This window comes from Colwellia sp. BRX10-1 (assembly GCF_014077545.1).
Taxonomy (GTDB): domain Bacteria; phylum Pseudomonadota; class Gammaproteobacteria; order Enterobacterales; family Alteromonadaceae; genus Colwellia_A.
In genome coordinates this window covers 1-115,343 of the sequence record NZ_JACGWC010000013.1, presented here as the reverse complement: position 1 = coordinate 115,343, position 115,343 = coordinate 1, and the positions used below count along the sequence as shown (strand labels likewise).

The 115,343-nt window shown below is 37.8% G+C and carries 103 protein-coding genes and 1 tRNA gene (1 of these 104 running past the window's edge); 47 read left to right on the top strand and 57 right to left on the bottom strand.

Annotation, left to right across the window (positions count from 1 at the left end; genetic code table 11):
• The 3 genes in view from H4J75_RS12265 to H4J75_RS12255 are tightly spaced (at most 2 nt apart) and all read left to right on the top strand, a layout consistent with a single transcriptional unit that may run on beyond the window.
• Positions 1 to 114, top strand: the 3' end of a protein-coding gene (locus H4J75_RS12265) for a fumarate reductase cytochrome b subunit (RefSeq protein ID WP_182222278.1). The gene continues 633 nt to the left of window position 1, outside the view; only the last 114 of its 747 coding nucleotides appear in the window; its start codon lies beyond the left edge, outside the window; the stop codon is at positions 112 to 114.
• A gap of 2 nt (positions 115 to 116) precedes the next feature.
• On the top strand, positions 117 to 2,144 hold the full coding sequence (locus H4J75_RS12260; RefSeq protein WP_182222277.1) for a fumarate reductase flavoprotein subunit: 2,028 nt from the start codon (positions 117 to 119) through the stop codon (positions 2,142 to 2,144).
• The gene (locus H4J75_RS12255; RefSeq protein ID WP_404842714.1) at positions 2,141 to 2,917 is read left to right on the top strand and encodes a fumarate reductase iron-sulfur subunit; all 777 of its coding nucleotides are present in this window, start codon (positions 2,141 to 2,143) and stop codon (positions 2,915 to 2,917) included. The genes H4J75_RS12260 and H4J75_RS12255 overlap by 4 nt, the downstream gene beginning before the upstream one ends.
• Before the next feature lie 30 nt (positions 2,918 to 2,947).
• Here the strand turns inward: H4J75_RS12255 and H4J75_RS12250 are convergent, their stop codons facing one another.
• Both H4J75_RS12250 and H4J75_RS12245 read right to left on the bottom strand, forming a co-directional pair.
• Positions 2,948 to 3,517, bottom strand: a complete 570-nt coding sequence (locus H4J75_RS12250) for a NapC/NirT family cytochrome c (RefSeq protein ID WP_083277861.1) — start codon at positions 3,515 to 3,517, stop codon at positions 2,948 to 2,950.
• A gap of 12 nt (positions 3,518 to 3,529) precedes the next feature.
• Positions 3,530 to 4,135, bottom strand: a complete 606-nt coding sequence (locus tag H4J75_RS12245) for a c-type cytochrome (RefSeq protein WP_182222276.1) — start codon at positions 4,133 to 4,135, stop codon at positions 3,530 to 3,532.
• A gap of 278 nt (positions 4,136 to 4,413) precedes the next feature.
• Here H4J75_RS12245 and H4J75_RS12240 point away from each other — a divergent pair, with 278 nt between their 5' ends.
• The 3 genes from H4J75_RS12240 (at position 4,414) to H4J75_RS12230 (ending at position 10,022) form a co-directional block, all read left to right on the top strand.
• Positions 4,414 to 6,681, top strand: coding sequence for an OmcA/MtrC family decaheme c-type cytochrome (locus H4J75_RS12240; RefSeq protein WP_182231405.1), 2,268 nt, complete (start codon positions 4,414 to 4,416; stop codon positions 6,679 to 6,681).
• Positions 6,682 to 6,798: 117 nt separating this feature from the next.
• Entirely contained in the window at positions 6,799 to 7,830 is a 1,032-nt protein-coding gene (locus tag H4J75_RS12235) for a DmsE family decaheme c-type cytochrome (RefSeq protein WP_182222274.1), read from the top strand.
• Positions 7,831 to 7,859: 29 nt separating this feature from the next.
• Positions 7,860 to 10,022, top strand: a complete 2,163-nt coding sequence (locus H4J75_RS12230; protein WP_182222273.1) for an MtrB/PioB family decaheme-associated outer membrane protein — start codon at positions 7,860 to 7,862, stop codon at positions 10,020 to 10,022.
• 453 nt (positions 10,023 to 10,475) lie between these two features.
• Here the strand turns inward: H4J75_RS12230 and H4J75_RS12225 are convergent.
• From H4J75_RS12225 to rlmE, 7 genes are all read right to left on the bottom strand, one after another.
• Positions 10,476 to 10,560 (bottom strand) — tRNA-Leu (locus tag H4J75_RS12225).
• 140 nt (positions 10,561 to 10,700) lie between these two features.
• Positions 10,701 to 11,096: a preprotein translocase subunit SecG gene (secG, locus tag H4J75_RS12220; RefSeq protein ID WP_182222288.1), complete on the bottom strand. Its 396-nt coding sequence runs from the start codon at positions 11,094 to 11,096 to the stop codon at positions 10,701 to 10,703.
• A gap of 4 nt (positions 11,097 to 11,100) precedes the next feature.
• The gene (tpiA, locus tag H4J75_RS12215) at positions 11,101 to 11,871 is read right to left on the bottom strand and encodes a triose-phosphate isomerase (RefSeq protein ID WP_182222272.1); all 771 of its coding nucleotides are present in this window, start codon (positions 11,869 to 11,871) and stop codon (positions 11,101 to 11,103) included.
• 114 nt (positions 11,872 to 11,985) lie between these two features.
• Positions 11,986 to 13,323 (bottom strand): phosphoglucosamine mutase, encoded by a 1,338-nt coding sequence (gene glmM / locus H4J75_RS12210; protein ID WP_182215846.1) that lies wholly within the window; start codon positions 13,321 to 13,323, stop codon positions 11,986 to 11,988.
• Between the two features lie 46 nt (positions 13,324 to 13,369).
• Positions 13,370 to 14,152 (bottom strand): dihydropteroate synthase, encoded by a 783-nt coding sequence (folP, locus tag H4J75_RS12205; RefSeq protein ID WP_182222287.1) that lies wholly within the window; start codon positions 14,150 to 14,152, stop codon positions 13,370 to 13,372.
• A gap of 181 nt (positions 14,153 to 14,333) precedes the next feature.
• The gene (ftsH, locus tag H4J75_RS12200) at positions 14,334 to 16,295 is read right to left on the bottom strand and encodes an ATP-dependent zinc metalloprotease FtsH (RefSeq protein ID WP_070373824.1); all 1,962 of its coding nucleotides are present in this window, start codon (positions 16,293 to 16,295) and stop codon (positions 14,334 to 14,336) included.
• Between the two features lie 131 nt (positions 16,296 to 16,426).
• Positions 16,427 to 17,053 carry a 23S rRNA (uridine(2552)-2'-O)-methyltransferase RlmE gene (rlmE, locus tag H4J75_RS12195; protein ID WP_182222271.1) on the bottom strand — a complete coding sequence of 209 codons (627 nt, stop codon included), beginning with the start codon at positions 17,051 to 17,053 and terminating at the stop codon, positions 16,427 to 16,429.
• Positions 17,054 to 17,170: 117 nt separating this feature from the next.
• Between rlmE and yhbY the strand changes: the two genes are divergently transcribed.
• On the top strand, positions 17,171 to 17,467 hold the full coding sequence (gene yhbY, locus H4J75_RS12190; protein WP_070373826.1) for a ribosome assembly RNA-binding protein YhbY: 297 nt from the start codon (positions 17,171 to 17,173) through the stop codon (positions 17,465 to 17,467).
• A gap of 179 nt (positions 17,468 to 17,646) precedes the next feature.
• Positions 17,647 to 18,000, top strand: a complete 354-nt coding sequence (locus tag H4J75_RS12185) for a rhodanese-like domain-containing protein (protein WP_182222270.1) — start codon at positions 17,647 to 17,649, stop codon at positions 17,998 to 18,000.
• A gap of 222 nt (positions 18,001 to 18,222) precedes the next feature.
• Here H4J75_RS12185 and H4J75_RS12180 read toward each other — a convergent pair whose 3' ends face one another.
• The 12 genes from H4J75_RS12180 to H4J75_RS12125 form a co-directional block, all read right to left on the bottom strand.
• Positions 18,223 to 18,528, bottom strand: a complete 306-nt coding sequence (locus H4J75_RS12180) for a helix-hairpin-helix domain-containing protein (protein ID WP_182222269.1) — start codon at positions 18,526 to 18,528, stop codon at positions 18,223 to 18,225.
• A gap of 142 nt (positions 18,529 to 18,670) precedes the next feature.
• Positions 18,671 to 19,366, bottom strand: a complete 696-nt coding sequence (pyrF, locus tag H4J75_RS12175; RefSeq protein ID WP_182222268.1) for an orotidine-5'-phosphate decarboxylase — start codon at positions 19,364 to 19,366, stop codon at positions 18,671 to 18,673.
• Positions 19,367 to 19,529: 163 nt separating this feature from the next.
• Positions 19,530 to 20,699, bottom strand: a complete 1,170-nt coding sequence (gene lapB / locus H4J75_RS12170) for a lipopolysaccharide assembly protein LapB (RefSeq protein ID WP_182222267.1) — start codon at positions 20,697 to 20,699, stop codon at positions 19,530 to 19,532.
• A 5-nt stretch (positions 20,700 to 20,704) separates the two neighbouring features.
• A complete protein-coding gene (locus H4J75_RS12165; protein ID WP_070373830.1) occupies positions 20,705 to 20,947 on the bottom strand; it encodes a lipopolysaccharide assembly protein LapA domain-containing protein in 243 nt (80 codons plus the stop codon).
• A gap of 80 nt (positions 20,948 to 21,027) precedes the next feature.
• The gene (gene ihfB, locus H4J75_RS12160; RefSeq protein ID WP_070373831.1) at positions 21,028 to 21,315 is read right to left on the bottom strand and encodes an integration host factor subunit beta; all 288 of its coding nucleotides are present in this window, start codon (positions 21,313 to 21,315) and stop codon (positions 21,028 to 21,030) included.
• Positions 21,316 to 21,424: 109 nt separating this feature from the next.
• The gene (gene rpsA / locus H4J75_RS12155; RefSeq protein WP_070376968.1) at positions 21,425 to 23,086 is read right to left on the bottom strand and encodes a 30S ribosomal protein S1; all 1,662 of its coding nucleotides are present in this window, start codon (positions 23,084 to 23,086) and stop codon (positions 21,425 to 21,427) included.
• Positions 23,087 to 23,208: 122 nt separating this feature from the next.
• Positions 23,209 to 23,889 carry a (d)CMP kinase gene (cmk, locus tag H4J75_RS12150; protein ID WP_182215835.1) on the bottom strand — a complete coding sequence of 227 codons (681 nt, stop codon included), beginning with the start codon at positions 23,887 to 23,889 and terminating at the stop codon, positions 23,209 to 23,211.
• Between the two features lie 46 nt (positions 23,890 to 23,935).
• On the bottom strand, positions 23,936 to 25,279 hold the full coding sequence (gene aroA / locus H4J75_RS12145; RefSeq protein WP_182215833.1) for a 3-phosphoshikimate 1-carboxyvinyltransferase: 1,344 nt from the start codon (positions 25,277 to 25,279) through the stop codon (positions 23,936 to 23,938).
• A 132-nt stretch (positions 25,280 to 25,411) separates the two neighbouring features.
• Entirely contained in the window at positions 25,412 to 26,500 is a 1,089-nt protein-coding gene (gene serC, locus H4J75_RS12140) for a 3-phosphoserine/phosphohydroxythreonine transaminase (protein WP_182222266.1), read from the bottom strand.
• Between the two features lie 224 nt (positions 26,501 to 26,724).
• On the bottom strand, positions 26,725 to 29,448 hold the full coding sequence (gene gyrA / locus H4J75_RS12135; RefSeq protein WP_182222265.1) for a DNA topoisomerase (ATP-hydrolyzing) subunit A: 2,724 nt from the start codon (positions 29,446 to 29,448) through the stop codon (positions 26,725 to 26,727).
• Positions 29,449 to 29,652: 204 nt separating this feature from the next.
• Positions 29,653 to 30,204 carry a DUF962 domain-containing protein gene (locus H4J75_RS12130; RefSeq protein WP_182222264.1) on the bottom strand — a complete coding sequence of 184 codons (552 nt, stop codon included), beginning with the start codon at positions 30,202 to 30,204 and terminating at the stop codon, positions 29,653 to 29,655.
• A gap of 203 nt (positions 30,205 to 30,407) precedes the next feature.
• On the bottom strand, positions 30,408 to 32,747 hold the full coding sequence (locus H4J75_RS12125) for a S8 family serine peptidase (protein WP_182222263.1): 2,340 nt from the start codon (positions 32,745 to 32,747) through the stop codon (positions 30,408 to 30,410).
• Positions 32,748 to 33,208: 461 nt separating this feature from the next.
• On the opposite strand from H4J75_RS12125, the gene ubiG reads away from it, so the two are divergent.
• Together ubiG and H4J75_RS12115 are read left to right on the top strand one after the other, a co-directional pair.
• Positions 33,209 to 33,931 carry a bifunctional 2-polyprenyl-6-hydroxyphenol methylase/3-demethylubiquinol 3-O-methyltransferase UbiG gene (gene ubiG / locus H4J75_RS12120; protein ID WP_182222262.1) on the top strand — a complete coding sequence of 241 codons (723 nt, stop codon included), beginning with the start codon at positions 33,209 to 33,211 and terminating at the stop codon, positions 33,929 to 33,931.
• A gap of 15 nt (positions 33,932 to 33,946) precedes the next feature.
• Positions 33,947 to 34,606, top strand: a complete 660-nt coding sequence (locus tag H4J75_RS12115; RefSeq protein WP_220465306.1) for an HAD family hydrolase — start codon at positions 33,947 to 33,949, stop codon at positions 34,604 to 34,606.
• A gap of 147 nt (positions 34,607 to 34,753) precedes the next feature.
• Here the strand turns inward: H4J75_RS12115 and H4J75_RS12110 are convergent, their stop codons facing one another.
• The 3 genes from H4J75_RS12110 to H4J75_RS12100 form a co-directional block, all read right to left on the bottom strand.
• Complete coding sequence (locus H4J75_RS12110) at positions 34,754 to 35,797, bottom strand: NADP-dependent oxidoreductase (protein ID WP_182222261.1); 1,044 nt, start codon at positions 35,795 to 35,797, stop codon at positions 34,754 to 34,756.
• Between the two features lie 139 nt (positions 35,798 to 35,936).
• Positions 35,937 to 37,094, bottom strand: a complete 1,158-nt coding sequence (locus H4J75_RS12105) for an iron-containing alcohol dehydrogenase (RefSeq protein WP_182215821.1) — start codon at positions 37,092 to 37,094, stop codon at positions 35,937 to 35,939.
• A 76-nt stretch (positions 37,095 to 37,170) separates the two neighbouring features.
• The gene (locus tag H4J75_RS12100; protein WP_070373842.1) at positions 37,171 to 37,857 is read right to left on the bottom strand and encodes a type 1 glutamine amidotransferase domain-containing protein; all 687 of its coding nucleotides are present in this window, start codon (positions 37,855 to 37,857) and stop codon (positions 37,171 to 37,173) included.
• A 179-nt stretch (positions 37,858 to 38,036) separates the two neighbouring features.
• Between H4J75_RS12100 and H4J75_RS12095 the strand changes: the two genes are divergently transcribed.
• The 4 genes from H4J75_RS12095 to yfaE all read left to right on the top strand — a co-directional run bounded on the left by H4J75_RS12095 (position 38,037) and on the right by yfaE (position 43,458).
• Positions 38,037 to 38,948: a LysR family transcriptional regulator gene (locus tag H4J75_RS12095; protein WP_070373843.1), complete on the top strand. Its 912-nt coding sequence runs from the start codon at positions 38,037 to 38,039 to the stop codon at positions 38,946 to 38,948.
• 577 nt (positions 38,949 to 39,525) lie between these two features.
• Positions 39,526 to 41,799 carry a class 1a ribonucleoside-diphosphate reductase subunit alpha gene (gene nrdA / locus H4J75_RS12090; RefSeq protein ID WP_182215820.1) on the top strand — a complete coding sequence of 758 codons (2,274 nt, stop codon included), beginning with the start codon at positions 39,526 to 39,528 and terminating at the stop codon, positions 41,797 to 41,799.
• Between the two features lie 134 nt (positions 41,800 to 41,933).
• The gene (gene nrdB, locus H4J75_RS12085) at positions 41,934 to 43,064 is read left to right on the top strand and encodes a class Ia ribonucleoside-diphosphate reductase subunit beta (RefSeq protein ID WP_182215818.1); all 1,131 of its coding nucleotides are present in this window, start codon (positions 41,934 to 41,936) and stop codon (positions 43,062 to 43,064) included.
• Between the two features lie 82 nt (positions 43,065 to 43,146).
• The gene (yfaE, locus tag H4J75_RS12080) at positions 43,147 to 43,458 is read left to right on the top strand and encodes a class I ribonucleotide reductase maintenance protein YfaE (RefSeq protein ID WP_259364623.1); all 312 of its coding nucleotides are present in this window, start codon (positions 43,147 to 43,149) and stop codon (positions 43,456 to 43,458) included.
• A gap of 115 nt (positions 43,459 to 43,573) precedes the next feature.
• On the opposite strand, the gene H4J75_RS12075 is transcribed toward yfaE, so the two are convergent.
• The 17 genes from H4J75_RS12075 to H4J75_RS11995 all read right to left on the bottom strand — a co-directional run bounded on the left by H4J75_RS12075 (position 43,574) and on the right by H4J75_RS11995 (position 66,875).
• Positions 43,574 to 44,887 (bottom strand): diguanylate cyclase, encoded by a 1,314-nt coding sequence (locus H4J75_RS12075; protein ID WP_182222260.1) that lies wholly within the window; start codon positions 44,885 to 44,887, stop codon positions 43,574 to 43,576.
• Positions 44,888 to 44,908: 21 nt separating this feature from the next.
• Entirely contained in the window at positions 44,909 to 49,099 is a 4,191-nt protein-coding gene (locus H4J75_RS12070) for a response regulator (protein ID WP_182222259.1), read from the bottom strand.
• 235 nt (positions 49,100 to 49,334) lie between these two features.
• Positions 49,335 to 51,908, bottom strand: coding sequence for an ATP-binding protein (locus tag H4J75_RS12065; protein WP_182222258.1), 2,574 nt, complete (start codon positions 51,906 to 51,908; stop codon positions 49,335 to 49,337).
• Positions 51,905 to 53,065, bottom strand: coding sequence for a response regulator (locus tag H4J75_RS12060; RefSeq protein ID WP_182215810.1), 1,161 nt, complete (start codon positions 53,063 to 53,065; stop codon positions 51,905 to 51,907). Before H4J75_RS12060 ends, H4J75_RS12065 begins: the two co-directional genes overlap by 4 nt.
• 46 nt (positions 53,066 to 53,111) lie before the next feature.
• Positions 53,112 to 54,035 carry a diguanylate cyclase gene (locus tag H4J75_RS20420; protein ID WP_182222257.1) on the bottom strand — a complete coding sequence of 308 codons (924 nt, stop codon included), beginning with the start codon at positions 54,033 to 54,035 and terminating at the stop codon, positions 53,112 to 53,114.
• Positions 54,036 to 54,078: 43 nt separating this feature from the next.
• Positions 54,079 to 55,806 carry a SpoIIE family protein phosphatase gene (locus H4J75_RS20415; protein WP_310733516.1) on the bottom strand — a complete coding sequence of 576 codons (1,728 nt, stop codon included), beginning with the start codon at positions 55,804 to 55,806 and terminating at the stop codon, positions 54,079 to 54,081.
• Between the two features lie 9 nt (positions 55,807 to 55,815).
• A complete protein-coding gene (locus H4J75_RS12045; RefSeq protein WP_182215806.1) occupies positions 55,816 to 56,124 on the bottom strand; it encodes an STAS domain-containing protein in 309 nt (102 codons plus the stop codon).
• A gap of 22 nt (positions 56,125 to 56,146) precedes the next feature.
• Entirely contained in the window at positions 56,147 to 57,346 is a 1,200-nt protein-coding gene (locus H4J75_RS20410; protein ID WP_182215804.1) for a methyl-accepting chemotaxis protein, read from the bottom strand.
• Positions 57,336 to 58,421 (bottom strand): chemotaxis response regulator protein-glutamate methylesterase, encoded by a 1,086-nt coding sequence (locus H4J75_RS12035; protein WP_182215802.1) that lies wholly within the window; start codon positions 58,419 to 58,421, stop codon positions 57,336 to 57,338. The genes H4J75_RS20410 and H4J75_RS12035 overlap by 11 nt, the downstream gene beginning before the upstream one ends.
• A 270-nt stretch (positions 58,422 to 58,691) precedes the next feature.
• A complete protein-coding gene (gene cheD, locus H4J75_RS12030; RefSeq protein ID WP_182215800.1) occupies positions 58,692 to 59,357 on the bottom strand; it encodes a chemoreceptor glutamine deamidase CheD in 666 nt (221 codons plus the stop codon).
• A gap of 28 nt (positions 59,358 to 59,385) precedes the next feature.
• A complete protein-coding gene (locus H4J75_RS12025) occupies positions 59,386 to 60,231 on the bottom strand; it encodes a protein-glutamate O-methyltransferase CheR (RefSeq protein WP_182215798.1) in 846 nt (281 codons plus the stop codon).
• Between the two features lie 12 nt (positions 60,232 to 60,243).
• Positions 60,244 to 62,937 (bottom strand): methyl-accepting chemotaxis protein, encoded by a 2,694-nt coding sequence (locus tag H4J75_RS20405; protein ID WP_310733737.1) that lies wholly within the window; start codon positions 62,935 to 62,937, stop codon positions 60,244 to 60,246.
• A gap of 67 nt (positions 62,938 to 63,004) precedes the next feature.
• On the bottom strand, positions 63,005 to 63,493 hold the full coding sequence (locus H4J75_RS12015) for a chemotaxis protein CheW (protein WP_182215796.1): 489 nt from the start codon (positions 63,491 to 63,493) through the stop codon (positions 63,005 to 63,007).
• A gap of 15 nt (positions 63,494 to 63,508) precedes the next feature.
• Positions 63,509 to 64,033, bottom strand: coding sequence for a chemotaxis protein CheW (locus tag H4J75_RS12010; RefSeq protein ID WP_182215795.1), 525 nt, complete (start codon positions 64,031 to 64,033; stop codon positions 63,509 to 63,511).
• The gene (locus H4J75_RS12005; protein ID WP_182215793.1) at positions 64,033 to 66,153 is read right to left on the bottom strand and encodes a chemotaxis protein CheA; all 2,121 of its coding nucleotides are present in this window, start codon (positions 66,151 to 66,153) and stop codon (positions 64,033 to 64,035) included. Before H4J75_RS12005 ends, H4J75_RS12010 begins: the two co-directional genes overlap by 1 nt.
• Positions 66,154 to 66,158: 5 nt before the next feature.
• On the bottom strand, positions 66,159 to 66,521 hold the full coding sequence (locus tag H4J75_RS12000) for a response regulator (protein ID WP_070373857.1): 363 nt from the start codon (positions 66,519 to 66,521) through the stop codon (positions 66,159 to 66,161).
• Between the two features lie 78 nt (positions 66,522 to 66,599).
• Positions 66,600 to 66,875 (bottom strand): lipid asymmetry maintenance protein MlaB, encoded by a 276-nt coding sequence (locus tag H4J75_RS11995; RefSeq protein WP_182215791.1) that lies wholly within the window; start codon positions 66,873 to 66,875, stop codon positions 66,600 to 66,602.
• A 220-nt stretch (positions 66,876 to 67,095) separates the two neighbouring features.
• Between H4J75_RS11995 and H4J75_RS11990 the strand changes: the two genes are divergently transcribed.
• The 5 genes from H4J75_RS11990 to H4J75_RS11970 all read left to right on the top strand — a co-directional run bounded on the left by H4J75_RS11990 (position 67,096) and on the right by H4J75_RS11970 (position 70,838).
• Positions 67,096 to 67,923, top strand: coding sequence for a tetratricopeptide repeat protein (locus tag H4J75_RS11990; RefSeq protein ID WP_182215789.1), 828 nt, complete (start codon positions 67,096 to 67,098; stop codon positions 67,921 to 67,923).
• Positions 67,924 to 68,054: 131 nt separating this feature from the next.
• Positions 68,055 to 69,287: a Xaa-Pro peptidase family protein gene (locus H4J75_RS11985; RefSeq protein ID WP_182215871.1), complete on the top strand. Its 1,233-nt coding sequence runs from the start codon at positions 68,055 to 68,057 to the stop codon at positions 69,285 to 69,287.
• 166 nt (positions 69,288 to 69,453) lie between these two features.
• Positions 69,454 to 70,020 carry a septation protein A gene (locus H4J75_RS11980; RefSeq protein WP_182215788.1) on the top strand — a complete coding sequence of 189 codons (567 nt, stop codon included), beginning with the start codon at positions 69,454 to 69,456 and terminating at the stop codon, positions 70,018 to 70,020.
• A gap of 42 nt (positions 70,021 to 70,062) precedes the next feature.
• Entirely contained in the window at positions 70,063 to 70,365 is a 303-nt protein-coding gene (locus H4J75_RS11975; RefSeq protein ID WP_182215786.1) for a YciI family protein, read from the top strand.
• A 71-nt stretch (positions 70,366 to 70,436) separates the two neighbouring features.
• Complete coding sequence (locus H4J75_RS11970; protein ID WP_182215784.1) at positions 70,437 to 70,838, top strand: lysozyme inhibitor LprI family protein; 402 nt, start codon at positions 70,437 to 70,439, stop codon at positions 70,836 to 70,838.
• A gap of 206 nt (positions 70,839 to 71,044) precedes the next feature.
• Here the strand turns inward: H4J75_RS11970 and H4J75_RS11965 are convergent, their stop codons facing one another.
• The 6 genes from H4J75_RS11965 to H4J75_RS11940 are packed head-to-tail and all read right to left on the bottom strand — an operon-like array spanning position 71,045 to position 75,767.
• On the bottom strand, positions 71,045 to 71,788 hold the full coding sequence (locus H4J75_RS11965) for a DUF1461 domain-containing protein (RefSeq protein ID WP_182215782.1): 744 nt from the start codon (positions 71,786 to 71,788) through the stop codon (positions 71,045 to 71,047).
• Positions 71,788 to 72,492: a hypothetical protein gene (locus H4J75_RS11960; protein WP_182215780.1), complete on the bottom strand. Its 705-nt coding sequence runs from the start codon at positions 72,490 to 72,492 to the stop codon at positions 71,788 to 71,790. The genes H4J75_RS11965 and H4J75_RS11960 overlap by 1 nt, the downstream gene beginning before the upstream one ends.
• A complete protein-coding gene (locus H4J75_RS11955; RefSeq protein ID WP_182215778.1) occupies positions 72,489 to 73,286 on the bottom strand; it encodes a hypothetical protein in 798 nt (265 codons plus the stop codon). The genes H4J75_RS11960 and H4J75_RS11955 overlap by 4 nt, the downstream gene beginning before the upstream one ends.
• Positions 73,286 to 73,660 carry a cupredoxin domain-containing protein gene (locus tag H4J75_RS11950; protein ID WP_182215869.1) on the bottom strand — a complete coding sequence of 125 codons (375 nt, stop codon included), beginning with the start codon at positions 73,658 to 73,660 and terminating at the stop codon, positions 73,286 to 73,288. The genes H4J75_RS11955 and H4J75_RS11950 overlap by 1 nt, the downstream gene beginning before the upstream one ends.
• Positions 73,661 to 73,692: 32 nt before the next feature.
• The gene (locus H4J75_RS11945) at positions 73,693 to 75,108 is read right to left on the bottom strand and encodes an ATP-binding protein (protein WP_182222256.1); all 1,416 of its coding nucleotides are present in this window, start codon (positions 75,106 to 75,108) and stop codon (positions 73,693 to 73,695) included.
• On the bottom strand, positions 75,108 to 75,767 hold the full coding sequence (locus tag H4J75_RS11940) for a response regulator (protein WP_182215775.1): 660 nt from the start codon (positions 75,765 to 75,767) through the stop codon (positions 75,108 to 75,110). Before H4J75_RS11940 ends, H4J75_RS11945 begins: the two co-directional genes overlap by 1 nt.
• 527 nt (positions 75,768 to 76,294) lie before the next feature.
• On the opposite strand from H4J75_RS11940, the gene H4J75_RS11935 reads away from it, so the two are divergent.
• Together H4J75_RS11935 and H4J75_RS11930 are read left to right on the top strand one after the other, a co-directional pair.
• On the top strand, positions 76,295 to 76,786 hold the full coding sequence (locus tag H4J75_RS11935) for a hypothetical protein (protein ID WP_182222255.1): 492 nt from the start codon (positions 76,295 to 76,297) through the stop codon (positions 76,784 to 76,786).
• Between the two features lie 95 nt (positions 76,787 to 76,881).
• Positions 76,882 to 77,391, top strand: coding sequence for a YchJ family protein (locus tag H4J75_RS11930; RefSeq protein ID WP_182222254.1), 510 nt, complete (start codon positions 76,882 to 76,884; stop codon positions 77,389 to 77,391).
• Between the two features lie 252 nt (positions 77,392 to 77,643).
• Here the strand turns inward: H4J75_RS11930 and H4J75_RS11925 are convergent, their stop codons facing one another.
• The gene (locus H4J75_RS11925) at positions 77,644 to 78,189 is read right to left on the bottom strand and encodes a VC2046/SO_2500 family protein (RefSeq protein ID WP_182222253.1); all 546 of its coding nucleotides are present in this window, start codon (positions 78,187 to 78,189) and stop codon (positions 77,644 to 77,646) included.
• Positions 78,190 to 78,393: 204 nt separating this feature from the next.
• On the opposite strand from H4J75_RS11925, the gene xthA reads away from it, so the two are divergent.
• Together xthA and rlmA are read left to right on the top strand one after the other, a co-directional pair.
• On the top strand, positions 78,394 to 79,200 hold the full coding sequence (gene xthA / locus H4J75_RS11920) for an exodeoxyribonuclease III (protein ID WP_182215767.1): 807 nt from the start codon (positions 78,394 to 78,396) through the stop codon (positions 79,198 to 79,200).
• Positions 79,201 to 79,216: 16 nt separating this feature from the next.
• A complete protein-coding gene (rlmA, locus tag H4J75_RS11915) occupies positions 79,217 to 80,032 on the top strand; it encodes a 23S rRNA (guanine(745)-N(1))-methyltransferase (RefSeq protein ID WP_182222252.1) in 816 nt (271 codons plus the stop codon).
• A 23-nt stretch (positions 80,033 to 80,055) separates the two neighbouring features.
• Here rlmA and yfbV read toward each other — a convergent pair whose 3' ends face one another.
• Positions 80,056 to 80,487, bottom strand: a complete 432-nt coding sequence (gene yfbV, locus H4J75_RS11910; RefSeq protein ID WP_182222251.1) for a terminus macrodomain insulation protein YfbV — start codon at positions 80,485 to 80,487, stop codon at positions 80,056 to 80,058.
• Between the two features lie 191 nt (positions 80,488 to 80,678).
• On the opposite strand from yfbV, the gene H4J75_RS11905 reads away from it, so the two are divergent.
• From H4J75_RS11905 to H4J75_RS11875, 7 genes are all read left to right on the top strand, one after another.
• Complete coding sequence (locus H4J75_RS11905; protein ID WP_182222250.1) at positions 80,679 to 81,893, top strand: acetate kinase; 1,215 nt, start codon at positions 80,679 to 80,681, stop codon at positions 81,891 to 81,893.
• 4 nt (positions 81,894 to 81,897) lie between these two features.
• Complete coding sequence (gene pta / locus H4J75_RS11900) at positions 81,898 to 84,021, top strand: phosphate acetyltransferase (RefSeq protein ID WP_182222249.1); 2,124 nt, start codon at positions 81,898 to 81,900, stop codon at positions 84,019 to 84,021.
• A gap of 546 nt (positions 84,022 to 84,567) precedes the next feature.
• Complete coding sequence (locus tag H4J75_RS11895) at positions 84,568 to 84,948, top strand: ACT domain-containing protein (protein ID WP_182222248.1); 381 nt, start codon at positions 84,568 to 84,570, stop codon at positions 84,946 to 84,948.
• 14 nt (positions 84,949 to 84,962) lie between these two features.
• Positions 84,963 to 85,310, top strand: coding sequence for an arsenate reductase (locus H4J75_RS11890; protein ID WP_182215759.1), 348 nt, complete (start codon positions 84,963 to 84,965; stop codon positions 85,308 to 85,310).
• Entirely contained in the window at positions 85,307 to 86,470 is a 1,164-nt protein-coding gene (gene dapE, locus H4J75_RS11885; RefSeq protein WP_182222247.1) for a succinyl-diaminopimelate desuccinylase, read from the top strand. Before H4J75_RS11890 ends, dapE begins: the two co-directional genes overlap by 4 nt.
• Before the next feature lie 5 nt (positions 86,471 to 86,475).
• Complete coding sequence (locus H4J75_RS11880) at positions 86,476 to 87,168, top strand: M15 family metallopeptidase (RefSeq protein WP_182222246.1); 693 nt, start codon at positions 86,476 to 86,478, stop codon at positions 87,166 to 87,168.
• The gene (locus H4J75_RS11875) at positions 87,161 to 87,391 is read left to right on the top strand and encodes a hypothetical protein (protein ID WP_182215754.1); all 231 of its coding nucleotides are present in this window, start codon (positions 87,161 to 87,163) and stop codon (positions 87,389 to 87,391) included. The genes H4J75_RS11880 and H4J75_RS11875 overlap by 8 nt, the downstream gene beginning before the upstream one ends.
• A gap of 174 nt (positions 87,392 to 87,565) precedes the next feature.
• On the opposite strand, the gene bamC is transcribed toward H4J75_RS11875, so the two are convergent.
• On the bottom strand, positions 87,566 to 88,651 hold the full coding sequence (gene bamC / locus H4J75_RS11870) for an outer membrane protein assembly factor BamC (protein ID WP_182215752.1): 1,086 nt from the start codon (positions 88,649 to 88,651) through the stop codon (positions 87,566 to 87,568).
• 356 nt (positions 88,652 to 89,007) lie between these two features.
• On the opposite strand from bamC, the gene H4J75_RS11865 reads away from it, so the two are divergent.
• Genes H4J75_RS11865 through H4J75_RS11850 form a run of 4 tightly spaced genes read left to right on the top strand, consistent with a single transcriptional unit; the run spans position 89,008 to position 91,263 of the window.
• On the top strand, positions 89,008 to 89,535 hold the full coding sequence (locus H4J75_RS11865) for a glycine cleavage system protein R (RefSeq protein ID WP_182222245.1): 528 nt from the start codon (positions 89,008 to 89,010) through the stop codon (positions 89,533 to 89,535).
• Between the two features lie 22 nt (positions 89,536 to 89,557).
• A complete protein-coding gene (gene bcp / locus H4J75_RS11860; protein WP_182222244.1) occupies positions 89,558 to 90,031 on the top strand; it encodes a thioredoxin-dependent thiol peroxidase in 474 nt (157 codons plus the stop codon).
• Between the two features lie 60 nt (positions 90,032 to 90,091).
• A complete protein-coding gene (locus H4J75_RS11855) occupies positions 90,092 to 90,601 on the top strand; it encodes a YgjP-like metallopeptidase domain-containing protein (protein WP_070373884.1) in 510 nt (169 codons plus the stop codon).
• 59 nt (positions 90,602 to 90,660) lie between these two features.
• Positions 90,661 to 91,263 (top strand): AAA family ATPase, encoded by a 603-nt coding sequence (locus H4J75_RS11850; protein ID WP_182216113.1) that lies wholly within the window; start codon positions 90,661 to 90,663, stop codon positions 91,261 to 91,263.
• Between the two features lie 21 nt (positions 91,264 to 91,284).
• Here the strand turns inward: H4J75_RS11850 and H4J75_RS11845 are convergent, their stop codons facing one another.
• Complete coding sequence (locus tag H4J75_RS11845; RefSeq protein WP_182216115.1) at positions 91,285 to 92,358, bottom strand: AI-2E family transporter; 1,074 nt, start codon at positions 92,356 to 92,358, stop codon at positions 91,285 to 91,287.
• Between the two features lie 9 nt (positions 92,359 to 92,367).
• The gene (locus H4J75_RS11840; protein WP_182216117.1) at positions 92,368 to 92,613 is read right to left on the bottom strand and encodes a sulfurtransferase TusA family protein; all 246 of its coding nucleotides are present in this window, start codon (positions 92,611 to 92,613) and stop codon (positions 92,368 to 92,370) included.
• 153 nt (positions 92,614 to 92,766) lie between these two features.
• On the opposite strand from H4J75_RS11840, the gene H4J75_RS11835 reads away from it, so the two are divergent.
• From H4J75_RS11835 to H4J75_RS11815, 5 genes are all read left to right on the top strand, one after another.
• Positions 92,767 to 93,402 carry a hypothetical protein gene (locus H4J75_RS11835; protein ID WP_182216119.1) on the top strand — a complete coding sequence of 212 codons (636 nt, stop codon included), beginning with the start codon at positions 92,767 to 92,769 and terminating at the stop codon, positions 93,400 to 93,402.
• A gap of 5 nt (positions 93,403 to 93,407) precedes the next feature.
• Positions 93,408 to 94,877, top strand: a complete 1,470-nt coding sequence (locus H4J75_RS11830; RefSeq protein WP_259366388.1) for a M48 family metalloprotease — start codon at positions 93,408 to 93,410, stop codon at positions 94,875 to 94,877.
• 98 nt (positions 94,878 to 94,975) lie between these two features.
• A complete protein-coding gene (gene arsC / locus H4J75_RS11825; protein ID WP_070373889.1) occupies positions 94,976 to 95,314 on the top strand; it encodes an arsenate reductase (glutaredoxin) in 339 nt (112 codons plus the stop codon).
• Positions 95,315 to 95,378: 64 nt separating this feature from the next.
• Complete coding sequence (locus H4J75_RS11820) at positions 95,379 to 95,777, top strand: DUF2069 domain-containing protein (RefSeq protein ID WP_182222243.1); 399 nt, start codon at positions 95,379 to 95,381, stop codon at positions 95,775 to 95,777.
• A 52-nt stretch (positions 95,778 to 95,829) separates the two neighbouring features.
• Positions 95,830 to 97,680: a hypothetical protein gene (locus H4J75_RS11815; RefSeq protein ID WP_182222242.1), complete on the top strand. Its 1,851-nt coding sequence runs from the start codon at positions 95,830 to 95,832 to the stop codon at positions 97,678 to 97,680.
• Here the strand turns inward: H4J75_RS11815 and hda are convergent.
• Complete coding sequence (gene hda / locus H4J75_RS11810) at positions 97,672 to 98,388, bottom strand: DnaA regulatory inactivator Hda (RefSeq protein ID WP_182169642.1); 717 nt, start codon at positions 98,386 to 98,388, stop codon at positions 97,672 to 97,674. The genes H4J75_RS11815 and hda overlap by 9 nt on opposite strands.
• A complete protein-coding gene (locus tag H4J75_RS11805; protein ID WP_182222241.1) occupies positions 98,388 to 99,560 on the bottom strand; it encodes a DUF2066 domain-containing protein in 1,173 nt (390 codons plus the stop codon). Before H4J75_RS11805 ends, hda begins: the two co-directional genes overlap by 1 nt.
• A gap of 159 nt (positions 99,561 to 99,719) precedes the next feature.
• Here H4J75_RS11805 and purM point away from each other — a divergent pair, with 159 nt between their 5' ends.
• From purM to H4J75_RS11790, 3 genes are read left to right on the top strand one after another with little or no spacing between them, the layout of a single operon-like run.
• A complete protein-coding gene (gene purM, locus H4J75_RS11800; RefSeq protein WP_070373894.1) occupies positions 99,720 to 100,766 on the top strand; it encodes a phosphoribosylformylglycinamidine cyclo-ligase in 1,047 nt (348 codons plus the stop codon).
• 4 nt (positions 100,767 to 100,770) lie between these two features.
• On the top strand, positions 100,771 to 101,442 hold the full coding sequence (gene purN / locus H4J75_RS11795; protein WP_259364965.1) for a phosphoribosylglycinamide formyltransferase: 672 nt from the start codon (positions 100,771 to 100,773) through the stop codon (positions 101,440 to 101,442).
• Between the two features lie 27 nt (positions 101,443 to 101,469).
• On the top strand, positions 101,470 to 102,210 hold the full coding sequence (locus tag H4J75_RS11790; protein WP_182216127.1) for a DUF3108 domain-containing protein: 741 nt from the start codon (positions 101,470 to 101,472) through the stop codon (positions 102,208 to 102,210).
• On the opposite strand, the gene H4J75_RS11785 is transcribed toward H4J75_RS11790, so the two are convergent.
• Entirely contained in the window at positions 102,207 to 103,007 is an 801-nt protein-coding gene (locus H4J75_RS11785; RefSeq protein ID WP_182216129.1) for a class II glutamine amidotransferase, read from the bottom strand. The two genes, H4J75_RS11790 and H4J75_RS11785, sit on opposite strands and share 4 nt — an antisense overlap.
• 157 nt (positions 103,008 to 103,164) lie before the next feature.
• On the opposite strand from H4J75_RS11785, the gene fadE reads away from it, so the two are divergent.
• From fadE to H4J75_RS11770, 3 genes are all read left to right on the top strand, one after another.
• The gene (gene fadE / locus H4J75_RS11780) at positions 103,165 to 105,594 is read left to right on the top strand and encodes an acyl-CoA dehydrogenase FadE (protein ID WP_182222240.1); all 2,430 of its coding nucleotides are present in this window, start codon (positions 103,165 to 103,167) and stop codon (positions 105,592 to 105,594) included.
• Positions 105,595 to 105,820: 226 nt separating this feature from the next.
• Positions 105,821 to 106,534: a TetR/AcrR family transcriptional regulator gene (locus H4J75_RS11775; RefSeq protein WP_070373898.1), complete on the top strand. Its 714-nt coding sequence runs from the start codon at positions 105,821 to 105,823 to the stop codon at positions 106,532 to 106,534.
• Positions 106,535 to 106,646: 112 nt separating this feature from the next.
• Complete coding sequence (locus H4J75_RS11770; RefSeq protein ID WP_182216133.1) at positions 106,647 to 108,014, top strand: aldehyde dehydrogenase family protein; 1,368 nt, start codon at positions 106,647 to 106,649, stop codon at positions 108,012 to 108,014.
• An 849-nt stretch (positions 108,015 to 108,863) separates the two neighbouring features.
• Here H4J75_RS11770 and H4J75_RS11765 read toward each other — a convergent pair.
• Positions 108,864 to 111,647: an AAA family ATPase gene (locus tag H4J75_RS11765; RefSeq protein WP_182222239.1), complete on the bottom strand. Its 2,784-nt coding sequence runs from the start codon at positions 111,645 to 111,647 to the stop codon at positions 108,864 to 108,866.
• 245 nt (positions 111,648 to 111,892) lie between these two features.
• On the opposite strand from H4J75_RS11765, the gene H4J75_RS11760 reads away from it, so the two are divergent.
• Positions 111,893 to 112,978 carry a hypothetical protein gene (locus H4J75_RS11760; RefSeq protein ID WP_182222238.1) on the top strand — a complete coding sequence of 362 codons (1,086 nt, stop codon included), beginning with the start codon at positions 111,893 to 111,895 and terminating at the stop codon, positions 112,976 to 112,978.
• Positions 112,978 to 114,381, top strand: coding sequence for a hypothetical protein (locus tag H4J75_RS11755; protein WP_182216139.1), 1,404 nt, complete (start codon positions 112,978 to 112,980; stop codon positions 114,379 to 114,381). The genes H4J75_RS11760 and H4J75_RS11755 overlap by 1 nt, the downstream gene beginning before the upstream one ends.
• Positions 114,382 to 114,593: 212 nt before the next feature.
• On the opposite strand, the gene H4J75_RS11750 is transcribed toward H4J75_RS11755, so the two are convergent.
• Positions 114,594 to 114,845 carry a hypothetical protein gene (locus tag H4J75_RS11750; RefSeq protein WP_182222237.1) on the bottom strand — a complete coding sequence of 84 codons (252 nt, stop codon included), beginning with the start codon at positions 114,843 to 114,845 and terminating at the stop codon, positions 114,594 to 114,596.
• Positions 114,846 to 115,343: the final 498 nt, after the last annotated feature.

Genomic DNA, 115,343 nt, shown 5'->3' with positions numbered 1-115,343 from the left:
ACGACACTTCAAGCCTACATTAAAATTGGTTACGAACACGCCGGTAAGGTTGGTGAAAGGTATGTTCCTGCTAATAAAGTGTTACTTCAACCTTCTAAAAAATTGCCAGAATAATCATGAAAATAATACACACTGACGCTTTAGTTCTAGGTGGCGGATTAGCCGGATTAAGAACCGCAATAGGTATGAAGAAACGAGGTCATGAAGTTATTTCACTTAGTTTAGTACCTCCTAAAAGATCTCATTCATCTGCCGCACAAGGCGGTATGCAAGCAAGTTTAGCAAATAGTGTAAAAGGGATAGGTGACAACGAGGACTTACATTTTGTTGATACCATTAAAGGCAGTGATTGGGGGGCAGATCAACAAGTGGTTCGAATGTTTGTCGATACTGCCCCAAAAGCAGTTAGAGAACTTGCTGCATGGGGTGTACCGTGGAATAGAATAGAAAAAGGTGACCAACAAAGTGTTATAGACGGCAAAAAAGTGATTTTAACCGAACCTGAAAACGCACACGGGCTAATTACGGCAAGAAACTTTGGTGGCACACAAAAGTGGCGAACTTGTTATGTTGCAGACGGTACGGGTCACTCAATGTTATATACCATGAGTAATCAGGCCATAGCTAACGACATTCCTGTTCACGAAAGAATGGAAGCCTTGTCATTAATTCATGATGGAAAACAATGTTTTGGTGCTATTGCTCGAAATCTTATTTCAGGCGAGTTAGTTGTTTATATTGCCAAGGTGACCTGCATTGCGACTGGTGGGTTTGGTCGAATCTACCGTTCCTCCACAAACGCGGTCATTAATGAAGGTATAGGTGCGGCACTCGCATTAGAAACAGGGATTGCTTCACTTGGAAATATGGAAGCAGTACAATTTCATCCAACGGCCATATTCCCTGCAGGAATTCTCGTCACGGAAGGTTGTAGGGGTGACGGCGGTTTATTGTTAGATGTTAATTTACATCGTTTTATGGCTGATTATGAACCTGAAAAGAAAGAACTCGCCTCACGTGATGTTGTTTCTCGTTGGATGGAAACTCATATAGCAAAAGGTTACGGCGTAAAATCCAGATTTGGCGAACACTTATGGCTTGATATAAGGTTACTTGGTGAACACCATATCAATACAAAATTACGAGAAGTAAAAGAAATTTGCCAGTACTTTCTCGGTATAGATCCCGTGAAAGACCTTATTCCGGTTAGGCCAGCACAACATTATTCAATGGGAGGAGTTAGAACAAACCACAAAGGACAATCTCCTAGCCTTTTAGGTTTATATTCGTGCGGTGAAGCTGCTTGTTGGGATATGCATGGATTTAATCGCTTAGGTGGTAACTCAGTCGCTGAAACGGTAGTCGCTGGTATGATTGTAGGCGAGTATATGGCTGACTTTTTAGATAGCAATGCTTGCGATATTAATATATCAACAGCACTGATAACAGATTTTTATGAAAAAGAAAAAAATAAACTTGCCGCTTTTTATCAAGAAAGTAACACAGAGAATCCATTTGAAATCATGAGTGAAATGCAAAATATCATGACAAAAAATGTCGCGATATTTAGAAATAAAACTAAGCTTGTCGAAGCCATAGAACAGCTAAAAGCATTACGTATAAGAGCTAAGAACATTCGTGTTCATTCAAATGCTAAAGGCACAAACCCAGAACTAGTTGCCGCATATCGCGTACAAAAAATGTTAAAACTATCTTTATGTACTACCTATGGCGCACTGCAAAGAGAAGAAAGTCGAGGAGCCCATAGTAGGGAAGATTTTCCTCTACGAGATGATAAAAGATGGTTAAACCGTACGTTAGCAACATGGCCTTGTGAGCAAGATGAACTTCCAACATTGCAGTATGAGCCAATCAACATAAAAGCAATGGAAATGCCACCGAGTTGGCGCGGATATGGTGCAAAAGACAGGATTGATCATCCTGATACGGCTATTAGACTTGAAGAAGTAGAAAAAATCAAAAAAGAAAATAATATCTGTAAAGATAGTATATCTAAAGGGATTGCAGCCAAAGACATTGAAGCTCAAGACAAAGAGATTTTACAAACCAAATTGATGCCCTATAAACACTTACTTCCTGAAAAACTCAGGGGAAAAAACGCTCGATTATCGGATGAACAATGATGGCTACAAATAACGCAGATTCAAATAATATTCCTGTGATTCAAATCGATACACCACGAATATTAACATTCAATATTTTTAGGCATAATCCTGTCGATGAAAATAGCGAGGTACGCACCCAAAAATATACCGTTGAAGAAGCGCCTTCAATGACATTATTTATCGCACTCAACGAAATAAGAGAAATACAAGATCCTACATTACAATTCGATTTTGTTTGTAGGGCAGGAATTTGTGGAAGTTGCGCGATGTTAATAAACGGACAGCCTAGTTTAGCCTGTAGAACGTTAACGAAAGATCTTCCCGATGTAATTAACTTAGCTCCATTACCGGGTTTTAAATTAATTGGCGATTTAAGTGTCGACACTGGTCAATGGATGCGCGGCATGTCAGAAAGACTTGAAACATGGATTCATTTACAAGAAACATCAGTAGATCTCGGTAAGATAGAAGAAAAAATGGAGCCGAAACTGGCAGAAGACATCTATAAATTAGACCGTTGCATAGAATGTGGTTGCTGCATTGCAGCATGCGGTACTGCACAAATGCGAGAAGACTTTATTGGTGGCGTTGGCTTAAATCAGATCGCCAGATATAGACTTGATCCTAGGGATGCACGTACTGACGCTGATTATTATGAAGTAATAGGAACGGAAAGCGGCGTTTTTGGTTGTATGACATTACTCGGTTGTGAAGATACTTGCCCCAAAAATTTACCTTTAGCGGGGCAGATAGCATACATGAGAAGAAAAATGGCATTCGTCAAAAGCTAGAGTAATGGAGTCCTATATAATTAAACCCAATCAATCTTTAGGCATTTTGTGTGCAAGACCTTTATGACAATCAATACAAGTTTTGTCTTTCTTTTTCATATCTTCAATATCATGCTTTTTACGTGCTCTTTTACTTTGTTTTTCAAGATCCCATCGGTTTTGATCATGACATGAACGGCATTCACGTGAATCCGTCTCTTTCATTTCATCCCAAACACGCTGAGCTAAAAACCCACGTTTTTTCTCAAACTTTTCAGCTGTATTAATAGAACCTAACATCATGTGCCATACTTCACGCATTGCAACGGTTTTACGGATCATTTTGGGGACAAACTCTTTTGGTAAATGGCAATCTACACACGTTGCAACTACCCCAGATTGAGAGTTGAAATGGTGAGTTTCTTTGTATTCTTTAAACGGTTCACTCATACCATGACAAGAGACGCAAAACTCTTCTGTGCTGGTTGCAGTTAAAGACGCATTAAATCCGGCCAAGAACATAACACCAATGATAAAAAAAACTAATCCGCCTAAAGGAATACCAAAATAATACCAAGCCTTAGGAGCGTTCCACAACTTTTCTTTCCAAGATGGTTTCATAATTAATACCTACTACTGCTGACTTGCATAATAATGTAACAGTGCGTTAATTTGTTCCTCTGATAATTGATTGATTTTTTTCAGCATTCCCTCTTCTGTTTTACGCTTACCTGCTCGGTAATCTTTAAAGGATTGCGCTAAAAATGGCTTCCATTGCCCAGCTAAAATACCTGAGTCGTCATCAGCTGAAGTACCTCCATCCTCATGACATTTTGTACATCTGTCTTCATGAAGCTTTTCACCTGTTTTTGCTAAGGCAATATCAAAGTTTTGTTTTGCGGGAATAAACGTTTGTTCAGAATAATAGGTTGCTAGTACCTCAATATCTTCTTCTGAAAGTTCTCTAGCAATTAACAACATATCAGTTTCTGGGCGTTGGGTATCACCATGTCTGAATTTACTTTTACGTGCAATTCGGCCTTCATCAAGATAGACATCAAACATCGCGGAAATTGTTGCTTCAGAATAACCACCAATACTTGGAATATCTGAATCGCTACTGATTCCTTTTGCGCCATGACAGTCATTGCACATAATAATAGTATCTTCTATCGAGGCTGCTATTGTAATAGCAGAAGCAAAGATAAGAAGAAATATATAAAGTTTGATCTTGATCATGTTTTTTACTCCAAAAGGTATTAATTAGTTAAAAATCAAGCTACTTATTCAATATATACTAGTATCTATAAATAACTTTACCATTTTATCCCAAACATAAAGTGAAATTAGATGTTTATCAAGAGTTAACATTTGAGTAATGAGATTCCCTTGACATAGATCATATTTAAATATCGTTAACACTCCGATAATAATAAAAAAGAAATTACAACCCTTATTGGAAAATAGCTATTTGAAAATTTAAACACTATGACTCTCAATTACTAATGGAGCTTATGATGGAAAACAATAATAAATGTAACCTGAAACAACTTTTAACCAGTTTTGCACTTGTTAGTGTACTTGCACTTTCTGGTTGTGGTGGTGATACGGGACCTACGGGAGCAACAGGTTCTGAAGGACCTGTTGGTGATACTGGAGCTGATGGTACGGCAGCACCACCGACAACATCAAGACAAACAGCGGTGATGGACTCTGCAATTACTAATGCAACTATTGCTACAGATGGTGCATTAACCGTTGAATTTACAATCGAAGATGATGTAGGGGTTGGTTATAGTGCGCTTAAAAGCAGCCAAGTACGCTTTACCTTAGTACAATTAACGCCTATTGATGCTGTTACAGGTGAGCCTTCAAAATGGCAAAGCTATATTAATACAATCGAAAGCGCGCCAACAGATCCTAGTAACGGCCCAGGAACAGAAGATGCAGAGCAAGCAACTTCTGAAAAAGCCAATGATGACGGTGGCATTTTTACCAATAATAATGACGGCACTTATAGTTATACTTTAGCAACCAATGTAATGAATGTAACCTCTCCTGTTGCCGTAACTTACAATGCCGATTATACCCATAGAATTGCTTTTCAAATAAGTGGCAGTGGTTTTCCTACAATGAATCGCTCGTTCGATTGGCAACCTTCTACAGGGGCAACAACGAATATTGCTAATCGTAAAATGGTAGTTGAAGGTACCTGTAATGCTTGTCATGGCGAGTTAGCGCTTCATGGTGGTGGTCGTGTAGATACGGCTTATTGTGTTACTTGTCATAATCCAGGTAGTGTTGACGCAAACAGTGGTGAGAGTGTTGACTTTAAAGTGATGGTACACAAAATTCACCGTGGTGCTAACCTTCCCTCTGTTGTCAATGGTGGTGAATATGCTATATGGGGTTACCGTGATAGTAAGCATGATTACTCTGGTACGCATCTTCCACAAGATATTCGTAATTGTACGAATTGCCATGATGATACCAGCGCTGAAACACCTGACGCCATAAACTTTAAATCTCAGCCGTCTATTGAAGCATGTGGTTCATGTCATGACGATGTTAATTTTGCAACGGGCGTAGGTCATCTTGCAGGAGCTCAAGCAGACAATAGTTTATGTCAAACTTGTCATGGTACTTCTGGTTTCTCATCTGTAGAGAAGAATCATACTGATGTAATGTCAAATGTTGATATCGCACGTACAGCGATTGTAACACAAGCGAAAGCGACTCGAATTGACCTTGCAACCGGTAATATTGAAGTCGATGTCATGATTACTTTAGAAGGTGAACCTGTTACGGCGCTACGCGATATTAGTGATGTAGATACGGCACAAGGTGCTAAATTTGGTAAGTATGGTCATGGTACTGACAATGGCGCTATTGCGATTAACTGGGACAACGGCACGGGTTATCAACTCAATCACCAAGAAGTAGTTTTTAATGACTGTATAGCTGACGGAGCCGGTTTGTTTACTTGTACAGCTGCGGGGCTTTTAGCAGGTATTACCGCAACAGACGTTGTGACGGTAACACCAGTAGATGTTTTAGTGTGTATGAATGAAAAAGACGGTGCGATTGTTCGTTGTGACTCTCCTGAAACAAATACTATGAAGGTTGCTCAAATAGAGTCAACACCTTCAATTGTATTCTTCAAAGGTGATGGAACTATCACCACTGAAGGTTACGATAAAATTGGCGCAGATATAACTGCTTGTCAAAGCTGTCATGCCGACAATAAATTCCACCACGGCTCTACTGACTTAACACAATGTAAAACCTGTCATAATGCTACACGAACTGGTTATAGAGGTTTAGGTGACTTAAAACGTCATGTCCATCGCTTACATTCTGGTTTAGATAAAAATGCACTTGATGACTCTAACCCAGAACAAATAGATCACTTCCCTGGAAATATCGACAATTGTGGGCAATGTCATACAAATGATCAATTCAACTTGCCAATACAACAAAATACTCGTGCTTCTATTGCTAGTGGTGCAAGTGATAATGTTTATATAAGTCCAACTGCGGTTGTCTGTGGAAGTTGCCATCTTAATGTTAAATTAGGTTTAATTGATCCAAGCTTACCAGGGTTAATAGATCCAGCTAAAGGTAGCATTGATACTAAGGGACAAGCCCTTATAGATCATATGATACAAAATGGCGGGATATTTGGTGCAGCAGCATTTGATGAGGCTAATAAAGTTGAGTCATGTGCAGTGTGTCACGCTATTGGTGCAGAATTTGGTGTCGACAAAGTACATGAAATAAAATAACTTATCACTATAGTCGCAAGGCTATTTAAGTTATAACCAATAAACCCAAGGGCGAATTGCTCTTGGTTTATTAAAAATAAATAACAAAATAATAACAATAAATAAGAGTGAAATTCAATGCGAGATATTCTTAAAACCTTTTTTTCGGTCTTACTCTTTATCCCTCTCATGTCATCAACGACTTTTGCCGAAAACAAACCCAATTCTCCCGAAAAAAATAAAGCAGAAAAAACGGTAACATCAGCCCAGCCTTTAACCGCTGATCAACTTGACATTTTACTCGTTAAAAAGTTTAAACAAGGCAAATATTCTAAAAAAGGTGCTGACAGTTGCCTTAAATGTCATGACGGAGACTCTGACAGTAATGCCATGGGTATTTTTAATAATGTTCACGGCCGTCAAGATGTTAAAAATTCGCCATTTTCACAGTTACAATGTGAAAGCTGCCATGGTCCTGCAGGCAAACACACAGCAAGAGTAAAAAAAGGCAAACTTAGAGAGCCTGTTATTACATTCGGTATCCACTCTCTTGTTGATGCCGATAAACAGAACAGTGTTTGCATGAGTTGTCATGAAGATAGACAACGTATTTCATGGCAAGGTAGTTCACATCAAAGTGAACAAGTCCCCTGTGCGTCTTGTCATCAAGTTCATGAAGGGCAAGATCCTATTTTGTTTAAGCAACAACAAAATAAATTATGTGGTAGTTGTCACAAAGAGCAATTGCATGCCATCAACAAACGTTCTAGTCATCCGTTAAAATGGGGACAAATGGCTTGCTCCGATTGTCATAACCCACACGGTTCTTTTTCTGAGCATGAATTACAACGGCCTTCAATTAATCAAACCTGTTATCAGTGTCATAGTGAAAAACGTGGACCATTGCTTTGGGAACATGCCCCTGTTGCCGAAGATTGTAGTGTCTGCCATGACTCCCACGGATCTATTAATGCAAATATGCTTAAACAACGTACGCCACAAATATGCCAAGATTGTCATACACCAACAGATCACCCTTCAACGGCGATTGCGGGTAGTCAGTTTGTTGAAAATACCCAAAGTACGTTTGCTCTTGGACAAAATTGTATGAATTGTCACAGCTTAATTCACGGCAGTAATCACCCTGCTGGTCATACTTTTCAACGCTAGTGCTAAAATTAATGTTAAGGAGAATACCAATGAACACCACCACCTATAAACCACTCCTTAATAGCATCACGCTTGCTATTTTTGTTTGTTTTTCTGCAACTAGTTTGGCAGATGGATTTCGTTTACAAGATGCTAATACCCAAAAAGTCGAAAAAGAAAAATGGCTCTGTAAATATTGCCCCGACAATACGAAATCCGTAGCAAAAATCAGCGTTAATTTGTCGAATAATTCTGAAGATAATGGGCATTTTTCTACAATAACGGAAGAACAAAAAGATGGCACTTATGCTCACCTTGACGCTGAACTATCGCAAAGGTCACAAGATACACATTATCAAGTTCAAGCCAAAGGTTTAGGCAAAGATAATAGTTATGCTCATTTATCGGCTACTAAATTAAATAGCTATAAAATTTCGTTAAATTACCAGACACTTAATCAGTTTGGTCATGCTCAGGGATTAACCCCTTTTACTAATGCTGGTAATGCCTCATTGCTTCTGCCCAGTGACTGGCAGCGAGTAGCAACAACCGCTGAAATGTCTAATCAGCAATTTTCAGAATTTGACCAAAAAATAGAAAGACAAAACTGGCAGTTGGCAGCAGAAACTAACTTCACGAATAACTGGCAAGGTTACATTGATTATCAATACCAAGATAAACAAGGTTTACGCACCACCAGTGGCAACATTCTCACCAAAACCGTTATATTACCTGAAGGAATTAACCAGCAGCATAGTCAACTGGATGCAGGCAGTTATTATCAATATGACGATGTTACTTTATTAGTTAATTATTATCACAGCGACTTTAGCAATAAACGATCCGTAGTGAATTGGAATAGCCCTTATGCGGTTGTATTTGGTGGTGCCAATAATGGACAGTTATCTAGCTCACCAGATAATGAATTTGATCAGATCAGTATTTTTGGCAATTATCGCGATAATAATTTCACCCTTCAAGCTCGATTGATTTATGGACAACTATCACAAACAGATGATTTTTTATCCTATAGTTCAAATAATCTACTGGAAGCAGATAGCTTACCTACCACTCATTTAGATGGTCAAATAAATACTTTTTCAACACATTTAAAAGCGTTATACAGAACCGATAACAAGTGGCGTTTAACGGCTAACTATCATTTTCAAGATCGTGATAACAAAACGCAACGTAATTCGTATCAACACATATTAACAGACAGTGCTATTTTACCGGGTTTGATTACTAATAATCCCTATAGTTTTAAAAAAGAAAAACTCACATTGGAAGCGCAATATCGTTTTGCCATTCAATCGCATTTATCAATGGGCTGGCAATTAAAACAACAAGAGCGTGATTTTCAAGATAGAAAAAATACCGAAAATGAAAAATTCTGGTTCAAAGTTTCAACCCATTTTGCTCCTTTTAATAAAGTATATGTTGAGCTATCCAAGCAATTTCGTGATGGCAGTAGTTATAATCGTATAGATAAAACATCACCTATTGACAGTACACTGCCAATACAAATGAAAGTGCAAAAATATTACCAAGCGGATCGTCAAAGAGAACAAGCCAAAGGACACTTGTCTTTAAATCCTTTTAGCAGTAGCTTAAACAGTATTTTAATGAACACCGAAGTTGCTATTGAAGTCTATTTCTCTCGTGACCAATATCAACATACTGATATTGGATTGATAGAAAGTAAACGTAATGGTGTTGATCTTTCTGTTAGCACACAATTATCAAAACATGTTTCATTAGCTGTTTATGCTCATAACCAATGGCAAGAAAATATCAGCCAAGGTAGTTACTTGCACAATGGTGTCGACTGGTTAAGTAACCAAGATGATAAGTCTGACAGTGTAGGAATAAATCTAGCAGCAGAAAAGTTGGCTGATGGTAAATTAACGTTAGCGGCAGATTACACCTATTCATATGCAAGTGGCATTACACAAGTTAATTCATTGTCACTAAATTCCAGTGACAATCACAAAGAACTGGTGATCAATTCTCATCATCTCAATATATATGCAGACTATGATTATTCTGAACAAGTTGATTTGCACTTAGGTTTGTTATATCAAAAATTTAGCGAAAACGATTGGCGTTCTGAATATGATATAGATCGCATAATTAACGTGCTTGGCAATGGTTTATCTAACTATCACTACGATGCTTACAGACTAACCGCGGGAGTGACTTATCAGTTTTAACTTTAACCACATAACCACATTATTTATTTTTAAAAGATAATTGACCAGGGCAAGAGCATTTAGCTTACTTCTGCAAGTAACTCAGCATTACGCTTTCCGCACAAGTTAGCATTCTTAATAGTATAAACAGCTAAATAAGTACTTACCCATCAGAACACTCTAAACAACGATCTTTAGATACTTCTCGAACATTTAGAATCACAATGCATTATTAAGATTAAGTGTATTGATTTGATGGTTTGGTTGGCATTTGAAAGTCGATCAATTGAGTGGCATATCAGATTAAAAATATAAATTTTATCAAACATCAATACGAGCATAAGATCAATGTCAGGAAAATAACCACTTAGTTTTCCAACCTGCCAGGAATAATTAGCAACCAATTAGTAACTAAACGAAAAAAGGCCAATTCATCACGAATTGGCCTTTAGGTATCTGTATATATAAATTTAGTGGTGCGGTTGGGGGGACTTGAACCCCCACGACCTAAGTCACCAGCCCCTCAAGCTGGCGCGTCTACCAATTCCGCCACAACCGCGCAATACTAAATTTATACTATCTTTTTTACTAAGTTAACTTGCTCATTTTGAGGTAAATAAGCCTACTTAACTTTTAGACTAGTAGTCCCATCAAGTGTGGCGCGTCTACAAATTCCGCCACATCTGCATTTTTAAAACTTTACTTTGGAATGTCGTTATCACTCGCTTTTTTAGTCGCTGCAGGAATATCGCTATTCTCTGATGACTGAACTGGCTCTACACTTTCGCTAGGGATTGATGAATCGCCTGGTATAGTTTGCTCTACAGGAGTGTTTAAGTTGTTCCACTCATCGGTAGATTTAATTCTATTTGCCGTTAAGTTACCTAACACTAAGCTGATAACAAAGAACGCGATAGCTAACCATGTAGTCGCTTTAGTTAAAAAGTTACCTGAGCCACTTGAACCAAATATTGTTGCTGAAGAGCCGGCACCAAAAGATGCGCCCATATCTGCGCCTTTACCTTGTTGGATTAAAACTAAACCAATTAAACAAATTGAAACAATTAAATAAGCAATAATTAACGATTGATACAACATTTTAAGATCCTTTGGCTGACGAGCAAATTATTTTGAATTCGTCGACTTTTAAACTAGCACCACCAATAAGACCACCGTCAATATCAGTTTGTGCAAATAATTCTTCACAGTTAGCAGCATTTACGCTACCACCGTATAATAATGGCACTTTATTCGCGATAGTATCATCAGCATTAGCTAAAAATTGACGAATAAATAAGTGTGTTGCTTGTGCCATTTCTGGAGATGCTGTTTTGCCAGTACCAATAGCCCAAACAGGCTCGTAAGCAATAACAACATCTGTAAATTTTTCTATACCTATTTCGTCAATCACTGGCTGTAATTGTGAAGCGAGTACTGTCTCAGTTTGTTCAGCAGTTCGTTCATCTTCACTTTCACCAATACACAATATAGGTGTTAAACCAGCATTCAATGTTGCTTTAACTTTATGAGCAACTTGTGTGCTTGTTTCTTTGTAAATGCATCTTCGTTCAGAGTGCCCTACAATAACATAATTTACAGAAACTTCCTTGAGCATATCAGTGGATATTTCACCAGTATATGCTCCACTTTGATGCTCGCTTACATTTTGCGCACCTAAATGGATGTTTGCTTGTAAATTGTCACTTTTAGCACTTATTGTAAATGCTGATAGAAAAGGAGCAGGAGGACAAACAACAACGTCGACATTTTCAGCTAGCTTTACACTATTTAATCCTGAAATCATTTCTTTTATCAGCGACAAACTTCCATTCATTTTCCAGTTTGCGGCTACTATTGCTTGTCTTTTCATTTATCTTTCCTAATTAAAGCGGCGAGATATTAACTAACCTACGAACAAGATACAAGTGTTTAACTTAATATCTTGTTCATTTGCTTATTATTCAACCGTCTGACGTCTATTTTGTTAACAAGCGGCTTTAACAGCATCAGCAATTACATTTGCTAGCTCAGTAACTTCTATTAATTCTGGTCCTTCAACCATAACGCGTATTAAAGGCTCAGTACCTGATTTACGTAATAACACGCGACCACGCCCTGATAGTTGCTCATTGACCGTATGTACAGCAGCAACGACATTCTGCGCCGTTAACGGGTCATTGTCACCGGTAAACCTAACATTAACTAACACTTGTGGTAATTTAGTCATTCCTTGGCGGAGTTCGTGTAAGGTTTTATCACCACTGCAAACAGCGGTTAATACATTTAACGCGGCGATAATGCCATCACCCGTAGAGGTATTTTTTAAATTGATCACATGGCCAGAGTTTTCAGCGCCCAACTGCCAACCTTTTTTGTTGAGCATTTCGGTAACATATCGATCGCCTACTTTGCTGCGAGCAAAAGGTATGCCCATATCCGCAAGCGCAATTTCAAGGCCCATATTACTCATTAGTGTACCAACAACACCACCACTAATAACGCCACTTTGTAAATCGTTTGAAGCGATAACGTAGACACATTCATCACCATCAAGCACATAGCCAGTATGATCAACCATCATCAAGCGATCGCCATCACCATCGAGTGCAATACCTAAATCAGCCTGATGTTCAACAACAGCCTTACTGATAGCGTCCATTGATGTTGCACCACATTGGTCGTTAATATTGGTACCATTAGGCGACGTACCAATTTCAATCACTTGTGCACCTAATTCACGAAACACGTTAGGTGCAATGTGGTAAGTTGCACCGTGTGCGCAATCAACAACAATTTTAAAATCTTTTAAGGAATATTGGCTAGGGAAATTACTTTTACAAAACTCAATATAGCGCCCAGCAGCGTCTTCAATTCTTGTTGCTTTACCTAATTTAGCCGATTCAACACAGCCCATTTCTTTATCTAATTGAGCTTCAATAGCCAGTTCGACATCATCGGGTAACTTCTCACCATTTTGTGAGAAAAACTTAATGCCGTTGTCATAAAATGGGTTATGTGATGCACTAATAACGATACCCGCTTCAGCGCGAAAAGTTTTAGTAAGGTAAGCAATTCCTGGTGTCGGCATTGGCCCCAATAAGCCAATATCGATACCCGCAGCAGAAAAACCAGCTTCTAGGGCTGACTCAAGCATGTAGCCTGAAATTCGGGTATCTTTACCGATAAGTACTTTTTTCGTGCCCTGGGCAGCTAGTACGCGGCCAGCGGCATAACCTAATTTCATCACAAACTCAGCGGTGATTGGGTATTGTCCTACTAGGCCTCTTATGCCATCGGTTCCAAAATATCTTCTTTCTGACATTTTATTTGTCCTTTATATTTACTTTTTTAGTATAATTAATGATGAGTTATTTATTTATGGTGCTAGCTTGTAAAACTTTTAAAGCATCGACTGTTTCTTTTACATCGTGAACACGAATAATTCTTGCCCCTTGCTGAGCGGCTATAATGGCTGTTGCTAAGCTACCCGCTAAGCGTTCATTAATATCTCGATTAAGAAGATTACCGATCATCGATTTTCTCGACAGTCCTGCCAATATAGGCAAATCTAGGCATTGAAATTTAGCCATATTCGCCAATAAACTATAATTTTGTTCTAACGATTTACCAAAGCCAAAGCCAGGGTCTAAAATAAGACGCGAAGTATTAATACCCGCTTGTGCACAGGCTAAAGTTCTTTCCTGAAAGAAAGTGGTAATGTCGTCTATTAAATTAACGTAGTGAGGATTATGCTGCATGGTTCGAGGTAAACCTTGCATATGCATTAAACAAATACCAACACGTTGATCTTGTGCTAATACCGGTAAGCAACCTTCATTTTGCAGGGCTCGAACATCATTGATGATACCTGCCCCATAAGTGATGCCCTCAGACATTACCGCGGCTTTACTGGTATCAATAGAGACAATGATATTAAAACGCGCATTAATGGCTTTTAATACGGGAATAACACGCGCTAACTCATCTTTAACAGAAACGTCTTTAGCACCTGGTCGCGTTGATTCGCCCCCGATATCAATAATGGTGGCGCCATCGGCTATCATCTGTTCAGCTTGTCTTAACGCAGAGTCAATACGAGAGAATTGTCCGCCGTCAGAAAATGAGTCTGGGGTTACATTTAAAATCCCCATCACCTGCGGGGTTTCAATATTAAGAAAATGTGTACCGCAAGGTAGATTTTTCAACAAAACTTATGCTCTTTGTGATTATTCTGTATAGAAATTTATTTTATAAAAAACAACTTACTGTCAGCAGAGTAAATTAGCTTTTATAAAATAAAGCCTCGTTAATCGAGGCTATATTTAAAGGCTGTTAATCAGCAGAGGCGTCACTAGGTTTATCTAGATCTGGCGCTACTTCTTTTTTCTCAGCTTTATCTTCTTTAGTATCAGAAGAGGCATTGTCATCAGCTTTAGGTGGCTTCTTTGAATCAGAGTGATTATCCCACTCAGCCATTGGCGGACGAACTTCTCTGCGTTCCATTAAGTCATCGATTTGTCTAGCATCGATAGTTTCGTAATGCATTAACGCATCTTTCATTGTCTCTAAAATATCACGGTTCTCGTTCAATATCTTTTCTGCACGTTGATAATTACGGTCAACAAATGCTTTGATTTCAATATCAATCGCTTGTGCAGTTTCGTCAGACATGTTCAACGATTTAGATGATGAACGACCTAAAAACACTTCACCTTCTTCTTCAGCAAATAACATTGGACCCAATTTTTGTGAGAAGCCCCACTGAGTAACCATTTTACGAGCAAGTTGAGTCGCACGTTCAATATCGTTAGATGCACCGGTAGAAACTTTCTCAAAACCGTAAATCATTTCTTCAGCGATACGACCACCGTAAAGTGACGAAATATTACTTTCTAAATGCTGTTTACTATGACTAAACCTGTCTTGTTCTGGTAAATACATAGTGACACCTAAAGCGCGGCCACGAGGAATAATACTTACCTTGTAAACGGGGTCATGATCTGGCACTAAACGACCAACAATCGCGTGCCCTGCTTCATGATAAGCTGTCATGGCTTTTTCTTCTTCGCTCATAACCATCGAACGACGTTCAGCACCCATTAATATTTTGTCTTTCGCTTTTTCAAATTCATCCATCGATACAGTGCGGCGAGCCGAACGTGCAGCGAATAATGCGGCTTCATTAACTAAGTTAGCTAAATCTGCACCTGACATGCCCGGTGTACCACGTGCAATAACTGATGCTTTAACATCGTCACCCAAAGGTACTTTGCGCATATGCACTTTAAGAATTTGTTCGCGACCACGAATATCTGGTAGACCAACCGTAACTTGACGGTCAAAACGACCAGGACGAAGTAGTGCTGGATCTAAAACGTCTGGACGGTTAGTTGCGGCAATAACGATAACGCCTTCATTACCTTCAAAACCATCCATTTCAACCAACATTTGGTTAAGTGTTTGTTCACGTTCGTCGTGTCCACCACCCATACCTGCGCCACGTTGGCGACCTACCGCATCGATTTCATCGATGAAGATGATACAAGGGGCTGATTTTTTAGCTTGCTCAAACATGTCACGCACACGAGATGCACCAACACCAACAAACATTTCAACAAAGTCAGAACCTGATATAGTGAAAAATGGTACTTTAGCTTCACCAGCAATAGCTTTTGCCAGTAAGGTTTTACCTGTACCCGGTTGTCCTACAAGTAAGACACCTGAAGGAATACGGCCACCAAGTTTTTGGAATTTAGTTGGCTCTTTTAAGTAATCAACAAGCTCAGAAACTTCTTCTTTCGCTTCGTCGCAACCAGCAACATCAGCAAAAGTTGTTTTAATCTGATCTTCACTTAAAAGTTTCGCTTTAGACTTACCAAAAGACATCGCTCCTTTTCCACCACCGCCTTGCATCTGACGCATGAAGAATATCCATACACCTATCAACAAAATCATTGGGAACCAAGAGATAAAAATAGTGGTTAGAAAGCTAGTTTCTTCCGGCAATTCACCAGAAGCATTAACGCCTTGTTTAACTAAATCGTTAATTAAATCACGATCGAAACCACCGGGAATAACAGTAACAAAGGCTTCACCACTACGTTTTGTGCCTTTGATAACACCATTACGATCAACATTTGCGTCACGAATCTGTCCTTGACGGACATCTTTAATGAAACGCGTGTAATCAACTTGTTGTTCAGTAGTGGTGCTCGGAGTGAACCCTTGGAATACCGACATTAAAACAACCGCTATTACCAACCATAAAATAAGATTTTTTGCCATATCGCTCAACTTAATGACCTCTTGTACTTTGAATGAACTTTTACTTAACCGTCAACTAGCACAGATAAACGGCTAGTTCTGAAATCAACCTAAACTTTTAAGTTGATGAGTCGTAATTTACTATAATTTAACGCTCGGAGCTATTTAAATCCGGTAGCAACCAAATATACTTCGCGTGAACGTGCACGTGACGAATCTGGTTTACGGGTTTTTACTGTTTTAAATGCTCCTCTTAAGTCTTGCATAAATTGCTCAAATCCTGCTCCTTGAAAGACTTTAACAACAAATGCGCCATTTTTCTTTAATACCTGATTACACATGTCTAATGCTAATTCAACAAGATACATACTTCTTGCGGCATCGGCACCGTCATTACCGGTAAAATTAGCGGCCATGTCAGACATAACAACATCGATATCTTTGCCGCCAATACGGTTTAGTAATGCATTAAGTACCGGTTCTTCTCTGAAGTCGCCTTGTAAAAAGTCAACACCAGCAATAGGGTCCATTGCCAGGATATCACAAGCAATAATTTGCCCGCCATTTCCAACGGCTTTGACCGCATATTCTGACCAACCTCCTGGTGCAGCACCTAGGTCGACCACTTTCATGCCTTTTTTAATCAGCTTATCTTTAACGTTTATTTCTTCAATTTTAAAGTATGCTCTAGAACGCACACCGAGTTTCTGAGCTTTTTTTACATACTCATCATCAAAGTGTTCTTGCATCCAACGGGTACTACTATTACTTAATTTCTTTTTACTCATTAATTTAACTTAATTAATTTGTTAATAATGCAAAACGATTTAACGTTTTATTAGTATTACAGAGTAGATGGAGGTAAAATAGTATTAATTCAAGCTAACTTGTAACGAAAATTGTTAATGAGCCTAAATAAAAAACAAATACAGTATTTAAAAGGTCTTGCGCACCCATTGAAACCAGTGGTTTTATTGGGTAACAACGGCTTAACAGAGGCAGTAGTTGCCGAAATTGATTATTCATTAAATCATCATGAATTAATTAAAATTAAAATCCCAACCGATGATCGTGACAGTAAAGCATTAATTGTTGAAGCTATTTGCCGTGAAACAGCGTCAATTAAAGTTCAAGTAATTGGTAAAACATTAATTATTTATCGTCAGTCACCAGAAAAGAAAATAAGAATTCCAAAAATTTAATTTTTACATTCTTATCTAAAAGAGCTTCGGCTCTTTTTTTATGTCTAAAATTTATGACTACACGCAGACTGACATTTAAAGATTACATTATTGACAACTATATTAGGATATTCTAATGTAGCTGTAATAGAGAAACAATATTGACTCTTTTTAATCATTAAATATTAAGGCCTTTATAAATGTTGAAAACTATACCGACACTGATAGCTGAAATTAGAAAAAACATTCAAACTACATCGGCTCATGATGCTTACCTAAGTGCGAAAAAAGAGAAAAGTCTCTTTATTGACGTGCGTGAAGCGCAAGAAGTTGCCACTAGCCCAGTGATAAATTCAGTTAATATTCCACGTGGTATTTTAGAGATGAATATTGGTAGCTGCACGACTGATGAAGACCAGCGTATATATCTTCATTGTGCAACCGGCGGCCGGGCGAGTCTTGCTGCTGAACAATTAAACCGTTTAGGCTATAAAAATGTTTGGGCTATTATATGTCAGCATAATGATGTTTGTTCTGCACAAGAAAAAAGTTAGCATCGCGACAATTACCCTATATTTTACTCGTAAGTAAAAATTGAAAAGGCTAAACAGTTAAGATGTTTGGGCTTTTATATGCCAGCATAGTGATGTTTGTTCTGCACAAGAAAAAAAATTAACATCGCGCCAATAACCCTATACTTTACTTAAGAGTAAAATTGAAAAGGCTAAACAAGTGAGTTGTTTAGCCTTTTTTCTATCTTCTATTTTCAAGGAATACTAGATCGTTAATTTTGATTTATTTAACGCTAATATTTGCCCGCCAATACTTTTAACATTCAACAAGTCTTCGACCGAGATAAACTTACCGTTTTCATTTCGGTATTTGACAATGGCTGCCGCTTTTTTCATGCCTATGCCTTTTAATAAGGATAAGGTCTTAATATCAGCATGGTTTATATCAATACGCTCGTCAATTTTATTAACATTGGCATTGGGCTCATTACCACCGACACTTTCAGCAAAGCTTAATGACGAAAAAGTAAAGGTCAGGCAAACAAGTAAAATTTTTGAAAAATTAATCATGATTATATCCTTTTATTGTAAATTCCATTACGCCTCACAAATAATAAACTGTTAATTTATTATTAATAAGACGTTAATAGGTTTAGGATAAAATTTTACTTTTGTCAATTTATAGCCATTAATAAAATTATGCTGATTGACCTTAATTAAGCGATAAATTAATCGACTGCAAAACTTGCTGTGGGTTTTCAGCTTGAGTAATAGGTCTGCCAATAACTAAATAATCAACACCAACGGCCATTGCCTGCTCTGGCGTCATAATACGTTTTTGATCATCACTTGCGGTACCTGCAGGTCTAATACCTGGCGTGATAAGCTTAAAGTCTTTACCTAAAGCGCTTTTCAGGCTTTGAGCTTCCTGTGCTGAACAAACAACACCATCAAGGCCAGCTTCTTTTGTCAACTTTGCTAGCAGCATCACTTGCTCGGCTGGCGTTCGCGTAATACCTAAGCCCAGTAAATCTTCTTCACTCATACTGGTTAAAACAGTGACGGCAATAAGTAATGGGGCGTTATCACCGTATTTTTCTAATGCCTGTTTAGCTTTAACCATCATTTCACGTCCACCACTGGCATGAACATTAACCATCCACACACCCATCTCTGCAGCAGCGGTTACCGCTTTTGCTACGGTATTGGGAATATCATGGAACTTTAAATCTAAAAAGACATCGAAGCCGCGACCCGTCAATTCTTTAACAAACGCAGGTCCAAAATGAGTAAACATTTCTTTACCCACTTTTAAGCGACAATCCTTTGGTTGAATCTTATCAACGAATGCAAGCGCATCCGCTTTTTTATCAAAATCTAGGGCAACAACTACTTTTGCATCATTCATACTCAATCCTTAATTCTTAATTCTTAATTCTTAATTCTTAATTCTTTAATAATATTCTAATTTGACCTTCTATCATTCAAGAGCAAAGAAAAGCACGCAGCTGACGCTAGCCAGTGAGTACTTTAGATGCAGCTATTGAAATTTAGAACAAAGAAGTTGGATATTATTCGCCTTCTAGGCCTCTAACTGGTTTCAATTGTTCCCAGTCATGGCATGAAGGACACGCCCAATAATGTTTACTGCTATTAAAACCACAGGTTCGACAACTATAACGCGGTTTTAGATTCAAATAAGCGCCAATCAATTCTTTGATCATATCTAAATTTTCGGTGTTGTCATGCTCGGTAGAGTTAACCATTTGCATCTTAATAAAATGTTTGAAGCCTTTAATGGTTGGACGCTTTTTCAAAGCAAGTAAAATAAATTCTTTCGCTTTTTCGTTGCCATATTTAGCTTCAAGGTGACTTAAGTATTTTATCAGTGCGCTCGAACCACCGGTTTCATCATAAACTTTTCTAATGAATTTAAAATATTCATCGTCGGCATCTAACTGATGATAACAATTTTGCATTTCATCAATAACATCAGGAAAGAATTCTTTATCCTGAAGATAGATGTCTTGATAGCATCGGCAGGCTTCATTGAACTGTTGATGCTTTTCATAAATTTGAGCTAATAACCAATTAGCACGACAAGAATTAGCATCATAAATCAACGCCAACTCTAATAACTCTATGACTTCAATAAAGTTATCTTCTGCTAAGGCTGTTGTCGCTAATTCACAATAAAAATTAGCTAAGTTATGAAGAAGTTTTTTATCTTTAGTTTTAACAATGGCTTTTTTATGACTGATGCCTTTTGACCAATCTTTAGTAGACTGGTAAATACGCATTAAATAATCAAGGGATTTTAAGCCATAGTGTTTTGATTTAAGTAGCTTTTCAAACATGGTTTCAGCGCGGTCGTATAAGCCGGCACTAAAAAAATCTTTACCCAGTTCAAAAGCAGCTTGTTGCTTATCTTTAGCGGGTAAATGTTTCTGTCTAACTAAGTGCTCATGCACTTTTAATGCGCGGTCGAGCTCACCACGGCGACGAAATAAATTAGCCATGGCAAAATGTGCTTCAACAGTATCATCTTCAACTTTAAGGGCTTCTAGTAAGTAGTCGATCGCTTTATCTTGTTGATTTGATAGGAGGTAATTTAAGCCTGTTGAATATTTTATCGACAAGGCTTGTTTAGCTGAGTGATCATTTTGTTTAACACTATTACGACCCATGAACCAGCCATAGCCCATTGCAACAGGGAGTAATAAGAACAATAGTTCTAACATATAATTTACACTGATTCTTTAGAGGATGATTTTTTAGGTTTTATCATTCGAACAAACTTCCACAATAATGCAAAGAGTAAGCCCAGTACAAAGCCCAAAGTGGTAAATAAACTGACAGCCGCAGCAACTGATAATTCAGTTCGGGCGATGAGATAATTCAATGTTAAGGTCTGCTCATTTTGACTACCAAAAATAAAAGCGATGACTAGTAAGCTGAACAGTAAAAACGCTGTAATATAAATACGCAAAATAAGTTACCTATGATGAAAATTAAGTTAAAAAAAACGGCATACCATTATAGCATGCCGTTTTATTGATAATTTATCAATTACGCTATTGAAAGATTTACTCTTTCACGTAACTCTTTTCCAGGTTTAAAATGAGGAACGTATTTACCTGCCAACTCAACGGATTCGCCAGTTTTAGGGTTACGTCCAACACGAGGAGCACGAAAATGTAATGAAAAACTACCAAAACCACGAATTTCAATACGCTCACCTTTTGACAAGGTTTGTGCCATCATTTCTAAGATTTCTTTAATAGACTGTTCAACATCTCTCGCTGATAAATGACTTAATTTATCGGCTAATCTTTCAATAAGTTCAGATTTGGTCATTTGACCTCCTGTGTTCACTAGTTTGAAGTTAATAGTACCTTCTCGCCAATGGATTTTAAACGAAGAGAAGCGTTATATTTCAAACACTTCTCACCTTCAAGTGTCTAAATTAGTTTTTAGCGTTTTTAAACGCTGCAGCCATTGCACTTAAACCAGTTTCTTCAACTTGGTTTAGGTTATCCATAGCTTCACGTTCTTCTGCTTGGTCTTTAGCTTTGATTGATAAGCTGATAGCACGGTTCTTACGATCCACACCCATAAACTTAGTCTCAACACTATCACCAACAGATAATTCAGTTGACGCATCTTCGATACGCTCACTAGAAATATCAGATACGCGTAGGTATCCTTCAACGCCTTCGGCTAATTCAATTTTAGCGCCTTTAGCATCTACTTCGATAACCTTACCTGTAACAATAGCACCTTTCTTAGTATCTGCAAGGTACTGATTAAACGGATCATCTTCAGTTTGCTTAACACCTAAAGAAATACGTTCGCGCTCAGGGTCAACTTGTAGTACTACAGCTGAGATTTCATCACCTTTCTTGTATTCACGAACAGCTTCTTCACCGCCAGCCCATGAAATATCAGATAAGTGAACAAGACCATCAATGCCGCCGTCAAGACCAATAAAGATACCAAAGTCAGTAATTGACTTGATCTTACCTGATACTTTGTCGCCTTTGTTGAAGTTCTTAGCGAACTCTTCCCAAGGGTTAGCGATACACTGTTTAAGGCCTAAAGAAATACGACGACGTTCTTCGTCAATTTCTAATACCATAACTTCAACCGTGTCACCTAAGTTAACAACTTTAGATGGGTGGATGTTTTTGTTAGTCCAATCCATTTCAGAAACGTGAACTAAACCTTCAACGCCTTCTTGGATTTCAACAAAACAACCGTAGTCAGTTAAGTTAGTTACACGACCAGTAAGTTTAGCGCCTTCAGGGTAACGCTTAGCAATTGCTACCCATGGATCTTCACCTAACTGCTTCATACCTAGAGATACACGAGTGCGCTCACGGTCAAATTTCAATACTTTAACTTGTATTTCGTCACCAACATTTACGATTTCACTTGGGTGCTTAACGCGCTTCCAAGCCATATCTGTAATGTGTAGTAAGCCGTCAATGCCGCCTAAGTCTACGAATGCGCCGTAGTCAGTAAGGTTCTTAACGATACCTTTAACTTCTAGGCCTTCTGCTAATGACTCTAACAATGCATCACGTTCTACGCTGCTTTCAGATTCGATAACGGCACGACGAGAAACAACAACGTTATTACGCTTTTGATCAAGCTTAATAACTTTAAATTCTAATTCTTTGCCTTCAAGGTGAGTTGTATCGCGAATTGGGCGAACATCTACTAATGAACCCGGTAAGAAAGCACGAATATCGCTAACTTCAACCGTGAAACCACCTTTAACTTTACCGTTGATAACACCGATAACAGTTTCTTTTTCTTCATATGCTTTCTCAAGCACTTGCCACGCTTCATGACGTTTAGCGTCATCACGTGAAAGAATAGTTTCACCAAAACCGTCATCTGTAGCTTTAAGAGATACGTCGACTTCATCGCCAACGCTTACATCAACTTCACCAGCGTTGTTTTTAAACTGGTTAATGTCAATAACACTTTCAGATTTAAGGCCAGCATCAACGATAACATTGTCTTTAGTAATAGCGACAATCGTACCTTTGATAATTGAACCAGGGCGTGTTTCGATTTCTTTTAAACTTTCTTCAAATAGTTGTGCGAAATTTTCAGTCATAACTTGCATATAAACTCAGTTATTAATCCAGTCAACATCAATGTTTCATGGGGTTATTTAATAGTGCCCAGTGCATCCGTACAGTAGGCTATAGGTTGATTTTTGAAGCTATATAGCTTCGTTTACGTTAATTTGCCATTGGCAAATGTTAAAATCTTAGCGACCACTTCATCAATAGAAAGATCAGTAGAATCAACAATTAACGCACCTTCTGCTGGGATAAGGGGAGCGACCGTACGGGTCTGATCTCGCTCATCTCGCTGACGTATGTCATCCAAAAGGCGCCCGATTTTAACATCAAAACCTTTCTCTTTCAACTGATTAAATCGACGTTGTGCTCGTTCTTCTGCAGAAGCGGTTAAAAATACTTTAACCGGTGCGTTACTAAAAACGATTGTTCCCATGTCTCTTCCATCAGCGACAAGCCCAGGAGCGACTTTAAAAGCACGTTGGCGACGTAAAAGCGCTTCACGCACTCGAGGGAAGGCTGCTATTTTAGAAGCGATAGCACCGACTTCTTCTGTGCGTATGCTATTACTAACATCTTCGCCTTCTAAAATAACTTTTCCTTCACCTTGACTGGTTATTTCAAATTGCACGTCTAAATGAGCAGCAATGGGGATCAAGGATTCTTCATCTTCGATAGTTAAATGGTGATGCAATGTCGCCACTGCAAGCACACGATAAATAGCTCCGCTGTCAAGCAAGTGCCAGCCAAGTTGCTCTGCAACTAAACGTGCGGCTGTGCCCTTACCTGCTCCACTAGGTCCATCTATAGTTATTACCGGTATTTGTTCTATCATATTTTTATCTACACTAAAGCAAGTTAAACTAAGTTAGTCACTTAATTTAAGCTTGATTGAGTGTTAGTCCCACTTGGTTTGCTAAGGTGACAAAATTAGGGAACGAAGTCGCTACATTGTCACACTCTAAAATTTGAATTTCACCAGTAGCTCGTAATGAGCTAATCGCAAAAGACATGGCAATACGGTGGTCATCATGACTATGAATAGTCCCTGATGTTAATTGCCCACCAACAATATCTATACCGTCATCATAAACAGTACAGTCAATATCTAATTCTTTTAAGCCATCAGCCATTGCTTGGATGCGATCGCTTTCTTTCACTCTTAATTCTTCTGCGCCACGTAACCGTGTTGTACCTTCAGCACAAGCAGCCGCAATAAATATCGCTGGGAACTCATCAATGGCAAGCGGTACATCACGTTCGTTTATATCAATACCTTTTAATGGTGATGATTTAACCACAACATCAGCAACAGGCTCTCCGCCCGCCATACGCTCGTTGATGATGCTCAAATCGCCATTCATCTGCTGTAAAATATTAATAGCGCCAATACGCGTAGGGTTCATACCCACATTACGAATAGTCAACTGACCTTCTTTAGCAATTAAACCCGCAACCATAAAAAATGTTGCTGATGAAATATCGCCAGGTACTTGAATGTCGCAAGCCGTTAATTGATGGCCGCCTTCAATAGAAACCTTTTTACCCATCGGGGTATCTTCAACCTTTACCGGATAACCAAAAGCGGTCAACATGCGTTCAGTGTGATCGCGAGTAATACCGGGTTCGGTTACCGAGGTAATGCCGTCGGCATAAATTCCCGCAAGTAATACACAAGATTTTACTTGCGCACTGGCCATTGGCAAGTCGTAATGAATCGCGGTTAAGGTTTGACCTTCATCAATACCTTGTGAAATAACCGGTGGCGTACCGTTTTCGGCAGCAGAGATATTTGCACCCATTAATTTTAATGGGTCAACAACGCGTGCCATAGGACGTTTATTTAAAGAACTGTCACCAGCCATTTGCCAAGCAAAATTTTGTCCGGCGAGTAATCCCGACATTAATCGGATAGTTGTTCCTGAATTACCAATATTTAAAGCTTCTTGAGGTGCGGTCAAACCACGCAAACCTTTGCCATGAATAACAACATTTTGTTGCTTGTCAGGGCCTTCTATTTTTATGCCCATCGCCTTAAATGCATTCATTGTTGCTAAACAATCGTCTCCAGGTAAGAAACCCGAAACATGCGTGGTACCTTCAGCTAAAGAGCCAAACATAATAGAGCGATGCGAACATGACTTGTCACCTGGTACAATGATATCTCCGGATACTTTTCCGGCAAGGCCTGTGGTGATAGTTAATGTTTTATTTACTTGAGACATTTTTTTTCCATTAAATTAATGTTGTTTTATGACAATTTTTCAATCACTTTTACTAAATATAATTACTTATGTTGCTCGCCAGCACTATAAACGAGCGATAAAACAAAGATAAAACGATTACTTTGCCTGTTATTACTTGCTGTTTTTAGCGGAAAATTCTTTCATAAAAGCAACCAACGCAGTTATACCTGCTAATGGCATAGCATTATAGATACTGGCACGCATACCACCCACCATACGATGACCCTTTAAAGCCATTAATCCCTGCGCTTCTGCTTGTTTTAAAAACTCATCATTCAAGCTTTCATCTGTTAACCAAAAAGGCACATTCATTAGACTACGATACTTTGCTTCAATATGATTTTGATAAAACGCGCTTTCATCAATATAACCATATAAAACCTCAGCTTTTTGTTTGTTTATCTTTGAAATTTCTTTAACACCGCCACGCTCTTTTAACCATTCAAACACTAAACCGGCTAAATACCATGCATAGGTTGGCGGCGTATTGTACATTGAATCGTTCTTTGCTAACACCTGATAATTCATGATTGACGGGGTTGTTAATTGAGCATTGCCTAATAAGTCATTACGTACAATAACAATAGTTAGACCAGAGGGACCAATATTTTTTTGCGCACCGGCATAGATAAGACCGAATTTTTTAACATCAATTTCATGAGACAAAATGGTTGACGACATATCAGCAACCAGTGGCACCCCATGAGTTTCTGGAATATCAAACATCTCGATACCGTCAACGGTCTCATTCGGGCAGTAATGTACAAAGGCAGCGTTAGGGTTTAAGCCCCACTCGTTAATTGATAATACGTGAGTTTCGCCTTCAACCTTACTGACAACATTGATCGCGTTTATTTCACCATAATGCTCAGCTTCTGCAGCGGCAGCTTTTGACCAAGAGCCAGAAATAATATAATCGGCTGATTTGCCTTTTGGTAGTAAATTTAAAGGGACCGCAGAAAATTGACCTCGACCACCACCATGACAAAACAAGACACTGTAATTTTCTGGTATTGCCATCAAATCACGTAAATCCGCTTCGGCTTTTGCTGCTACTACCAAAAACTCTTTACTGCGGTGACTCAGCTCCATCACTGAACTACCGGTATCTTGCCAATTGACAAATTCCACTTGTGCTTTTTTCATTACCTCTACAGGTAACATCGCAGGACCGGCACAAAAGTTAAATACTTGAGACATATAACACAACACCTTCTATAAAGTTTTAAATACGTTTGTCGATGCACTTGGTCAAACTGTTTTAATTATTTTTATTATAAACATCAATTTGGTCAACATTCTCTTGGGTAAAATAAGACTGCTCATCAAATGGAGATATGCTCCTGCATTTGCTTAATACCGTTCGTCCTGAACATAAAAAGGGCGGTGATTAGCCGCCCTTTAAACTGAATTTCTAGCGGTAACTATTCGTTATCACTTTCGATGAGTTGTTCTTCATCACTGTCAGCTTCTGGCGGTACCTCTGTTGAAGTACTGTCAGTTGTCGAATCTATTAACTGCTCAGAAGTTTCTTCCGCTCCTTCGAGAACGTCTTCTTCCTCTATTTCGTCAATACGTTGCAATGCAACAACATGTTCGCCTTCAACCGTTCTAATAATACGAACACCTTGAGTATTACGACCAATAACACTGACTTCATTAACACGAGTACGCACTAAAGTACCGTTATCAGTGATAAGCATTATTTCATCTAAATCTTCAACCTGAACAGCGCCAACTACTGGGCCATTTCGGTCGCTGACTTTAATAGAAACAACACCTTTAGTCGCACGACTTTTCGCTGGGTATTCAGTTAACGCGGTACGTTTACCAAAGCCATTTTCGGTTATTGTTAATATTGGGCCATCATTAACTGGCACAATAAGTGACACAACCTTTTGATCACCTTCTAACTTAATACCACGAACACCAGTACCGGTTCGTCCGATAGGCTTTAATGCCCAGCGTTCTTCACCTGTTTCTGCGTCTAATTTAATTTCACCCGTTTCACTGTCACGAAGTTTCTCATTAAAACGAACAACTTTACCCGCATCCGAGAACAACATAATATCGTTGTAACCGTCGGTAATAGCAACGCCAATTAAGGTGTCATCATCACGTAAGTTAAGGGCTATAATACCGTTAGCACGTTGGTTTTTGTAAGCGGTAAGTGCTGTTTTCTTAACAGTACCTGAAGCCGTTGCCATGATAATAAACTTGTCTTCTGCATATTCACGAACCGGTAATATTGCGGTAATACGTTCACCTGCATCAAGCGGTAAAATATTAACAATAGGTCGGCCACGAGCAGTACGACTCGCTAAAGGTAATTGGAACACTTTCAACCAGTAAAGTTTTCCGCGATCTGAGAAACACAAAATAGTATCGTGAGTATTGGCAATTAATAAACGTTCAATGAAATCTTCTTCTTTCATCTTAGTCGCTGCTTTACCTTTACCGCCACGGCGTTGTGCTTGATAGTCACTTAACACTTGGTATTTAACATAACCTTCATGCGATAACGTAACCACAACATCTTCTTCTGTGATCAAGTCTTCCATCGATAAGTCATGCGAAGCATTAGTAATTTCAGTACGACGTTCATCACCAAAATCATTACGGATAGTTTCTAGCTCTTCACGAATAATTTCCATTAAACGTTCAGGCGAACCTAATATATGTAATAACTCAGCGATAATATCGAGTAATGCTTTGTATTCAGATAAGATTTTTTCGTGTTCTAAACCAGTCAACTTATGTAAGCGAAGATCTAATATCGCTTGTGCTTGTTGCATAGTTAAGAAGTATTGACCGTCTTGAATACCGAAACCTTCTTCAACCCATTCAGGACGTGCTGCGTCATCACCAGCGGCGCTGAGCATATCGGCAACATTACCTAAATCCCAACCACGAGCCAGCAGTTTTTCTTTTGCTTCACTTGGCGTTGGTGAATTTTTAATTAATTCAATAATCGGGTCAATGTTCGCTAATGCAATCGACAAACCTTCTAGTAAATGCGCGCGTTCACGTGCTTTACGTAATTCAAAGATAGTACGACGAGTAACAACTTCACGGCGATGAAGGATAAACTCTTCAAGCATTTCTTTGATATTAAATAATTTAGGTTGGCCGTTAGTTAACGCCACCATATTTAAACCAAAAGAAACTTGCATTTGGGTAAGTTTGTACAAGTTATTTAAAACAACTTCACCGACTTCTCCACGTTTAATTTCAATAACCATGCGCATGCCGTCTTTATCAGACTCATCGCGTAGCGCTGAAATACCTTCAAGGCGTTTTTCTTTTACCAGCTCCGCCATCTTTTCGATAAGGCGCGCTTTGTTTACTTGATAAGGTAACTCATGAACAACAATCGTTTCTTTACCGGTTGTTTCATGAACTTCGATATCGGCACGGGCGCGAATTTTAATTTTGCCACGACCAGTACGGTAAGCTTCTTCGATACCGGCACGACCACTGATAATACCGGCTGTCGGAAAATCAGGACCAGGTATATGTTCTAATATCTCTTCAAAGGTCAAATCACTATTTTCAATCAGTGCTAAACAACCGTTTATCACTTCTGTTAAATTGTGAGGGGGTATATTGGTTGCCATACCTACCGCGATACCTGAGGTACCATTCACTAATAAATTAGGAATACGCGTTGGCATAACAACAGGTATATATTCAGTACCGTCATAGTTAGGTACAAAATCTACCGTTTCTTTATCAAGATCGGCTAAAATAGAATGTGCTATTTTTGACATTCTGATTTCGGTATAACGCATTGCTGCTGCAGAGTCACCGTCAACCGAACCAAAGTTACCTTGACCATCTACTAGCATGTAGCGTAATGAAAATGGTTGCGCCATACGTACTATTGTATCGTAAACGGCAGTGTCGCCATGTGGGTGGTATTTACCTATTACATCACCAACAACACGTGCTGATTTTTTGTAAGGTTTATTGAAGTCATTACCAAGTACATTCATCGCGAATAATACGCGGCGATGAACAGGTTTTAAGCCGTCTCGTACATCTGGTAATGCACGACCTACAATTACGCTCATAGCGTAATCTAGATAAGAATTTTTTAGCTCATCTTCAATATTGACAGGTACAACATTGTTTGACAAATCGGTCATAAGTCGATGGTATCCCTTAACTTAGCAAGAATTTTGAAAGTTTTTTCGAAATTATAATTATTAATTAACACAGCATACTAGCATAGTTTTAATGAGATGCCATACCGCTTTATTATCTAAAAAGCACTAAAAATGGCCGTGCTGAAAAGTCACAAATCCCCAAGTGGTTATTTATTGTTCAGCATTTTATCTGCCTCAATATTGTTAAGATTTTTGTTGTTCAAAAACACGGCGTTTTGCAATCGCTTTTTCAGTAATAGTTTTATCTAAAACTTTACCCAAGCCAAGTAAAAAATAAACTTCAGCGATAACAAACAATGGACCAATAAGTAATTGATTAATATCATCGAGAAAAGCAGGTTTTGCTTTTTCATAGTGATGACCAATAAATTGGATAACCCAACCAATAACGAAAACGCCGATAGCAATTAGAATATGATGTTCTGCTGTCACAACTTCATGAACACTCCACATTAAAGGACCAAATAAAATAAACGCTAATAGTGCCAGTGGCAACGATAACAATAGATAATAAAACAGCACAATAACCGGTACTATACCTGCCAAAGTAAAATTAACCTGTTCAATACCTAAGTAATTATTAATAAATGTTGATTCAATTTCAAAGGAAACACTGGCCAGTAATAAGGCAATTGACCAAATAATCATCGGCACACCAATAAAGTGGCTGTTAATGTTTTTTCTATTTAAATGGATACTTTTATAAGTGGATAGTTGTTCTACTACTGATTTCATTATGACCTCTTAGGGTTTATCTCATCTTACTTGTTAAGCAATAATTTATCGCTATAGCTACTCAACATCAAGATACAATTACAATGCATTTTACGCCAAGTCGCTATATTGTTCTATTGATTCGGTTGTCCATAATAAAAAACCCTGCCGAAGCAGGGTTTTATTTATCAACATAAAGTGAACGGGTTGCCCCTTTCTTTAGGTTATTTGGGTGTAGCTTGTAGATTTAATGTTATACCTGAAGCTGCTGAATAACCGTAGATATCCACATACCATACACCTTTAGCTGGGTCGGTAAAGTTACAAGCTTCATTGTTACCATTTTTATAAGGACGACAATCATAAACAGACGTTGTTGACTGTTTACCTTGTGTTACATATAAATCTGCATCACCTGAACCACCTGAAAGTGTAACCGTTAAATCGGCATAACCATCGGCTAAGTCAAGGGTGTAACGTTTCCATGTTCTTCTTGCAACAGTAACATTATTAATTGTGCTATCAATCGGATTAATCGTATTACCACCACCCGTAGTAGGTTCAGTGTAACTACCCGTTAAACTAACACCAGCAAAATCACTATAGGCTTTAAGTCTTACGTAGTAAGTGCCACCGGCTTGCGTACTTGCACACGATTCAACATTTCCTGATTTATAAGGGCGACAATCGTAAACACTGTCGGTTGGCTCAGCACCAAACTTCACATATAAATCTGCATCACCACTACCACCTGTCATAGCAAAATTAATATCTGTTGCGCCAGCAGGTACTTCCATGGTGAAAACTAAATCATTACCCGTTGCAGCCGTTAACTCAGTTTTAACCTGACCATTTTCAAGGACAGTATCTGGTATTGTTCCACCACCACCGCCAGTGTCACCGCCAGAGCCATCACATCCATTCGCGGTAATGTAATCGATCGCATCTTTAGTTTGGGCTAAACCATAACCAAATTTGACATCGCGACCCGCAGCACCTAAATCTTGTGCACTACTATTTAATACGTTACGAATTTCAACGTTAGTACAGCTTGGGTGATGACTCCACACCAAGGCAGCAACACCAGCAACATGAGGAGATGCCATTGAAGTACCACTCATTTTGCCATAATTACCCGCGCCAATATTTATACTGGCGCTTAAGCCAATATTATTTTTCATCGCTGCGCCGTCCGTATCAGATACGGTAACACTTGGGATAGAGGTTGCGTTTGCGTCACCTAATGTGCCACCAAAGCTTCCCGGTGCATTGTTATAAAGAATTGCGCCTACACCCCCGCTGTCTTGACAAGCTTTAACTTTATCGTAAAACGAAATATTGCCACGTTGAATTAAACAAACACTACCTGCAGCGCCTGTATCTATAGTTTCGCCCGTGGCAAAATCATAGAGAGAACCCGTTGCTTGACCTTGGTTTTCCATCGCATTAGCGGTATAACCGACATTAGCGACAGATACTTCAACGACTGAACCTGAACCTTCAGGATAAATAGAATAAACATCAACACCTGGACCAGATATCTCTACTTGGCTATTTTTTTGTGAAAAATCAGCTAAGGCTTTATTACTGTCAACAGCAGCAACTGACATCACTGCATCGTAAGAAGCAGGAAAGCTTTCTAAATCAGTAGTTGCTGTAGCAACACCATCATTACCGGCTGCAGCTATAAGTAAAACGCCTGCATCATAGGCCGCTTGAATACCATTTTGTTCGCTGGTACTTGAACCAGAACCACCTAAGCTCATATTAATAACGTCTGCGCCGTTACTGACACAATCATTAATAGCACTAACAAGTGTTGAAGAATATCCCCAGCCCGCGGCATTAAATACTTTTATAATGTGCAAATTAGGATCGGTGCCAATAACACCGCGAACACCAATACCATTGTTAAGCGCGGCAATTGTTCCTGCTACGTGAGTACCGTGTGGACCACCTTGATCATACCAGTTACCTGTACCACTATTGCTTGTGCCAGTTATTGTGCCTCCTTGTGCCCCCATGTCTTCATGAGGTAGGTCTAAACCTGAATCAATAATACATATTTTCTTACCGCCAGCATTGGCAGAAGCAATCATATCGTCAACTTGATCGGCTTGAACCATACCAATACCATAAGGCACCGTTTGTGCCATAAAGCGACGTGGTAGATCTTCTTCTACGTATTCGACATTATCGTCCATCGCTAAATTCATCGCTTGTGATGAAGATAGCTCAGCACTGATCATATTTACATCTGGGAATTCGGCTTTAACATTGACCCGCAATTTCTTTAATTTTTCCTTAACAGCGGCAAGACGAACAAAGGCGTTTTGGCTACCAATGAAACTCGTTGCTTGATTGCTGGCTGCTTGGTTATTAGCTGCTTGCTTGTATTTGATAATAAAGCGTTTGGGTAAAGGTGAACTGGTCACTTCAGATAATACATTATCTGCGTTTTGTACGCTAAGCGGTTGGGCAGCGTAAAGTGCTGTCGATATTGATACCGACAATATACTAGCAGTGGTCAATATTAATGATTTCTTTGTTATCTTATTCGACATCTATATTCCTACCTATTAAGTTAATTTTAATTATTATTTTTTTGCTGGGGGAATTTCAAATGAGAGTGATACATCATTATCGAAGCAGCAATGACCATAACATCAAGGTTTAATATATTACAAGCATGTTATTTAAATGTTAAATAAAAGAAACAACAATAAGAGTGATAATTACATAAAAAGCAACGAGTTATAATATTAAACTTTCTTTTTACTGCTCGATGTTAGTGGATAAAGGCTTAAATCAAGGGTATTTATAGCCGATAAAAATCAGTAGTGAGTAAGATAGTAGCGATAAAAAGTCTTAATGTGCCCTACTTTTCTCAGCCTTGGCTCGTCTGCATTAGCATATGACTTATCCACTTTTAACGAGGATAACAAACTCAACGTTCAGTACTAGGCGAACCATTTACTTTAGTTTAGAATTACTGACAATAATTGATTAAAATAATGAAAATGTAATGTCGACAACTAACAACACTAAAGCTGTTAACGTAAATGAAGAAGAAATTGCCAAATTTGAAAAGGTTGCAAGCCAGTGGTGGGACCTTGATGGTGATTTTAAACCATTGCATCAAATAAACCCTATTCGCCGACAATTTATTTGTCAGCATGTCGGCGACATTTTTGGTAAAAAAATTATTGATGTTGGCTGTGGTGGGGGTATTTTAGCTGAGAGTTTAGCCAAACTTGGTGGCGATGTTACTGGGATTGACCTCGGCGAAGAGCCATTAAATGTAGCAAGATTGCATGCGCTGGAGAGTGGTTTAACGGTCGATTATCAAAAAATACCTGCCGAAGACAAAGCGATTGAGCAACCCGAAAAATTTGATGTTGTCACTTGTATGGAAATGCTTGAGCACGTACCCGATCCCGCTTCAATTATAGAAGCTTGCGCTCAAATGGTAAAACCCGGCGGTTATGTCTTCTTTTCAACCTTAAACAAATCAATAAAGTCATATTTATTGGCTATTGTTGCCGCCGAAAAAGTCCTTAAAATAGTCCCTGACGGTACACACGACCACAAAAGTTTTATTCGTCCATCGACCTTAATTGGCTGGGCTGAATCATTTGATCTCAAATGCATTGATGCCGCAGGCATTCATTACAACCCGCTGACAGAGAATCACAAACTTATTTCATCACTAGATGTGAATTATATTCTTTGTTGTCAAAAAATATAAATAAGGGAAAGTACATTGCAAAATACTAAAATTTCAGGGGTATTATTTGATCTTGACGGTACCTTATTAGATACCGCCAATGATTTAGGTGCTGCACTTAACTACGTTTTACGAAAATATAACTTAGCAGAAGTAGCCCGTGAAGATTATCGTCCAATCGCTTCTGATGGCGCATTAGGGTTATTAACACTGGGTTTTGCACAAGCTTTAAAAAACTATGATTACGAAGTGTTACGTGCGGAATTTCTCGCTTATTACCAAGAAAACATTGCGGTACATACCTGTCTTTATCCTGGCGTAGCTCAATTACTGTTGACGTTGAATGAACGAAACATTCCTTGGGGTGTTGTCACGAATAAGCCAGAAGGTTTAACAAGACTATTATTGCCTTATTATAGTGAATTCGAAAAATGTTTATCACTGGTTGGTGGTGATACTTTCACCAACCGAAAACCACACCCAGAGCCTATTCTCAAAGCTTGTGAACAAATATCAGTGCCAAGTGAGCTATGTTTGTATGTCGGAGACGCTTTGCGTGATATTGAAGCCGGCAATAGTGCTCAAGCTACTACCGTCATTGCAAAATGGGGCTATATTATCGCTGGTGAAGATTGTAAAAACTGGCAAGCGGACTATCACGCTGAAACCCCCTTAGATATCTTATCATTACTGTAATAATGTTAAGCCAAACGTGAATAAAGTAACGGTTTAAATCCAGTGATATAGGTCCTTAACTTGCTATAACCAACACATAAAAAAGCCACTCAACAGTGGCTTCTTTCTTAATAAAACACCCATAATAAAGTAGAGCTTGGTTAACTGTTAGTCAATATTGTCAGGGCCTACTCGCACAATTAACTTACCAAAATTCTCACCTTCTAATAAACCAATAAAAGCATTTACTGTATTTTCTAGCCCGGCAATTAAATGCTCTTTATAGTTAATCTCACCTGCTATTAACCATTTTACCATTTGCTCGCTAAACTCGTTATAACGATGACCATAATCATCAAAGACAATAAAGCCTTGCATTTTTATACGCTTAACAAGTAATGTTCCCATCAATGAAGAAAGTCTGTCAGGCCCACTAGGTAATTCTGTCGCATTGTACTGAGAAATTAAGCCACACAAAGGAATACGGGCACAGCTATTTAATAGTGGCATAACAGCGTCAAAGACTTTACCGCCAACGTTTTCAAAATAGACATCAATCCCTGATGAACAAACGGCCGCTAATTGCTCAGCTAAATCATCACTTTTATGATCAAGACAATGATCAAACCCTAAACTGTCAACTGCATAGGTACATTTAGTCTCACCGCCAGCAATACCGATCACTTTACAGCCTTTTAATTTAGCTATTTGACCCACTAAACTTCCAACCGCTCCTGTTGCCGCAGCAACGACTACCGTTTCACCTGCTTTTGGTTGACCGATATCCAATAAACCCATGTAAGCCGTTAGCCCAGGCATACCCAAAACACCTAAGGCATGAGACGGGTTAACCATATCATTATCAAGCTTGAGCAATTCACTACCATGAATAACGCTATAATCCTGCCAGCCACCAAAAGCGACAACCCAATCACCTTTTGTGTAATCATTGTGATTTGACTCTTCTACTCGACAAACACTTCCACCCACCATCACTGCATTTAAAGCGACGGGATCGGCATAAGACTTAGCATCATTCATTCGCCCTCGCATATAAGGGTCGAGTGAAAGAAAAACCGTACGAAGTAATACTTCGTTAGCTTGAGGGATGGGTTTATTACTAGTAACGAGATTGAAGTTTTCTGCTTTTGGCGCGCCAACGGGTCTTGATGCTAGCACCATTTGGCGATTGATATCTGTTGTTTGAGTCATAAGAGTTACTCCTGTAAAGAGCCAGTAAAAGCGCTAAGTGTGTTGGGATTAAAAAAGGCCAATATAAGAGAAATATATCGACCTTTTATGAATAAGGGCAGCGTGTCAATTAAACAAGCCACTCATTTTTATTTTATCTTTACAAAGCTTGCGTTAAAATCTCTCGGCTTATTGCTAGAGTAATATCACTGTTTTCACCTAGTGCTGTCATGCCATGTTGCTCTAATCGTTCGACAAGGGAATCAATATCAGCGCTACCAAGATCAACGTGAGATAAGCGCGTTGGTACCTGCATCTTTTCAAAAAACTCTTCTGTTAAACGGATAGCTTGATCAATACGTGCATTATCATCACCTTCAGTTATCTGCCAAACACGTGTTGCATATTGAAGTAATTTTTCACGCTTTTGCTCACGACGTACTTTCATCACGGCAGGTAACACAATAGATAAGGTTCGAGCGTGGTCAATACCAAAGGCACCTGTTAATTCATGGCCTATCATATGTGTTGACCAATCTTGTGGTACTCCAGCACCAATAAGACCGTTTAGTGCCATAGTGGCCGACCACATAATATTTGCTCTAACGTCTAAATCATCTTTAGTTGCCGGGGCTAAGGCTTTAGGTCCTTCTTCAATTAAGGTTTGTAATAAACCTTCACTGAACCTGTCTTGTACTTTGCCATTAACGCTGTAAGTTAAGTACTGTTCAATGGTATGAATAAAAGCATCAACAACACCATTACCAATTTGACGATCTGATAATGAGAAGGTCACACTTGGGTCTAACACCGCAAATAATGGACGCACTAAAGGACTAGAAAAAGGGAGCTTATTACCGTCTCGTGTTACCACTGAATTACCATTACTTTCTGAGCCAGTGGCAGGTAAAGTTAACACCGCGCCAATGGGTAAAGCTTTAGTGAACGCTTGCTGTTTGGCAAGAATATCCCAAGGGTCATCACCTTCAAATAATGCCGCAGCGGCAATAAATTTAGCGCCATCAACAACAGAGCCACCGCCAACAGCAAGTAAATAATCAATATTTTCAGCTTTGATGATCGTTTGCGCTTTCATTAAAGTGTCGTAAGTTGGGTTAGGTTCAATGCCTGAAAATTCAAAGTAAGTGTGCTCTTTAAGCGCATCAATAACTTGCTTATAAACACCATTACCTTTGATTGAACCTCCACCGTAAACAATGAGTACTCTTGCATCTAATGGTATTTCTTTTGAAATGGTTTGAATTTCTCCCGGCCCAAAATTAATTTTAGTTGGGTTTTGAAAATTAAAATTTAACATTTATATGTCCTTAAAGGTAAAGCGTTAAATCGATTAGCTAAACAGGTTAGCTAATCGAGTTGTCTGTTCTAAGTAACTATGCTGAAAGGTGAGTTAATAATTTTTCAGCGGCTAATGCCGAGCTAGCTGGGTTTTGACCGGTAATAATGAGGCCATCTTGAATTGCAAAGGCATGCCAATCTTGAGCCTTTTGGTATTCGCCGCCACGTTTAATCAATTCATCTTCTACTAAAAATGGCACAACTTCAGTTAGTTGAACCGCTTCTTCTTCACTGTTAGTAAAACCGGTTACGGCTTTGCCTTTAACAGCAAAATCACCAGAAGGTTGTTTTACATTTAACAAGGCAGCGCTTGCATGACAAACTGTTGCAACAGCTTTTCCGGCGTTAAGAAAGTTTTCAATCAAGGTAATTGAGTCAGTATTGTCGGTAAGATCCCATAATGGACCATGACCACCAGGATAAAACACTGCATCAAAGTCAGCTTCATTAACAGAAGCTAATATTAGCGTATTAGCGATTTTAGCTTGTGCTTCGCTATCTGCATCGTAACGGTCTGTCGCAGCTGTTTGAAAGTCTTCAAGTGTGCTGGTTGGGTCTATTGGTGCTTGTCCACCCTTAGGTGTTGCTAAAGTAACTTCGACACCAGCATCGATAAAAGCATAATAAGGGGCGGCAAATTCTTCAACCCAAAAACCGGTTTTTTGGCCTGTGTTACCAAGCTCATCATGTGAAGTAAGTACCATTAATATTTGTTTAGTCATTATCATTCATCCGTTTGGTTATATAAGTGAGTTTAGGTGTTCGTTTATTCAATGTAGCTAGTATATGCCTAAGAACAAAAATGAACAATGCAGATAAAACTGACATCATTGTATCAATAATTGATACAATGATTAGCAAAGTAAATGATTAACTGGTTATTACCTCAATAGGTGCTGTTATGGATATCTCATTTGAACAACTCAAAAGTATGGTTGTATTCGCTCAAGTCATTGAACAAGGTAGCTTAAGTGCAGCCGCTAAACATTTAGGACTATCAAGAGCAGTAGTAAGTTATCATTTGAAGAAGCTTGAAGCGCAGCTCGAGGTAAAGTTACTTAATCGTTCAACACGTGCGATTAACCTGACCGAAGCGGGTCAAGCCTATTATGAACGCTGTCGAGTTATTGCTGAGCAAGCCAGTGCCGCTAATCAGCAAATTGAAAATTTCAAAAATGAACCTATCGGCTTACTTAAAATAACGTGCCCGGTAAATGTTGGTTTGCAGACCGTTGTGCCGGCGCTGAACGAATTTAAAAAAATTTACCCCAAAATAGCACTCGATGTGATGTTAACTGATGAGGTCGTTAATATTATGAAAGAAGGTATCGATTTAGCGATTCGCGGTGCCCCCTTACCTGACTCTGGTTTACAAGCAACTAAACTGGCGACGCTACAAACATGCCTTTGTGGCGCACCTGAATATTTTCTGCAATTTGGCCGCCCCACTAAACCGGCTGATTTAAGCGACCACCAATGGGTTATTTATAAATTAACCTCTGGAGTGTTAACCTTGACTAAGGGCAGTCGTTCGTTCAGTGTCACCACAAAAGGCAGTATTAGTACCAATAATGCCGCCGCACGTACTGCCTTTGTTGAAGCAGGACATGGTCTGGGCCGTATTCCTATTTACGATGCTTGGCCAAAAATAAAAGCAGGCACTTTAGAAACAGTGCTAGATGATTATGCTTTTAGCGACATTAATGTCTTTGGTGTATTCCCGCCTGGTACAGCCAATTCCAAAAAGCTGCGCTTATTACTTAACTTCTTAAAAGAGTATTTCACCAGCCAAAGTATAATAAAAAAGCAATAACCCCACTTATTAATGTATATATTTTTGTGTGGACCAACCGCTCTTATGATCTACTAATAACTAGCGGATAAACTTTATACAAGTTGTCATCGTAACGCTTAACCTAAACAGTCTATATCAGCATTATTGTTCATTTAGTGCCCTTCCTGCTTAAAAAAAAGCAACGTGTTGTTTTTATTGGAAATTAAGTTTTAGCTGACAAAAACAACCAATAAACGGGTAATTTTATTTAAAAATAAATTACCCACAAAAATTAATTAAAATAAACGTTGCGTTTTTGTAATATCAAAAATAAAAAGCACTACTAAGTTAGTCGTTACTAACTGAACTTTTACTCTAAAGAAAGTTATTAAAAACTATGCTTTTTATCACTTGCAAAAACAGCCAAACCTCATTATCTTGTGATCAGTTTTTAGAAAACCCCTATATATAGTGTATTTGTTGTTCAGATGTTTTTTTGTGCTAATTTACATTTTAGGGAAATATAATACTGATAAGTGTTCACTTAACGTTTTCTTTAGTTGACAACGTTAGGTAAATAAAGCGACCAGCATAATTAATAAATGACAGGCTCTTCATGACTAATAATCTTTTTGTAAGTAAGCGTAACGGCAAAAAAGAACTCATCGATTTAGAAAAAATTCATCAAGTTATCACTTGGGCTGCTGAAGGCCTTGATAACGTTTCGGTGTCACAAGTTGAGTTGAAATCTCATATTCAATTCTACGACGGTATCAAGACTGCTGACATTCATGAAACTATCATTAAAGCCGCCGCTGATCTTATTTCAGAAGAGACACCTGATTATCAGTATTTATCAGCACGTTTGGCTATTTTTCATCTACGTAAAAAAGCCTACGGCCAATTTGAGCCGCCTAAATTATTTACCCATGTTGTTAGTATGGTAGAAAATGGTAAATATGATGAACATCTTCTAGCTGATTACAGCGAAGCAGAGTTTGAACAAATGGAAAAATTTCTTGTTCATCCTCGCGATTTAGACTTTAGTTACGCCGCAGTCAAACAATTAGAAGGTAAATACCTTGTCCAAAACCGGGTAACGGGTGAAATTTACGAAAGTGCTCAGTTTTTATATATCTTAGTGGCCGCTTGTTTATTTGCTAAATATCCTGTTGAAACACGTTTAAAATATGTTGAAGGTTTTTATCACGCGATTTCAACCTTCAAAATATCGTTACCTACACCTATTATGGCAGGGGTACGTACGCCTACTCGTCAATTTTCATCTTGTGTATTAATTGAATGTGGTGACAGTTTAGACTCAATAAACGCGGCTTCTAGCTCTATTGTTAAATATGTTTCACAACGAGCAGGCATTGGCATCAATGCTGGCCGTATTCGCGCTTTAGGTAGTTCGATACGTAATGGTGAAGCCTTTCATACCGGTTGTATTCCGTTTTTCAAGCATTTTCAAACGGCTGTTAAAAGTTGTTCACAAGGGGGAGTTCGAGGCGGCGCAGCTACGTTATTCTACCCACTTTGGCATTTAGAAGTTGAAAGCTTACTGGTCCTTAAAAATAACCGAGGTGTTGAAGAAAATCGTGTCCGTCATTTAGATTATGGCGTGCAATTCAATAAGCTTATGTACACACGCTTAATCAAAGGAGAGTCTATTACTCTCTTTAGCCCGAGCGATGTTCCTGGCCTTTATGATGCTTTTTTTGAAGACCAAGAGAAATTTGAAGCCTTGTATGTAAAATATGAAGCTGATGATTCAATTCGTAAAAAATGCATTAAAGCTATTGAGTTATTCACCTTATTTGCTCAAGAGCGTGCCAGCACAGGTCGAATTTATTTACAGAATGTTGATCACTGTAATACGCACAGCCCATTCGATCCGAAACAAGCACCAATACGCCAAAGTAATTTGTGTTTAGAGATTGCGCTACCGACACAACCAATGAATGATATTAATGATCCAAATGGCGAAATTGCCCTTTGTACTTTGTCAGCCTTTAACTTAGGCGCAATAGAAAGCTTAGATGAATTAGAAGGTTTATCAGACCTTGCAGTTCGAGCGCTTGATAGTTTACTTGATTATCAAAACTACCCGATGCCAGCTGCTTACAATGCCACTATAGGCAGAAGAACATTAGGTATAGGCGTAATAAACTATGCTTATTACTTAGCTAAAAACGGCGTGTATTATTCAAATGGCAGTGCTAACAATTTAACTCACCGTACCTTTGAAGCCATTCAATTTAATTTATTGAAAGCATCAAATGAATTAGCAAAAGAAAAAGGCGCTTGTCCTAAATTTAATGAGACACGTTTATCACAAGGTATTTTACCGATTGATACTTATAAAAAGACCATTGACGACATTACCGGTGAACCCCTTCATCTTGACTGGGAAACTTTGCGAGAGAGTATCAAGACACATGGCGTAAGAAATTCAACGGTTTCCGCGTTAATGCCATCTGAAACTTCATCACAAATTTCAAATGCTACAAATGGAATTGAACCACCAAGAGGTTTAATCAGTATAAAGGCTAGTAAAGATGGTGTTTTAAAACAGGTTGTACCTGAATATCAAAGATTAAAGGGTAACTATGAGTTACTTTGGAATATTCCAAATAACGAAGGTTACTTGCAGCTAGTGGGTATCATGCAGAAGTTTATTGACCAAACCATCTCTGCAAATACTAACTACGACCCTGCACGCTTTGAAGGCGGAAAAGTACCGGTGAAGCAAATCTTAAAGGATATTTTAACCGCTTATAAATTAGGCGTTAAAACCATGTATTACCATAACACCCGTGATGGTGCGTCTGAGAATATGCTCGGATTAGAAGAAGAAGACTGTGAAGGCGGCGCATGTAAAATTTAATTGTGCGCACAAAAAAAAGCTTCATTGTTTTTTAACAATGGAGCTTTGAGCATAATCAGTCATACCTATAATTTTTAAAAACAAAATTTCGATAACAGGCTGTGACTTCCATGCGTGTTATCAAGGAGTAATAGATGTCCTACACCACGTTTAATCAAGTTCCTAATAATGCGCTACTCGAGCCAATGTTTTTAGGTAACAGTGTCAATGTCTCACGATATGACCAACAACGTTTTATCGCCTTTGAAAAACTTATTGAAAAACAGTTATCGTTTTTTTGGCGTCCTGAAGAAATTGATGTATCAAAAGACAGATCTGATTGGCAAAGTTTAACGCCTTCAGAAAAGCATATTTTCATTTCCAACCTAAAATATCAAACTTTGCTTGATTCTATGGCAGCACGCTCGGTGAATGCGATGTTTTTACCGCTGGTTTCATTACCAGAAGTAGAAACTTGGATAGAAACCTGGGCTTTCAGTGAAACCATTCATTCTCGCTCTTACACGCATATTTTGAGAAACTTGTTTTCAGATCCAAGTGAAATATTTGACGACATCGTTGTTAACCCAGCTATTTTAAAGCGTGCATCCAGTATTTCTAAATACTTTGATGCCGTGATCATCACCACACAACTACTCCAGTCACAAGGTGACGGTACCTATGAAGTCGATGGTGAAATGATTGAAGTATCAACTCGCAAGCTTAAAGAGCGCTTATACTTGGCTGTTTGTTCGGTCAACGCTTTAGAAGCCATTCGCTTTTATGTCAGCTTTGCCTGTTCATTTGCTTTTGCCGAGCGTGAGTTATTAGAAGGTAACGCAAAAATTATTAAGCTTATTGCTCGAGATGAAGCTTTGCATTTAACCGGTACTCAACATATTTTAAATAACTGGTTATCCGGTAGAGATGATCCTGAAATGAAAATCATTTCTCAAGAAATGAAAGAGCAAGGATTACAGATATTTCTTGATGTTGTTGAACAAGAAAAAGAATGGGCTCAGTACCTATTCAAAGACGGTTCAATGATTGGCTTGAATGCGGCAATATTAAATCAATATATTGAGTACATTAGTAATCAACGCTTAACGGCTATTGGTTTTGATGCACCCTTTGATATAAAAAGTAACCCATTACCATGGATGAATGCTTACTTAGTATCAGACAATGTTCAGGTCGCTCCACAAGAAACAGAGATATCGAGTTACTTAGTTGGTCAAGTCGACTCTTCTGTATCAAGTGATGATTTTGATGGCTTTGACCTTTAATGGTTTTAACCTCCAGATAAAGAAGCGATTATCATGCTTTCTTATCACATCATTAGCACATTTTGCGTTTAAGCCTTTTTAAATGAAAAGTGCTAATGATATGGCTATGTGCCCGCAAAAATTGTCTGAAAGTAAGAAAGCTCATCGTATTTTTGTCGATAATAAAACCATTACCTTTCAAGCCAACGATAAAAGTTTACTAGAGTGTTTAGAAAAGGCTAATGTGGAAGTGCATTATCACTGTCGTGACGGTTTTTGTGGGGCGTGTCGAGTAACCTTAGTTGAAGGCGAAATTAGCTACCCTCAAGGAGAGCCACTCGCTTTTATTGGCGATGGAGAAGTGCTCTCTTGCTGTTGTGTGCCAAAGAGTGACATCAAACTTATCGTTGAATAACTAATACTAGGATTATTAACGGGTCTTTAAAGATTGGAGAATCAACGCGTATAGATGTTGAGCGACAAATATACCCGTCACTCATCATCAACATCTATTAATCTTATACTTATACTTATAATTGCGCGCTTAACCTAACTTCTATACCGTCTAAAACCTTAGTTAACTCTGCGGCAACCGGTTGATACAATTGTTGATAACGCGCAGTATCTTCAATACTTACCGCTTCATCTAGCGCTTTAGTCAATTCAAACAGTTGCATAGCTCCTACTGAGCAAGAAACACCTTTTAAGGTATGTACTAAGTGTTTACAAGCAGTTTGATCATCAGTACTGATCGCTTGTTGAATCTTTTCACTGTCTTTTGAATGGTCTTCATAAAACATCACCAGTATTTCAGCAAAAAGGTCTTCATCTCCAAGGACATTACCAATACCTATTTCAGCATCAATACCTGGATATTCGTCTTCACTGGTCACCGGTAACTCATCGATAATACCCTCAGCGGCAACCGTATTTGATTCTTGATGCACCTTCACTTGATTTCGGCCACTGTGTTTTGCTTCATATAAGCAAAGATCAGCTTCTTTTAATAAGCCTTCTAAGTTCATCTCATCGCCCTTGCCTAATGATAAGCCGATACTGACTGTTACAGACACCTTTTCATCTTTGGTATCATCAATATATATTTTACTATGTTCTACTCTTTCTCTTAAGCGTTCGCAGGCAACAAGCGCATTCTCTGCAGAGGTATTTGCCATACATATCGCAAATTCTTCGCCACCAACTCGACCAATAATATCATTATCTCGAAAACAATCGCAGATGATATCAGCAAATTCAACTAGGACTTTATCACCGGTATCATGACCGTAATTATCGTTAACCGCTTTAAAAAAATCTATATCGAGCATTGCCACAGCAAGTGGTTTATTAGTGCGTTTTGCTTGGCTAATCGCTTTACCCGCTAAGTCTTCAAAAGCGCCTCTGTTACGAATACCGGTTAAGAAGTCTGTATTAGCTAGAGACTCTAGCTCTAAAGTTTTCTCTAAAAGCCGCAGCGAGGTTCGTATTCTAGCCAATAACACTTTCGGAATATAAGGTTTAGTTACGTAGTCATCTGCGCCAAATTCTAGAGCAGCAACAATTTGATCTTCATCATCTGAAGCCGATAACATAATGACTGGCGTATTGAAAATAATAGGGTGATTTTTTAATTTGTGTAACATCTCTAAGCCTGAGATACCCGGCATATACATATCTAATAAAATGAGGTCTATCGCTTGCTCTTCTAAAACCTCTAAGGCTTTTTCTCCAGATTCGGCGGTAAACACATTATAACCTTCTTCACCTAAATCAAACTCTAATAGCATGAGCGTATCTTTAGCGTCATCAACAGCGAGAATGTTATATTTTTTCTTTGTATTCATAGTTTATTCCCATTGGAAGGCTTATTCGTCATCTTTAGCTGTTAGGTGTTTTTGTAAGATATTAATTAACAAATCATATTCCCTTGATAAATCATTTTGAAGCGATAACAATTCAACACTATTTTTTATTCTAGCCGATTGTTCAATTTGTCGCGTTAATTTTCCAAGATTAATGCCACCTAAATTTTTTGACGAACCACTAACTTTATGTGCTAAAGCTATAATATCATCAAATAATTTATTTTCCATAGCGATAGCTAACTCATTTTTAAGCGCAGGCATATCCTCAATAAATAAACTGATAAGCTGTTTACTTAATTTGTCATTATTTCTAATACGCTTTAAAAAACCTGTTTTATCCCAAATGATATCTTCATTTGTCTTTGAATGACTACTTTTGGAGTTATCACCATGGCTAGTCTGGGTTAGGGGCTCTGCAATCTCGTTACTGTTATCATCAGACACGGTTTCAAAGCTATCTAGCCCAACCCATGCCGATATTTTTTTAAGTAAAATATCGGTATCTACCGGTTTAGTCGCGTAATCACTCATGCCTGCCGCTAAACATTTTTCTTTATCACCTTTCATCGCATTGGCAGTCATGGCAATAATTGGAATGTTACGATGAACAACACCAGCCTTTCCTGCCCTTATTGCTTTTGTTGCATCGTAGCCGTCCATTTCAGGCATTTGACAGTCCATAATAATGATTTGGTAGGGAGCATCGTCTGGTGAAGAATCTAAAGCAGCCAGGGCTTCGATACCATTACCAGCAACATCAGCTGACAAACCAATATTGGCTAGTACACCTAAAATGACCACTTGGTTAATACGGTTATCTTCAACCAATAAGATGCGGGTGTTTTTGGCAATGACGCGATTAGCATTTGAATGTTTTAACTTATGCACGTTATGTTGGGTAACAAAGGGTTTATTGACATTCAAAGTGCCTTCTTCGTCTAAAACAAGACTTAACGTAGCAAATAAATCTGCGGTGGTTGCTGGCTTGGGGAAATACGCAGAAAAGCCGAGTTGTTCAAAAAAGTTAGCATCTCCTCGATCACTCATTGACGTCATCATAATAAGTTTAGTTTTTTGTGTATGTCGATGACCCTTCAAGCGCTCACCTAAAGTAACGCCGTCCATGCCAGGCATTTGCATATCAAGAATTGCCGCATCAAAAAAATCAACCGGGTGATTATCCACCTGCTCGATAGCACAAGCGCCATCCTTTGCTTGCGTAACCTCTGCCCCCCAAATAGCTAACTGTCCTTTTAATACCGCCAAATTTGTCGCGTTATCATCAACTATTAGTATTTGCTTACCTTTTATGTCTACCTGAGGCATGACTGTTTGAGAATTATCACTTTCGTTAAGTAGTATGGTAAAAGTAAACACACTGCCCTGACCTTCGGCACTTGTTACGCTAATATCCCCTGACATCAGTTGGGCTAATTGTTTAACAATGGCCAAACCTAAGCCTGTACCTCCATATTTTCGTGTAGTAGAGGCGTCTACTTGGGTAAAAGAATCAAACAATGTAATCATTTTATTTTCAGGAATACCAATACCCGTATCTGATATGCTGCATGTTAATTGCAACTGATGTTGATGTTTCTTAATCGAGGCTTTAATGAGTACTTCACCGGTCTCGGTAAATTTTATTGAATTACTGACTAAATTTGACAGTATTTGCCGTAAACGACTAGGGTCACCCTTAACTAAAGATTGTTCAACACCGCAAACATCCAGTATCAATTCCAAGCCTTTTTCCTGCGCTTTTATCGCCATCGACTCAGCAAAGTCGCCAAGCTGACTTCGAATATCAAAATCAAGTATTTCAAGTTCTAGTTTTCCTGCCTCTATTTTTGAAAAGTCCAAAATATCATTAATCAAAGATAATAAAGATTGAGCACTTGAACTGGCTAATTGCAAATGATGAGCTTGTTGTTTATCGATATTACTTTGCTGAAGTAAACCTAACATCCCTAAGACGCCATTCATCGGGGTACGTATTTCATGACTCATACTTGCAAGAAACTGCGAGCGCAGCAACAGAGCGTGCTCTGCCATATCTAAAGCGTCCTGTTTTAAAGTACCTAAGTTTTTTTGCTCGGTTATATCACGATGAGTTCCCACCACTCTGAAGTTTTTTTGATCTTTATGATTAACCATTTGACTATGTGTTTCAATATATCGAATAGTTCCATCAGGCAAAGTGATACGATATTCAAAATTAATTACTATGCCTTTCTTAACTTCACGGATAAATTGTTCTTCGACAAATTTAAGATCGTCTATGTGTATAGCAGTTCGCCAAATTTTTTCTGTAGGTACTGTTGAATCTTTATCATAGCCAAATAATTCATACATTCGACTGTCCCAAAGACTTAGACCTGTTTGAATATCATAGTCCCAAACGCCTATTCTTGGGGCTGACAAGGCAAAATTTAAACGCCATGCCATATCTTTAGCTTCTTCAATACTGCGGATACTTTCTGCTGCCAACAACTTGTTTTCAGTGATATCACGTATTAATCCGGTAAAAACAACATCACCAGAAATATTTATTTTACTGACACTTAAATGCATAAAGAACTTTTCGCCATTTTTTCTTAATGCTGTCAGTTCAAGGGTGCGGCCTTTTACTTCACTTGAAGTATGTTGTAAAAAACGTTTAAATTCGTCCACTGGGTTAATAGTATTATCTACGGGCACTAGAAATAGTGCGTTTTTACCAAGGACCTCATTGGTTTGATAGCCAAATATTTTTTCAGCCGCATGATTAAAAGCGAGAATATTACCTTTCCCGTCAATATTTATAACACCATCAGCAATTGAGTTTAAAATAGAATAAAGCTTTGCTAACGCATCTTCTGCACGTATTGTTTCACTTTTTTGGACAATCGACTTTTGCTCTATTTGCATTAATAAATTTTTAAAACTTCTTGCTAAAGCGCCAATTTCATCATTTTCTTGCACCGGTAACTTACCGATAACACCCTGCTCTTCATATTGGGCAACACCTTTAGTCATCAACAACAAAGCACGTGTTATCCGCTTAGACGCCATAATACAAAACACTAGACTTAATATGGCTAAGATAAAGCTAAATAATATTGCCCGGTTTTTCATACTTTCTAATGATTGCAGATAAATATTACTTTTATTTTCAATAACTAAGTGTAATGGATTTTCTTGGCCAAATTCGGCAAACTGAACAGTAGAGTAATAGGCTAATTTATTATCAACATCTATCTCTTTATCTTGCACTAGCTTATCGCTAGTGAGTATTGAGGAAAAAATAACACTCAGCGACGGAAACTTTTCAATCACCTTGATATTGTTTTTATCAACTTTTTGATCGGCTGGAAAATAAATAAAATCACCCGCTGAATTAGCAAGATAAAAAGTAACTTTTTCTAAAGCATTTTCCTTAAGCCGTTCAATAAATAAAGAAAAATCAACTTCTATTGTTATTGAGCCAAAAAGTTCGTTATCAGCCGTATAAATAGGGGTAGCGATAAATAAAGAACTCTGTAAAGGCTTGCCCTGAGTATTTTTTTGATAATATATCTCTGAAAAATACACTTCACCTTTTTTGACTAATAATGCCGCTTTTAATGAATCAAGCGCTATATTTTGACTAGATTGCTCAAAAGGAGTGACCTTCACTTGGTCATTTTCATGGTCAACACTGACAATACTGCGAACATGTTTCTCTGTTGTTAAATAACTTATATTTTTATAAATAGGTTGGTTTTTGATAAATTCTTTGAATATCCCCTGTAATTTTTTCCGCCATAACAGGTTTTGTTCATCATCAGATTTGATAGACTCCATAACACCTTGTATTGACGCGGTCTTACTGAGGAAGATTGAGTCGTTGGCACTTTCTCGATAGAAATAGGCTATTAATGGTTTTACAATTTTACTTTTAATATTGAGTTCATCAAACGCCTGCTCTTTAACCAACTGCTGGCTTTCAATATAAAATACAGTGCCAACCGCAAAAGCAATAAGGAGTGATAAAGAAAAGCCAGCAAATGGAATTTTAAAAGCTAATGAGCTAAAAACTTTTCCGATAGAGAAGCTTTTACTGGCTTTAGTTAATGGCTGCGCAGTATGATGATGTTCTTTAGATGCGCCATTATTATCTTGTAAATGATTGTTTTTGATAAGTGCTACTTCTCTTTTGGTGAATCTATTCATACGCCGATAAAAATAGAGTCTGAAACAATATTTTTGAGAAAAGACTAAATATTCAATTGGCTATCAAATAACATACTAGAACCAACGCTTATATGCAATTGTGGTAGATCAACAACAATAACACTGATAACTAAACCTTAGGATATTACTGAGCATTTACCGATAAAACATCACCAAATTAGTAATAATAACTTGCTCAGCGGCTAACAATTATCATATATATTCGAGCTGTAATTTAATTATTTTCAATTAAAAAGCTGGCCAATTCTTTTGAATTAAACGGTTTTCTTAAAACGGGGTAATGCCATTGTTTATCTTCCTCAGCAATATAACCACTAATTGAAAAGATTCGAATATTAGGAAACTTTGCTTTCACTAATTCCACAGCCTCTCGACCTGAAATATCGGGTAATATCATATCGGTAATAAAAATATCAAAAGGTTGCTCAGTCGCTAAAATGTTCATTAAACCCATTTTATTGTTGGTATGTTCAGTTTTAACGCCTTCGTTTTCTAAATACAAGGAAACAAACTCAGCAATACTTATCTCATCATCTAAAATAAGTACGCGCTTTCCCTTTATATTTAATTGGCTTTTAAGCGTTAAGGGACTTTTCTTTGGGGGATTTTTTAAAATCTGGCACTTAAAGACTAAGGTAAAGTGCGCCCCACCCAAACTGCCATGTCCTGAAACTCGTATATGACCATTATGCTTATATATTGTGCTATAAACATTAGCTAATCCAATACCGTTGCCCTTATTAACTGATTTACTGCTGTAAAAGGGATCAAACACTTTAGTCAAATTACCTTGCTCAATACCCACACCACTATCTTTGACATGAATTTCTAAATTTTGCTGTTCATTAATGTTGGCTGATATTTCTATCTGTCCAATTAAGCCTCTTTCGCGGATCGCATCCTGAGAATTTAACACTAAGTTAAGCAATATATTAATAAATTCACCTTGAGGAAACTTTATTTTACAGCATAGTTCATTGGTATGAATGCTAAAGTCTATGGTAGGAAGTAACAATTGCTTAAAAAGATATTGGTTATCAATAATATCCTGTATCGGGTCAAACCGAACCACTTTGATGGTAGGTTTACGCGTAAAAGCTAATAAACGCTCGGTAACGCTTTTACCTTTATCTATCGCATTCTTGACCCGCTCAATATACCTTGAAATATCACGTTCACCTTGGGCGAACTTAATCTCTAACATTTCGGTAGCGCCTAAAGCGACGCCCAGTACATTATTGATGTCATGTGAAACATTGCCAAAAGTATTACCCAGTAAAGCGAGTCGATTACTAATAAGTTGTTGTTGGTCTTTACGAAATTGCTCAGTAACGTTTTCAACAATCCAAATAAATATTCCTTCATCGGCTTCATAGGTTACCGATAAATCAAAAACACTATTGTATTGATCAAAACTAATATGAGTTTCTTTAAGTTGACCACACTTTTTTGCTTTTCGTTTAAACGCAAGATAGTCGGTAATACTGAAATTAATATAATTAAAAAGCACGGCGCTACTGTGGGCAGTTTTTGGTGTTAGATCTTGATAAACGACATTATCTTTGTCATCAATAAAGAAAACCGGTACCTTTATTGTATAATTGACCATAGCGAGCAGTTTTAATTTTTCAAAAATAGTTTCTGATTGGCTAATATCTTTAAATACGCCGAAAACACCAACAACGTCACCCGCAGTATTGAGTTCAACCTCACCAAAACACTCCACTTTCACTTTATTGCCCTGTTTATTTCTTATAGCACTTTTAAAGTAGAAGCCTTGTTTATTAACAATGGCATTATCTAAATAATTTCGTACCTTAACCTGTTCTTCTACCAGGTAAAAGTCTAAGGCCGAAACTACCTTTGGTTGGTAATTAGTGGCGTCTACACCATGAATTTTATAAAGCTCAGTTGACCAATATAAGGTATTATCAATACAATCTAGACGCCAATGCCCTGATTTATTTAAACTTTCCGCTAGCAACAGATAATTATTTCTTTCTTTTAGCTTTTCGACTAATTGATGTTGCGCGGTGATATCTTTAACTGAGCCAAACATTTTATAAGCACGCTCTGCCCTGTATTCGATAATTTTACCAAAAACAGTTACCCACTTCGTAGCACCTTGCTCTGTAGTCATTGACAGCGTTAAATTTATACTGGGTATTTCACCAAGACAATGCGCTTTGGCTTCTTGGTTAAGGCGGGCTAAATCTTCTTCTTTTAACCATTTTTGACCAAAAGAAAGTGGGCCTAAGAATGCTTCTGCAGAATAATCCAACATAGCCATAAATTGTGCGGAATAAAGTAGCGTTCCTTCAATAATATTCCACTCCCAAAAAGCTTCTTCTATGGTGTTTAATATTTTATGGGTGTGTTTTGATAACGCTGCAGATTCTATTTTTTCTGCTAGCTTTTCCCGCTCATTAATCGTTTTATCGTCAGAGCTATCGTTTAACAATGAATCCGAAAGGTAGACGGTATAACCGCCAGCAACTTCACTTGTTTTTATTGTACAATTGAGCATCTCATCTGATTTACTCAATAAGACAACATCTCTAACACCTGATCCACGTTGGAAGTTATGACAAAACTTTAGATGCGAATTAGCAAATTCCTTGGGCAAGAGCATTTCTAGCGGTTGCCCTTTAATTTCTGCTAAACAATAACCAGAAAAACTTTCTGCCCAACGATTACAACCGGTAATAATCCCTTGATGATCTAATTGAATAACCGAAAAAGGAATACTATTGATCGATACCGTTAAATCGTTAGAGGTAGCGTTCAAAATAGTTCATCTTCATCATCAAAATCAACTACTTCCTCTTCTTGTTGTTGATTAAGGACTTCAAGTTCATCAACACTGGCTAAGGCGCCATCAAGTAAATCGGTAACTTCAAGAAAATTTATATCATCTTGTGAGTGTTTTTTTAAAGCACCATGAACCAAGTTGGTCAGATATTGTTCTTGTTCATCTGACATCTCTAGGACATGGAAGCTCATACCTATGTTAGTGACTATCTCATTCATCACTTCCTGTTGATGGTGCTTAGATATGGCAATCATATTTTTGGTAGTAGAAACAGCTTGCTGAATTTTACTTTGTACTTGCACCAGTGAATTTTTATAGGTAATAAAAGCAATACGAGCACCGATGCATTCAATAACAGAGGCGAGTGCATCAATATATATATCAGTATCAATAGCGCCATCTACTAAATTTAAAATAAGGATTGAGCACAGTGGGTGGTTAAAAATAGTTCTAGAACTAAAGCGATATAAGCGAGGTTTAACCCTTAACAGTTTCATTACATCGATTTCTACCGGAGAACAAAAGCCATTTTTAGAACTAAAGAAAAGTGATTTTTCATTGATCGGGTAAAAAGCAATACAGCCATCTAAGTTCATTGTATAAAGAAATGAAAACACTTCATCTCTAATTTTTTCTAAAGTAAAACAATGATTAAGTCGAGATGTTAGCTGCATACAGCTGCCATATTTAGCCGCTTGTGCCATTGAAATATTAATAACTCGATCTTTTGAACTAATTTCTGTTTCAAAGCTATGAATTTTATCTTGATAAGAAATAAGTTTTTTTAGCTTTTTATCCAAAGCTAATAAAGAAATAGGTTTTGCAAGGAAATCATCGGCACCACACTCTAAACCTTTAAGTACAGCATCTTCGGTGGCTAGGCCAGAATACAAGACAAAAGAGGTTGCGACGGTATGTTGTTCAACGTTACGTTTTATCCATTGTGACCCTTTGTCTTCGCCAATATTTTCATCAACTAAGGCGATGTCAAAAAGTTGATTGTCGCTGACTAACTTATCCGCATCTTTAATATTAGTCGCGCACGTTACTTCAAAACTTTCGGTTAATGCTTCATGAAGCAGTTCAAGGTAATCTTTGTCATCATCAATAATTAACAAACGGGGTTTAGGCATAATAATTCCTTTTTTTATGAGATTTCAACCTTAGTAAAGGCAGTTGTTAAGCACTTTTTTGAAAAACACTAGAACGATTACGCCCTTGGTCTTTTGCTTGATATAAAGCGATATCAGCTTGTTTTATTAATTCACTTGCATTGGCTACGTGATCGGCAGCGCTTGTTGTTGCAATACCAATACTTACCGTCACATAAGGAAATATTGATGAATATTCGTGTTTTATTTTTTGGCTTAATAGCGCTAAGCTTAATTCTTTTGCTTTAAATCTAGCGCCCTCGACTGGCGTAAAAGGCAACACAACAATAAATTCCTCTCCCCCATAACGAGCTAATGAGTCAGTGGCTCGATTAAGCGTTTCATTAAGCGTATTAGCAACCTGAACTAAACACTTATCGCCTTGTGGGTGACCATAGTTATCGTTATAAGGCTTAAAAAAGTCAATATCTATCATCAATATTGATAATTCCCCTTGTTGTCGCTCATTAATTTGCCAAGCACTAGCGAGGACTTCTTCTAACCCTCTTCGGTTAAGTATCTGCGTTAGCGGGTCAATACTACTGAGTATTTCTAGTTGTTTATTGGCGCGTTCAAGCGCTCCTTTCATTTTGGTAATACGTTCCATCGCTCTTAATTTTGCGCTCAAAATCACTTGTTTTATCGGCTTTGTTAAGTAATCGTCAGCACCCGCATCAATACCTTGAGTTAAATACTCTTCGCTGTCGTTGGAGCTAAGAAAGATAATAGGGAACCATTTGGGGTATTCTTTTCTTATCATTTTTGTTAGCGCAAAACCGTCAACCTCGGGCATTTCTATATCCATAAGCACTAAATCAATGTTTTCTTTCTTTAATGCTGCCATCGCCTGCACATGACCATTAGCAACGACGGCAATATGGCCGCTGTCAATGATCATCGCACTAACAACTTCTCTGATAAACTTATTATCATCCACAACTAAAATGTTCACATTAATGCCTTATTACATGGGCCATAAATTAAAATATTGATGTTTACGATGCCCAAACATATGATGCTTCGACAACATTACCATTATCTTGGAAGTCTAAGCTGTCACACAGCTGCTCAACTAACTCAATACCACGACCGCTAAGCTCGAGTTTATTTGCTGGCTTGTTCACTCGTTGCTCATAGTATTTTTTTATATCAAATCCTTGCCCACTATCTTGTATTTTAATCATAATTCGACCGCCATTTGGAAAGGGGTAATGGCATATTTGTAATTCGATAAAGCCATGCGCTAAATTTTTCAAACGCAATTCTCGTTCTTTATAATATTGAGAGAAACCATCTGCACTGGCTTTTAACTTAGAGCTTAAGCCTAAGACACCATGGTCAAGTGAATTAATAAATAACTCAGTGAGTATGCTGTATAAACTTTGCCAATGCTCTGCATGACCTTCTATATCATTTATTTGATTCATAGCCATAGGAATTGGGTTTATAGAGGCTAAGCGCTTACCACTTAAGGTTAGTTGCCAGTGCCATGCTGGCTCTGTTGCCAAATAGATATCGTCAAGTTGCTTAGCTGAAATATTGGTAATGCCATGACTGGCGACCAGCACGTGCTCCCAACCTCCGCAAGGAATGTCAATCAATGAAATATCATCTTCTTGTGGCATAGCTTGGCAAAAGTCATTAACCGCGTTAAGCACACATTCACTAACCTTATGCGTGATTACGCCATGCTTTGCCGCCTGTTCGAATCGGTCAAAATCAAACATTTCCCCGTGTTCATTTCTCGCCTCGACAATACCATCACTGATTAAGATCATCCGATCGGTTTCTTCAATACCAAATACGGTTAATTTACTATCGGGTAAAAGCTTTGGAAGCACACCTATCGGTGGGTGACTTGACGATATTTGATGTTTTATTTTTCCTTGTTCAGAAAACAAGTAAGCATCGGGTAAGCCCGCATTAAAAACATAAACAGATTTATCATGGCTAGAGATACTGGCAAACCCCGCCGCAAGAAATAAATCTGCAGGCAGTAAATCATAAAGTTGATGATTAATTTGATTAATAATTTCAAATAACAAAAAACCTTTTTTGGTCATTGCTCTAAAGGTTTCCGCTAAGGGAATAGCACCAATAGATGAACGCAGTCCATGGCCAGTAAAATCTCCCAACATAACATTAACGTCACCATTAGGAGATAAAGCCGTTAGTTGTATATCACCACTAAATAACGCGGCGGGTTTTTTAATAATGCCAATGCGGTCAAGCGAGAAGTTTCTTGCCTCAATAACGCCCGACATTAACTGTTCAGCAAGCTCGGCATCTTTTTGTTGTTCTTGTTGTAAAATCTTAACTTGTGCGTATAAATCACTGATTCGTTGGATTGACTTTATTTTAGCTTTAAAAACTTTGGGTGAAAACGGCCTGACCAATATACCGTCACCGCCAGCATCAACACACTCAATAAAGGCTTCATCTGTATCCATACTGGTAATAAAAATCAGTGGGCACAAGCTATTATCTTGCGATAAACTTTTAATTTCTCTTGCTGCTTCATAGCCGTTCATAATGGGCATATTAATGTCCATTAACACTAAGTCAGGCTTATATTTAACATACATTGCCACGCCACGAGCACCATCATTAGCTGTAAAAACACGATAACCTTGCTCTTTTAATAAGACGCTTAAGACTTTGCATTGCATGGCAGAGTCGTCAACAACTAAAGCTAATTTAACATCATTTTTTCCAGCTAACACGGCTATAACCTATAATTCTATGGTGAGTAAACGGTGAAATTGCGCGATTTCTAAAATTTTATTCACTGAATCGCTTGGCTTACTAATCACAACTTTTCCTGAATAGTTTTCAGCATGATCTTTAAGTAATAAAATCATGCCTAAAGCAGAGCTATCCATATAAGTCGCTTTTGATAAACAGATAGTAAACATCGAGTTTTTTTCTTTACAGTTAATATAGGCATCTCGAAAGTGTTGATGCAGTGAGAAATCAAACCGACCTTCAATACTAATTTCTATATTTTTTTTATCTTCTGATACTTGCTTTATAACATTCATAGTCGTTCCTAATAATTTATAATTAAAACAACTCAACAACACCCTCATCCATAGATGACTGAGATACGCTGCGCTGCTCATTTTGATGATGAGATTGTTCGATAAGCGATTGACATTGATGCTGTAATTTTTGTAATGCTTGTGGAGTATTACTATTATTGATTTCAAATTCCATTAAAACTTGATTGAGAGCCGTAATAGTTTCAGTATTATGTTTAAGGGTTGCAAGGGCTTGACACGTTAAGTCTTCAAATTGTAGCGAGCGAATGCCTGTAGCGACTGTTTCAGCAATTTTTGGTGATAATCCAGCAAGCTCTTCAACAATGGCATTGGTTTGTGAAGAAGATTCACCCACATGCTCAACCATAAGACTGACTCGACTTTTAGCCTCAAGTGTTGCGGTCATATCAGCTGAAGCCATAACTTGAATTGAGTTTCTTAGCTTTTCAATGATAATTTGTGCCAATGATATTTCTTCACGAATATTATCATTGAGCTCGGTAGAATTAACTGATAACGCCCTGACTTCATTGGCCACTACAGCAAAACCTCTACCGGCATCTCCGGCTCTCGCTGCTTCTATAGCGGCATTAAGGGCTAATAAATTAGTTTGGCTCGCTAAACTTTCTACTTGTCCCAATAAGCTAAAAATACCGTCGAGCTGTTTACTCATTTCATCGCTAAATGACACGGCGGCTAAACTTTGCTTGCTAGTGGTCATAATCACCTGTAAAAAATCATCTAAAGTCTCACTGGAGTCGTGAACAAAAGACTCTATCGTGGTACCGTTTTCATCAACAGCACCTCGATGATTACCAATAGCAACATTAAGCATGACTTGTTGTTCATCCGTTAAGCTTTTTAAAGACTTGAAACTATCTGCAATCCCAGTCGTAGCCTCTTGAATTAAGATACTGGCCCGGTCAACTTCTGTATCAACGATGGCTATTTGCTGGCTAAGTAAGCTAACAATTTTTGTCAGGGTTATTTTTATTTCTTTTTCATTGTTGTTTACATTAAGCCCATTGCGCCCCTCAACATCACTTGCACTAGATAATGTTAGCAAAGCATGATTATTTTTATATAAGATAATCAAGACAAACGACAGTAATAATGTCAGCGTAATTGATAAGTAACTCAGTTGAAAAAATAAAAGGTCCATCAGTATTACGCCAACAATCACCAGCCCAGTCTTTAATAACAGCATGGCTTTATTTTTCATAAAACACCTCTTTTTTACTCTGTCGAGCCAGTGCAGCATGAGCTAAAATTTCCTTAGGTATATTAACTAATGAGCACTCTTTTACCTGAGCATTTAATGCATGAGCACTGCCTGGCATACCCCAAATTAAACTACTTGCCTTATCTTGGATAATAGTCATAGCGCCAGCATTTTTTAAATTTAATAAACCTTTGGCTCCATCTTGTCCCATGCCGGTTAATAATACCGCTTGAACATTGTTAGCAAGTGGTAGTAAGGAATTAAACAAAATGTCAACGGCAGGCTTGTGGCGGTTAACATCAGGTGAGTCTTCTAAAATACAAAAAAGTGCTCCACCTTTACTTTCTACTTTTAGATGAAGATTACCTGGCGCAATATAAACATTACCCGCTTTAATCTTTTGGCCATGCCTTGCTTCTTGCACATCAACGGCACAAATTTCGTTCATCCGTTGTGCATATCTCGCACTGAATGTTTTTGGAATATGTAAGGTGATAACCACAGCTGGAGAATTACTTGGCAAAGCGGTAATAATCGCTTTAATTGCTTCAGTGCCTCCTGTTGAAGCGCCAATAGCCACTAAATGATTCGAGCGCTGGCAACCTTTAAAGGGTAGTAGACCAGTCGCTAGAGGTTTTGATAACGTGCTGTTAAGTCGAAAATTTTTATTATCAACCATTGCGGCAAATTTTATTTTTCTCAATAAAGTCTCTTGAAAGGTAGACTTATTAGCAATCAAGGCTTCAAAACTAGGTTTTGCAATAAAATCAACAGCTCCTATTTCTAAAGCTTGTAGGGTGATATCAGCCCCTTTAGTCGTTAATGTTGATAGCATCACTACCGGCATAGGATGCAGTCGCATTAAGTTTTTCAAAAAGGTAATACCATCCATCTTTGGCATTTCAATATCTAAAGTCAGTACGTCAGGATTTAGCTTTTTGATTTGCTCTCGAGCGATCATAGGGTCTTTAGCTTCGCCAACTACTTCAATTTCAGGATCATCTTTTAAAACCTCATTAACAACCGCTCGAATAACCGAGGAATCGTCAATAATTAATACTTTAATTGGCTTCATATAACTAACATCCTAAGCTCGATAGTGGCTAATAAATAGCGCTAAGAAAATTCTACTTCACCTTCTACAGGTGTTTGGTCTATACGGTTTTACTATTCAACACTTTCATCGGTTGATTATTATCGCTAAAATAATTCTACATCACCCTCTACAGGTGTTTGGTCTATACGGTTTTAATATTCAACACTTTCATTGGTTAATTGTTATCAATAAAATAATTCTACGTCACAAGCTCAGCATGTGCTTGGTTTATATGGATTTTAATAATCACTAAAATAATTCTACATCACCTTCTACAGGTGTTTGGTCTATACGGTTTCTGTAAGCACTTTCACGGCGCGCAATAGTATCATTATGTAAATTATCAATCGTTTTAACAAAAGCTCGGCCACTTAGCGGTTCAAACAAAATTTTGCGAGGAAAAAAAGAACCTAAATCTGAACCTTCAACGGGTATCCCTTCATCTGCAAGATATTTCATCACAAAGCTAATATTTCTTTCGCCAATATCAGACATATGTTTTAAGACTTTACCGCCACCAAATACCTTAGCGCGTAAATTTACTTTTCGACCACCATTTTTCAATATCATATTAATGAGGTGTTCCATTGCAAAGTTGCCATAACGCGTTGCATCAGATGCCATACCACGTTGTCCCCAATCAACTTCATGGGCTTCTTTATCGGTTAGCGGCAGCATAAAATGATTCATGCCACCTATTCCGCTATGTTCATCCCAAATACAGGCTGAAATACAAGACCCTAACGTGGTCGCTATAGCAACATTTTCTCGAGTCATATAAAACTCACCCGGAAGAATTTTAGCGATAACTTGTTGTCTTTTTGCATCCCAGTAATGATTTATATGGGCAAACTCTGCTAAACATTGTTTTAAGCATTGCTTAACATAAATATTATCTTGTCGATTTAAAACCATGATTATTTGTTCACTTATTATAGAACGGCTAAAATGCTTTTCTAAAAATGGTACGTCCGACACTTTCAAAATGTTGTTGATATTGACCTAAATTTTCACTATGCCCTAAAATAAGCAAACCGCCTGGTGCTAACATTTCATAATACCGGGCAAATAATTCTTGCTGCGTTTTTTTGTCAAAATATATAATCACATTTCGACAAAAAATGATGTCAAATGGCCCTTTCATTGGCCATTCATGTAATAGATTCAATTTTTTAAAGGTAATAAGTGCTTGTAACTGTTTACCTACCTTTACTTTACTTTCGTTAATGCCAATGCCTTTGGTAAAATATTTTTCCTTAAACTTCCTGGGAACATCTTCTATGCGGCGTTCATCATAAGTCCCTTCTTTAGCAACAGCTAACACATTACTGTCAATATCTGTTGCTAATATTTTTACATCCCATTGACTTAATTGGCTTTTCATTGCTTCGAGCACCGTAATAGCAATACTGTAAGGTTCTTCTCCAGTGGAGCTTGCAGACGACCAAATTCTCAGACGTTTATCATGCGATAGGCGATTACCGAGTAATTTAGGTAGTTCATCTTGCGTCATATAATCAAAATGATGTTGCTCACGAAAAAAACTGGTTAAATTCGTGGTAATCGCATTGATAAAGTAATCTTGCTCTTTTTCTGTATCTGCCTTTAATAAGTTGCAATAAGCCGTAAAGGAGGGAAGTTTACGCTCACGAATAATACGAGTAAGACGACGGTACACCATCTCTTTTTTACTGGCATTGAGTACAATACCAGCTGTGTCATAAACAAATTGACAAAGATAATCAAAGTTATCGCCACTTAATTGAAACGCTTTATCACGCTCTGTCATTAATAGTTTGCCCTAGAACTCTTCCCACTCTTGATCAGATTCAGTTTTGGTTCTAGTCACCCTTGCTCTGGGCGCTGGTCTGGTTGGTTGTCTGCTCGCGGCTCTTGTTGGTTGTCTACTTGCAGGTTGTCTACTCGCGGGCTGTCTACTTGCTGGTCTTCTACTTGTTTGTTGTGAGCGACGAACGGGGGTTTGAATCTCTTGTTCATCATCTTCGCCATTATTAAAGAAGGCAACTTGATCAAGGAGTGCTTGTGACTGTTCTTCCATTGACTTACTCGACGCTGCCGCTTCTTCGACTAATGCAGCATTTTGTTGAGTCATTTCGTCCATTTGGCTAACGGCTGCACTGACTTCGCCAATACCGGCCGATTGCTCTTTACCCGCACTGTCAATATCGCTGATCATTTTACTGACTTCTTCAATAGCATTAACCAATTCAGTAAAAGTTTGACCGGTTTCATCAACTAACTTAGTCCCTTGACCTACCGCTTCAACACTGTCGTTTATTAAACCTTTAATCTCTTTAGCAGCACCGGCTGAACGTTGCGCTAAGTTGCGAACTTCTGCAGCAACCACCGCAAAACCACGACCTTGTTCACCCGCTCTTGCCGCTTCAACTGCAGCATTTAAGGCCAACAAGTTGGTTTGAAAGGCAATTTCATCAATAACACTAATAATGTCAGCTATTTTTTTACTCGACTTATTAATATCACTCATCGCCGTGATAGCATTTTTTACTACTGCGCCACCATTAGTTGCTTTGTCCATGACCGAAGCTGACAACTTACTCGCTTCAGATGCATTCTCTGCATTTTGCTGCACAGTACTGGTTAGTTCTTCCATAGCAGAAGCTGTTTCTTCAAGGCTAGAGGCTTGAGATTCTGTTCTGTGGCTAAGTTCATTGTTTCCTTCAGCAAGTTCACGAGCCGAATCAAAAACATTGGTTGACGCGCTGCGAATATCACCAACCATATTACTCAATACATCAATAAATTCATTAATAGAAGTGCCAATAATATTAAATTCACCTACCAACTCTGTTTCAATGTATTGCGTTAAATCACCGTCGGATAAGGTCATTAACGTTTCTTTAATTTGAGCAATAGCTTGCTTTCTTCCGGTGATATCTGCGGCATATTTAACGACTTTCATGGTCTTGCCATTTAAATCTAAAATAGGGTTGTAAGACGCTTGAATCCAAACTTCTTTTCCGCCTTTGCCTATGCGTAAATATTCGCCACTGTCGAATTCACCGCGATTCAGTTTTTGCCAAAATTGTTGATATTCAATAGTCGACTTATGAGCAGGCTCAACAAATAAGCTATGGTGTTGCCCCTGTATTTCACTAAGTGTATAACCTAACGCCGATAAAAAATTGTCATTGGCGGTAATAATAGTACCGTCCATATTAAATTCAATCACCGCTTGAGATTTGCTTATCGCGGCAATTTGTCCAGAATAATCAGCACTTATTAATTTTTGTTTGGTGACATCTGAGGCGAATTTCACCACTTTAAAAGGTTTATCATTTAAGTCTAATATAGGATTGTAAGAAGCTTGTATCCAAACTTCTTTACCACCTTTACCGATGCGTTTATATTCTTTTGAGTCGTATTCACCGCGATTTAAGCTTTCCCAAAAGAGTTTATATTCAACACTCCCTTTGAGCTCTGGCTCAATAAACATGCTGTGATGCTGGCCTTTTACTTCTTCTAGGGTATAGCCGAGCGTTGATAAAAAGTTTTCATTCGCGGTGATAATTGTGCCGTCCATATTAAATTCAATCACAGCTTGCGCTTTACTTATCGCTTCGATCTGACCTAAAAAGTTTGCGTTGGCTAATTTTTGTTCAGTAATGTCCGTTGCAAATTTCATCACTTTATAAGGAACACCCTCTGTATTAAGAATAGGGGTATAAGACGCCTGTATCCAAACTTCTCTGCCGCCTTTAGCAATGCGTTTATAAGTTTTTGATTCAAACTCACCACGATTCAAGCTTTCCCAAAAATTTTGATATTCTTCACTTATTTTAAAACTATGTTCGACAAACATACTGTGATGCTTACCTTGCACTTCTTCTAAGCTATAACCTAAGGTCGATAAGAAGTTTTCATTGGCGGTAATAATAGTACCGTCCATATTAAACTCAATTAGCGCTTGAACTTTATTCAGCGCTTCTATCTGAGCTAACATGTCTGCAAATTGCAATTCTTTAGCCTGCTCAACTGAAATTTCGGTATCTTTACCCATGGTAGTATTCTTCCCTATCGATTGAATGTTATCTTTTATTTTTATAGAATTAAGCACTAACTCAATAACAATGCTTCCTACTAAACGTTTAATTGTCGAGATCCAAGCTCTTTTGAGCGCAATTTTTAACTCTTTATCTAGTATCATTGTTAATGCTAGCAACAAGGCATTTTCAACATCTGCTTGATAATTTTTAACATCATTAATAGTGACTGATGTATTAATTTTTTCTTTAGTCAGTTCAATTGGCTGTAATAAATTTATTTCATGGCTTAATAAACAGATAAAGTCTTTATTAGCCCGGATTTTATCTTGCTTATCATTTTTTAATAATGCTGCTAATTCCGGTCGTAATACAAATAATTGTTGATAAAACAAATCGCCAACATTGGGTGAAAGTGTCAGTATTTTTTGCCAACTTTGCTGAACTAAATTGATCTGTTTACCTGTCATTATATTAATGCTCTTATTTATTGAGATTGTCGTTTATTCAATAACTATCAACAATTAACGCTGCTTTCTATGTGTTTTGCTGTGAACTTTTTAGGTGATTGTCTACGTCGTAGAGTTCGTCCTGATCTAATAAACTATGACTATCAAGTAAAATAATAAGCCTGTCGTCAATTGACACTAAGCCCTGTAAAAAACAACGATCTATTTTATTACCAAAAGTAGGAGGGACCCGTATTGATTTTTTGTCAAACTTGTACACTTCTGACACGGCGTCGACCACAATACCGACTACCATGTTTTTTTGACTATTTGGCTTTCGTAAAATAATGGTCACTGTTTGCTCATTATATACGAGCGGTTGTTGACCAAAACGTTGGCGTAAATCTATGATAGGTACAATAATGCCACGTAAGTTAATGACCCCTTTGATATAATTTGGCTTGTTCGGTAACTCAGTAACTGAACTCCACACGCGTATTTCTTGTACGCATAAAATATCAACACCATACTCTTCGCCATTTAACATAAAGGTGAGATATTCTTGCTCTTGTTCCATGGTATCTTCCTTTATTTATATTAACTGATGTTTTTCAATTTCTTGTAAAACGTTAACATTGAGTAAAATGACAACATTTTCGCCAACATTTACTAAACCTTGTAAGTAATTTTGTGGTACATAGCCACCAAATGCTGGGGCAGGTTTTATATCGCTAGCTTCTACATTGAGCACATCTGAGACGGCGTCAACCACAAAACCTATAGTGCGCGTTTTGTCTTCGGTTTCCACAGTTAAAACAATCACTACCGTTGTTTCACAATAAATAGCACTACCGATATTAAATTTCATTCGTAGATCAACTATCGGTACAATAATACCGCGCATATTTATAACCCCTTTAATATAACAAGGTGAATTAGGGATGCGGGTTGGGTTTTCCCAACTACGTATTTCTTCGACACATAAAATATCAACCGCATATTGTTCATCGGCTAATAAAAAAGTGAGGTATTGGTCACCACTGGTTATAAAGTCGATGCCCTCTAAGGAATACTCTCCCTCAACTGGCACCTCTGCTGCTAACATTTGAATATCCATTAAGTGTTCACTCCTGTCGATATTGACTGGGTAATTTGAGATTGAACACTTGACTGGTGGTGTTGATTTATTTGTGCTTTTGTTAACGCCATTTCAATAATACCTGGTACATCAAGAATCATAGCCACAGAACCGTCACCCAAAATAGTGGCTCCTGAGACACCTTGAACTTGTTGATAATTATCATTTAAGCTCTTAATGACGACTTGCTGCTGGGCAAGTAAATCATCAACCATTAAACCAATTTTTTGTCCGTCTGCTTCAACCACAACCAACAAACAACTTTCGATATGTTCAAATTCACAAGGAATATTAAATAACTGATAAATAGGGATAACCGGTACATTATCTTCCCTGAGTCGATAAAGCAGCATGTCACCTGAAACACGATTAATAAGCTCTTTTTGTGGCTGCAGAGATTCAACAATAGTAATTAAAGGAATGATATAAACTTCCTTACCCACCCGAACTAACTGACCATCAAGTATCGCTAAGGTAAGGGGTAGGTTTACCCGAAAGGTACTCCCCTTGCCTTGTTCAGACTCGACTTGTATTCGTCCACCTAATGATTGAATATTCTTTTTTACCACATCCATACCGACGCCACGACCAGAAATATCACTGACTTCTTTAGCAGTAGAAAATCCAGGTTCAAAAAGTAAATCAAAAACTTGGCTATCAGACAAGGTGGTTTTTTCATCAACGAGGCCTTTTTCAAGTGCCTTATTAAAAACAGCTTGGCGGTCAATGCCGCCACCATCATCACTAATTTCAATACAAATACTGCCACCTTGATGAAAGGCATTAAGCACAATAGAACCCTTTTCAGGCTTACCATTAGCGAGTCTAACTTGTGCAGACTCAATACCATGATCAACGGCATTACGCACTAAATGTACCAGCGGATCGCCAATTTGTTCCATAACAGTTTTATCGAGTTCTGTTTGCTCACCTTTAAGAATAAGCTCAATTTCTTTTCCTGTTTTTTTAGACAGGTCATGTACTAACCTTGGAAAACGATTAAAAACGAAACTAATCGGTAGCATGCGAATTCGCATAACACTTTCTTGTAATTCTTTAGTATTTTGCAGTAACTGCTCCAACCCCGCATTTAGGCGCTCAACTTTTGATAAGTCAAAATCATTGCCTAACTCAGACAGCATAGATTGAGTAATTACTAATTCACCAACCAGGTTAATTAAACTGTCAACTTTATCAACACCGACTCGAATAGAGCCGAGATCATTTTTAGACTTACCTGCCGGCTTATCTGGGGTGTTTTTTGGCGTAGGCTCAGGAAAGCTGTCTTCGATTGGCGTTGTTATATTAGCCGCTTCATCTTGGCTTGACTCGTCAAGGGTATTGGCTTCAATCACCTCTTCAACGTTGACTTCTGGGATGTGATCTTCTTTGGTAATAATTAATTCACATTCATCTTCAACCCATTCAAAGACTTCTTTTATATCCGCTTCACTGGCATTTGAGCACAATGTTAACTGCCAACTTAAATAGAGTTCTTCGGCATCAATATCACTTAATGCTGGTAGGTCTTTAGCATCAGCCACTAAAGAAATTTCTCCTAAATCAGCCAAGGCATTAAAGAGGAGTAGAGGATCATTACCGGTTTGCACTAAATGATGCTCTGGTATAAATTTTATCTGCCACCTTGTTATATCATTGTTATTGTCTGTGGTGTCATCAACATTTATAAGTAGTGCTTCAGTATTCCCATTGCCACTTGAGGCTAATGTTTCCTCTAAGCGCGTTGAGTTTTCAGCTATTTTTTCACTATCACACTCTTGTTCATCTCTTATTGCCTCAATTAACAAGCGCATACAGTCAACAGACTCTAATAATAATTCAACGTCATCTTGTTCAATATTACGCCTGCCATCACGCATTTCATCAAGAAGTGTTTCAACCAAGTGGGTGAACTCTGTGACATGATTAAAGCCAAAAGTACCAGCACCTCCTTTAATGGAATGGGCAGCACGAAATATTGAATTAATCGTTTCATCATCACCTTGCTCTAAATTTAGCAAGCTCGACTCCATTAATTCGAGACCTTCAAAACTTTCTTCTAAAAAGCTTGGAATAAACTGTGTGAGATCTACGCTCATAATAGCTACCTAACAACCCGTTTAATGGTTGCTAATAATTTTTCAGGATTAAAAGGTTTAACTAACCATCCGGTAGCACCAGCTGCTTTGCCACGCATTTTCATATCACCAGAACTTTCGGTCGTTAGCATCAAAATAGGAGTAAACTTAAAAGGGGGTAACTTACGTAACTCTTCGCATAAAGTAATACCATCCATAATCGGCATATTTACGTCAGAGATCACTAAGTCAAACGCCCCACCCTGAGCTTTGCTCAAACCTTCTTGTCCGTCTCTTGCTTCAACGGTTTCATAACCGGCACTTTTTAATGTAAAACTAACCATATCGCGAATAGAGTTAGAATCATCAACAACCAAAATTTTGGTCATAGGTATTTCCTTTTTAAGGTAAATATAAACAGCAAAAGCTTAATAATATTTAGAGGATATCTCACTAAAAAATTGATTCTAAGCATTTAGATATTGATTTAAAATGGCTTCATTAAGCCCTAATTGCTTAACGCTTTCTTGAATAACACGGGAGGTAGAATTCCAATTGAGTACTTTATTTTGTGCTGCGATGTAGGTTACCGCCGCTAATAATAATTGCACACCAACGGTATCTATATGGGTAACAGCGCTGTCGTCAAAAGTTATAACATCATTTTTAGCAATTTCATCGAGTAACTGATTTTTACAGTCATCCACTTGAGCAATGGTTAGCAGAGCCGGTAATATGAACATTTAATCCCTTATAAATTCGTATAAAAATAGAATTCTTAGCAATAAAGATAAACCATAAAAAATTAACTGCAAGTTTATTTTAATAGAAACCCGCCATTTTTTAGGTGTTTAGCATAAATTTATTGCTTTTTTTTTAAATAAACATAAATAAAGTGAGCTTTCGTAATGAATATATTGCTTTCCCTGTTTACAATTATTATGGTTAAAAAAAGGATATGTTTTGAGAACAGCTATGCCAGAAGATAATCAAAAAGTGCCCAGCCAAATATTTCGTTGGTTTGAAAAAATGAAAACTAACTACGAGCAGAGTGTTCAAGGTGTATTAGAGCGATTCGAAAAATATAGTCATAGCCAACAATTAAGAATTGATCTCGCTAATCAATCAAACATTGATAACTTAAAGCAGTCTCATCAAAAACATCTTGACCAACAAAATGCTCATATCAAACAATTAACTGAAGATGCAAGCTATTACAAAAAACAAATCAGTAAACAACAACAAACCATAGAGCAACTTAATAGTCGCTATGATGCAGTGATGAGTTGTTTGTTAACTGAAAAAAGAAAAGACATAGACATTAAAGATATTTTTTCAGACGACGAAGATGAAAACAGCGAGCTTATTGAAGACTTATACTTAGAAACTCACCATAACAAAGCTGTTGATGACCCCTTTAAACAGCAACGGCAAAATGAGTTAAATAATGAGCCCGACATAACGACTTCGCCCTTAAGCGAAAGTGATAACGACTTGTTTGATAAAGCTCTCATAAAAAGACAGTCTGGCGATGTTGAACAAGCGTTTCAATTGTTTGAACAAGCGGCAAAGCTTGGTCATGCAAAAGCGATGGGCGCGATGGGCCGTGCTTTTTTCTTAGCTGAAGGCACAGAAGAAGATCATGGCCTTGGACTTGCCTGGCTTATTCATGCGGCAAATCAAGATCTACCGCAAGCGGTTGCTCGGGTAAAGTTTTTTCAAGACAATAACCCTGAGCTTTACTTACAGGCACTTAATCTATCAGCAGACCCAATATTCCTTAAATATTAATAGCGCGATAACTTGGCTTTTATAACATGTAAAAATAGCCACTTTAGCAATGTATATTGTATAAAATAAACAATTCATGTCATAATAACGAAATAATATACATTACTTTTGGGACGCTAATGACACAAAAAATGACTATAGGTGTAGGAGGCTCTGATGCACAAACAGAGCTAGCCAAACTTAACAATATGACCGGCGATGTTGAGCCTATTTCTTCAAACGAGTTTCAGTTACGTATCGCTAAAGCTCAGCAATTAATGAAAGATAATAATATTGAGGCAACTTACTTAGATGCTGGCACTAACCTCTATTATTTTACGGGCACAAAATGGTATGCCAGTGAACGTATGGTTGGGGCAATAATCCCACAGCAAGGCGAAATTCAATACATTACCCCCTTCTTTGAGGTCAATACCTTACGTCAGTATATGACCATTAAAGGTAAAGTTAATGGTTGGCAAGAACATGAAAATCCTTATCAATTATTTATTGAAACCTTAAAAAATATGGGGATTGACTCAGGCAATATTGCGCTTGACGAGTCAACCGCATTCTTCATTGCTGATGGTATTAAACAATGTGCCGACAGTAGCCCAAACAATTACCAACTGATCAATGCAAAAGCAATTACGGCTGGTTGTCGTAGTGAAAAATCGTTAGCTGAAATAGCGTTGCTACAACAGGCTAAAAATATGACGATGGCAGTACATCAAGCCGTCGCTAAAATATTATATCAGGGGATCAGTACGCAAGAAGTTACTGACTTTATCAATCAAGCCCACATAAAGGTTGGCGCCGCTGCAGGATCTTACTTTTGTATTGTGCTCTTTGGTGAAGATTCATCTTTTCCACACGGGGTAAAAAACCCAAAAACTTTAGACATTAACGATATAGTGCTTATTGATACCGGTTGTCAGTTAGAAGGATACAATTCAGATATCACCAGAACCTATGTTTTTGGTGAAGCTAACCCACGTCAGCGTCAAATGTGGTTGATTGAAAAAAATGCCCAAGCAAGTGCATTTAACGCAGCAATACTTGGCGTACCTTGTGGTGATGTTGATATTGCCGCTCGCGATTATTTAGCCAGCCAAGCAATGGGACCTGATTATCAAACACCGGGTTGTCCCCACAGAACCGGCCACGGCATAGGTTTAGATATTCATGAATGGCCTTATCTAGTTCGCAGTGATAAAACCCCCTTGTCGGTAGGTATGTGTTTCTCTAATGAACCGATGTTAGTGGTGCCAGACGAATTTGGTGTTCGCCTAGAAGATCATTTTTATATGAGTGAGCATGGAGCAAAATGGTTTACTGAACCATCATATTCTATCGATGACCCGTTCGGATTAATGAAGGGTTAGTTAATTTTAATTAAAAAAGTTAATCCTTTCAGTTAATAATTTGTAACGTTTTCGCTTGTATTTCACGTTATTAGTTCACATTAGCCAAATAATTGTTTGGCTAATGCTTAAGCATTGAGTAGAATTAACTCACTTATAAACGAAGGTTGGTTGGAGATTTAATACTATGCACGCTCTGTTTGAATATCTCCCCCTCGTTGTTTTTTTTATTGTTTATAAATTTGTTGATATATATTGGGCAACTGGCGCTTTAATTATCCTTGGCGCCGCGCAAATAATTTACTATCTTTACAAAAAAGAACCCATCCCTAAACGTACCTTAATATTTTTTGTCCTTATTGCGGTGTTTGGTGGGCTAACAATATTTTTACATGACGATACTTTTCTCAAATGGAAAGTCACCATCATCAATTTATTGTTTGCAATCGCACTTATGGTCAGTGATAAGATTTTTAATAAAAACATCATCAAAGACTTCCTCGATGAGTCATTAACTTTACCTGAGAATATTTGGCGTAAATTAAACTTAGCTTGGGCGCTCTTTTTCACATTTTGCGCGATATTAAATTTATACGTCGCTTTTAATTTTGACCAAGACACTTGGGTCAACTTTAAAGTATTCGGTTTAACCGGCTTAATGTTTGTTTTTTCAATCGCCTCAATTTTATTATTATCAAAACATTTACCCGATGATGATGAAGAAAGTGACAGACCAATTGAAGAAAAAAAGTAATCACTTAACCTATATATAATCCTCAAACTTTATGGAAACGACATGTTTTATCTTATTTATTCAGAAGACGTAGAAAATAGTTTAGCTTTAAGAATGTCAGTACGTGAGCAACATTTAGCACGTTTACGAGAATTACAAGACCAAGGGCGATTATTAATGGCAGGTCCTTGTCCCGCAATCGATAATGAAAACCCTGGTGATGCAGGCTTTACAGGTTCGCTTATCGTTGCTGAATTTGATAGTTTAACGCAAGCCCAAGTATGGGCAGATAAAGACCCTTATATTGGCGCGGGTGTTTATAAAAAAGTGACCGTAAAACCTTATAAAAAAGTACTACCCGCATAAAGTTGAGCTATTATTACTTTACCTATGATCCGATGATTAACTATAAACTTATAAATATAATGAAAAGTATCATGAGCAAAACTTCTTTCTATTGTTTAACCTTAGCCCTTTGTTTTTTATCCAATGTTAGCTACGCAAAAAAGTCTATTGATGAATGTGAGCTGACCCAAAAAACAACCTCAGGCTTATCAGGCTGTCTAGACATAGTTAAACAAGCGGTAGATAGAGAGTTACAAACATGGATAAACAATCAAGTGTTCATCCTTGAAGAGTTTGCCTCTGTAACCGGAAGAAAAGCGGCATTAAACATGTTTAAACGCTCACAACGTAATTTTATTACCTTTAGAGAAAATGACTGTCGATGGCAGTACCTTGCTATTTCACCGGGAACGGGTGCGGCTTCTGCCTACAAGAAGTGTTATATTTTAGTGAGTCAAAGCCGTATTAAAGAATTAGAATCAATTAACCCCTAGTACTACTATTTCAGCCCAGTACACTGTTATATAAACAGTTGCTTGGCTGAAATATAACCCGCCTTACCACCAGCGGTAATCGTCTGAACATTGATGATTTTATGCTCGCCAAAACTTGCTTTTAGTTACTGACTTTCAAACAATTCACTTCAATGCTCATCATCATTTATTCCATATATAACCTGTCAACGCACCGACGAACACGATTAGCTGCTAAAGATTTTTGTCATTAATAATCGATAAATTAACATATAAATCCCCGCTGCGATAACACTGAGCGACAATGCTATTGCAGCAAATAAGTCGGGTGCTTTCATTAGGCTACTCATTAATGACTCTTGATAATAAAAAAACCATTGATGATTATCAGGAAAGACCACCGTATGCAGATAGTAAAAGACATCGGTAAAACCAAACAGTGAAAACACAGCTATAAATAAAAAAGTGGGAATAATTACCGCCATATAGCGCTCTTTTTTAGCTGGCTTTGGCTGTTTGAAACGAGATACACCAGCAATCGTAATCAGTAGTAATAAGACATTAATCACTGATATTGTACGTAATTGGTTAATTAAAACACTGACATCTTGTAAATGTACGACCTCAGGTTTGGTCAGTAAAGCGCGACGCTGGTTATCGTTATTGAGATAACTTAACCTTGCCAGACCCTCGCCGTTATTATGAATTTCATCAACTATTTCGTTAAAGCTTTGTAAATGTTGCTCACGACTTGTCTGGGCAAAGTCCTGTTTACCTTGTGTATTCTGTGGTGCATAAGTTTTTATCGTTTGTTCAATATTTAATGGTGAGTACCAAAACTTATAAAAAAAATTAACACTTTTATTGACTTGCCAACTTAGCCCCAGCGAAAAAAGCAATAAGAAACAACAACAACATAGCCATAAGAAGGTCGCTGAGTGGCGTCTATTTAGTGGTAAAATGCGGTTCATTAAAATTCAAACTCAATAGCCGCGCGCAAAATATGATCTTTGCTTTCGCCATTCAGTCCAGTGATAAAGGCGAGTTCCCATTTCAACTGCTTTTGTCGGTCAAAGCGTTGAATTCCCATGAAAGCTGGACCAATACCGACATAATCTTCACCTGAATATAACTCAATTGCGGGTTGAAATTGCGGTAGCCAGCGATAACGATACTGAGCGCGAAACTCCATTTCTATTTCATTTTTAATGTCATTTCCCCACTCGTAAATCAAAAATGCATTAATACTTAAACTGGTCCGCCCTATTTCTTTCTCAAACAGCAAGCCTGAAGTCACTTCCCAACTGTCTTTATTATGTTCTTTTTCAAATTCAAAAAGCATGCCCCAATCCGCCCAATACTGACCTTGCTCCGTTAGCATCCAACGGGTTTCTATTTCGTAAGCAGATAAACCAAAATTTCCATCAATATCGCGTTCGCCAACGATATAAAACTCTACCATCAGGTTGTCAAGTACAGACTGCCCGTAGGCAAAGCGCTGCGCTAAGTCATTGGTCTTTTCCGTTTGGTGAGACAGTAACCGCCATTCAACTTCTTTTTCATTGGGTAACACGTACGGATGATACACTTTATCCACCACTACCCCATCAGCAAAAGCAATAACGCTGTAAAGGTTGTACAAGAGTAACGTTAAAACATAAAATATTTTTTTCATGATACAACCTGCTTAAAGCGAGGGATCCGCCAAAGTTTTTGGGGAAACTGACACCAATAAAGTGCGATAAATAAAGCGCAAAGATAAAGTCCAATTTGTAATAGGGTTGGGCTTGCATCGTAACCAAATAAAGCTTTCAAAAAATGTCCTAATTCAGACTTTTCTCTAACAATAAAATTAACATCAAAAATCATACGACTACTGGGTAAAAAATCAATTTGTAGTAATAAATCGCTGGTTTTATTAAATAAACCACAAGCAAAGAAAACAAAAATAATTTCGGTGCTTCGACCATACAAACGCTCATTGAGAAACAAGCAAAAAAAGTACAATAGTATACTGATACTAATACAAATTCCTGTTCCTAAAACAACGCCAATAAAAAGTGAATTAACCATATCGGTTTGCGACCAATATCCAATAAAGTAAATGAGGAAGTTAGTACCCTGTAGCATAATAACTAACGCGAGTATTGCGCCAGCATACCAAGATAGCTGACTGTTATTGGCGGTACTAACGCTGATATGGGAGCGATGAATAAAATGTAAAATTAGAATATATACAAGAACATGTATACTCGCATAGAACCATTCAAGCCCGGTATCATCAAACATTTGGCTGATCACATCGATATAAATCCAAAGTAGTAACATAAACAAAATACCCAATAGCGCACCACTTATAAGGGTAAGACCACAGAGTTGAAACTTATTTTTAATCGATAACAACAAGGCTAACACCATAAAAATAACTAAACTGTTACTCAAAAACAAAAGCACGGTATTAATTAACATTAAGCACCTCCTGTTATGTTTTGAACAGTAGCTTTACTTGCTTTTTTACGCTCAGGCAACGGGGTAACGATAATGGTCCCTTTGGCACTATTAGGATTAAACTCACCAAAAAAGTTATATTTTCCTTCGGGTAATGGACCAATAAAAATCACCGCTCTTTTATGGGGGAAAATAACCTTTTCTCGATTTAAGTCAAAACTGTCAAACTCTTCAGGGGTTGTATCTCGATTATAAATAACAAGTTTAACTTTTTTGTTTGGTGGAATTTTTATAACCGCAGGAAAAAACAAATGATCTTTCAATTCTACGACATACTCAGCTCGTTCAGCCCAGACACTTGGGCTAAAGATTAAAGAGATAAAGAGGCTAATAATGCTGGTTTTTTTTATAAAAATAGCAGGTGCTTTCACTTATTGTCCTCCCATTCTTGTTCAAACTGATGTAAATGTAAGTCAATCGCTTGAGTCTTTTGTGGAAACCTTACTGACACGCTAAGGCCACCTAATTTCGTCGATTTTGCTAAAATAATACTCGCATGATGTAATTTAACAATATGCTGAACAATCGCTAAACCTAAGCCACATCCTACCACAGTAGAGTGATGGCTATCTCCACCCACACGATAAAAACGATCGAAAACTCGCTGGTATTCGCTGGAGTCAATACCGGGGCCAGAATCTTCAACAATCAGGGTGAAACTGTCTTCATCAATCAACGTTTTTACCAAAATATGCCCGCCTTTAGGAGTATATTTACAGGCATTACCAATTAAATTTTTCACTAAGGTCAATAAAGCAAATTCATTAGCATAAATAATTTGGGCTTCACTTTCTAACGAAATATCATGCTGATGCTGCAATATTTCAGGGTATAAGTCGCTGATCACTTGTTGCAACAATCCTTGTAATTCAAGCTTAGTGACTGCCATGGTGAGTTGATCAGGATTAGTACGATTTAACGTTAATATTTGATCGACAACATGAGCCATTCGGTCAACACTTTGACCTAATTGCATTAACGAAGCCTGCCCGGTGCTGTCAAGGTTTTCACTTTGGGTTATTTGTAAATTGTGAACATTAATTTTGAGCACACTTAACGGCGTTCTTAATTCATGAGCGGCGTCAGAAGCAAAATAACGTTCCCTTGAAAAAGCTGCCGACAAGCGTTCAAATAACAGATTTAGTGTCTGAATAACCGGTTGTAGTTCTTTTGTTGATGTCTCACTAGAAAGCTTTGATAAGTCATTAATTTTCTTTTCTGACAATTCTCGGCGCAAAACAGTTAACGGCTTTAAGCCTTGACGAATCGCCATAAAAATAAACAAGGCAATCAAAGGGATAACTAAAATAATAGGAGTCACAGCAGATAATATAACTTGTTCAGCCAGTGAAAATCTTTGTTCAAGCGGTTGGGCAACCAGCACTCTTAATTGACTTCTTTGCGCCTGTTCGTTTGTTGATGTTTCTATATATACTCGCCAACGCTGTCCAATAAAATTAAGGTCCGTAAACCCTGCAGGTAACTCAGTAATTGACTGTTCAGGAGCATTATCTGTGCGTAGTAATAAAGTATTATTGCTAAAGACTTGATAAGCAATATGGTTAGAAGGGACCACTGTTGCTGCACTTAATCGATTTTCGGCACCCTTGTCAGAAAGAGTCGCAGAGGTCGCTAACAAGGTTTTACCGACGATAACTAATTGCTCATCAAATAAGCTAGTTGCTTGTTCCATACTGGCTTTATAGCCCTGTATGGCAGCAAAAAATGTCATCAAAGTGATGATGGATAGTAAAATAAGGACTAAGTAGCGACGAATCGACATTAGGTTTTATTAACCGTATAACCAACGCCTCTGACTGTTTTTATAAATTGTTCTGGCAATTTTTTTCTTAAGTTGTGTATATGTACCTCAACAGCATTACTGGCCACTTCTTCTCCCCATTCATATAAACGCGATTCAATTTGTTCCCGAGATTGGATTCGACCGGCATTTTCCATCAATGCTTTTAATACCATGTACTCTTTTTTTGACGTTTTTAATTCTTCATCTTTAATAAGGATTTTATGTGCTGCGGTATCAATTGCCACGTCTGAGCAAATAATCAATGCCGACTTTGCCGTGCCTAAACGCCGTTCAATCACGCGAAGGCGTGCTAACAATTCGCTAATTTCAAAAGGCTTTACCAGGTAATCATCTGCACCAAAATCTAAGCCTTTAACTTTATCTTCAAGCGCGTCTCTTGCGGTTAAAATAATAACAGGAATACCTAGCTTACGATCACGAGTACGCTTTAGCACTTCCAATCCGTCAATATCAGGTAAACCCAGATCAAGAATAACTAAGTCTTGATCTGACACAGACAATGCTGAAATTGCCGTTTTACCATTATCAACATGGTTAACAACAAAGCCTTCATGACGAAGTGACTGCTGCAATCCCAAAGCCAGGGGGATATCGTCTTCAACTAACAATATGCGCATATTTTTCCTATAACAATTTAAAATGACTATTAACGGTTTTTATATTATCTAGCCTTTTCCAAGGCCGGTTATTAATACTTGACGGTCGAAAACCATCAACAGTGAAGATAAGACTTAACAATGCCATAGGTATGAACGACTCAAGGTGTTTTATCTCAAAGTTATTGTCGGTTATTACAGAAATATTCGCCATAAAAAAATGAACGTTAATAGCGGTTATTCATCAAATGACCTGTTTATTCATAGGGGGATATTTACCTTAAATATTCAGTGAATGAAAATAACAAACTTTTATTAAGGAAAGCTTAAGAGCTAACAATTGTTTATCGCTAAAATCCCCTAGCATAGCATTGGGCCAACAAATACTAGTGGTATCTTCAATACTGTTGGTGCTATTCCCCTCATTTACTGGCGTTTATTACATTAGATCCTTCAGTAGGATCAATTAATATTAATCATAAAAAGTGCTTGAATAAACACCAAAAACGATATACTGTACATACATACAGTATATCGAGGTTTTAAAAATGAATTCAATAAATCACATTAATACCAACACCTTAGCGTTAAAAACTACAACTATGGCTATCAAAAAACACAAATGGTGTGATGTTAGAAGTATTGCTAATGCCATAGAACTATCTCAGCAGTATACTGAAATCTTCAAAAATCATGATTTAGATAACAAATGGATCCTGATGATAAACCCTGAAGAGAAGCCGCTTCAGCAATTGTCTGATCAAGGAAAAATAGACCCTAAAAGAATCTTAAAAGTTAATCTTCATCAACGTAATATCTCACTAAATACCATTAAAGATGCTTTAGAAAAAGGTCACTGTTCGGCTGTTATTTTGTGTAATGCCACCTTAGATAAATCACAATTAAGCCAACTCACTCAATTCGCAGAAAAAGGACAAACTCAATGCATTATTTTAACCAAGCAAACTCAAAAACGTTTAAACCAGCAACGACTAAAAAATTACGTCACTCTTTCGGATTCTTCTTTATTGTTACATTAATTGAGTTTGAAGCGATTTTGCCGTTATTAAAACAGAAAATAAAATTTTGCTCTGCTAAAATAGATCAACTACTTTTCTAAAATAATGTCGACTTTATGCAATGCCCATGTGGTTCAAATATTAGTTTTCAGCAATGCTGCTGCTTATTAATAAATCAAGAGACCTGTGCACAATCACCAGAGCAATTGATGCGTTCTCGCTATAGCGCCTATGCAACAGAGGCTGCTGATTATATTTATCAGACTTATGCTCAAGCTAGCAGAGCTTTACAATCAATCGCTGATATATCAGCATGGGCCAAAGAAACCAAATGGTTAAAACTAACCATTAATGCTGCCAGTGATTATACCGAGCTTAATGATCAAAATGCTGTAAACGCTGACAATAAAGAGCAACACTTACCGACGGTTTGCTTTTCGGCTTATTACCAACATCAAGGTGAGTATTTTCTGATGAAGGAAACATCACGCTTTGTTGTTGAAAAGGGGCAATGGCGATATTTAGATGGTGAAGTCAGTAACAATGAAGCGCTGATAGCACCAAAAAGAAACCAAGCTTGCTTTTGCGATAGTAATAAAAAATTTAAACAATGCTGTGGCCGGTAAATTCAACAATTAACAATCAAGTTCTTCCCAAAAGAAACCAGCGATGCTTTTGTCATAGCAATAAAAATTTAGACAATGCTGTAGCAAGTAAACTCAACAATTAACAATCAAGTCTCCTGCAAAAGAAACCAGCGATGCTTTTGTCATAGCAATAAAAATTTAGACAATGCTGTCGCCAGTAAACTGAAAAAGTTAATCACAAATAACGTTAACACAAACGCACGATTTTATTGGCATGCTAATGCAATAACCTTATGCTATAGCATCAAGTAACGGCGCTTTAACGATAGTGTTATGCACGGCGTTAAGCCAACCTTTAGTATCGAATGATAATCTTGAACTGTCGGTGTCTTGCGGCGTATTATTCTTTGTATGATTAAATTTTTTCTGGCAGTACAGCGAGGTATTATTTAATACTTCTTGTCTGATATGCTTTTTATCATCTCGAAAAGCAAGCGGTTTAGGCAACAAAGCATTTGATAAACGTAATTCTGCTAGGTTATTCTGCTGAATAAGTTCTGCTTGATCAAATATTGCTGTGCTGTGATTTTCATTCAGAGATAAAGGTGCTTTATCAGGAAGGTCAAACTCTTTACGTAAGCTTGCATCATTAGTCGTTTTAGTGTCAACGACAGTTTTTGGCAAAGAAAATTGACTATGGCTAGGTACGTCATCACTTAGCATTGCCAATAAGAGTGAAAAGTCAGCTCGTCGAGCGCTGTGCACACTTACATTAAGTTGTTCACCTAATTGTAATTCGTGTACCAGAATTTGACTGTCAACTGACTCTGTAAGCAATGTACTTCAACTTTATTATTTTCTCTAAAGCTTATATCGGCAATCCTTTAATTTAGTTGAGTTTAATTTCTATTTATTTACACATTTACCTGTCTATTAAAAAGTTGATGTTAATAAGTACCTAATTCACTTCACTAGCAATTAATAATAACCTTCTCTGATAACTTCTGGTAGCATGTGGAAAAAATCAATATCGAGTCTTTTATGAAAATCATTAGCTTTAACATTAACGGCCTTCGTGCGCGTTTACACCAACTTCAAGCCATCATTGATAAGCACCAGCCTGATATTATTGGCTTACAAGAAATCAAAGTTCATAATGATGCTTTTCCCGTTGAAGCTGTTGAAGCTATGGGTTATCACGTTTATTTTCATGGTCAAAAAGCACATTATGGTGTGGCTATGTTATGTAAAAAAGCAGCCAATATTGTTAAAATGGGCTTTGCTAGCGATACTGAAGAGTCTCAAAAACGTATGGTGATGATTGAGACCACCAATGAACAAGGTGAAAAAGTAACGGTATTAAACGGTTATTTCCCGCAAGGCGATAACATCGCTCATGAAACAAAATATCCCTATAAGCGTCAATTTTATAAAGACTTGATGACCTATTTAAATGATAACCATACCCCAGATGAGCACGTAGTCATTATCGGCGATATTAATATTTCACCTGCTGATTTAGATATTGGTATTGGTGAGCCTAACCAAAAGCGTTGGTTAAAGACTGGTAAGTGTAGTTTTCAACCAGAAGAAAGAGAATGGCTTGCAACTTTAATGGCTTGGGGATTTAAAGATACGTTTAGAGAATTGCATCCAACAAAAGCGGAACGTTATTCTTGGTTTGACTATCGTTCTAAAGGTTTTGTTGATAATCGTGGTTTACGCATCGATGTGGTTTTGGCAACGCACAAGATGGCGGCAACGTGTATCGAAGCCGATATTGATTACGAACTACGTGCTATTGAAAAACCTTCAGATCACGCGCCGATTTGGTCTACTTTTAAGTAGCTGTTGAGTAAATACTATGTTCCTTGCTCAATACGTTTGCCCCATTTGTAAAAAATCATTAGTGTTAGCTAACCAAAGCTATCGTTGTCAGAACAACCATAGCTTTGATGAAGCAAAAGAAGGTTATGTAAACTTATTGCCCGTTCAACATAAACATTCAAAGGACCCTGGTGATAACAAAGCCATGGTTAACGCACGTCGTCAATTTCTAGATAAAGGCTTTTATCAACCGCTCGCTGATGAATTACAATCTCTATATCAACAATATGGTGATTTAACAAAGCCGGTATTTGATGCTGGCTGTGGTGAAGGTTTTTATACTCAACAGTATGTAAGGCCTACCAACCGTGTTTATGGTATTGACATTGCAAAAAATGCGGTTAAAAATGCCGCTAAAAAATATAAAGATTGTCAATTTAGTGTTGCCACCTTGTCGCAGTTACCTTTTAGTGAAAACTACTTTTCTTGGATCAACTCTATTTACGCACCAATTCTTGAAGAAGAATTCACTCGGGTATTAGCTAATAATGGCTATTTAGTCACAGTAACGCCGGCAAAAAATCATTTAATTGAACTAAAAGCATTAATATACCGAACAGCGCAACAACATGATATGACTAAAAGTCCTATTGAAAATTTAACATTGATTGCACAAAAAGAAGTGAACTATGAGATGAGATTTGCTGAAGGTGAAGATATTATTAACTTATTAGCAATGACCCCTTTTGCCTTTAAAACGACTGAAACCTTACTTAACGATTTAAGAACAAGAAATAGTTTCACTTGCCAAGCTGATTTTTTGATACGGCTTTATAAAAACACGGTCAATTAACGTTTAACTCAATTGTTAAGCGGTTAGAGTTTAGAATTTTGTGACTGATGACTGATGTTAAGTAGTTTTGCTAAATCAATAAAACGTGGCTTGTGCAGTGATAACTTTATCGAACCACCCGCTTCGTTGACTCTAGCAACACTTTCTTTGTACCAAGAGGCGAGTGCCAGCGGCAAAAACTTATCGGCTTTAACGCCAAGCATTAACAATGCCTGTAGCGGAATACTTAAAATAAATAAGCTATAAACTAACGCTTGTGGTAATAATGTTATCGATCCTAGGTAAAGTTGCATAATAAAAGAAAACAACGCAATACCCGGTAAATAGCGAAAAGCCAAACGGCAAATTTGAACAGCTTGATACTCGGCAAAATAATTGCCTAACTCTGCTCGCTGCGGCCAAAGTCGCATATATTCTCGACCTAGCTTAATTAGTTCTACTGCACTCATATTCATAAACGACACACTATAACAACTGTTATTTAAAAGATAGCACAAAGTTGTAACTAGTTTTAATGAAGTCTCCCTAAAGTTAACTTCCTTAGTTCATATCAATATTTTAACGCTATATTTGGTCTATAATCATTCCAATTAACGTATTGTAATAAAACAATTAACCACCTAATAAATGAGCATTAAATAAAACCATGAAAAAAAATCTAATTTTAGTGTTAAATTGCGGTAGTTCATCCTTAAAATTTTCTTTAATTAAACCAGAAAACGGCGAAACATTACTATCAGGACTCGCTGAGCGCTTATTGTCCGAACAAGCAAGCATCAAGATTAACGTTAAGGGACAAAAAAAGCACACGGCTATACCTCATCCATTTGATCATCGAACAGCGATAATGGCTTTAGTTGACAGCTTAGTTTCACAACAATTAAATTTACAAATATGTGCCATAGGCCACCGCGTTGTCCATGGTGGTGAACACTATTGTATGCCAACGTTAATTACTGATGAAGTAAAAAACACCATCAGTAACTTGTCTCAGCTTGCCCCATTACACAACCCAGCAAATTTGATGGGTATTAACGCCGCGGAAACGGTTTTTACTGATGTGCCGCAAGTTGCCGTTTTTGACACAGCTTTTCACCAAACGATGCCAGAAAAAGCTTACATTTATGGTATCCCCTACGCTCTCTATCAAGAGCATGGTATTCGACGCTATGGTTTTCATGGTACAAGCCATTATTTTGTTGCACAACAAGCGGCTAAAACACTCGATAAATCCATTAATGAAAGTAATTTTATCAGTGCTCACTTAGGCAATGGTTGCAGTGTTACTGCGATTAAAAATGGTAAGAGTGTAGATACTAGCTTAGGTTTAACACCGCTCGAAGGAGTGATGATGGGCACACGCAGCGGCGATGTTGATGCGGGTATTATTTTTCACCTAATCAATCAACTCGGCTATACCACAGCGCAAGTGAGCCATTTGTTACATAAAGAAAGCGGCCTATTAGGGGTTTCGGGGTTAAGCAACGATTGTCGTGAAATAGAAGAAGCTTGGTTAAAGGATAAAAATCCACGAGCAAAGTTAGCATTAGATATATTTTGCTACCGTGTTGCAAAGTCCGTTGCTTCTTTTACTGCCAGCTTAACATCAATCGATGCCTTAATATTTACCGGCGGTATTGGCGAAAATTCGACGCTAATTAGAGCCAATATTATTGATCAATTGAGCCTACTTAATTTCTTTGTTGCAACGGATAAGAATAATGCCTGCTGCTTTGGCAAGGCAGGTAATATCGGTACAGAAAACTCTCGTCCTATTTTAGTCATTCCAACAAATGAAGAGTGGGTTATTGCCGAGCAAACATCACAACTTTTATTTAATAACAGCTCAACTAAGGAATAAAGTCATGTCACATAGAATCATGTTGATCCCAGTAGGTTTTGGCGTTGGACTTAGCAGTGTTGTGCAAGGCTTACTTCATGCGTGTCAGCAAAAAGGTATAAATGTCGGCCATTTTAAACCAATAAGTCAACCCGCTCGTCGTTTATTAGCTCACAAAAATAATACGGTTCAAAGTAAGCTCAATACTCCAAATTTAGGGACTTCGGTATCATTAGCTTATGTTGAACAACAAATGGGCGATGGCAAGCATAATATTGTTTTAGAAAAGATTGTTGGAGATTTTAATCAATTTGAAAAACAACATGATGTGGTGATTATTGAAGGACTGATACCAACGACACGCCAACCTTACGCGGGCAGAATCAACCGAGATGTTGCTCAAGCCCTGTCAGCAGATATTGTCTTGGTGGCAGCGCCCGATAACGATAGCGCTGAAGAGTTTGAGGACCGTTTAGAAGTTAGTGCGGAAACTTTTGGCGGAATAAAAAACAAACGCCTTATTGGTTGTATTATTAATAAGATTAATAGTCCCGACAAAGATGAGTATGGATTACTGCCTCGTGAAAGTGATTTTAATAGTGAGTTCGATCTTGCTACGCTAATTAATTTATCGATATTTAAAAATCGTCATTTTGACTTGTTAGGTACTGTCTTATGGGAAATGGACTTAATCGCGCCACGGGTCATGGATATTTGCAATTATCTCAATGCTGAAGTGTTAAATGCAGGTGATATGTCGCATCGCCGTATCCGCAGTATTAGTTTTTGTGCACGCAGCGTTGGCAATTTAATGAGCCATTTACAACCAAGTCGATTAATTGTTACTCCTGGAGACAGAACCGACATTATTATCGCCACCTGTTTATCGGCTTTAAATGGTACAAAAGTGGGCGCATTATTATTGACTAACGGCTATAAACCCAACGAACAAGTGATGACACTTTGTCAACAAGCTTTAGACGCTGGCCTACCGGTGCTTTCTGTGCCTTGGGATACTTGGCAAACGTCTCGTCATTTAATGAACTACAACCCAGAAACCCCTGCAGATGATATTCAACGTCATGAAAAAGTAAGAGAATATATCGCTGATAACTTGTCTGCGAATTGGTTACAGCAACTGTCTGAAAATGTAGCACAAAGTAGCCAAATGTCTCCACCAGCATTTAGGCATAAGCTCACAGAACTTGCTCGTAGTGCAAATAAACTCATTGTTTTGCCAGAAGGCACAGATATCAGAACCATAAAGGCTGCTGCAATATGTGTTGAACGTGGCATTGCTCGTTGTCAGTTACTGGGCGATAAAGAAAGTATTTTATTGATTGCAGAGCAACAAGGTATTCAATTACCAGAAGGACTATTAATTACCGACCCCAACTTAATTCGAGACCACTACATTGCTCCTTTAGTGGAGTTGAGAAAACATAAAGGATTAACCGAAGTGGTCGCAAAACAAGAACTACAAGACAACGTGGTCTTAGCAACAATGATGTTGCAACTCGGTGAAGTGGACGGTTTAGTCTCTGGAGCTATTAATACCACTGCAAATACGATTCGCCCTGCCCTGCAATTAATTAAAACGGCTGAAGGAAGTTCATTAGTTTCATCTGTTTTCTTTATGTTATTACCTGAGCAAGTTCTAGTATATGGTGATTGTGCAATAAACCCTGAGCCAACTGCGGAACAACTCTCTGAAATAGCGATACAATCAGCCGACTCAGCAATAAAGTTTGGCATTGACCCTAAGGTAGCCATGATAAGTTACAGCACGGGCAGTTCGGGGGTTGGTGCCGATGTAGAAAAAGTAGCAAAAGCAACCAAACTCGCGCAAGCAAAGCGACCTGATTTGATCATCGATGGACCGCTGCAATATGATGCCGCCATTATGGAAAATGTTGCCAAGAAAAAAGCGCCTAACAGCCCTGTTGCGGGTAAAGCCAATGTCTTCATTTTTCCTGATTTAAATACCGGTAATACCACCTACAAAGCGGTACAACGTTCTGCACACTTAGTCAGTATTGGGCCAATGTTACAAGGCATGCGAAAACCGGTTAACGACCTTTCCCGTGGTGCTTTAGTCGATGATATCGTCTATACAATTGCCTTAACAGCCATTCAAGCAAAAGTATAGTTTACTCAGCTAAAAGGTTAGTTTATTAACCTTTTAGCTTATATTTTTATTGGCTTGAGACTGCTTTTATATACAGTTGACTATTTTAATAACTATTTATAATTCAATCAATTTTTACCCACTAGACAAAAAACAACCAGCTAAAATTAACCTTTAAAAACATAAAGATAACCATTAAAGCAATAGTTACCCACAATGATACCCACAGCTTTTGTGGATATCATTAATAACTATTGATGAGGATTTAACAGGTTAACCAGCAAGAATACATTAACTTTTCCACGTTTGATGCTGTTTTTATAAATAACAAGTTATTATTGCCATAAAATACAATAAAATCTAAATAAACATCATATTATTTATCTATTATCAAGCGATGGGGAGTCGCGAGACAAGATCAAGTAAACTTGCTTTATCTTATTAATATCTGCTGTTCATTGCTAAAGCAAGGCATTGACGATACTTAATCTCTTTAAGATAACTATCCTTGCTTTAACAATTAGCCAGTAAACGCTATAGTGACCTTTTTCCTAATGGTCACGTTCAATGAGCACTCTTACCCTCAAATTACTTGAAGAAACGTTTGCTATTCATAGTTTAGCCAGCGATATCGAAATACCAAAAGCTGTGTTTGATGCGCCAATTTTTTTTATTGCAAAAACCTATGAAGAAACATCCATTGTATTACCTCAAAGTATCCACATTGTTAGTGATGAAATTGAAAAAGACTGGCAAGCACTTGAAGTTGTCGGCCCATTGGATTTTACGCTAACGGGTATTTTATCGAAAATATCAACAATTTTAGCCAAAGAAAAAATCAGTATTTTTGCTATATCTACTTTTGATACTGATTATATTTTAGTAAAATCAAATAATGTATCTCTTGCAACCACTGCATTGATATCTAACGATTACCAAATAATTTAGTTTTAGGGATGTTCATGACCACTATTTACGGCATAAATAATTGCGACACGGTTAAAAAAGCAACGAAATGGCTTGATAAACAAGATATTGAGTACACTTTTTTTGATTTTAAGAAACAACCATTAACGCCTGAGTTACTCAATGAATTTGTCAGCAACAGCTCTTGGGAAGTTTTACTCAATAAACGTAGTACCACTTTTAGAAACCTACCCGAAGCGATTAAGAGCAATTTAACTGATGATGTTATTTTCCAAGCAGTTTTGGCTCAACCGACCTTACTCAAAAGACCTTTAATCGCTCATAACAACGCCTTTGAAGTGGGTTTTAAAGAGCCAGTATATCAAGCACTATTTTTATCATGAGTAAATTAAAGGCAGAACATGACGTTATCATGTTAGCGAAAGACTTAATTGCCCGCCCGTCAGTAACCCCTGAAGATTTTGGTTGTCAAAAAATGATGTCAGAGCGTCTAGGCGTTTTGGGATTTAACAATGAAACCATGGTTTTCGAAGATACGACCAATCTATGGTCGAGACGCGGCACAACTGAGCCAGTATTTTGCTTTGCCGGTCACACTGATGTTGTTCCCGCTGGTAACTTAGCGCTTTGGCATACTCCCCCTTTTGAGCCAACCATTATTGATGGCATGTTGTACGGGCGCGGTGCTGCAGATATGAAAGGCAGTTTAGCCGCAATGCTCATTGCTACAGCACGCTTTGTAAATGATCATCCCGACCATAAGGGTTCAATAGCTTACCTTATTACCAGTGATGAAGAAGGGCCTTTTATCAATGGCACCACGCGTGTTATCGATACACTTGAAGCTCGTCATGAGAAAATCAACTATTGTATTGTTGGTGAGCCAACCAGCTCAAATAGGGTCGGTGATATCGTTAAAAATGGTCGCCGGGGTTCTATCTCTGGTGAGCTAATCATTCACGGTAAACAAGGCCATGTTGCCTACCCTGATCATGTAAAAAACCCTATCCATCTAGCTATGCCTGCTTTAGCCGAACTTAGTCAAATGCACTGGGATAACGGTAATGCTTATTTTCCTAAAACGAGTTTTCAGTTATCAAACATCGAATCGGGTACTGGCGCAACTAATGTTGTACCTGGTCATTTAACCGCATGGTTTAATTTACGTTTTAGTACCGAATTAAATTTTCAAAATATTATCGATAAAATTGATGCGGTCCTTATTAAACATCAATTAACCTATGAAATTAAATGGACATTTAATGGTAAGCCGTTTATTACTGAACCTGGCGCTTTGCTTGACTCTGCCGTAAAAGCTATAAAGACAGTCACCAATATTGATGCTGAATTATCAACATCTGGTGGCACTTCAGATGGCCGTTTTATTGCCCCTACGGGTGCACAAGTGATTGAACTTGGGCCGTGCAATGCCACTATTCATCAAGTCAACGAGAGTGTCAGCTGTAATGATTTAATTTTACTTACTGATATTTATTACCATACACTGGTTAATGCACTCACTGACCCAACAACCACAGCTTAACTTTAATGATTGAAATATTAACTAACAGACAATTAACTGGCCACGACAATAGCCATATTACTTGGTTAGATGACCAGACAGGAATTCATCGCCAAGCGTTAACTGCATGGCAAGCTATGTCTGATGAAGCAAAGTTGGCTGGCTTTGAACTGAAAATTGCCAGTGGTTATAGAGACTTCACTCGACAATTAACTATTTGGAACCGAAAGTTTTCAGGTCAGCTCGCGATTAAAGATATGCAAGGGGCAACCCTAGATATTAATAAAATAACAGAGCAAGAAATTGTTCAGGCTATTTTATACTTTTCGGCACTTCCTGGGGCAAGTCGACATCATTGGGGATGCGATATCGATATCTATGCTAAAAATTTATTAGCTGACGATGAAAAGCTACAGTTAGAACCATGGGAGTTTGCTGTTGGGGGGCCTTTTTATCCATTAAACCAATGGCTAACTCAACATGCTAGTCGCTTTGGCTTTTACTTTCCTTACGATAAATTTCGCGGTGGAGTCGCTATAGAGCCTTGGCATTTATCTTATTGGCCAATAGCGCAACATGGAGAAAGGTTATTAACTGAGAACCTGCTTAATTCGGTTCTTTTAAGCTCAGATATCTTGGGGAAAAAAGAGATTCTTCAGAACCTATCAACTATTTATCAGCAATATATTCAAAATGTTGGGAGTATTCACTATGGATAATTGGTTAGTCATCGTTATTATTATTGCAGCTTTCGCCTTAATAATTGGTAATTTTAGTGTTGTTCAACAAAATGCTAATACACCTTTACGAAAGCAAGGCTTAAATGATTTAGAAGAAACACTGCCGCGCAGTCATAACAAAGCCCATAAAATGCCAACTATCGTTTCAGCTGAACCGATAGAGTCAAAAGAAAAAAAGCGAAATAGCCATTTAAATCGATGAAATAGCCAAGCAGTCTATTTTAAGAAAGATTAAGTCTTGATAAAGACTGACTTGAACAACTACCTTTATAATTTCAAATACCATTAAGATACACTGTAGATAATTGACTTGTAAAAAAAACGCCGCTAAAAAATTTAGCGGCGTTTTATTTTAAATAAGCACGATTAAAGCAAGTTAAAAAGCATCTCTAAAAGATAAGCCTCTTTCCATTACTGGAAAAATACGTTCTAGTACTTCAACGGGTAAAGGATTACCATCAGCATCATAGATGGTTACCGAGGTTTTACCTTGTTCGTCGTTAAGTACAAATTGGTACTTAGCTTGGTCAAGATCAATAACAGGAACGTCATCTCCCCATATAACTGACCATAAGCTATTTTCAGGCTTCGCAAAATCAACAAAGTATATTTTCTTACTTTCATTAAGATCTGTTATCTCAAAGCCATAATCTGTAAAAAACAATGGCATATTTGACCAAAGCATTTCAATATCAATTTCAGCAATATATGCTGGCTCTGCTTGAGCGTTTTCACCAATAGTGACAAATTTTTGATTAGCTCGCATTAAACGGTTTTCACGTTGCTGCAATCGATATTTAAAATCAACCTGAGCAACAACCTCATTAAGCATCGCCATTTCTGCGCGTTGTTTGTCAATGATGTCCATTGTTTTACTTGCGCCGTTCTTGTCGGTACGCATGTAATCAATTAATTTAACACTTAAAGCGACACTTCGACCATGAGGTTTACTTTCAAACTGATAGTTAAAGCGCATGCTCTCACTGCTATCTACCGTTTTAAATAACCAATAACCAGAAACGTCTTCTTCATGGTACCAAGCCGACTCAAATACATTATCATCAGTACCGATAGCCGTTAACTCTACACCATCACTCGCGAGTTGCTCACGCAGTGCTTCAGTGATGAAGTCTTTCAAATCGGTATCTTCTAATATTTGGTCAAACCAAATCTTAGCGTTCATTGTACCTGGAACAACACGTGAAGATGAAGCGACAGGAAGAACCAATGAAGGCGCTCTAACATCAACATCTTGGCCAATTGGCCCTTTATTATTGATGGCGTCTGAGATAAAAAACTTTGCATTAACTTCAGGCTTATTCAAACCTGTAGGAACACCTATTTGTTTAGCTTCTTTAACTTTGGCGTATTCAAAATCGCCCATAGCGCTTTTGTTATTAACACTGCCACAACCTGTTACTGCAAGACTTAACAAGGAAAAATAAAATATACGACGATTCATTAACACTCCTGAGGATACAATCTGAATCTTTAAAAGTTGGTTCTTATATTGAACTGACCATAAAAGTTAACTTTGAAACCATTAAATGTAGATTAAATGTAGACAACGAAAACTTTAATCTGCTCTTTGAGTAAATTATCTGTATTAAGTTCCAATATTATCTATAGATTTTATTGATCAGCATATACAAGTATACTATCAGACAAATTAATGGGCACCATGGTACTTGGCTGTTTTTACAAACACAAGAATTCAACTCGAAAAATAACAAATAAATATATTCTCGCTTTAATAGCGGTTTTTATCTGCTTTAAATACGTTACAATAGCCACTTTTTTAAACTACTTAGGCTAACTATGTCTCAATATTTAGTACTCACAGCAATGGGCGCAGACAGAACAGGAAGTGTAAGTGAGCTCACTAAGCTGGCGAGTAAATGCGGCTGTAATATTATTGACAGTAGAATGGCGATATTTGGCCTAGAGTTTTCTTTGATTATGTTATTAAATGGTAGTGCGAAAGCGATTAATCAAATTGAAAATAAGTTACCTGCCGTGGCAGTCAAGCTTGAATTAACCACCATGATGAAAAGAACCTCTGGTTATAAAAAAAGAGAGTTCACCCATCATTATCAAGTTGATTATGCCGGTATCGACCAACCTGGTTTATTAAAAGCGGTGACCGCATTTTTTGCCACCCGCAATATTGACTTATCATCGTTAAAATCAGAAATTGACCCCGTCACTAATCAAATGCGCGCGACCATTTTAATAGCCTTAACCGAAGACACAAGTATTGCACAGCTAGAAAGCGATTACTTTGAACTATGCGAACAAGTTGATGTGCAAGGCTGCATTAAAAAAGTGAATTCAAACCTTATATAAACTACATACAAGCAGGATACCCATGAAAACAATAACTGTTGGCGAAACCGCACCACTATTTACTTTACTTGATGAAAATAGCGATAAAGTCGCTTTAGCTGATTATATTGGTAAAAAACAAGTACTGGTCTATTTCTACCCTAAAGCCATGACCCCAGGGTGTACTGTGCAAGCACAAGGCCTAAGAGACAGTAAAAGCGAACTTGAACAATTAAATACAATAGTCTTTGGCATTAGTCCCGACGAACCGAAGAAGTTAGTTAAGTTTTGTCTGCGCGATGCATTAAACTTCACGTTATTGTCAGATGTTGATCACAGTGTTGCTGACGCCTTTGGCGTATGGGGATTAAAGAAGTTCATGGGAAAAGAATACGACGGCATCCATCGTTTAAGTTTTTTAATTGGCTTAGATGGCAAAATTAGCCACGTATTTAATAAATTCAAGACAAAAAACCACCATGAAGTTGTTTTAGACGTTTTAAACACTAACGACTAAAAATTAACCGTAACGGTTAGCTTATTTGTTTTAGGCTAGCCGCATAAATAGAATGCTATAATGCCTGCTCCTTTAAAATACCTTTCAGCCTATTCTTTAGATATTCAACATAAAGTACAAGCAATGATAACGGCCAAGAAGTTATCTGCCTATTTGTTGGCAAAATACCCTGTTACCCATCAAATATATAACGATAAAGCCCTGCGCAGCTATGTAATGGATATTAAAAATCAGTACTTAAAGAAGTCTGAACCATTAAGCCAGATAAAGTACGACGATAAAATTCATGTTATTAATAACGCATTAGGCTTGCACACTTATGTATCAAGGGTGCAAGGTAGTAAGCTCAAAAGTAAAAATGAAATACGCATTGGCGCTTTATTTAAAAAAACGCCCGAAACATTTTTGCAAATGATCGTTGTTCACGAACTTGCCCATTTAAAAGAAAAAGATCATAACAAAAATTTCTATAAACTTTGTCAGCATATGCAAGCAGATTATCACCAAGTAGAACTAGATTTACGCATTTACTTGACCCAAGTAGAGTTATTTGGCGATATTTACAATTAAGCTTGAAGCCTATTTTAACGCAAGCTACAGTAATGAAAATATCCTTATAATAAATGCTGATGAATATTACTCATGTAAAAAAACGTATCGTACTTACTGGCGGCCCTGGTGGCGGTAAAACCACAGCCGTTGATCTTATTCGCCGTGAATTTTCAGGGAAAATAGCGACCGTCCCCGAAGCAGCAACGATGATTTTCAGTGGCGGCATTGCTCGTTCAAATAATAATCATGTACTAAAAATACAACAAACTGCTATTTTTAATTTACAAAAAAATTTAGAAGATATTCAGCGAGCGACTTTTGAGCACAGTATTATTTTATGTGACCGAGGCTCTTTAGACGGCCTAGCTTATTGGCCAGGCAATGATGATGAGTTTTTCCAAGCGATGGATACCACGCTTGCTGATGAGTTGGCACGTTACGATGCGGTCATTTTTTTTGAAAGTGCAGCAAAATCAGGTGAAAGTATCAAAAGTAATAATCCCATTCGCAATGAATCAGAAAAAGCGGCTATCATTCTTGACGATAAACTACAGACTATTTGGTCACAACATCCTAATTTTAACTTAATCCACAGTGCTGAATCTTTTATCAATAAAGTTATGTTTGGTATCACGACCATTGAAGAAATTATCGAGCAGTATCAAAAAGACTCAGGGTAAAGTTTACCTTAGAGCACCTCTTTAAGCGGTACCCTGTTCAGGAAAGTCACTATTTGATGGCCAAGCATTTAAAACGGCCTTAACTAAAGTTGCTAGGGGAATAGCAAAGAATATTCCCCAGAAACCCCACATGCCGCCAAATAAAATAACAGCAACAATAATCGTTACTGGATGGAGATTTACCGCCTCTGAAAATAATAATGGCACAATAATATTGCCATCAATAGCTTGAATAATACCGTAAGCTATCATTACATAACCGAATTCGCTACCTGTGCCAAATTGAAATAAAGCCACCAACAAGACAGGAAAAGTGACGATAGTAGCGCCTACATATGGCACAAGTACCGACAACCCCACTAAAACACCAAGTAATACCGCATAATTTAGGCCGAGGACGATAAAGGCTATGGTCGATGCAGCACCAACAATAAGGATTTCAATCACCTTACCACGAATATAATTCATGATTTGTTGATACATCTCATCGCCTACTTTCGTCGCCATTAAACGTTCTTTAGGAAGAAATGAGGTAAAATTTGAAATTAATACTTTTTTATCTTTTAGAAAGAAGAACACCATTAACGGCACTAAAATTAAGTAAATCATCAAAGCAACAATATCAGAAATAGAATTAAGAGACGCTTTTAAGGCAACTTGTCCCCATTCAATTAACTTATCATTGACGGCAGAAATTAATGTTTCTATTTGTCCGGCATTAATTAAATCAGGATACAACTCGGGAAGCGTCAACAAATAGGTTTGTCCCTGAGACACCATTTGCGGTACTTCTTGTAATAAATTGCTACTTTGTTGCCAAATAACGGGCATTAGCCCAAGAATACCGACTAAAGAAATGCCGATAAACCCCGCTACAACGATACCCACGGCAAATGTTCTTGATAAGCCAAGACGGACTAGACGATGGACAGGTAAATCTAATAAAAAAGCGATCGCAATAGCAACAAAGACCGGCATAAGTAAGTTATTAAATAAAAAGACAAAAAGAAAGGCGCACAAAAGAATAACCATTAAAGTTACTGCGTTTGGATCAGAAAACTTACGTTTATACCATTGAGAAAATAATGAAACCATTTATATAACTTACCTGTTGGATGAAAGGGGTTGAGGGGCTTTACTAATAAAAAGTTCAAGGGTGTCTTTTTCAAGCCAAGACTCTTTATAGTGGTAACCTTGTTTCGTTAATAGTTTAGGAATATCCTTGATAGAGCCTTGGTCAGATATTCTCAGTAAACAAAAATCAGCATTCGACATTTTTTTTAACAATAATCGCAATTGTACTAATGGCACAGGACATTTTTCCGAACTGGCATCATATTCATAGATCATCACTACATACCACTTAAAAAATCATCAGATAACAATAATTGTCACCAATAACAGTAAACAAACCTTTTGTTTGATTATCTAATTTGCGACAATTGATTACAATGTTATTGTATTATTTATTTTGATTTGTTGGCAAATAAGTACTGAGGTGAAATGAAAGAGTTACCGATAACAGCTAGTTTAAAAGAAATTACTGCTCATAAAAAGAAACTTAATTGGGGTGATGTACCTGCTATCTATCATATGGCGGCATCTTCAATTAGTGATATGGACGGGATTTTAACGCATGGTTTTGATAGTGCCTATAAACAATTATTTGATAAACGTAATTGGAATTATGCCTTTTTAGAGGCGACGGCTGATAACGATGGCACTATTAACGTTACCCAAAAGCCAAAAATAGCCTTACGCCATTGCTATGATGAACAAAATTATGAACTTCACTGTTATCCGATAGTCAAAGGTGAACGACTCTATACACCATTATCACAAAGTGCCTTATGTCCATTTGTGCAATGGTCACCCGAAAACATGCAAATGCTATTTAGGATCAGTAGTTTAATTTCCTTTATCGTTTTTACTTTTAAAAGTGGTGATCCAGCAGATTTAGCGTTAATAAAGTACTCACATAAACGTGTGCAAGAGCTAATAGCTCAACTGAGCCAATCATTTGAAATAGTCGATGTAGTGGGTTATTCCATTGCAGATTTTTGTAAAGAGTTATATCGAGGAAAACCAAATTTCACGATAGCTGATTTACTTGATACACCGGATATAAATACGGAATAATTAATTTGCCTTATAAACATAAGCTTAAAATAAAATCATTATTATTTACCTGCGCATTAACAACATTAGTTGCTAGCCCATACGGCTTTTCCCAAGAAAATAATAAAAACAAACTTCCTGAAATTGGCACGGCTGGATTTAGCGTTCTATCTGTTGATAAAGAACGCCAGATAGGTAACGCAATGATGCGTCAAATTCGCGCTTCTCAGCCGTTGGTCAATGACCCTGTTTTAATTGAATATATTAACGATTTAGGCAACCGTTTAGTCAAGAATGCCCAAGATGTTAATTACAGCTTCGAATTTTTTATCATTAGAAATAAAGAAATCAATGCCTTTGCCTTTTTTGGGGGCCATGTTGGTATTCATAGTGGCTTAATTACCCTCGCTGATACAGAGAGCGAACTAGCCTCAGTAATCGGTCATGAAATATCTCATGTAACCCAACGTCACTTAGCCCGAAGGCTTGAGGCTCAAAGCAGAAATCAACCACTAGCCACTGCAGCATTGATTTCAGGGGTATTACTGGCATTAGTTAACCCATCTGTTGGTATGGCTGCATTAACCACAACAATGGCGGCGTCAAAACAATCAAGTATTAATTTTACCCGTGGCAATGAGCAAGAAGCCGATCGTGTTGGCATTGCCCTACTCGCACAAAGCGGTTTTGATCCGCAAGGTGCCCCCGATTTTTTTGGAAAAATGGCAGTAAAATATCGTTATACTTCAAAGCCACCAGCAATGCTATTAACTCATCCAGTACCTGAATCTCGCATTGCCGAAGCGCGTGTCCGTGCTCATGGTTTAGAAAGTCGTCCTTCAGCTCCTAGTTTAAACTTTGCGCTCGCAAAAGCGCGTATTCAAGCGCGTTACGAATCAACGGCCCTGGAAAACATTGCAACTTTTGAAGATAGTATAAAAAAACAAAACTACACTTATAGAGCCGCTGTTGACTATGGCTTAGCTTTATCATTATTTGAAAATAAAGAGTATCAAGCGGCTAAAAAAATACTTGAGAGATTGCTCATTGAAGATAAAAACAATCTATTCTATGCAGATGCACTAACCGATGTTTATATTAAAACAAAAGAAGTAAATAAAGCGCTGACTATGCTCAGTGCCCTTAATTTATTGATGCCAAATAACCAAGTTGTTACCTTAAACTTTGCCAACGCTCTCGTTGAAAACAGTCAATATTCAGAAGCTGAAGTACTTTTACAAGACTACCTGTTAGTTAAACCAGGTAATTTTATCGCTTATGATATATTAACGACTGTCTATGAAAAACAAGATAAAAAAGCACTGATGCATGCGACAAAAGGCGAAATCTTTGCACTTTTAGGGGCATACTCTCGTGCGGTCGACGAATTGCAAACAGGCTACAATTTTACAGATAATCAACCGTTAGTCGAAAAACGTATCAAAGCACGAATATTGCAATTTCAAGATCAAGAACAAAAACTTAAAAGACTATAATCCATATTACAGAAACGTTTAGAATAGGTGCTATAACGGCCTACTCTATCGATTAACCCGTAAAATTATTTAATTTTAGCACCCATTGAGATCTAACCATGTTAACGATTTATCATAACCCTCGCTGTTCTAAAAGCCGCCAAACCTTGGCGTTGATTGAAGAAAACAACCAAGAGGTTTGCATTGTAGAATATTTAAAAAAACCACTGGATGAAAGCACTATCCAGTCACTTTTATCACGTTTAAATGTTTCCCCTATTCAAATGATGCGCACTAAAGAAAGTGAATTTAAAGAACAAGCATTAGCTCAAGCAACTGACAAGCAACTCATTGAAGCTATGGTGAACACCCCAAAACTTATTGAGCGACCAATTGTTACTACGCAAACGAAAGCCATCATTGGCCGACCTCCTGAAAACGTTTTAACACTCTTTTAATTTCAATTTAAAATTTAATTCAACAAGTTAGTGAAACAATTTGCTAACCAGCAGGATACCTTTCATGACCAAGCCACAAAGATTTTCAACATCAACATTTAAAAAAATAACCTTAATTGGCTATTTTTCTTTATTATTTTTTATGCCGCTTTGGCTAATCTATTTAAACCCTTCACAAGGTTTGTCGCCGATATTAAGCTTATGCTTATTCACAGTACCACTGTTATTTCCTCTAAAAGGTTTGCTGGCAGGTAATCCTTATACCTATGCTTGGTCGAGCTTTGTCGTTATGATTTATTTCCTACACAGTTTAACCACGCTGTGGGTATCTCCAGCAGATGTAGTTTGGGCATCATTAGAGCTTATATTTGCAATAATGATGTTTATTGGTGGCAGTTATTACGCGAAATATAGAGGTCAAGAACTAGGCTTGAGTATTAGAAAAGCTAAAGATAAAGCGTAACGCTTCAATAAGACTTTTATAACGTAACCACCATTATAGTTAAGGGCTGAAAATGAAAAACATTCTGCATATATTACTGCTAATACCTATTTTATTTGCTTGTAACAATAATGGTGAGGTCACTAAAATTATCACCGTCGACGATGAAGTGAAAATTTCTCAGGCGGTCGAATTAGTTTTACTCGCTCCCTCGAGTAAGGTGACTGACATTATTTGGACGCAGACGACTGGCGAGCCAGTGGTGTTCTTGGCCTACACCAGCAAGGTTATCGCTTTCACACCTAACACCGCAGGCGCATATAGTTTTAATGTTTCATTTACACTAGAAGATGGTAGCAGAGAGTCACTTAACCACTCTCTTAGTGTAACCAATGAACAAGGAGAGATTTCTGCGCGTCTGGGTCATGCTGCTCTAGAAGGTAGTAAAGTGTCATTGCGCGCTTCGTTAACAAATAAGCTTTTAAGCGATAGTTTAGTTTGGCAACAAACTGCCGGTCCAGAGGTCAATTTTACGGCTGAAAATACCCAGGGTGATTATGCAGTATTCTTTAATGCGCCGGAAGTTACTAGGGATACGGTAGTAGAATTCACCGTATCCTCAGGGAGCTATTCTGACAAAGTAGCGGTACTTATTGAAAATGCTGAACCTGTCCCAACTTCAGATAATACCGCTTATACTGAGCGTTTAGCACGGGTATTCCCCTTTGTTGCAAACTCGTCTTATGCCGATGTACTCGTCGATTGTGTTTATAGTAATAAAATTAACTTTGCGCGAACATGTGCATTTAATACCTTACCATTAATTGCACATGATACGACCACACCAACGGTTGATGACATAATGGACCGAGTGATCGTTTCTCATTATTGGATGGGAAAAAGATTTCGAGAATTCCTTGAAAATTATGACCCCTACAATGATTTCAAAAATTTACTAAGAGCAAATACTGCCATTGTAATTTCTTATGACATTAGACCCTCATATTACTGGGTGGTCAGTGGCGCGATTCACTTAGATGCTAATTATTTTTGGTTGACCCCTGATGAGCGAGATACCATAAATCAAGCACCTGACTATAGAGCGTCCTTTGGTGGAGATCTTAATTTTGCTATGCCTTGGCGTTATGTAAAAAATAATAATTACACCACTACTTTTATATCTGACAATGACAGGGTTACTCGCCAACCTAACGATGTTTTATACAGTTTAACGTCTTTGATGTACCACGAACTTGCCCATGCCAACGACATTTTCCCGAGCACTAGTTGGTCAGCTTTAAACCCAGACCAAACAATATTATCAGCCGCACAACAGATAGCAGATAATAGTGGCTTTAAATCTGATCAGCTAAACAACACCCTTCCCTTACTGGGTGAGGAAATGTACGCCTTAGCTCAGGTACGTTTTCAGGGGGTTGACGCATCAAAAACACAAAACGCTTATCAACCCAGCGATATTAAAACGTTTTTTAGTGGCGAAGCTGCGCCTCAGTTTTATAATTACTCAAGTATTCGCGAAGATTACGCTATGCTTTTTGATGGTTTTATGATGAAAACTCGCTTTGATATTAGTCGAGATGTCGCTATAACTAACGCCCCTAAAATTGCGAATGAAAATTATATCGTTAATTGGGGACAGCGCGGCCGTATTGGCGATGAAAATATTAAACCTCGAGTATTATATGCCGTAAGTCATATATTGCCGGAAGTAAGTGACATTGAAAACTTAGTAAATAATTTACCGAGTCCAATCATGATGAACGCTGGTGAAAGTTGGGCTAATAACTTAAATATAAGCCCCGTTAACAAAGAGCAAGCAGGATTGCAAAACGTTTCTGCTCAACCCAAAGATAGACGCTTTATTCAGTATGAGTTTTATGAAAAGCCCAGCCCTTTAAAATAAAATAGCTTTAATAAATGGGATGGTGATTTTTCGTTGTTCTCTTATTGATGCTTCGTCAAGCTCGGCTAAAGCTAAGATCAAGTGACTCATTTCACGTGATAAGTGACTCAGTAAGTATTTAGCCACTTCATCACTTAATAATAAACCTCGTTGTTGCGCTCTAAATTTTAAGGCGATTAACTTTTCTTCATCATCTAGGGGTTTGATTTGCTCTGTCATTCCCCAAGATAATCGAGAGACTAAATCGGCTAAGCCAAGTTTCAATTGTGAAACACTTTGATCTCCAGTAATAATCAAGCGTTTATTATGCTCAATAACACGGTTAAATAAATCAAAGACCGCTTGTTGCCAAAGCTTGTCCCCAGCAATTAATTGCACATCATCTAAGCAAATCAAATCAATATTTTCTAAACCATCAAGTACTTCAACCGACAACTGTTTTAATTCAGAAAAAGATAAACAAACGGATGATAGACCTAATTTCTCAGCAAAAGTACAACTGGCATGAAGTAAATGTGATTTACCAACACCTGACAAGCCGAATAAGTAAAAACTATTGACGTGCGCAGACTCTACCGAATGTTGACTGGCTTTAATAAATGACTTTAACTGCTCAGTTGCCGAATAATTAGCAATACTTTGGAAACTTGAAAACGTTTCATCATCGGGTAATTGAACTGACAAGGTTAATTGAGAAGTGACTTTCACTAGGGTTTCCAATAAAAAACAGGGACAGCACCGACCACTTTTTCGGCAAGCGGGTCATCAAAAAGGTCTAATTGCTTATTCAGCTTTAATGAAGCGAGAAAGGCTTGTCCTGAACTTTTTAAAACCAATTCAAAACGGCGATTTTTCCCCGAAGCGCTGAGTAATTTTACCGATTTAACTGATGATAATTGTTCAAGAAATCGCTCTAATTCAATAAAGCTTTTTAGTGATGATATATTGGCAACATCAATAATATAATTGTTATCAATATCACTATTTAAAGCATATTTTTGATAAATTATATCACTAATAAGAGAAAGCGCAGTTTTTAATAACTGGTCAGGAGCGTCACCGTAGCTGATTTCACCAAAGATTTGTCCGGTGATTGTATCGCGATTGTAGCCTTGGGCATCGGCGATAAAACTCCAGTCTAGTGCGTATTGTTGACGTTCTTTTTGGCATAAAAAACAATCATCAACCTGTTCATCACTTTCTTGTTGAGGTAATAAACTACTGTTTGATAAACGAATTATTATTATAGATTCTGGATTATAGCGCAGTGATGCCATTTGTACTTGTTTGGCAAAGCGTCCCCAAACATCAAAAGTAGAGATGGTATTTACATCGGTTAAATCCATTAAGGGCATTAAAATAGGTAAGCCCCTTAACGCTGAAAATTGTTCGACACTATTAGGTAAATTGTAACTCACTTGTGGTGTTGCATTATTGGAAAAAGACGAGTGGCTTGCATTAGAAATAGTTGTACGGCGTAAACCATTCTCTTCAACGAGCCACAATAAAATTTGTGGCCGTAAACTTCCCCAAATTGGAGCGTTGGCATCTTCAAACAACTGATTAATTTTGCTTTCGTCAAAAGTAACTAAAAGCTCAGTCTGCTCAGCATTACGTTGATAACGGTATTTTACAACATAGCCACTGACATTTCTAAGGCCACTTTTTATGGTTGAGTTGGACAACAGCGCTTGTTGTCCCCCCACTTTAAGCACCACCGCGCTCATTGCTTGTTGCAAGGCGAGCTTTCGCTCTGAGTCGGTTTGTGAGTTAACGATAACCTTTGCGTTGTATAAGTTTTTAACTTCAACAGCCAAAGCGGTCATTGAAGCAAAGAAATTACTTAAAACAACAACTAATACAATAAGATATCTAAGCATATTTTTTAAGTTGATTATTTTTATGTATAAGATCTTATCATAGTGTTAATCATTTTAAACACTAATAAAAAATAATTTATTATAAAGATTTTCACCACGCCATTGCGCTGGTAGAATGCGCCATTAAAGTTCTTATGCTAATTAATTGAGGTTTCCCCCGTGAGCGAACAAAAACAGTCTCTAAGCTATAAAGATGCTGGCGTTGATATAGATGCAGGTAACGCCCTAGTAGAAAACATTAAAGGTGCAGTAAAACGTACAACTCGTCCTGAAGTGATGAGTGGCTTAGGTGGTTTTGGCTCAGTATGCCAATTACCAACCGGTTATAAAGAACCTGTAATGGTTGCGGGAACAGATGGCGTAGGTACAAAACTACGCTTAGCAATTGATTTAAACAAGCACGATACCGTAGGTATTGATTTAGTGGCTATGTGTGTCAATGATTTAATCGTTCAGGGTGCTGAACCTTTGTTCTTTTTAGATTATTACGCGACAGACAAACTTGATGTAGATGTTGCTTCGGCAGTTGTTGCTGGTATTGCTGATGGTTGTGTATTATCAAACTGTGCTTTAGTTGGCGGCGAAACCGCTGAAATGCCAGGTATGTATCACAAGGGTGATTACGACATCGCTGGTTTTTGTGTCGGTATCGCTGAAAAATCCCGTTTAATTGACGGTACAAAAGTAGCATCAGGCGACCAATTAATTGCCTTAGCTTCTTCTGGCGCGCATTCAAACGGCTTTTCATTAATTCGTAAAGTATTAGAAGTTAATAAGACTGATACCAACGAATTATTAAATGGTAAGTCAATCGGTGATCATTTAATTGAGCCGACTAAAATTTATGTTAAATCTGTTTTAGAATTACATAAGCAAGTTGACATCCATGCCTTATCACATATCACGGGTGGTGGTTTTTGGGAAAATATTCCTCGTGTATTACCAGAAAGCGCTCAAGCCATTATTGACGGTAACAGCTGGGAGTGGCCAGCGATCTTTAACTGGTTGCAAGATAATGGCAACATTACTACCCACGAAATGTACCGTACCTTCAACTGCGGTGTTGGGATGATCATTGTTGTACCTGCTGCTGACCTTGCAAAAAGTATTGAAATTTTATCGGCTCACGGTGAGAATGCGTGGCACATTGGTGAAATCGCTGATATGCAAGCAGGCGCTGAACAAGTTGTGATTAATAAAGGTTAATTCTATGCCATCAAGTAACATGCAAGACAATAATTTAACCAGCAATATTGTTGTGCTAATCTCTGGTGGCGGCACTAATTTACAGGCGATTATAGACGCCTGTAAAGCTGCAGATTATCCAGGAAAAGTGGTTGGGGTTATTTCAAATAAAGCCGATGTATTCGGCTTAACTCGCGCTAAAAACGCTGGCATAGCCCATTGCGTACTTTCTCATAAAGATTTTAGCAGTAGAGAAATTTACGACCAAGCGTTGATCAAGCAAATTGATTTATACCAAGCTGATGTTGTTGTTCTGGCTGGTTTTATGAGAATATTAACACCTGAGTTTGTGCAACACTACCAAGGTAAGTTAATCAATATTCATCCCTCTTTATTACCTAAGTATCAAGGTCTACATACCCATCAACGGGCGATTGATGCCGGTGATACTGACCATGGTGTTAGTGTACATTATGTTACAGAAGAACTTGATGGTGGCCCAGTAATATTACAAGCGAAAGTACCTATTTTTGCCGGTGATACCGCTGAGGAACTTGCGCTAAGAGTTCACGAACAGGAACATAGAATTTACCCCTTAGTGGTAAAATGGTGTTGTAATCAGCGCATTTCTATGCACAATGATACTGTACTTTTTGAAGGTAAAGCGCTCCCTGCTTCTGGCTATGCGAGTGAATAAATAAAATATTAAATGATAGGTAATTAAATGCTGAATAAATTATGTTGTATTGCTCTAGTATTAGCCTCACAGAGTAGTTTAGTTTTCGCCAATGAAGCAAAAACCACTCAAGCAGAGCAACATGTTATTCAGCCTTTTACTGCTAAATATAATTTGATACGTTCTGCTGATATTTTAGGTAGTGCGACAAGAACGTTAGAATACTTAACACCTGAACAAGCTAAATATAGTTATAAAACAGATATTGAATGGTTAATATTTTCAGATAACCGTCAAGAAGTATCACTCGTTAAACTCGATCACCATAAGGTGACACCTCAGCAATATAATTTCCAACGAGACGGCACCGGACCTGATAAAGAATATGCTTGGCAGTTCAATATTCAGAATAATATTGCGAAGAACCTCAAAGACAATTCAGAGGTTAATATTGATTTTCCTGTCAATATTCAAGACTCACTCAGCTATCACTTGCAGAATCGTTTAAATTTAATTAAAAATCCAGAGCAAAAACTTTTTGTGTATCCGGTGATGAATCATTCGGGTAAAGTTAAAAATTATGTTTACCAGTATGATGGTGAAGATGAATTAATGCTGCCTTTTGGTATGATAAAAGCGGTTAGATTAAAAAGAGAAGTCATTGAAAAGAAAAAAATCACCTACGCTTGGTTCGCTCCAGAGTTAAATTACTTGTTGGTTAAAATACAACAAATAAAATCTGATGTTGAACAGTTTGATGCACAATTGACTTCACTTGAAGAACATTAATATTCAACCTTCAACACTTCTTGCCCTGAAGCAATAGACTCACCCAGACAAAATAAGTGCCACTGCCCTTTGGTCATTTTGTGCCAAGTTTCATTATCCGTTAATGGCTGAGTAGCGATAACCGTAACTACATCATTTTCTGTGGTTTCTTCAGTGAAATTAATAACTACTTCAGCATCAATCAAACTGGCTTTACCAAACGGTGCTCTGCGTGTTATCCAATGTAGGTTATTTGCACAATAAGCAAATAAATACTGGCCATTGGTGATATTGACATTAAATACACCCAACGCATTTATTTTGACACTCAACTCGGCGATAAATTTAAAGAGTACCGTTGCTGCTGGTTCTTTATCCGCAAACTTAAAATGAAGTTGGTCTAAGATCCAACAGAACGCGTGTTCGCTGTCGGTAGCCCCTACAGGAATGTGTAATTTAACAGGCAGTTCAACCTGGACATTCTTCAATTGTCCATTATGTGCATAAGTCCAATTTCTTCCCCACATTTGACGGGTAAAAGGATGAGTATTCTCCAAAGAAATACCGCCAGAGTTTGCTTGTCGAATATGACAAATAACCGCTTCACTTTTTATTGGATAATTGGTGACTAACTCGGCAATCGGTGATTGTGAACTTGGTAAAGGGTCTTTAAAACTTCGACAGCCTTTACCCTCATAAAAAGTAATGCCCCAACCATCCTTATGCGGCCCAGTATTTCCACCACGCTGCATTAAACCACTAAAGCTAAAGCAAATGTCAGTGGGGACGTTCGCACTCATTGCTAGTAATTCACACATAAATTAATTTCCGAATAGATAATTAACGTTATTATCCTATAAATAAGGTTACAACGATAAATATATTTGTAATTTATTGTACATAGATTTAAGCTAAATACATGGTCAGACCTCTTTATTTTTATCTTTAGGTTTTTATTTTTTAAAAGGAAAATTAATGGAACAATTTACATGGTTCATTTATGCCGTTATTTTAACCGGCTTCATGGCATACACTCGTGCCGCGCTCTCAACTTTTACCTTAAGTTTTGCCGCATTAATGGCGGTAGGTACTATCTTTGATGCACTGTCATTTTTCAGTTGGATAATATTTGCAATCATTGCATTGCCCTTGAATATATCTGACTTTAGAAAGCAGTATATTACTCACCCTTTACTAAAAATGTTCAGATCTATCATGCCGCAAATGTCGAGAACTGAGCAAGAGGCTATCGACGCTGGTACTACATGGTTTGAAGCAGAGCTATTTCGTGGTAACCCTGATTGGAAAAAACTGCATAACTATGAAACACCCCGCTTAAGCGTTGAAGAGCAAAGTTTCTTAAATGGTCCCGTAGAAGAAGTTTGTAAAATGACCAATGATTGGCAAACGACTCATGTCGATGCTGATTTATCACCAGAAGTTTGGCAGTTTTTGAAAGATAATAAATTCTTCGCAATGATTATCAAAAAGAAATATGGCGGCTTAGAGTTTTGTGCCTATGCACAGTCACGAGTTTTACAAAAATTATCAGGGGTCAGTGCCGTACTAGCAAGCACCGTTGGAGTTCCTAATTCTTTAGGCCCAGGTGAATTATTACAACTTTACGGCACAAAAGAGCAGCAAGACCATTACCTTCCTCGTTTAGCGGTTGGTGATGAAATTCCCTGCTTTGCGTTGACTAGTCCGGAAGCCGGTTCAGATGCTGGTGCGATCCCCGATGAAGGCATTATTTGTCACGGTGAGTTTGAAGGTAAAGAAGTGCTTGGTATGAGATTAACTTGGGACAAACGTTACATTACGCTAGCGCCCATTGCCACAGTACTAGGTTTGGCTTTTAAACTAAAAGACCCTGACCATTTACTGGGTGAAACGGTTGATTTAGGCATTACCTGTGCATTGATCCCTACAGACTTAGAGGGTGTTATCACTGGCCGTCGTCATTTCCCACTTAATGTTCCTTTTCAAAATGGTCCAACACAAGGTAATGGTGTCTTTGTGCCGCTTGACTATATTATTGGTGGCGCAGAAATGGCAGGCCAAGGCTGGCGCATGCTTATGGAGTGTTTGTCTGTTGGGCGTGCTATTACACTTCCTTCTAATAGTGCTGGTGGTATAAAGTCACTTGCACTTGCTACAGGTGCTTACAGTAGAATTCGTCGTCAGTTCAAGATCCCTATCGGTAAAATGGAAGGTATTGAAGAACCCCTCGCTCGCATTGGTGGCAATGCTTATTTAATGGATGCGGTAACAACCATGTCTACAGGTGCTATCGATTTAGGCGAGAAACCTTCGGTAATTTCAGCCATTATAAAATATCATTTAACTGAAAAAATGCGTGTTTGTGTTAATGACGCTATGGACATTCACGGCGGCAAAGGCATCTGTATGGGCGAAGGTAACTACCTTGCTCGTGCCTATCAAGGTGCTCCGATTGCAATAACCGTTGAAGGCGCAAATATTCTGACACGTAGTTTAATTATTTACGGACAGGGAGCTATTCGTTGTCATCCTTACGTTTTAGCGGAGTTAGCCGCAGCAAACCAAACTGATGATGTTATTGCATTAAAAGAATTCGATCACGCCTTGTTTGGCCATATTGGCTTTGCCATTAGCAATGTTGTCCGCAGCCTTTGGTTTTCATTAACTGGCGCTAGAATTTTAAAGGCACCTTTTCGAGACGAAACCTCTCGTTACTATCAGTTGCTCACTCGCTTTAGTAGTAACTTAGCTATGCTATCAGACATATCGATGCTGACACTGGGTGGCGATTTGAAGCGCAAAGAGAGAATTTCGGCGCGTTTAGGTGATGTACTTAGCCATTTGTATTTGTCTTCGGCAACCTTAAAGCGTTTTAACGACGAAGGTCGTCAGCAAGATGACCTACCGCTTGTACAATGGGCACTTGAAGATAGCTTGTATGAAACACAGCAAGCTATTGACGCGTTGATCAGTAACTTTCCTAATAAGATAGTGGCACTGTTTCTAAGAGCTATGATCTTTCCAGTGGGCAAATGGTTGAAAAAACCTTCTGATATTACCGACCATAAAGTTGCACAGATATTACAAACACCTGGTAAAGCTCGAGAACGCTTAGGACAAGGTCAATATTTAAGCCGAGATCCAGAAAATGTTTTAGGTCAACTTGAGCAAACGTTAGATGACATTATTGCTTGTGAACCAATATTTAAGAAGGTTTGTCAGGCTATTGGTGAAGATCTGCCTTTTTATGCCCTCGATGAAGTTGCTAAAAAAGGCTTAGCCGTTAATGTTATTAATGCTGTAGAAGCCGAGTTGTTATGCAAGGCTGAATTGGGCAGAAAAGTCGCTATCAATGTAGATGACTTTGACTCTGACGAATTAAGAGCACAGTCCGCTAGTCATTAATTTATCAACACGCCATAGAAATCGCCTACAAGGATGTAGGTTTCAATGTGTTTAAAGCCGTATTATCATCATAAATGAGCCCAGCAACCGTGTTGGACTCATTTTTTTTATCGTTAATGTCTTCACAAACTTTATAATTTTAGCGCTCACCTATTACTTTTTGTAACAAAAAATGCTGATAATTTTCTTGCCTAGATTGAAATACCATTAAAAATAAGTTAACTTTATGTTAACTAAAATTATACGACAAAATAATATGTTTTCTACTAAGGAAAGCCCCACTGTAAAAAGACGGAGCAAAGGTGAACAAACACGTTTACTGATATTACAATCAGCCATTGAAGTATTAGCAAAAAATGGAATAAAAGGCACGACTCATCGAGCCATAGCGAGTCATGCAAATATTCAACTCTCTCTTACCACCTATTATTTTAAAGATATACAAGAGTTAGTTCATCAAGCATTTACCTTGTGTTCTTCACAAATCACCACAAAAACAAGCTTAGCTTGGCAGCCTGCCGTTGAACTACTCGCCAATGTAAATAAAACAAGTTTACGTAAAATAAGTGAAAAAGAAAATTTACGTAATAAACTTGCCATAATGGCGACCCAATACTTAGTAAAAAGAATAATAGACTCACCCGTAGAGCTCGCTGTTCAACAATTACTCTTTACCGAAGTACGCGTAAACCGTAAATTAGCCCCTTTAGCTGAGATACACCGTGCGGCCTCGTTAAAACCCATTATTAAGTTATGCGAATTTTTTAATGCTCATGATCCACATATCGATGCTGATATTATTGCGACGGTTTTTACGCAAATAGAATACCGCAATATCAATGTGCCTGTTGAGCAATTAGATACTGATAACATTCAAGCCATCGTTAGCCGAGTCATTGGTTATGCAATGAACTTAAAAAGTTTAGCACTTACCTCTTAACAGATAATTATCTGATTGTTTTGTAGATGAGCTGTAAATGTTGTAAATTTGTTTCTATATCTGGTCGTACCAATAAAGCTATAAGACTCAATAACAACAATAAGGTTTAAATATGCCCTACCAAGCATTACTCACAAAACACAGTCAGTATTTTGATACTAATGTCACTCGAGATATTTCATGGCGTAAACAGCAACTACAAGCCATAAAAAAACTTGTTATTGAAAACGAAAAAGATATTTTACAGGCTTTACAAGATGACCTTGCAAAACCGACTCTAGAAGCTTGGATCACTGAAATATCATACATAACCAGTGATGTTGACCACACGTGCAAACACCTCAATAAATGGGCTAAACCAAGGGGCGTTAGTACCCCCATTGTGGTACAACCGGGGAAATCATTTATTAAACCCGAGCCACAAGGTACTGTATTAATTATTGGCGCGTGGAATTATCCTTTACAATTAGTATTGGCCCCTTTAATTGCCGTTATTGCTGCCGGTAATTGTGCCATCATCAAGCCTTCAGAACTTGCTCCTGCTATTTCTGCACTTATTGGCCAACTTATTCCTAAGTATTTAGATAATAACGCCGTTAGTGTGGTTGAAGGCGGCGTTACAGAAACAACCGCATTACTTACCTTGAATTTTGATCACATTATGTATACTGGCAATGGACAAGTCGCTCGTATTGTCATGGCCGCAGCCGCAAAGCACTTAACGCCAGTGACATTAGAGCTTGGCGGCAAAAGTCCTGTTTACGTCGATGAAAGTGCAGATTTAACAATAACAGCACAGCGTATTGCATGGGGCAAGTGGATGAATGCAGGGCAAACCTGCATAGCGCCTGATTATCTATTAGTAAAAGAAAACCTAGTTGAGCCATTAACACTAGCGTTGAAAGCTCAAATAACCGCGATGTTTGGTGAAAACCCAAAAAATAGCGACAGCTATGGCCGTATAATTAACCAGCGCCATTGTCAGCGTATAGCCACTTATTTTAACGATGGTAAAATTATGGTTGGCGGTGAAAGCGATATTGAAAGCTGCTATATCGCGCCAACTATTATCATTAATCCCGCTTTAGATAGTCCTTTAATGACAGAAGAGATTTTTGGCGCCATTTTACCTATTGTCACTATTGAAGATTTTGATCAAGCAAAATCATTTGTCAAACAAAGAGAAAAACCACTTTCTGCTTATATCTTTAGCCGTAACAACGAGCAAGTAGCACAATGGGTAAATGAAATAAGTTCGGGGAGTCAATGTATTAACGATGTCATCATGTTTAATGCTGTACCTGACTTACCTTTTGGTGGCACTGGCCCTAGCGGTATTGGCCAATATAGTGGCAAAGCCGGTTTTGATAATTTTAGTCATCTAAAGTCAGTACTCAAACGCCCTTTTATTAAAGATATCCCGGTACGCTTCGCACCTTATTCAAAATGGAAACTTAAATTTTTACGTTTTATCCGATAAAAAGCTACCTAAAATTTTTTCAGAGGATGAAAAGTCTTACATCCTCTGCCACCATTTTTAATCTATCTACTCACTAAAGATAATATAAACAAAAACGCTTTTATCTGCTCGTATCTAGTTTAGCTAGCTGGTTTAATTACCCGAATTAGATGATAGTGTGAATAGACATGACTAATTAGATTTTCAGACACTAAATGAGATTGAAGAATTTTTCTTATATTCACTAATGCCACTTTGAAGACCTAAGGTTTTAGTACCATAACGACAGCTGATGGACAGTAAGCGGTCATAAATTGAGAGTAGAATCACTATACCTAGCGGTCACAATGAGCCTGAAGCAGACCTCCAAAGGTGCCATTCGTATTATGCCACTCATTAACGGTTATGAGTCCAGTTGTAGTGGCTAATGATAAGTACCCTGTTTTAGTATTAATAAGTGATCCCATAACTTTCTCTTAGTCGTTGGTAAGGTAATTGGTACTTATATAAATGTTGATAAAAAAAATGCGAACAGCTTGTGTTTACTGGGGTATCGCAAAATTCACATTAAAATTAACAGCTACATATACAGTTACATTAGCCGCAGCTTAAACCGTGTCATTGGTAGAAAATTAACCAAGTATCACAAAGTCCCAAGTAAGCCGTAATTTTTGCAACTCAACTTAATGATCCTATTATCATTTTTATCGCGTTGTGACTCAATGCGACAAATTTTCACACTTAGGTTATTTTAAGCTAAGCACAGTCATTCCCGAGGTATCTGATCGAGTTCTAAGCTTTACGTTTGTGTTTTAGCTTTAATTTTTACTTTAAATAACGGGCCTCGATAAGCCCATCCGATGATTGTAATTATTTAGCTAACAAGTCCATAAATTGCATTTCAGACAAGACTTCCTTATCAAGCAAAGCCTTCGCTACAGCGTCAATATGCTGCCAATGCTGCTCTACTAATTGTGAGGTTTTTAAGGTCGCGTCTTTCACCCATTGCTGAATCAGTTTTTCGGTGTGTACTTGAAAATATGTATCTCCGCCCCATTCTTGCAATGCGGTCACGTCCATATTATAGCTATCGGGATGCATACCATATTTTGCAATAGCCGACCAAGCCGACCACATGGCATTTTTTAAATCGCTACTGGCGCCAGTATCTAACCCTTCATCACCAAATTTCTTAACCTGAGCTGCTCGACCTGCTAATGCTACACAAGTACGAGAAAACCAAAATTCCTTGGTATAATCTATATGCTGATCTGTACTGTATGCCACCATTCCCAATGATTGCTCTCGTGGTACGACACTAATTTGCTCAATAATTCGTTCTGGCATTAAAAATTTAGAAATAACCGCATGCCCCGCTTCATGATAAGCGGTTTCTGCTAGCGTTTTTTCACAAGAGTCCAGTGAGCGCTTAGCACCATATTTCAGAATATTAACTTCTTCAACTAAAGTACTTTGATCTATTTTACGATTCCCTTCGCTCAATGCGCGTAATACGGATTCTCGGTGAATCTTTTCTAGATCAGCACCACTTAAACCGGCCGTCAACGAGACGATTAATTCCACGTTGATAGCGTCGTCATAGCCCTCGTAACGTAAAAATTTATTGATAAACCAACGACGGGCATCTTTATCTAAAAAGGGTACATGTACATGTAAGTCGAGTCTTCCTGAGCGCAATAAAGCATCATCAAGTTTTTCTAATCGGTTAGTGGCGGCAACAATAAAGACAGGTGCACTGGCTTGATTAAAACCATCAATTTCGTTAAGTAGCTGATTTATCAATGCATCAGCTTTAGGACCGGCATCACCTCGTTTAGGCAGCGCATCAATTTCGTCAATAAATAAAATACACGGTGCATATTTACGCACCCGTTGAAATAAAGGTTTTATAAAACTACCCGATAACAATTCATTGCCAGAGCAAGTAACCATAGGTAAACCGGCTTCACTTGCTAATGCGCGAACTAATGTGGTTTTTCCGGTACCAGGCGGACCAAAAAGCACCATACCTTTAGGTGGTGAAACGCCAGCTTGGCTGAGCTGTTCACTATGACGGAGAATATTAATAGTTTCTTTTAGTCGGGCTTTAATGGTGTCATGACCGGCAATATCAGCAAATTGGATCTCTGGCATATCCAGCACAATCCCCCCACTTTCACCAACATCTTCTATGTGTAGCAATCGCTCACGACTTGGTTTAGAAAAGGTGAGCGTTAAAGTTTTGTCAGTTAAATGACAAGATGACTCTAAGAATAAAACTTCGTGACGAATTTTTAACGCTTGAATTTGTGCTTCGCAGGTTTCATTCCTCAGCAAGATAGCGATATCATTATCGAGCACTATAGATACCTGGTTAAACTCTGTTTGTGGGTTTAATCGAACAAAGTCTGTTATCGGATCAAGTACTTTTTCGGTTATATTAGCTTTAATATCACGAATATCAAAAAATGGCGCAAAAGTTGTTAGTAACACTCTAACAGTATTGTCGTTAACCGGTTGAAATTGGATCTGACTTTTTTCATTGAAGTGTTTAAGATCAATCGCGAGTTGTTTTTCTACTACCTGTATTAGCTCTGCTACACCAAGTGTTTTAAATAAAACAATACTACCTTGCGATAATCTAGACAGTAATTCAGCGGGAATAGCTTTTACTTCTCTACCCTGTTCAATTTTTATTTCGCTACGCAACTGTGTGATCATCGCACCACGCGCTTGTTCGGGCTTGTTCTTAATACTGCTAAGATAATCTGGCTTGTTATAAACCGCACTGCCTAAATTAGAAGTAAACACGACAATCGTTTGCCTAAAATCAATATCTTCTTGTGTGTATTCGTCGGTAATAAAACCGGCAGATAACATACGTAATAACGCTAACAATACCTGTGTGTGAGCTTTTTCAAATTCGTCAAACACTATCACAGATTTAGGGTGTTTTTTGACAAAAGCGGTGAGATCACCGGGTGCAGAGTCATCGTAAGTTTTCTTTGCTCCTACCAAGCCAAAACTTTCGTTACTATTAGTATATTGAGTCATATCAAACACTTTACATTGATAGTCATCTTTTAGGTGGTGAGCAAAACGCTCAGCTAAGAAGGTTTTGCCACAAGCTGGAGGCCCCGCAAAAAAGAACAAGCCTTGTGGTCGGCTTTGTTGAGGTTGCCATAATCCTTTAACCATACTATCGATTAAATATTCTATAACGTGCTCTTGACCATAAACTTCGGCCTGCAAGGTTTTTTTAAGTTGTTCAAGCGCTTTAAGGTTATCACGATAATCAGAAGGAGCATCAGGTAAACTAAACAACTCAATATCATTTATCCAGCTATCGCTTGCTGCTATGGGTTTAATTTTATCAAGTAGTGATGAAACCTGTGAAGAAAAAGGTATAACAGGGTGTTTCATCATCTCTTTTATTACCCCTTGTCGTAAATTACTTCGGTTTTTATCTGTTAACAGCTCAACAGTAGGGGCTACCGGTAACAACATGTTATTAAATTTTTTATATATTTCGTTTTTATTATCTATTGAAAAAGGTATAAGGCACTGGAAAGCAGATAAAATGTGTTCACGATTTATCTTGTCACTCTTTTCGTTGAGTGAGATATATTTGGTAAAAAAAAGTAATGTTCTCACGAGGTTCTTCCCTGTTCGTGTATATCAAGCATAATTAATGCTATCACGAACTGGGGGGTTTAACAGTACTTGCCTGTTATCCGGCGATAAACTTTGTTAATGAGGGGGAGAATCATATACTTTAAGTTAGTGCTGTTATTTTTATTAGTAAAATGAAATACTTATTGTACATCTGGTATTCCTCAAAGGAATTCACCATTTTGTTGTCACTAATGGCATAACTTTATTATTGAAAGGATTCATTTATGAATTTAAAACAAACTTACTCTGATCTTCTAGCCGATATCGCAGAACAACATGAAGATTGGTCTGCGACCTCAGAATCTCCCTTCACCATCTCTCGCCAAGCTGAAGAAAAAGTGCGACCACTGTCAATCTCTGTATTTGGTAGTGAAAGTAAAGCCCACTTATTTTTTAACTTATATAACGATAATGCACTATCTGAATTAGCTAAGAAATTTTTACGCGTTCAAAATAAAGATAAAATTCAAACGAATGATGAAGAGTCAGGCTTGGTTATTATTATTGATTCTGATGGTTTTGCCGTGGTTTACGATGCAACCAAAACCAATATTGAAGATTTTACACCACAATTTGAAAACATTGCTGAAACAGCTGATGCTCTATTAATGACGGTTGTGGCTGACGCGTACCAAACAGTTGAAAATGCTGATGTTCCTTCAATAGAAAACACTCAAACGGAACAAGTTGAAAAACCGTCAATAGAACATGTACTTAAACAATATTTTACCGAAAAGGATTATAAATACAAATACCAAGAAGATAAACAACGGTTTGTTTTAGGCTTTAACACAGAACATTACCTAGACGATAACGGTGATCCTAGTTTTAATGTTGTGCTTGATTATTCAGACAAAGGGCTATTGCGCTTTTTAACGCCTTTTTTGTATAAATTTGATTTAAATAAAACCCAATACAGTTTAATTGCTTCGGCAGTTGCATGGTTTCAATTTAGATACAAATTTTTGTCAATGTCACTTGATCCTAGCGATGGTGAACTAAGAATTTCTATTGATATTCCTCTAGCAGACGGTGTTTTACACAAAAGCCAAGTTCATAGAATTATGTCTTTCATTTTACAATTTACCGAAGACAGCTATCAAGAATTATTTTCTTTGATGTTAAGTGAGCCCAATGAAAGCGAGAAAAAGCTCAAAGAGATAATTGCTAACTACAAGCAAGAAATAGAAACAGGCCGTTGGTTAAAATCACTTGAAGATAAGATGCAAGGGATAACTGAAGCACAAAAACAAGCTATTGAGAATATTCTAAATCAAAGTGAAAGTTCGACGGGCAAAGGTGGAATATAATGACGAGCATTCCCAAAAAAAACACCTTTCATATGTTCAAGCGGGCGCTGTTTAATCCTGTTGGTGAATTAATATATCTAACACTATTTTTTGGTGCTGTTACCTTTGCTTTTTTCTGGTTGACGATAAAGTGGCAACTTTTACCTACATCGCTCCTACAGCCTTATTTAACCCAAGAGAGTACCGGTCTTTTTGATGCGCTTGGTGGATGGGCGTTAGGTTTTGCCGGGGCATTGGTTGCTATTCGTATCGCCGGCGTCGCAAAAAAAATTCAAGAGAATGATTCTATACGAGAGCACGTTAACCTTTGGGAAAAACATGTCGACCGTATTTCAGAGTTAAACTCAAAATTAACCCGCTCTATTACTGATACTAAAAGAGCTTGTGCCGCGGTATTACTATATACCAAGGAAGTGAGCAGAGTAAATAATACACTGACGCTAAATAATGCTTTTACGTCGATAATAAAGCAAACAAAAAAACCTGAAGACATAGCAGATCAACTTCAAAAGACGCTTGAAGAAAAGCTTGAAATACTGATAGAAACTATTGAAGAGGCTTTTAAAGATTCCGTCTATCGTTCTGTATTAGGCCTTATTTCAAAGACTAATCCATGTTCTGATAAATCAAGGATCCGTGATGAAGATTTTGCCTCACGATATTTTCAAGACCAAGCAACACGAGAAGATTTGATCAATATAGTCAGTAAAGACACCGAGTTTTTTAATATATTAGAGATTATTAGTAGTCTAGGTGCAAAAAACTTTGGTATAGGCTTGATGGAATTACGTGCTATGCCATTGTTTGAGCACTTCTATAAAGATCTTATGCGTATTACATCTTTTCAGAAAGAGGATAGTAAACAAGATAACAACCATCTTGAAATAGCTGATGCTGCTTGGATATTACTTGGTTTATTGCTTTCTAGAAATAAACCAGATAATTCATATATTAGCCAAAATGATGGTTTTGTGATCCTGGCTTTAATTCTTGGTTCTCTTCCTACGGAAGAGGTCATAAAAACGTATCTAGATACGAAAAAGCCCGAAGTATTTGACGATTACTCTGCCGAAGGTCGAGCCTTTATGCAAAGGGAGATTAGCGAATTGGCAAAGCGCTTATTTTACGTAAAAGCGGAAGAGTTATCAGAAATCAGTAGCTTGATAGAAAAATGTAATAACAATTTAAGCTATTTAGATGTAATGACAAAAAGTACAGGGGTGAGCTCAGAACAGAATAAAGCTAAATTGATAGATGAAAATAGCGATCTAAAAGGTACAGCATCAACACTTGACAGCTTCGAGCAGTCAAAAGACAAAAGAATCCCAACAAATACGAAAAGTTCATCGGCAGACAGTAAGAGTAATGACTCAAAAGACAGCAACTCTTCAGAAAAACAATAATTAAAATACATTATTATAGAGGTCTTATTTAAAATGAATAATACAGCCAACCATTGGGTTGGCTGTATTTCTTTAGAACACATATTTAAAATCCCCAAAATACTAAAAACCTAGTTCAGGGTTAGGTTTTAGCTAAACTTTCAGTTTAAGCTCAGGTAAAAAAAAGATTATCTAACCCTAAATGATAGGTCATGGTGGATATCACTATTTGACTAAAAAATAGCGTAGAAAATCCAACGATTACTAAAACACTTGCATAACCTTTTCAGCCCACATGCTCTTGGGGCTATGGAAGCAGATAAAAAGTTGATGCGTTTATGAATAATATCTTTATCACTTGCATGCTTGACCTGTTCCGATAATGCGGCATATATTTGAATGGTATTTTTTACTTGTATTACACTAGCACCATTTTCAATGGCATATAAATCACAAGTTGGCTCGTAATCTAATGCAAAAATCATCGCGTAATTTATCTTTATTAATAACCCACACTTTACTAAACCATTGCACAATTAACTTACGTAAATTATCACGATGTAAGCCGTGCCATCTTTCATGGGCAACAATGACCGCTTAGTCGGAGCAGAAGTCATAAGGGCATCAAAGATGCTAACGACTGCTTTAAGTCTTGGAGCTGCCCTTAGCAAAGCAAACTCTAACGTCAACGATGCGCACTTTTTTGACGTTAGCTTTTGGTGAGGGCAAAGCTACCAGTGATCATTGTTCTAAGGTCCCTAGTTGCCACAAAGAAGACATTAGCACTAAAAGGCTAAAGTTAATTTCGGATTAGTTTTTGTATCGATAACGCCCCATTAAGAGGCAAATAATAGTTGGCTAAAATAAGCGACGAAGGAGCAAATAGCCAGCTGTTATTTGTCCTGCTTGAATGGCTTGTTATACGCAATTTTCATATTTAAGCGTTTGATAGTGAGTAACTTTACCATTAATTAAGATCTCCG

Excerpts from the sequence above, each read along its gene's own strand:
- ihfB (WP_070373831.1), bottom strand. The coding sequence starts at position 21,315 with ATGACCAAATCTGAACTTATTGAAAGATTAGCCGATAAATTAAGTCAT.
- H4J75_RS11850 (WP_182216113.1), top strand. The coding sequence starts at position 90,661 with ATGAATATTACTCATGTAAAAAAACGTATCGTACTTACTGGCGGCCCT.
- xthA (WP_182215767.1), top strand. The coding sequence starts at position 78,394 with ATGAAAATCATTAGCTTTAACATTAACGGCCTTCGTGCGCGTTTACAC.
- H4J75_RS12025 (WP_182215798.1), bottom strand. The coding sequence starts at position 60,231 with ATGACAGAGCGTGATAAAGCGTTTCAATTAAGTGGCGATAACTTTGAT.
- rpsA (WP_070376968.1), bottom strand. The coding sequence starts at position 23,086 with ATGACTGAAAATTTCGCACAACTATTTGAAGAAAGTTTAAAAGAAATC.
- H4J75_RS11960 (WP_182215780.1), bottom strand. The coding sequence starts at position 72,492 with ATGAAAAAAATATTTTATGTTTTAACGTTACTCTTGTACAACCTTTAC.
- H4J75_RS11930 (WP_182222254.1), top strand. The coding sequence starts at position 76,882 with ATGCAATGCCCATGTGGTTCAAATATTAGTTTTCAGCAATGCTGCTGC.
- H4J75_RS12015 (WP_182215796.1), bottom strand. The coding sequence starts at position 63,493 with ATGGAACAAGAGCAAGAATATCTCACCTTTATGTTAAATGGCGAAGAG.
- H4J75_RS11805 (WP_182222241.1), bottom strand. The coding sequence starts at position 99,560 with ATGCTTAGATATCTTATTGTATTAGTTGTTGTTTTAAGTAATTTCTTT.
- H4J75_RS20410 (WP_182215804.1), bottom strand. The coding sequence starts at position 57,346 with ATGAAAAATAAAGCCATGCTGTTATTAAAGACTGGGCTGGTGATTGTT.
- H4J75_RS11785 (WP_182216129.1), bottom strand. The coding sequence starts at position 103,007 with ATGTGTGAATTACTAGCAATGAGTGCGAACGTCCCCACTGACATTTGC.
- serC (WP_182222266.1), bottom strand. The coding sequence starts at position 26,500 with ATGTCTCAAGTATTTAACTTTTGTGCCGGTCCTGCGATGTTACCTGTA.
- H4J75_RS12235 (WP_182222274.1), top strand. The coding sequence starts at position 6,799 with ATGCGAGATATTCTTAAAACCTTTTTTTCGGTCTTACTCTTTATCCCT.
- H4J75_RS12245 (WP_182222276.1), bottom strand. The coding sequence starts at position 4,135 with ATGATCAAGATCAAACTTTATATATTTCTTCTTATCTTTGCTTCTGCT.
- dapE (WP_182222247.1), top strand. The coding sequence starts at position 85,307 with ATGAGTAAATTAAAGGCAGAACATGACGTTATCATGTTAGCGAAAGAC.
- H4J75_RS11955 (WP_182215778.1), bottom strand. The coding sequence starts at position 73,286 with ATGTTAATTAATACCGTGCTTTTGTTTTTGAGTAACAGTTTAGTTATT.
- H4J75_RS11940 (WP_182215775.1), bottom strand. The coding sequence starts at position 75,767 with ATGCGCATATTGTTAGTTGAAGACGATATCCCCCTGGCTTTGGGATTG.
- H4J75_RS12185 (WP_182222270.1), top strand. The coding sequence starts at position 17,647 with ATGTTGAAAACTATACCGACACTGATAGCTGAAATTAGAAAAAACATT.
- H4J75_RS12240 (WP_182231405.1), top strand. The coding sequence starts at position 4,414 with ATGGAAAACAATAATAAATGTAACCTGAAACAACTTTTAACCAGTTTT.
- nrdA (WP_182215820.1), top strand. The coding sequence starts at position 39,526 with ATGACTAATAATCTTTTTGTAAGTAAGCGTAACGGCAAAAAAGAACTC.
- folP (WP_182222287.1), bottom strand. The coding sequence starts at position 14,152 with ATGGGGATTTTAAATGTAACCCCAGACTCATTTTCTGACGGCGGACAA.
- H4J75_RS12180 (WP_182222269.1), bottom strand. The coding sequence starts at position 18,528 with ATGATTAATTTTTCAAAAATTTTACTTGTTTGCCTGACCTTTACTTTT.
- H4J75_RS11755 (WP_182216139.1), top strand. The coding sequence starts at position 112,978 with ATGACGAGCATTCCCAAAAAAAACACCTTTCATATGTTCAAGCGGGCG.
- H4J75_RS12255 (WP_404842714.1), top strand. The coding sequence starts at position 2,141 with ATGATGGCTACAAATAACGCAGATTCAAATAATATTCCTGTGATTCAA.
- H4J75_RS11835 (WP_182216119.1), top strand. The coding sequence starts at position 92,767 with ATGAAAGAGTTACCGATAACAGCTAGTTTAAAAGAAATTACTGCTCAT.
- yfbV (WP_182222251.1), bottom strand. The coding sequence starts at position 80,487 with ATGAATATGAGTGCAGTAGAACTAATTAAGCTAGGTCGAGAATATATG.
- yhbY (WP_070373826.1), top strand. The coding sequence starts at position 17,171 with ATGAGCCTAAATAAAAAACAAATACAGTATTTAAAAGGTCTTGCGCAC.
- gyrA (WP_182222265.1), bottom strand. The coding sequence starts at position 29,448 with ATGACCGATTTGTCAAACAATGTTGTACCTGTCAATATTGAAGATGAG.
- H4J75_RS11770 (WP_182216133.1), top strand. The coding sequence starts at position 106,647 with ATGCCCTACCAAGCATTACTCACAAAACACAGTCAGTATTTTGATACT.
- ubiG (WP_182222262.1), top strand. The coding sequence starts at position 33,209 with ATGTCGACAACTAACAACACTAAAGCTGTTAACGTAAATGAAGAAGAA.
- glmM (WP_182215846.1), bottom strand. The coding sequence starts at position 13,323 with ATGTCAGAAAGAAGATATTTTGGAACCGATGGCATAAGAGGCCTAGTA.
- H4J75_RS12105 (WP_182215821.1), bottom strand. The coding sequence starts at position 37,094 with ATGTTAAATTTTAATTTTCAAAACCCAACTAAAATTAATTTTGGGCCG.
- H4J75_RS12000 (WP_070373857.1), bottom strand. The coding sequence starts at position 66,521 with ATGACCAAAATTTTGGTTGTTGATGATTCTAACTCTATTCGCGATATG.
- H4J75_RS12095 (WP_070373843.1), top strand. The coding sequence starts at position 38,037 with ATGGATATCTCATTTGAACAACTCAAAAGTATGGTTGTATTCGCTCAA.
- H4J75_RS11815 (WP_182222242.1), top strand. The coding sequence starts at position 95,830 with ATGAAAAACATTCTGCATATATTACTGCTAATACCTATTTTATTTGCT.
- H4J75_RS12005 (WP_182215793.1), bottom strand. The coding sequence starts at position 66,153 with ATGAGCGTAGATCTCACACAGTTTATTCCAAGCTTTTTAGAAGAAAGT.
- arsC (WP_070373889.1), top strand. The coding sequence starts at position 94,976 with ATGTTAACGATTTATCATAACCCTCGCTGTTCTAAAAGCCGCCAAACC.
- H4J75_RS11985 (WP_182215871.1), top strand. The coding sequence starts at position 68,055 with ATGACTATAGGTGTAGGAGGCTCTGATGCACAAACAGAGCTAGCCAAA.
- H4J75_RS11840 (WP_182216117.1), bottom strand. The coding sequence starts at position 92,613 with ATGATCTATGAATATGATGCCAGTTCGGAAAAATGTCCTGTGCCATTA.
- H4J75_RS11890 (WP_182215759.1), top strand. The coding sequence starts at position 84,963 with ATGACCACTATTTACGGCATAAATAATTGCGACACGGTTAAAAAAGCA.
- H4J75_RS12060 (WP_182215810.1), bottom strand. The coding sequence starts at position 53,065 with ATGCCTAAACCCCGTTTGTTAATTATTGATGATGACAAAGATTACCTT.
- H4J75_RS12070 (WP_182222259.1), bottom strand. The coding sequence starts at position 49,099 with ATGAATAGATTCACCAAAAGAGAAGTAGCACTTATCAAAAACAATCAT.
- bcp (WP_182222244.1), top strand. The coding sequence starts at position 89,558 with ATGAAAACAATAACTGTTGGCGAAACCGCACCACTATTTACTTTACTT.
- H4J75_RS12035 (WP_182215802.1), bottom strand. The coding sequence starts at position 58,421 with ATGAAGCCAATTAAAGTATTAATTATTGACGATTCCTCGGTTATTCGA.
- H4J75_RS11790 (WP_182216127.1), top strand. The coding sequence starts at position 101,470 with ATGCTGAATAAATTATGTTGTATTGCTCTAGTATTAGCCTCACAGAGT.
- pyrF (WP_182222268.1), bottom strand. The coding sequence starts at position 19,366 with ATGAATGATGCAAAAGTAGTTGTTGCCCTAGATTTTGATAAAAAAGCG.
- bamC (WP_182215752.1), bottom strand. The coding sequence starts at position 88,651 with ATGAATCGTCGTATATTTTATTTTTCCTTGTTAAGTCTTGCAGTAACA.
- rlmA (WP_182222252.1), top strand. The coding sequence starts at position 79,217 with ATGTTCCTTGCTCAATACGTTTGCCCCATTTGTAAAAAATCATTAGTG.
- H4J75_RS11750 (WP_182222237.1), bottom strand. The coding sequence starts at position 114,845 with ATGATTTTTGCATTAGATTACGAGCCAACTTGTGATTTATATGCCATT.
- H4J75_RS20405 (WP_310733737.1), bottom strand. The coding sequence starts at position 62,937 with ATGACAGGTAAACAGATCAATTTAGTTCAGCAAAGTTGGCAAAAAATA.
- H4J75_RS11865 (WP_182222245.1), top strand. The coding sequence starts at position 89,008 with ATGTCTCAATATTTAGTACTCACAGCAATGGGCGCAGACAGAACAGGA.
- H4J75_RS12075 (WP_182222260.1), bottom strand. The coding sequence starts at position 44,887 with ATGAATACAAAGAAAAAATATAACATTCTCGCTGTTGATGACGCTAAA.
- rlmE (WP_182222271.1), bottom strand. The coding sequence starts at position 17,053 with ATGAGTAAAAAGAAATTAAGTAATAGTAGTACCCGTTGGATGCAAGAA.
- H4J75_RS12100 (WP_070373842.1), bottom strand. The coding sequence starts at position 37,857 with ATGACTAAACAAATATTAATGGTACTTACTTCACATGATGAGCTTGGT.
- H4J75_RS11775 (WP_070373898.1), top strand. The coding sequence starts at position 105,821 with ATGTTAACTAAAATTATACGACAAAATAATATGTTTTCTACTAAGGAA.
- H4J75_RS11875 (WP_182215754.1), top strand. The coding sequence starts at position 87,161 with ATGGATAATTGGTTAGTCATCGTTATTATTATTGCAGCTTTCGCCTTA.
- fadE (WP_182222240.1), top strand. The coding sequence starts at position 103,165 with ATGGAACAATTTACATGGTTCATTTATGCCGTTATTTTAACCGGCTTC.
- H4J75_RS11945 (WP_182222256.1), bottom strand. The coding sequence starts at position 75,108 with ATGTCGATTCGTCGCTACTTAGTCCTTATTTTACTATCCATCATCACT.
- cmk (WP_182215835.1), bottom strand. The coding sequence starts at position 23,889 with ATGATAGAACAAATACCGGTAATAACTATAGATGGACCTAGTGGAGCA.
- aroA (WP_182215833.1), bottom strand. The coding sequence starts at position 25,279 with ATGTCTCAAGTAAATAAAACATTAACTATCACCACAGGCCTTGCCGGA.
- nrdB (WP_182215818.1), top strand. The coding sequence starts at position 41,934 with ATGTCCTACACCACGTTTAATCAAGTTCCTAATAATGCGCTACTCGAG.
- H4J75_RS11935 (WP_182222255.1), top strand. The coding sequence starts at position 76,295 with ATGAATTCAATAAATCACATTAATACCAACACCTTAGCGTTAAAAACT.
- H4J75_RS12260 (WP_182222277.1), top strand. The coding sequence starts at position 117 with ATGAAAATAATACACACTGACGCTTTAGTTCTAGGTGGCGGATTAGCC.
- H4J75_RS11820 (WP_182222243.1), top strand. The coding sequence starts at position 95,379 with ATGACCAAGCCACAAAGATTTTCAACATCAACATTTAAAAAAATAACC.
- H4J75_RS12130 (WP_182222264.1), bottom strand. The coding sequence starts at position 30,204 with ATGAAATCAGTAGTAGAACAACTATCCACTTATAAAAGTATCCATTTA.
- H4J75_RS12125 (WP_182222263.1), bottom strand. The coding sequence starts at position 32,747 with ATGTCGAATAAGATAACAAAGAAATCATTAATATTGACCACTGCTAGT.
- H4J75_RS12110 (WP_182222261.1), bottom strand. The coding sequence starts at position 35,797 with ATGACTCAAACAACAGATATCAATCGCCAAATGGTGCTAGCATCAAGA.
- H4J75_RS11895 (WP_182222248.1), top strand. The coding sequence starts at position 84,568 with ATGAGCACTCTTACCCTCAAATTACTTGAAGAAACGTTTGCTATTCAT.
- H4J75_RS11970 (WP_182215784.1), top strand. The coding sequence starts at position 70,437 with ATGAGCAAAACTTCTTTCTATTGTTTAACCTTAGCCCTTTGTTTTTTA.
- pta (WP_182222249.1), top strand. The coding sequence starts at position 81,898 with ATGTCACATAGAATCATGTTGATCCCAGTAGGTTTTGGCGTTGGACTT.
- H4J75_RS12010 (WP_182215795.1), bottom strand. The coding sequence starts at position 64,033 with ATGGATATTCAAATGTTAGCAGCAGAGGTGCCAGTTGAGGGAGAGTAT.
- H4J75_RS11905 (WP_182222250.1), top strand. The coding sequence starts at position 80,679 with ATGAAAAAAAATCTAATTTTAGTGTTAAATTGCGGTAGTTCATCCTTA.
- yfaE (WP_259364623.1), top strand. The coding sequence starts at position 43,147 with ATGAAAAGTGCTAATGATATGGCTATGTGCCCGCAAAAATTGTCTGAA.
- H4J75_RS11995 (WP_182215791.1), bottom strand. The coding sequence starts at position 66,875 with ATGTTCATATTACCGGCTCTGCTAACCATTGCTCAAGTGGATGACTGT.
- H4J75_RS11855 (WP_070373884.1), top strand. The coding sequence starts at position 90,092 with ATGCCTGCTCCTTTAAAATACCTTTCAGCCTATTCTTTAGATATTCAA.
- H4J75_RS12250 (WP_083277861.1), bottom strand. The coding sequence starts at position 3,517 with ATGAAACCATCTTGGAAAGAAAAGTTGTGGAACGCTCCTAAGGCTTGG.
- H4J75_RS12045 (WP_182215806.1), bottom strand. The coding sequence starts at position 56,124 with ATGAATGTTATAAAGCAAGTATCAGAAGATAAAAAAAATATAGAAATT.
- H4J75_RS11760 (WP_182222238.1), top strand. The coding sequence starts at position 111,893 with ATGAATTTAAAACAAACTTACTCTGATCTTCTAGCCGATATCGCAGAA.
- purN (WP_259364965.1), top strand. The coding sequence starts at position 100,771 with ATGCCATCAAGTAACATGCAAGACAATAATTTAACCAGCAATATTGTT.
- H4J75_RS11980 (WP_182215788.1), top strand. The coding sequence starts at position 69,454 with ATGCACGCTCTGTTTGAATATCTCCCCCTCGTTGTTTTTTTTATTGTT.
- H4J75_RS11845 (WP_182216115.1), bottom strand. The coding sequence starts at position 92,358 with ATGGTTTCATTATTTTCTCAATGGTATAAACGTAAGTTTTCTGATCCA.
- cheD (WP_182215800.1), bottom strand. The coding sequence starts at position 59,357 with ATGGTTTTAAATCGACAAGATAATATTTATGTTAAGCAATGCTTAAAA.
- H4J75_RS11880 (WP_182222246.1), top strand. The coding sequence starts at position 86,476 with ATGATTGAAATATTAACTAACAGACAATTAACTGGCCACGACAATAGC.
- H4J75_RS12230 (WP_182222273.1), top strand. The coding sequence starts at position 7,860 with ATGAACACCACCACCTATAAACCACTCCTTAATAGCATCACGCTTGCT.
- tpiA (WP_182222272.1), bottom strand. The coding sequence starts at position 11,871 with ATGAAAAGACAAGCAATAGTAGCCGCAAACTGGAAAATGAATGGAAGT.
- H4J75_RS11975 (WP_182215786.1), top strand. The coding sequence starts at position 70,063 with ATGTTTTATCTTATTTATTCAGAAGACGTAGAAAATAGTTTAGCTTTA.
- H4J75_RS11965 (WP_182215782.1), bottom strand. The coding sequence starts at position 71,788 with ATGAACCGCATTTTACCACTAAATAGACGCCACTCAGCGACCTTCTTA.
- lapB (WP_182222267.1), bottom strand. The coding sequence starts at position 20,699 with ATGTTAGAACTATTGTTCTTATTACTCCCTGTTGCAATGGGCTATGGC.